Raw genomic sequence first — 115,032 nt, forward strand, 5'->3', positions numbered from 1 at the left:
TTGCACCTTGGATGGAAAGTTGCTGGCTATCACAGACCCGGTGCCCGGGGCCAGGCATGATGCTTACGCCTTCAAACATCATGGCTTGGAAAGATATCTTGATGAGAGCACTGTGGCTGATAAGGGCTATATCGGGTTGGGGTTGGCTACCCCGGCCAGGCGCAAGCCGGGTCAGCGGCTGAGTCGGGAGCAGAGGCGGAATAATCGGGTGCTGAATCGGCTGCGGTCGGTGGTGGAGCGGGTTATCGCTCACATCAAGACTTGGCGGATTCTTCATACGGGGTTTAGGCGGCCGTTGGGGTTGTATGGGCGGGTGTTTGCGGTGGTGCGGGGGTTGGTGTTTTTGGCTGCGGGTGGGACTTTTGAATAAGCCTCAAGTACTGAAGGTGCTTCTATCTCTTGAAAACTTCAGATGTGTCTGCTGGAATAATTACAATTCTTGGCATTCAAAGGAGATTGCACCATGCCACGTCGAGCCCTTCCCCTTGCCCTACTCATTCCGCTACTGGCAGCCTGCTCCAGCGGCGCGTCCACCACAGCTGAGGCACCAAGCTCCACCCCGAGCGTCCGCACCACCACTGTGCCGCCACCTGCTACCACAGCAACCGCCAGCCCCGAAGAGCTGGCAACCCAGGGCCCCACTATTTCTAACGAAGATATTCAGCGGGGCATCGACACCGGCAATATCTACGTGCTCTACTCCGGCGTCATGTGCTTCGGCGGCACACTAGCTGACCCCACCGAGTTTGCTGAGCAAGAACTAGCCAGTGACTACATGAGCGAGGAAGAATACCAGCAGCACTACAGCCAGATCCCGGCAGAAGTCCTTGCCCAGAGCGAGAACAACAAAACCGGTATCTTCACCGCTCCCCAAAAATGCCTAGACGCTGGCTGGTCCCAGGCCGGAGCCATCTAAAGCATCCTGTACCCCCGCCCGTATCTGTTACCTCTGTTACGACCGGCCCCTACCCGCGGTAACCCCAGGACTTACTCTGTAACCGGGGCGACGGCGTCCGCCCCAAACTCGGTAGACTAGAGCAGAACCAAAGTCCCAACCCGCCGTGCCCACCTACGCCCGGCGCCGAAAGGAAAACCCGTGTCAACCGAAGCCCCCCGCGCCCTGCGCGTCGCCGTCATCGGTGCAGGCCCCGCAGGTATCTACGCCGCAGACATCCTCACCAAAAGCGAAGAAGTCCGCACCGGAGCCGTGCCCGTAGCCATCGATATCTTCGACCGCTACCCCGCCCCCTTCGGCCTGATCCGCTACGGCGTAGCCCCCGACCACCCCCGCATCAAGGGCATCATCAACGCCCTGCACAAGGTACTCGACCGCGGCGACATCCGCTTCTTCGGCAACGTCAACTACGGCACCGACGTCACCCTGGCTGACCTGCGCAAGCACTACGACGCTATCATCTTCGCAACCGGCGCCATCAAGGACGCCGACCTCGACATCCCCGGCGTTGAGCTCACCGGCTCCTACGGCGCGTCCGACTTCGTCTCCTGGTACGACGGCCACCCCGACGTGCCCCGCACCTGGCCGCTGGAAGCCAAAGAAATCGCCGTGCTCGGCAACGGCAACGTAGCCCTCGACGTCGCCCGCGTGCTCTCCAAGCACGCCGACGACCTGCTCGTCACCGAAATCCCCGACAACGTCTACGAAGGTCTCAAGGCCTCACCCGTCACCGACGTGCACGTCTTCGGTCGCCGCGGCCCCGCCCAGATCAAGTTCACTCCCCTCGAACTGCGCGAACTGGCCCACTCCCGCGACGTAGACATCGTGCTCTATGAAGAAGACTTCCAGTTCGACGAGGCCTCCCGCGAAGCCATGGAAACCAACGCCCAGACCAAGGTCATGATGAAGACCCTCAACGGCTGGCTCGAAGAGCAGAAGGAAAACCCCGGCACCGCCTCCCGCCGCCTGCACCTGCACTTCCTCCAGTCACCGGCTGAAATCCTCGGTGAACACGGCAAGGTCACCGGCATCAAGATGGAACGCACCGAGCTCAACGGCAACGGCGGCGTCACCGGCACCGGCGAATTCATCGACTACCCCGTGCAGGCCGTCTACCGCGCCATCGGCTACTTCGGCTCCGAACTGCCCGAGGTCGGCTACGACAGCGAACGCGGCGTCATCACCAACGTCGAGGGTCGCGTGATTGACGATAGTGACGTGCCCGTCCCCGGCCTCTACGCCACCGGCTGGATCAAGCGCGGCCCCGTCGGCCTGATTGGTTCCACCAAGTCAGACGCCCTCGAAACCGTCACCCACCTGCTCGAAGACCGCGAAAACCTCTACACTGCCGAGGCCGCCGACCCCGTAGCCATTGAGGCCTTCCTCGATGCGGCAGGCGTGCGCTACACCACCTGGGAAGGCTGGCACCGCCTGGACGACCACGAAAAGGCCCTGGGCGCAGAAGCCAAGGACGCCGCCGGCAAGCCCCGCGCCCGCATCAAGGTGGTTGACCGCGACGAGATGACCGCGATTTCACGCGGCGAGTAGCGTTCAGCTTCTTTCAGAAAAGACCATCTAAATCAGAAAAACCCACCAATTAGGTGGGTTTTTCTGATTTAGATGGTACCTACCCGAGGGGTGTTACCGCATGAGCACCCAGTCCAGGTAGGGGTTGAGGAAGAGGCCCGACGGGTCTAGCTCTTCGCGCAGCTCCACGAAGTCGTTGAAACGGGGGTAGAGCTGGGCGAGGGCGTCCGCGTCCTGGGTGTGGAACTGGCCCCAGTGGGGGCGTCCGCCGTGCTCCTTGAAAACCCCTTCTAGCACCCCGAAGAGCTCGGCGTGGGGCTGACGCCAGTAGGCGCGGGCCGAAACGTAAAAGGTTTCTCGCCCGTAAGCCTGGGAGAGCCAGATATCATCGGCGGCAGCGGTGCGCACGACCAGGGGGTAAGCCATCTGGCTGCGGTAGGACGCCAGGTGGGCGCGCACATCGCGCATGACGTCGGCAAACTGCGACATATCGAAGGCGTACTCCATATTGTTCTGCCGCACGGTGCGGTGGATGGTGAAGACGCGGGCCGAATAATCGGCGTAGCGCCGGTTGCCCTTGCCCCAGTTCGACACCTTATTCAGTACCGGCTGCGCCGCGGGCACCTTAGCCCCGGCGTAGCTAAGAGCCGAGAACACCCCGTTGTTGAGCAGGTGGTCGCCGCCGTAGCGCCGGGCCTGGCTCAGGGCAGCACTGGCGGGCATGTAGCCGTCGGTCAGCAGGGCCAGGCGGGTGAGTCTGCGGGTGCGCACCTCACCGGAGCCAGGGAACCAGCTAAATTCGTAGTGGTCAGCCCCGCGGGAGCGGTCCTCAAAAGAATGCACGATGCTCTGGTAGGTGTGCCCGCGCTCAGCCGCGTGCAGGCGGAACTGGGGCACTACGTTAAAGGTCAGCTCCACGATGATGCCCAGGGCGCCCAGGCCGCAGAGGGCCGCTGAGAAAATTTCCGGGTTCTGCTGGGGCGAGCAGGTGAGCAGGGTGCCGGTGGCGTCCACCAGTTTGAGCTCGGCGACCTGGGTAGCGAAGATGCCGTAGCTTAGGCCGGTGCCGTGGAAGCCGGTAGAAATTGCCCCGGCCAGGGTCTGCTCGTCGAGCCGCCCCAGGTTGGTGAAGGCCAGGTTGTAGTGGCCCAGCAGGCGGTTGGCCTCGCGCACGGTCGTGCCCGCCAGGAAGGTGGCGGTAAGGTTATCGGGGTCCACCCGCACCAGGCCGGTGAGGTGCTCTAGGGTCAGCATGGTGCCGACCGGCTGCCCAATAGCGGACGCGCTGCGCCCCCGCCCCACTACCTTGACCCGGGTATCTGCCGCGGCGGCGTCCTGAATCTGCCGTTGCAGCTCGGGCACTGACCGGGGCGCAAGGACGCCGGTGGGCTGCACGGTGTGTTGGCGCGCCCAGGTGCTCCACGAGGGGCTTGTCTGCGGGGTGTCGGCCATGATCTACCTCGATTCTTGCTCGTTCATGCATATTTTCGCACGAAGAGGTGGGTGCTGGCTGTGAGTCTGGGCGGTCAGTCACAGCTTGGTAACAGTTGACTCACAATTCGATCAACCTGCCTGTTTTCGCTTGCTCGGGCCAGGGCGGCTGTGATGGGGTGGAAGTACTGGAGAAAGGAAGGTACAACACCATGAACAACTCTTCACTCCGTATTTTTGCCCGTTGCGGTTCGGCTGCGCTCGCCCTCGGGGCGCTGACGCTCACGGGGCTTGCTCCCGCCCAGGCCAGCGAGGCCGGTACCGCGGAGCAGCCGTCGCTGGTCACCAGCTCAAGCACCGGCACCCTGCCCTGGGCTCCTGAAGATTACGCCTGGCTGGGCGCTCCCACCGATGAGGGTTTTATTGCTCCCGGTACTCCTGGTGCCCCCGGTTTTATGGGACAGAACTTTACCCGCGGGGCTGTGTTCTATAACGAGGTAACGGGCACCCATGCTGTGCACGGTGCTATCTATGACCTGTGGCGTTTTGGCGCGGTGACGGTGGGTGACGGCTCTGCCCTGTACAACCTGATTCCTGTGACCGACGAGCAGCCGGTGGGCAGCGGCGTGCGCCAGAGCTTTGCCCAGCCGGGTCTGGCTAGCGGTAACGTCTTCTGGTCTGAGGCTACCGGCGCCCATTTTATTGAGTCCGGAACCCCGGCAGGGGACTACTTCAATGCCCACGGCGCTGTAGATGCCTTTGGCTTCCCGGTGTCTGAGGTGCAGCAGGTAGGGGACGCCTCGGTGCTGTACACCGAACAGGGCGTGCTTGCGGTGACCGCCTCCGGCGCTGTGTTTAGCCCCCTGGGTTAGGTGTTTCTTAGCGAGCGTGCGCCGTATCGCTGAGCGTGCGCATGGCTACTGCACGCTCGGCGATATAACGCACGCTCGTTGGTGCAAGGACGCCGCCACCCGCTTCCCTGCCCAGCGGCAGGGGAGTGGGGGTGGGGCGTCCTTACCTTATCTAGTTCAAAAATGAATAAGTGCGGTAATGATGCGAAATAAGTCACGTCGCTCACGAGGGGAGGACTAAACTGGAAGTAGGCCCCGGCAGCAGCGCCGGCAACCCGGCTGGCAGAGCGGGGTCATCATGAATCTAAGGAGATGACCATGACCGAACGCGCTCTCACCTTCGGTGAAAAAGCAGTAGCTGCCCGCAACGATATCGCAGAAGTAGCCAACGCATCCGGCGAAATCGTTGTCGGCATTGACGGCTCCGAGCAGAGCTACGGTGCCCTGCGCTGGGCCGTGCACGAGGCTGAAATTCGCAAGGTGCCCGTCCGTATGGTCACCGCCTACTCTCTGCCCGTCTTCACCGGCACCGGTTTCGACGCCGGCTACTCTATGGTCGACGAACAGGCCCTCACCGACGGCGTAGCCCAGATTCTTGACGAGGCCTACTCCCGCGTTGGCGAAACCAGCGTTGAACTTCGCGCAACTGTAGAAACCGGCGACGCCACCGCTGTGCTCCTAGAACTCTCCAAGAAGGCTGAGCTGATGGTGGTTGGCTCCCGTTCCCACGGCGGTTTCCTGGGTCGACTGCTGGGTACCGTTTCCACCTCTCTGCCTGCCCACTCACACTGCCCCACCGTTGCAGTTCCCCACTCCTACGCTGAGAAGATTGAAGCTGACCCCGGTATCCTGGGCAGCGGCCAGTCGGTGGTTGTTGGTTCGGACGGCTCCGACGAAGCCCGCCTTGCCATGATGCAGGCAGCGGACGAAGCAAGCCGCCGCGGCGTCAAACTCACCCTGGTCAACGCGCTCGCCCCCTACACCGGTGCCCTGAACTGGGTACCCGCCGCTGTTGACTTCGAGGCCCTCTACCGTGAAATCGCGGACCTGCAGCGTAAGGCTGCCGAATGGATTCGCGGCTACTTCCCTCAGCTGGAAATCGAATTCAAGCTCATCGACGGCTCCCCTGTGCAGGTTCTGCTAGAAGCGGGTAAGGCTGCCGACCTGACTGTGGTCGGTACCCGCGGTCGTGGCGGTATTGCCGGCATGATTCTGGGCTCCACCTCCCAGGGCATCCTGCACAACACCCAGGTGCCCGTGATGATTGTTCCCCAGATTGAAGACCCCCGCATTGAGCAGGCTCCCGACGCCGGCATTACCTGGGGCTAGCCAAAACGTAAAAGCACTCTAGTCAGCTTCTCTCGCAAGGAGTAGGCTGGTGGTAAGACAAGGCAGGATAGCTCCCGCCGAAGCTCCTTTTCAGGCTGAAAAGGGCTCCGACGGCGCTATCCTGCCGTCTTTTTTAAAAAAGTTCAAAAAATTTTTGGTGCGGACGCCGGTGGTGGCAATGTAGCCTTTGACTAGGTTATTTATGTGTATTGCCGGTTACTTTTGGGTGAATTTTGTGGTGCAGGGCACCCAATTTTTGACCCAAAATGGCCCGAATGGTCGGTTTTCGATTTGCGCGCCTGTTTGAACTCGCGTAATGTATTACTTGTTCGAGCGACGGGTTGAGGAAACAAAGCCGGTCACGACACAGCGAACTAGCCCCTATCGTCTAGCGGCCTAGGACGCCGCCCTTTCACGGCGGTAACACGGGTTCAAATCCCGTTGGGGGTACTGTGAAACCTTTGGTTTCACGGCCATGTAAGAACTTCGGTTCTTGCGTATGGCCCCGTAGCGCAGTTGGTTAGCGCGCCGGCCTGTCACGCCGGAGGTCGCGGGTTCAAGTCCCGTCGGGGTCGCTCCGACCGCGTAAGTTCTCACTTGTGGGAAGACGCGGTTGTGGCATATCTAAGGGTATGCCTGGCTCTGTAGCTCAGTTGGTAGAGCGTGCGACTGAAAATCGTAAGGTCACCGGATCGACGCCGGTCGGAGCCACGAAATCCACTCTCTAGGCTTCTACATGAGAGTGGGTTTTTTGTTTTAAACCAAAAAACAGCCCCAGCCTGTGGGTTCACAGGCTGGGGCTGTTTTTAGCTAATCTCAACAATCACCGGGGCGTGGTCTGAGGCTCCCTTGCCTTTGCGCTCTTTGCGGTCAATTTCGGCGCCCACAACCCGCTGGGCTAGCGCGGGGGAGTAGAGCTGAAAATCAATACGCATCCCCTCGTTCTTGGGGAAGCGTAGCTTGGTGTAGTCCCAGTAGGTGTAGGGCACGGTGGTATGTTCACGAGCCACATCAACCAGCCCCAGGGGCTCTTCAAGAAAGGCCCTAAAGGCCGCCCGCTCAGGCTCGGTCACGTGAGTCATCTGGTTTTCCCTAAAGAAGTCGATATCCCATACATCCTCGTCGCGGGGAGCGATATTGAAGTCTCCCACCAGGGCGAACTGCGCCGCAGGGTCCTGCTCTAGCCAGGTGGTGGCGTTCTTGCGCAGCTCTTCTAGCCATGCCAGCTTGTAGGGCATATGCGGGTCGTCAATACCGCGGCCGTTAGGCACGTAGAGGCTCCAGACCCGAACCCCGCCGCAGGTAGCCCCGATCGCGCGGGCCTCAACGACGGCGTCCTCACCCGGCTTGCCAAAGGCCGGCTGGTTGGTGAAAGTGCGCTGAATATCCTCAAGCCCCACGCGGGAGGCCAGTGCCACCCCGTTCCACTGTGACAGCCCAAAATGGGCCACCTCGTAGCCGGAGTACTCAAAAATTTCGTAGGGGAAGGTCTCGTCGGTGGCTTTGGTTTCTTGGATGGCCAGTACGTCCACGTCGCTGCGTTCTAGCCAGTCTTCCACGCGGTCGGCGCGGGCACGGATAGAGTTCACGTTCCAGGTAGCAATTTTCATGTCACCAGCCTAGCAACCGACCTGCCCCCTTAAAAGTGCAACTGCCTGTCACTTTTGGCAGGGCATCTGCATTTATGACAGGGTACTTGCTGTTTTAGAAGTCACTGGAATAGGCTGGAGTCCGTGGGCGTTAGGTTGCTGGAACAAATCCCGCCCCACCTCAAACGAAAGAGCAAGTATGGCAGCGGCCCCCGCTATTGAATTCCGCTCGGTTACCAAGAAATACGGTGATACGGCGGTGGTAGATAACCTCACCCTCAGCATACCTCAGGGAAAAATCACGGTCTTTGTGGGCCCCTCGGGCTGCGGCAAAACCACGTCCCTGCGCATGATTAACCGCATGGTCGAGCACACCGGTGGGGAAATTTTGGTGCGGGGAGAATCCAACACCTCCCTCCCAGCCCACGAGCTGCGCCGCTCTATGGGTTATGTGCTGCAACAGGCGGGGCTCATGCCCCACCAGAGCGTGCTCGATAACATCACCACTGTGCCCCGTCTCAAAGGGGTGGCCAAGAAGCAGGCTCGTGTTGAGGCCCTAGAACTTCTCGATACCGTGGGCCTAGACCGCGCATCTGCCAGCAAGTACCCGGCCCAGCTATCGGGTGGCCAGGCCCAGCGCGTGGGTGTGGCCCGTGCCCTGGCAGGGCAGTCAGATATTCTGCTCATGGACGAGCCCTTTAGCGCCATCGACCCCGTGGTGCGGGCTGACCTGCAACAGAGCCTTCTAGACCTGCAGCAGAAGCTCCACCGCACCATCGTCTTCGTTACCCACGATATCGATGAGGCTGTACTCCTGGGGGACTACATCGCCGTCTTTGCCCCCGGCGGCACCATCGCCCAGTTCGGCACCCCCGAAGAGATTTTGCGGGCTCCAGCCTGCGATTATGTTGCTTCTTTCGTGGGCCGCGACCGCGGAATGCGCCGCCTGACCTTTGCCGGGGCGGGGAACGTGGCCGTCCGCCCCCTGCAGGCCGCTGAGGTCGAGGGCTGGCAGCTGAGACTAGCGGACGGACGCCCCGACGGCTGGGTCACCGGCGGTAGGCATCTGCCCGGTGGCTCCCTCTTCGTGCAGGGTGGCACTTTGCGTGATGCCCTGGACTCGGTGCTGTCGTCCCCCTCCGGCTGGGGTGTGGCGGTTGACGAGCAGGGGCTGGCCCTGGGTCTGCTGGAGGCCGATAACGTGCTTGAAGCAACCCGGCAGGAGCGCTACCTGCGCTACGGCCTGGAAGCCCCCTGGGCCCGTGCTGATGGGGCCGATAGGGGCCGAGAACCCACCGACGAGACCCCCGGTAGCGGGGTGTCCGCATGAGCTGGTTTCTCGCGAACCTGCCCTATATCGGAGATCTGACCGCCCTGCACCTGGCGCAGTCTGTAATCCCGGTAGTGGTGGGTTTTGCCCTCGCCCTACCCCTGGCTCGGCTGGCTCTGGGGCGACGGGCGGACGGACGCTCCACCGAGGCTTACACCACCGCCGGCCGGGTACGTAAAGGGGCAGTCGTCAACGGTGCTGCCCTGCTCTACACCGTGCCCTCACTAGCGCTGTTTGTGCTTATGCCTCTGGTGCTGGGCACCTCCATTACTTCCCCGCTCAACGTCTATGTGGCGCTGACTATCTACGTGGTAGCCATGATGGTGCGCAGCGCCGTGGACGCCTTCGAATCGGTCTCACCCATCACCCTCGAAGCCGCCACAGCCGTGGGCTACACCCCGCTGCGCCGCTTCTGGCAGGTTGAGCTACCCCTGTCGTTACCCGTTATGATTGCCGGTTTACGCGTTGCCCTGGTCTCGAATATTTCTATGGTCTCGGTGGGAGCTGTCATTGGCATCCAGTCCCTCGGCACCCTCTTCACAGACGGCCTGCGCCGGGACCTACCTGCTGAAATCATCACCGGAATCCTGCTCACCCTCGTCCTTGCCCTCGTGCTCGACCGCCTGCTGGCCCTGGTCGGCGCCGCGCTCACCCGTTGGAGGAACCCATGATTTTTCAGGACGTCTGGGCCTGGTTCACCGCCCCCGGCGCCTGGACGGGCACCGGCGGCATCTGGCAGCGTCTTGGCGAGCACCTGGCCTACTCCGGCCTGGTGCTGCTGGTCGCTGCGGCTATTGCCCTGCCGCTCGGGGCCTGGGTGGGGCATACCGGCAAGGGGCAGAACCTGGTTGTAGCCCTCACCGGTGCCCTGCGAGCCCTGCCCACCCTGGGTCTGCTCACCTTCTTCGCTCTCTGGCTGGGACTGGGCCTCACCGCCCCCGTCCTGGCCCTCGTGATCCTGGCTATCGCCCCGCTCCTGGCGGGCACCTACGCAGGTATTGCGGCTGTGGATCCCGTTATTAAGGACGCCGCCCGCGCCCAGGGCATGACCGGCTGGCAGGTGCTCACCCGGGTAGAAATTCCCGTGGCCCTGCCCCTCATTTTCGGTGGCATTCGTAACGCGGTGCTGCAAATCATCGCAACCGTCACCGTGGTTGCCTACATCAACCTTGGCGGCCTGGGGCGCTACCTCATCGACGGGCTGGCGGTGCGTGACTACACCCGCATGGTCGCGGCCGTCCTTCTGGTTGCAGCCCTCGCCCTAATCGTCGATGCTCTACTTGCCCTTGTGCAAAGAGCCCTCACCTACCCCGGACTAAGGTAAACACCCATGACATCACCCCGCCTCACCCGACGCTCCCTCTTTACCGGGGCAGGACTCGCCGCCGGGGCTCTAGGCCTTTCCGCCTGCGGCCTGGATGGCTCCACCGCCTTTGGCAGCGGGAGCACCACCGGCACCATTACCGTGGGCTCAGCCGACTTCACCGAATCACAAATTATTGCTGAAATCTATGCCGCCGCCCTGCGCGCCCGCGGCCTAGACGCCACCATCAGCCCCGCCATTGGCGCCCGCGAAGCCTACCTGGGAGCCCTCCGTGAGGGAACCGTCTCAGTAGTGCCCGACTACTCCGGTAACCTCCTGCTCTACTTTGACGCAGAGACCACAGCCGTCACCGCCGAAGAAATCATGCAGGCCCTCCCCGCCGCCCTGCCCGAGGAGCTGGGCGTTCTGGCAGCCTCCCAGGCAGAAAACAAGGACTCCCTGGTCGTCACCGCCGCTACCGCCGAAGAGCACGGTCTGACCAGCCTGGACGACCTCACCGCCCTCAGCGGCCAACTGAGTTTGGGCGCACCCCCGGAATTTGCTGAGCGAGCCTACGGGCTACCCGGCCTAGAGCGCCTCTACAGCTTCACCCCGGCGTCCTTCGAACCCATCAACGACGGCGGCGGGCCCCTGACCGTCGCAGCCCTGGCCGACGGCACCGTCGATATCGTGGATCTCTTCTCCACCGACCCTGCCATCACCGCCAACAACTTCGTGGTGCTTGAGGACCCCAAAAACATGATCCTGGCCCAGCAGGTACTGCCCGTCATCAACACCCGCCAGGTCTCGGTAGCAGCCGCCCGCGTCCTCGATGAGGTATCGACCCTGCTCACGACAGAGACCCTGATTGAACTGAACACGCGTGTCTCCGGCGCCGAAAAAGCAGCCCCCGCCACCGCCGCAGGGGACTGGGTGAGCGAGAACTTCGCGTAACCCGGAATCCTTGGCGGACGGGCTTACGTTTGCTGCCTCCTCAGAGGGTCGCTGGCGGCAACTTCCACCCCAACCCCTAAAAAGCAGGTGCCCCCGGCATAACTAGCCGAGGGCACCAGAACGTGCGGGCGGGCATCCGCGCTCTTAGACTGCTGCGGGGAAGCTCTGCAACTTACCGCCGATCATGGTCTCAAGCACGCGAATGACCTGGCAGGAGTAGCCAAACTCGTTGTCGTACCAGACGTAAAGAATGGCGTTATCGTCACCGGAGGTGATGGTGGCCAGGCCGTCTACTACACCGGCGGCGCGGGAGCCCACGAAGTCGGTTGACACGACCTCGTGGGAGTCGGTGTAGTCAATCTGGCGGCGCAGGTTGGAGCGCAGGGAGCGCTCGCGCAGCAGATTGTTGAGCTCTTCCTTAGAGCCGACGGGCTTCTCAAGCTGCAGGCTCAGAATAGCCATGGAGACATCGGGGGTAGGCACGCGGATAGCGTTGCCGGTCAGCTTGCCTTCGAGCTGGGGCAGGGCCTTGGACACAGCCTTGGCTGCGCCGGTCTCGGTAATCACCATGTTCAGGGCAGCGGAGCGGCCGCGGCGGTCACCCTTGTGGAAATTGTCGATTAGGTTCTGGTCGTTGGTGAAGGAGTGCACGGTCTCAACGTGGCCGCGCTTGACGCCGAAGACCTCGTCCATAACGGCTAGCACGGGGGTGATGGCGTTGGTGGTGCAGGACGCTGCCGACAGTACGGTGTCACTATCTTCGATGATGTCGTCGTTGACGCCGCAGACAATGTTTTTCACGCCCTTGCCGGGGGCGGTGAGCAGGACGCGCGCAGCCCCCTTGGCTTGCAGATGGCGGGAGAGGCCGTCCTTATCGCGCCAGCGGCCGGTGTTATCGACCACGATAGCGTTCTCAATGCCGTGGGCGGTGTAGTCGACCTCGGCCGGGTCAGAGGCGTAAATGAACTTGATGGGGGTGCCGTTGGCGATGATGGTGGAGTTCTCTTCGTCAACGCGGATGGTGCCCTTGAAGGCACCGTGGACGGAGTCGCGGCGCAGTAGGGAGGCACGCTTGTAGAGGTCGTTATCGGTGTTCTTACGAACCACAACGGCGCGGAGTTTGGGGCCGGATCCGGTGGAACGCTCCAGCAGAATGCGGGCCAGCAAGCGGCCGATGCGGCCGAAACCGTAGAGCACGACATCCTGCGAGGCAGCTTCAATCTGGCCCTTCTTGCCAACGACGGGAGCCAGCTCTTCCTTCAGCCAGGCCTCAAGATCACCGGCACCAGAAGCCTCAAACTTGCGCTGCAGGCTGGCCAGACCCAGCGAGCAGGCACCCAGGTCGAGAGTGCTCACAATTTCAAGGATCTTCAGGGAGTCAGCCGGGTTCAGCTCAACATCATCAATCTGACGGGCAAAACGGTGGGCCTTCAAAATCTGAATAACAGACTTGTTGATTAGGCTGTGGCCGTGAATAGAGACAACCACGTTGTTCTCTCGATTCAGCTTGCCAATCAGGGGAATCATAGCCTCGGCTTCAGCCTCAGAGGCAAGCCACTGCTCGTGAGCGTTGTCGGCAGAAATAGTCATGGTGTGACCTCTTCCTCGATGAGTAGCGTCATTGAACTCATCGGTTAGCAGCGCGGCGGTGCGCTGGTAGCTGGTGACTGGCGGCCCACACCCCGATTCATGCACGGGCACGACGAGCTGGTGGGCACTACAGACCTAAGTTTATAGTTTGTTCTCTCACATGTGGAGTTTGTGACGCGAAACTTCTCTGAGGCCGGGGCCACAGCCGGTAAAATAAGGGCATGCTTACTGTCATTGGCGAAGCCCTCGTAGATGTTGTCCAGCGCCCCGGTGCCGAATCCCACGCCCACCCCGGTGGTTCCCCCATGAACGTTGCCGTCGGCGTCTCCCGCCTGGGCCACGAGGCCCAGTTCATTGGCCGCTACGGCAAGGACGCCTACGGTGAACTTATCGATGCGCACCTGCGCGCCTCGGGCGTCCTGCTCCCTGTCGGCGCTGACGCCAAAAAGACCTCCGTTGCCCAGGCAACTATTGGCGAAACCGGCGCCGCTGAGTACGAGTTCGATATCGACTGGTCACTCGACACTGCCCAGGCGGCGCTTGACGAGGTGGGGAAGAACGCTACCGCAGTGCATGTGGGTTCTATTGGCGCCATGTTGGAGCCCGGTGCGTCCGCTGTGCTTAACACAGTCAAGCAGGCAGCCCCCCACGCCCTGATTTCTTACGACCCCAACTGCCGTCCCTCCATCGTGCCCGACGCGGCAGAGGCGCGCGCCTGGGCTGAGAGCATTGTGCGCCACTCAGACGTGGTGAAGGCTTCTGACGAGGACCTTCTGTGGCTCTACCCCAACCGAACCCTGGAAGAATCAGCTCGGGCCTGGCTTGACCTGGGTGCTTCTCTGGTGGTTGTGACCCGCGGCGAGATGGGCCCCTGGGCTATCACCCGCAAGACCTCGCCCGACGGCATCGCCCTGCCCGCCTACCGGGTAGAGGTCGCCGATACCGTGGGTGCAGGCGACTCCCTCATGGCAGCCCTCATCGCGGCCCTGCTTGATCGCGACATCAAGGGCAAGGGCGCCCGCGCCATCATTGAGCTGCTGAGCAAGGACAACCTCAAGGAAATTCTGGCTTTCGCAGCGGTTGCCGCCGGCATCACCGTTTCCCGCGAAGGCGCTAACCCGCCCAGCCGCGACGAACTGAACGCTGTGCTCTACCCGCAGGGCTAGTTCCTCCGCCTCCCTCCCCGAGGGGACCGCAAAACTAAAGAAGGACCGCATATTTTACGGTCCTTCTTTAGTTTTCAGGTCCCTTTTCGTGAGGGGGAATAGTCAGTAGACTGGTTAGTGCATAGCCAAAGCCCATCAACGACGAGGAGGCCCCTCATGCTCAACCGCGAACCCTACGCAGACCTGCCTGACCTACCCACCTTCACGCTCGCGTCCGCCGATATCACCGAGGGGGAGACCCTGCCCCGCGCCCAGGTCTCCGGGATTATGGGTGCAGGTGGCGAGGACGTCTCGCCCCAGCTGTCCTGGAGCGGCTTCCCCGCAGAAACCAAGTCCTTTGTGGTGACCTGCTTTGATCCAGACGCCCCCACCCCCTCAGGTTTCTGGCACTGGGCTGCCTCGAATATCCCAGCCTCAGTTACTGAACTCGCTTCCGGCGCCGCCGAAAACCTGCCCGAAGGGGCCCTGGGGCATCTCAACGACGGTGGCACCCGCGGTTTCATCGGCGCAGCCCCGCCCGCCGGTCATGGCCCCCACCGCTACATCTTCTGCGTCACCGCCGTTGACGTGGAAAAACTCGACATCGACGAAAACGCCAGCCCCGCCGTAGTCAACTTCAACCTCTTCTTCCATGGCATCGCCCGGGCTTTCTTGACGGCGACCTACGAAGAAGAGAACTAGAATGTAAAGCATGATTAAACTGATTGCCAGCGACCTGGACGGCACCCTCATTGGGAGTGATTTCAGGTTCCGCCCCCGCACCCTGCAGGCCTTGCATGCGGCGGCGGATGCTGGCGTCCGTATCGTCTTTGTGACCGGCCGCCCCCTGCGTTGGATGGCTCCCGTGCTGGAGCAGCTCGGCGAGGAATGGAACGGCGAGAACTCTTTTGCTTTCTGCTCCAACGGTGCGGTGACGTTCGATATTGCCTGTTCGCAGGTGGTTGCCACCCGCACTATCAGCGGGGCTGAAACTTTGGCCCTGCACGCCGAGCTGGAGCAGGCTTTCCCGGGGGCTCTCTATATTGCGGAGACCCTGGAGCATGTCTACGTACAGGGAACCTATGACCCGCATGCCCAGGAAGACACCAGTAAGGTGGTTGAGGGGCGGTTGGAAGAGATTCTGGTGCCCGACGCTGAGGTTGTGAAATACCTGCTGTTCCGGGATGGTGCGGTACCTGCCGACCTGCTGGCTCGCGTTCAAGAGATTGTGGGGGAACGGGCATCTGCAACCCGCTCTGCCCCCTACCAGCCCCTGGTGGAAATTGCCCAGCGGGGGATGAACAAGGGGCGGGTGCTGGCAGATTTTGCGGAGTCGCTGGGTATTGCCCCTGACGAAGTAGCTGCTTTTGGTGATATGCCCAATGACTACGAAATGCTGGACTGGGCAGGCCATGGCTACGTGATGGCCTCGGGCCTACCGGAGCTCAAAGACCGGGTGGGGCGTATCTGCCCGGGGTTCGAAGAGGACGGCGTTGCCCAGATTATCGAGCGCATGCTGGCTGAACGCGAGGGGCGCCAGGCCTAAGTTACTAGCCGGTAATATACTGGTTCTTATGCCTTCACACGCATTTTCATCGTCTTCGCCTGAGCACACCCAGATTTATGCCCACAGGGGGCTCGCTATAGGGCAAGCTGAAAACACCGAGGGAGCTTTCCGCCGCGCCCTCGATGCCGGGGCCCACTGGCTCGAAACCGACGTGAATACCACCGCTGACGGCCAGGTTCTGGTCTTTCACGACCCCACCCTCAATCGCTTAGTGGGCCGCCCCGGCCGGGTGGCTGAGATGACCTGGGACCAGCTCCGTGAGCTAAACCTGGTGGATGGTGGTCAAATTTCCCGCCTGCATGACATGCTCGAGGCCTTCCCCGATACCCGCTTTAATATTGACCTTAAGGACGCCGGTTCGGCGGCTGAGGTTGCGCGGGTGCTGGTGGCTGCCGGTTCGGTAGAGCGGGTGCGACTGGCATCCTTTTCGGAGCGCCGCCTGCGGCAGGCGCACCGGGTGGCCCAGGAGCTGGGTGTGCACATTCCACTAAGTGCCTCGCAGCCCACCTTCACTTTTTTCTATGCCCTATCGCGCATACACCCTAGCCTATGGAGTTTTTTGAAGCCGATAACTCGCAGGTTTATGCTGCCCTTTGACGCGGTGCAGGTTCCTGCCTATCACCGGGTAGCTGGCCGCCGCCTGCGCATTGTTGATCGTAAGCTGGTGGCTGCTGCCCGCCGGGCCGGGGTAGAGGTGCACGTGTGGACGATCGACGATGAACGCACCATGCGGGAACTCATCGCCCTGGGGGTCAACGGAATCGTCACTAACCGCACCGACCTGCTCGCGGACGTCCTTGCCTCCTAACAGCAACAAGGGGACCGCAAAATCAAAAAGGGACCGCATAGTATGCGGTCCCTTTTTGGACATCTGGTCCCCTGGCAAGCATTCCGGGGCAGGGGAGAGTCTAGTGGACGTCCCCCTTAGCCTCGGTCGGGGTCAGCGGCTCGGGGTGGGCCTTCGACGCCTTATTGAGCGCCGCCATCAGGTGGTAGACCACCAGGGTCGCGGCGGTACCCAGGGCAATACCGGCGAACTGTAGGTCGCCAATATCCCAGGTGTAGTCGGCAATACCCACGATTAGGGCCACGGACGCGGCGGTCAGGTTGACCTGGTTCGAGAAGTCCACGCGGTTCTCAACCCAGATACGCACACCCAGCATGCCAATCATGCCGTAGAGCACGGTGGCAGCGCCACCCAGCACACCGGCAGGCACAGACGCCACGGCCGCACCAAAGACCGGGAAAATCGAGAGCAGGACGGCGAAAATCGCAGCAACCCAGTAGGCTGCGGTGGAGTAGACCTTGGTTGCCGCCATAACACCGATGTTTTCAGCGTAGGTGGTGGTACCTGAACCGCCACCGGCACCGGCTAGGGTGGTGGCAAGGCCGTCCGCCATGAGGGCGCGGCCGGAGTACTTGTCGAGATTATCCCCGGTCATGAGAGCAACGGACTTCACGTGACCGATGTTCTCAGCAACCAGCACCAGAATGACGGGAATGAAGAGGCCAGCCAGGTTCCAATGGAGCTCGGGGTGCTGGAAGTGGGGCAGGCCAATGAGGCCCTGCTCGGTCCAGGTCTTTTCGATGGTGGTGAAGTCAACCTCGCCACGCAGCACAGCGGTGATGTAGCCAATGATGACGCCCAGCAGAATCGACAGGCGGCCAATCATGCCCTTGAAGAGCACCGAAATCAGGATGATGGAGCTCAGCGTCACCAGGGCGGTCGCGGGCGCTTCCATGAAATTGTTCTTGGCGGACGGTGCCAGGTTGAAGCCGATCAGGGCCACGATGGAGCCGGTGACTACCGGGGGCATGAGCTTGGTCAGCCAGCCGGTTCCGGCGACCTGAACAACCAGGCCAACAATGAACAGGGAGACACCTGCCATGACGATACCGCCTAGGGCACCGCCGGGGCCGTACTGGTTAGTGGCAGCTGCCAGGGGCGCGATGAAGGCGAAGGACGAACCCAGGTAGGAGGGCACCCGCCCTGCGGTGATGAGCAGGAAGAGCATGGTGCCGATACCCGAGAAGAAGAGGGTGGTGGCAGGCGGGAAGCCGGTCAGCAGGGGCACCAGGAAGGTCGCGCCGAACATGGCAACGACGTGCTGGGCGCCGATACCGATGGTGCGGCCCCAGGTGAGGCGTTCGAGGGGGCGGACGACCCCGCCCGGGGTGATGTTCTTGCCGTCGCCGTGCAGGGTCCAGGCGAGGCCAAGCTGGGAGCCCTTTTGGGGCTGGGAACCGTTAGACATGAGATGCTTTCGCAGTGTGTGGGTAAATCGTCCTTATTGTACGCCCCCGCTGTGGCGGGCGGGCGGGCGCGGCGGGGGGCAGCGAATGTGATATTGGCTTTGGTCCTGGGGTCGGTGCAGCACTGGTCAGAATATGTATCAGGGTTTGTACCGTGCGAACCTCACAGAAATAAATGAAATATTGCAGGCTCTATGAGACCGGGGTCATCGACAGCTAAACTAAGTATGCCTACTCTTTAAAGGAGAGAGAATCTTGCCGTCCTTGCCCCGCGGGTGACGGCTCCTACCGCCGCCGACCCAAGGGCCGATACGTGACCATAGTTCTTGCGCTTTTCCTGCTTGTGTCCATAGTGACCCCCTGGCTTTACCGCCGCATGGGCACCTCTACCTTCTACCTGCTGGCAGCGATTCCCGCTGCTGTGCTGGCCCTGGTGTTAACCAAGACCGGTCAGATTCCCGGCGGTACCCCCTGGAGCGAAAGCTATCGGTGGATTCCCGAGCTGGACATGGCGCTGACCTTCCGCATGGACACCCTCTCGTGGGTTATGAGCCTGCTGGTGCTCGGCGTGGGCTCCCTGGTGCTCTTCTACTGCGCCAGCTACTTCAAGCACTCCACCGGCGATAATGGCCAGTTCGCGGCCTACCTCTTCGGTTTTGCCGGTGCCATGTTCGGTCTGATTACCGCGGATGACTTCATCCTCATGTTCATCTTCTGGGAAGTCACCACCATTCTCTCCTATCTACTGATTGGTTACTCCCGCCACCGCCTCTCAGCCCGCCGTTCCGCCCTGCAGGCCCTCACGGTCACCACTGCAGGTGGTCTAGCTATGCTGGTGGGCATTATCATTCTGGGCTACAGCCTGGGCACCTACTCCCTGGCCGAACTTGTGGAGCGGGGCCCGAGCGTCCTTGCCGCTGCCCAGGGCGGCCACGGCCCCCTCAGCATGGGGCTGCTCTCTGCCGCCCTGGTTCTGATTCTCTGTGGTGCTCTCTCTAAGTCAGCGATCTTCCCCCTGCACTTCTGGTTACCCGGCGCTATGGCTGCCCCCACCCCGGTCTCCGCTTACCTGCACGCGGCGGCTATGGTCAAGGCAGGTATCTACATTCTGCTGCGTCTGGCCCCTGGCTACGGCGAGGTTGAGATCTGGCAGAATGTGCTGGTCATCTTCGGCGCCTTCACCATGGTTTTCGGCGGCTGGGCTGCTCTCAAGCAGACCGACCTCAAGCTGATTCTTGCCTACGGCACCGTCTCGCAGCTGGGCTTCCTGGCTCTGGTGATTTCGGGGGGAACTCCGGACGCTATCTACGCGGCTATGGCGCTCATGGTGGCACACTCCCTGTTCAAGGCGACCCTCTTCCTCTCGGTCGGTATTATCGACCACCAGTCCGGTACTCGAGATATCCATAAGCTCTCCGGTATCCGCCGCCGTGCCTCCAAGCTTGCCACTGTTGCTACTATTTCAGCTGCCTCAATGGCGGGTATTCCGCCCCTGGCCGGTTTCGTGGCGAAGGAGGCAGTGCTAGAGACCTACCTCTCCCACACCACCGGCTGGCAGGGAGCAACCACCCTCATCGCTATCGTCCTGGGCTCCATTCTCACATTCGCCTACTCAGCCCGCTTTGTTTGGGGTGCCTTCGCCGTCAAGCCCTACGCCTACATGCACAAGGAAGGCGTCAAGTACTGCCGTGTAGAAAAGGGAACCGCCGACTTTGAAGAGGTCGACAACGGTGATGTTGATATCAACACCCGGGTGCTTGAGCGTAACCGCCGCGGCCAGAAGCTCAGCCCCGATACCGCCTTCCACCCGGTCTCCTTCACTTTCCTCTTTGCTCCGGCGGTGCTGACCGTCCTGACTCTCGTCTACGGCCTCTACCCCGAGCCGGTGCACCTCTTCATCAAGCCCTTCCTCAAGGCCTTCCCCGAGACCGCCGCCGAACTCGAACTGCACCTGGCCCTGTGGCACGGCGTTACCCCGGCCCTGTTGACCTCCCTGGTCATCATGGCAATCGGTGCCCTGCTCTTCATCTTCCGCAAGCAGATTGAAGAGCTGCAGAACGCCCTGCCCGGTAGCCCTGCAGCTTCTGTGGTCTACCGCGATGTGATCGATGGGCTTGACCGCCTGGCTGTGTGGGTCACCGGTATGACTCAGCGCGGCTCCCTGGGCTTCTACCTGGGCGTTATTCTGATTACCGCTGTGGTGGTGCCCTTTGCTGCCCTCTTCGTCAACGAGACCCCGCCGCTGGCGAACGTGCGTGTCTCTGAGTCGCCAGCTCAGTGGGTTATTGCCGTGGTGATGATTGTGGCAGCCCTGGTCGTGGTCTTCGTGCGTAAGCGTTTCCTAGCCATCATGATGGTGTCGGTGACCGGCTATGGCATGGCTATTCTCTTCGCCCTGCGCAGTGCCCCCGACCTGGCGACCACCCAGCTGCTGGTCGAAACCATCGTGCTGGTAGCCTTCGTGCTGGCCATGCGTGTGCTGCCCCGTCAGATTCCCCGCATCCGCTCCAAGGACGGTAAGGACGGCGCCCACAAGACCCTTCGCGTCATCATCGCCCTGGGCTTCTCGGCCCTCATGATGGCCCTGGCCATGTTCACCTTCTCCTCCCGCTCCCTTGACCCCATCTCGCTTGAGATGCCCCGCCTGGCCTACGAAATTGGCCACGGCTACAACGTGGTCAACGTGACCCTGGTTGATATGCGTGTGTGGGATACCTTCGGCGAAATCTCGGTGCTGGCACTGGCTGCCACCGGCGTTGCCTCCCTGCTCTTTATCGAAGGACGCGCCGACTCGGCGTCCGCGCGCAGGCTCGACACCCAGGCCATGAAGAAAATTGAGAGCTCTTTTGCCAAGCGTACCCAGATTACTGTGGCTCAGCGTGTGGCAGGCCAGTTCTCTTCGGTTGAGCGTGACCCCTTCATTGTGGCGGGCCGTACCCTGCCGCCGGAGTCCCGCTCGATTCTGCTGGAGGTTATGACCCGCCTGCTCTTCCACACTCTCATTATCGTCTCCTTCTACATGCTGATTGCCGGTCATAACCTGCCCGGTGGCGGCTTTGCAGGTGGTCTGATGGTGGGTCTGGCCTTTGCCGTACGCTACCTGGCAGGCGGCGGCGCGGAGCTGCGGGCGGCGTCCCCCTTCTCCGCTGGCACCTTCCTGGGAGCTGGCCTGGGTATCGCAACCCTTTACGCCCTGGCCCCGGCCCTGTGGGGTGACCCTATCTTCACGAGCTACGTGTTGGACTTCTGGCTGCCGGTCTTTGGCGACATCCACTTCGTCACCGCCACCATCTTCGATATCGGTGTATATCTGCTGGTCATTGGCCTGGTGCTCGATATCCTGCGCAGCCTGGGTGAGCGTATCGACCTCAAGCTGGTAGCCGAGCGCCGCAAGAAAGAAAAGCAAGCCCGCGACAAGGCACGAAAGGCATAAACCATGATTATCGACCTCAGTCTAATCCTGGTCATGGGCGTGCTCTACGCCGTGGGGGTCTACCTGATTCTTGACCGCTCCATGACCCGCGTGCTCCTGGGTCTCATGCTCATGACCAACGCGACCAACATCCTGATTCTGCACGCAGGTGGCCCGGCCGGCCTAGCGCCCTTCTACAGCAAGGACATTGCTGCAGAGGACTACTCCGACCCGCTGCCGCAGGCCCTGATTCTGACCGCTATCGTGATTTCCTGCGCGGTGACTGCCCTGATTCTGGGTATTATCTACCGCTCCTGGCTGCTGTCTAAGGCCGATGAAATTACCGACGATGCTGAAGATATTCGCGTGGCGGAGCAGGACGCCTTCGATAAGGAAGAAGACGCCGCTGCCGAGTTCGATTCTTCTGAATTCGACGCCGATGAAGCGACCCGCGAAAAAGAGTTCAACGAAGCAGAAGAGAAGAAAAAAATTAGTCAGACAGCCGCTCAGCCGACCGTGCCAAAGAAGGGGGACTAGCCCGTGGATATCGCTATCGCCCAGCTCGCCCCTCTCTGCATCATCATTCTCTTCCTGGCTGCCGCTATCACTTTCGTCTCGAAGAAAGACAGTGTGCAGCGCGTCATCGCCTTCGCCGCGGTAGCTATCACCCTGGTGTTTGAGGCTTTACTGCTGGCCGCAGTGTGGGACACAACGCCCCAGACCGTGCACCTGGCAGGTTGGGAGGCCCCCTTCGGTATCACCATGGTGGTTGACCAGCTCTCGGCTCTCATGCTGGTGGTTTCGTCCACCATCTCGCTGGCGGTGCTGGTCTTTGCTACCGGCCAGAACCTGCAGGACGAGGACGACGAGGTACCTATCTCGGTCTTCTACCCCACCTACCTGCTGCTGCTGGCTGGCGTGTCGAACGCCTTCTTGGCGGGCGACCTCTTCAACCTCTACGTGGGCTTCGAGATCCTGCTCATGGCTTCCTACGTGCTGATTACCATGAACGCTAACACCCCGCGTATTCGTGCGGGCGTGACCTACGTGGTGGTTTCGGTTGTCTCGTCCATGCTCTTCCTCACCGCCATCGGCTTTGTTTACGCCTCGGTGGGCACCATCAACATGGCCGACCTGTCGCTCAAGCTGGGCACCCTGCCCGAAGGCACCCAGATGCAGCTGCACCTCATGCTTCTGATTGCCTTTGGTATCAAGGCTGCGGTCTTCCCGCTCTCCCTCTGGCTACCTGACTCCTACCCCACGGCCCCGGCGCCCGTGACCGCCGTGTTCGCGGGCCTGCTTACCAAGGTGGGTGTGTACGCGATTATTCGTACCGAAACCCTGCTTTTCCCCGAAGGACGCCTGGATACGCTTTTGGGGGTCGTGGCAGGTTTGACCCTGCTCGTGGGTATCTTAGGTGCCCTGGCCCAGGGCGATATCAAGCGTCTGCTCTCCTTTATTCTGATTAGCCATATCGGCTACATGATCTGGGGTATCTCGTTGGGCAACGAGCTGGGCCTGACCACCGTGGTCTTCTACATCGCCCACCACATCGTGATTCAGACCGGCCTCTTCATGGTGGTTGGCCTCGTAGAACGCCGGGCTGGCTCAACTAACGTACGCCGTTTGGGCGGCCTGATGAAGACCGCCCCCGTCCTGGCCCTGCTCTACTTCATTCCCGCCATCAACCTCGGCGGTATCCCGCCCTTCTCCGGCTTTATCGGTAAGGTCGGCTTTATCGAGGCATCAGTAGAAAATGGTAGTGCCCTGGCCTACATCAACGCGGGCATTGGCGTTCTGGTTTCCCTTCTGACCCTGCTGGCACTGGCCCGCGTGTGGAACAAGGCCTTCTGGCGCCCCGCCAAGGAAGCCGAAGAGCCTACCCCCGACCTGGTCATGGCCGAGCACTCCGGCGACCCCGCCCATTACGAGACCAAGCCGATTCCGGCGTCCATGATGGCGTCCACAGTCTCCCTGGTCGTGGTGGGTGTGCTGATTACCCTCTTCTCAGGCCCCCTCTTCCAGCTGGCAGATAACGCCTCAGACAACCTCTTCAACCCCGACGTCTACATCAGCTCGGTCTTTGGCCCCGACGCCCCCAGCCGAGCCGAGTACCTAGAACAGCAAATCGTCGATAACAACTCCCAGGAGGTGAACCAGTGAAAAAGCCCGACTTCTCGCGCGAGAGCCTGATTCACGCTATCCCGCCCTTCCTCTGGCTGGTCTTTGTCTGGTGCGCCCTCTGGCAGGACTTCTCCCTGCGTTTTATCGCCTTCGGTGCGGTGCTGGCGGTCCTGACCATGTCGGTATTCCGCCTGCCGACCCTCTACCTCTCCAACCGCTTCAACATCTTCTATGCGGCGCGTTTTGTGGTGGAACTCTTCTGGAATATTGCCAAGGCCTCAATCGAGGTTATGTGGCTAGCCACGACCTTCCGCCCGCCCCTGCGCAACTCGGTGGTTGCCGTGCAGCTGCGCACCCACTCCGACCTGCTGTTGACCGCCGTTTCGCACACCATGTCGCTGATTCCCGGCTCCGTGGTGGTTGAAGTGGACCGCTCCCTGTCGGTGCTCTACTTCCACGTGCTCAACACCTCCACTCCCGAGGAAATCGAGCGCTTCACCCGCCAGGTGGCTTACTTTGAAGACCTCATCATCAAGGCCGCCGGTAGCCGCGAAGAGTACGAAGCCCTCAAACAGGACGAAGAAGCCGACCGCGCGGCCAGCCGAAAGGAGCACGCATGACCTGGGCTATCTGGGCCACCGGCCTGATTCTCACCCTAGCTACCTGGGGCACCGTCTACCGCATCTGGAAGGGCCCCGCCCTGCTGGACCGCGTGCTTGCCAGCGACGTACTGCTCTCAATTCTCACGGCTGCACTCTGCGTGCTCATGATTTATACCGACAGCCAGTTCTTCCTGATTCTGCTGGTGGCCCTAGCCATGATCGGCTTCGTGGGTTCGGTGACCGTGGCCCGCTTCGCCGATAACTCCAAGGCGGACGAGAGCACCCCGGTTTCCCGTCTGCACGAAGGACGTCCCCGCCGCCGCTCCCGCAAAAAGGGCAGTAAATACGCCCCCGGGGAACTGGCAGAAGACACCGATAAGCAGGGGCACGATGCCGCCCACCCCGTGCGGGCAAGCAAGGACCTGGGGGAGTAAACCGTGAATCTTGATACCGTTTTCGATGCCCTGACCATCATCTGCATGATTCTGGGTGCCTTCATGTCGCTGGGTGCTGCTATTGGCCTGGTGCGCTTCCCCGACCTGCTCACCCGCCTGCATTCGGGCACCAAGCCCCAGGTCTTCGGCATGATTCTCATGCTGCTGGCGGTGGGCTTCCACTTCCGCTCCCTGGTGCTCCTGCCCATCCTGCTGGTTATCCTGCTCCTGCAGATGCTCACCATCCCCATCTCGGGGCACATGATGGGCCGCTCCGGCTACCGCAACAAGCACTTCCGCAAGGACGACCTGCGCCACGACGACCTGCGCGCCCTGGTCGACGAGGTGGAGGGGAACTAGGGAACTAGCCCAGGGGCATCCGTCTGCCCCTACCCCGCAAGGGACCGCAGCACCAAAAAGGACCGCGAAATATGCGGTCCTTTTTTGGTGCTGCGGTCCCCTTGTGAGGAGATGAGAAGAGACTAGCGGATACCCGCCATCTTCTTCACAATCCAGCCATTGAGTGCCCAGAGGGCCACACCGATACCGATGGTTACAACACCCAGCGTGGTGAAGTAGGCGACCTCGGTCTCGAGTGAGTAGAACTGACCCAGCCAGCCGGCCAGTACAGTACCCAGGGAGATGGAGGTGAAATAGAGCGCTACCATTGCTACACGATGCTTCTCGGGAGCCAGCTTAGTTGCTAGAGAAGACCCTACCGGTGAGATAGAGAGCTCACCCATGGTGCAGATAAAGAGAATCAGCACAATCCACATGAAATTCACATTGGTGTTGCCCGCCTGGGTCAGGAAGATGAGGAAGGCGATACCGATAAGAATAAGAGCGATAGCGAATTTGACCGGGGTCGTGGGCTGACGATCGCCAAGCTTAGTCCACATGGCCGTGAAAACAGCACCGAAGATGATGATGAACACCGGGTTGATGGAGTTCATGAACTCGGGAGTGAGCTGTAGACCCAAGATATTCCAGTTGATACGTGACTCTGAGTAGACAGCCAATACGGTGAACTGCTGCTGGAAGAGAGCCCAGAAGGCCACGTTACCGATAAACATGGGAATGAAGGAGACTACACGAGAGTGCTCTTCGGAGGTCGTGAGCTTAGAGGTCAGCAAAGTGTAGAACAGCAGGGCGGCGCAGACCGCTACGGTGCACATAACCCAGGTTGCGAGGTTGGCGGGGTTGATGAGACCGGTAAAGACCAGAACCAGAATAATCGCAATGATAGCTACAGCCGCAAGGGAGTAGTTACGCTTCTCGTTGGTTGACAGCGGCTGTGACAGCTGGTGGACGGACTCAGGCAGATTCTTGCGGGTTAGTGAGTACTGGATGAGACCAGCGGCCATACCCAAAGCAGCCAGACCAAAACCAACGTGGAAGCCGTAGTTTTCGCGCAGAATACCGGTGAGCATGGGGCCGAGAAGAGCGCCAATATTCACACCGATGTAGAAAATAGTGAAGCCACCGTCACGGCGGGCGTCGGTCTTGCTGTAGAGCGAGCCGACGAGCACAGATGCGTTGGTTTTAAGGCCGCCAGAGCCAATGGCAACCAGCACCAGACCCGCGATAACACCGGCAGCACCGGGCAGAATCGCCAGAGCGATATGACCTGCCATGATGGCCCAGGCCGAGTAGTAGAGGGTGCGCTCGGGACCGAGCACTCGGTCACCCAGGAAGCCACCTACCACTGCCATGAGGTAGACCATGCCACCGTAGGCGCCCATAACACCAGCGGCTGATGCCTCGCTGAGTAGGCCTAGACCTCCGCGGTCAGCCTCCCAGTAGAGGTAGTAGAGCATGATGACCTGCATGCCGTAGAAAGAGAAACGCTCCCAGAGCTCTACGGAGAAAAGGTTAGCCAGCATGCGGGGGTGGCCAAAGAAACCCCGGTCATTGGTTGAAGTATCTGCTGGTTTCGGCGGTGTCGCCGCGGGCAGAGTAGACATATCGACTCACTTATATAGATAGGAAAACCGCGTGTGCACGGTATCTGTTCGGTAGGTAACGATACTCTTCTCAGCTGGCTTAGTTAAACCCATCAGTCACTTTTCTTTAGGTTTAGGCTGCGGGCTATTAGAGTTAGTGGCGACAGCACTTAGATATTTTTATCGTGAAGGAGACTCTTATGAATGACGATTTACGCCAGGTAACCGTTGATGAAATTCCCGCAGGCGCCAAAATCCTTGATGTGCGTGAAGACTACGAGTGGGTAGAAGGCCACATCGAAGGTGCCCAGCACATTCCCCTGGGGGAGGTGCCCGAACGCTACGGCGAAGTTCCCCTCGACGAGGACGTCTACGTCATCTGCCGCGCCGGTGGCCGCTCCCTGCGCGCTGCCGCCTACCTCACCCAGTATGGCTTCGACGCTATTAACGTCATCGGCGGTATGGGTGCCTGGCAGGATGCCGAAAAGCCCATGGTCTCAGAAAACGGCGAAACCCCGCAGGTTCGCTAACTTAAGAGGGTGAGGCTGCAGTTTTACCTGCGCAAGCCACCCTGAACGCCAGCCCCGAGCCAGGCTTGCGCAGGTAAAACCTTGGCCTGTCTCGTTACAATAAGTCGGTGACCTCTCTAACCTGTCGTGCCCTGAACTTTCCAGTAGAACCCGCCGCCGCCTTTCCCGTGCTGGCTGGCGGTTCTTCGTATGCTTTTTGGCTGGATTCAGCCCGTGACGAGTCGTCCATGTCCCGCTACTCCTACCTGGGTGCTCCCTTGGGTGGGGGAGTGCTGCGCTACGCGCAGCCGGGGCAGGTTGATGTGCTCGATGTGAGCGGACGCCCGCACCAGGTTTATCGCGACAGTATCTGGCAGGTGCTCCCTGGCTTCCTGGAATCTGCGCCCCGCCCCGAACTCAGCGAGGGTCAGGACGCCCCGCCCGCCGACGTCCTGCTGGGCGGCTATGTGGGGTTTATGGGCTACGAGGCCCACGCCGACCTAGAGGTCACCGCTTTCCACAGCGAACACCCCCAGCGGGTGGCCCGCACCCCCGACGCCCTCTGGATACCCGCAACCCACTACCTCATCTACGAGCACGATAGCGGGAGAGCCTGGCTGGTTGGGCCCGCTGACTGGGTTGAAGAGACCGCGCAAAAAATGCTTAAAACCAGCTCTTCACCTGAATCTATAGCCGAATCAGAATATGTTTCGCGGGTAGTTTTACCCGACTTCCCCCTGCCTGACCGCGACCGTTACCTGGCCGCTATTGCTACCGCCCAGGCTGAGATCACTGAGGGTAACAGCTACGAGGTCTGCCTGACCGCTGAAACCTCCGTGCAGATGCCTACCCCGCTGGGCGCCGATGAACTTCTGAGCCTCTATCTGGCCCAGCGCCAGGCCAATGCTGCCCCCTACGCGGCTTTCCTACGATGCGATGACTTTACGGTGCTCTCGTCCTCGCCCGAAAAATTTCTGACCGTCACCGCTGAGGGCCGCGCCGAAGCCAAGCCCATCAAGGGCACTGCGCCGCGGGGCGCGTCCGCTCATGAAGACGCCCAGGCAGCCGCCTGGCTTGCCAACGACCTCAAAACCCGCGCCGAAAACCTCATGATTGTGGATTTGCTCCGTAACGATCTCTCCCTGGTCTCCCACCCCGAGAGCGTGCGGGTGCCGGTGCTGATGGGGGTGGAGTCCTACTCGACTGTGCACCAGCTGGTCTCGACCATCGTCTCCCAGCTGCGTCCGGGCATCACTGCCCTGGATGCGGTCGCTGCCTGCTTCCCCGGCGGCTCCATGACAGGGGCGCCCAAGGCCGCCACCATGGCCATTATCGACCGGCTTGAGGGCCGGGCCCGCGGGGTTTACTCCGGTGCCCTGGGTTACCTGGGAGCGGACGGCTCAGCCGCCCTCTCCATTGTCATCAGGACGCTGGTGGCCCACTCGGACGGCCTGATCACCCTGGCAGCCGGCGGGGCAATCGTCGCTGACTCCGACCCGGCCGCCGAATATGACGAGATGGTCACCAAGCTTCGGGCGGCTGTGCCCAGGTAATGCCTGGTAGGGGCTGCGATAAGGTAAATAGCCCTGTGAGCTGTGGGGGTAGGCGGAAGCCTGCCCCTCTTTTTTTAAAAAAACTCTTGCGCTTCCTCGGTATGCAACTTAGGTTAATTACATGAGTAACTAACCAACTAACCTGCCCGTTGGGCAGGTTAGGTAACCACACAGAAGGAGGTGCTCATGCTGACCGGTGACAAACCGATCTTCCAACAAATTGCAGACCATATCAGCGGCGAAATTCTGGCAGGAACATATGCCGAAGAAAGCCAGGTTCCCTCCACCAACGAATTCGCCCTTTTCTACCGAATCAACCCTGCAACTGCCGGTAAAGGCGTCAACCTCCTGGTCGACCAGGGCGTTCTCTACAAGAAACGAGGTATAGGTATGTTTGTGGCAACGGGGGCACAAGACATTCTGCGCACTAACCGGCGGCGCGACTTCATTGCCGGTTACATCACCCCGCTCATTGATGAGGCCCGTACCCTGGGCATGAGTCAGGACGAGGTTCTCTCGGCCCTCCGTGCTGGGTTTAAGGCCGATGGGGTCGGGGGAGTAAAGGCCCAACTGGATTCGGGTGGAAGCGGTGAGCAGGCATGACGGTAGTAGCGCGCGCTCAGGGCCTCACCAAAAAATACGGCTCCGCCCAGGCCCTCACAAACATCAACCTCACCCTTGAAGAAGGGCTTATCTACGGTCTGGCCGGGCGAAATGGCTCCGGTAAGACCACCTTGCTCGCTGCTCTCGTTAGGCAGGTCATTCCAACACGCGGCTCTATTGAACTCTTTGGCGCTAAGCCGAGTGGGCGCGTCCTTGCCCGCACCCACTTTCAACGCACCCATCTGGCCTACCCTGACGGACTGAAAGTGCGGGACGTCCTGAGACTGGCAAGCCTGGCGTATCCGGCCTGGGATGAAACCCTGGCTGATACCCTCATCAAGGACTTCGCCCTCAACCCTGCGGCCAAGGCTCGCAAGCTGTCCGATGGGCAGGCGTCCGCTCTGGGAATCACCGTTGCTCTCGCCAGTCGGGCAGAACTTACTCTCATGGACGAACCTTACTCCGGCCTGGACCCTGTTGCCCGCGCCATTTTCTATGACCGGCTCCTAGCTGACTTTGCCCTCAACCCACGCACCATCGTCCTCTCCACCCACCTGCTCAATGAAATTGCGCCCTTGCTAGACCGAGTGCTGATGCTACGTGACGGTGCCCTCGTACTCGACGGGTCCCACGATGAGGCTGCCACCAGCGCCCATGAAATTGCCGGTAGCCAAGACGCTATCAACGTCTACCTAGCCCGTACTGGACTGGCGGACGCCGTTGCCCGGCAGCGCGCAATCGGCTCGCTAGTCACAGCCCTGCTCGCTGCCCCGCTCACTGAAACGAACGAACAACTTGCGGACGCGCTCGGGGTTCACATTCAACCCGTCAGCCTGCAGGACTCCCTGGCCGTACACAGCGACGCCACCTACTCACCCTTACTTGAGCCCCAAGGAGGTCGCCATGACTAGCACACTTCACGCTGAGCCCCTCTACCCAGCTCTACCGGGAACACAGCCCATCCGTACCGGGGGAGGTGCTCGTACCGTCTTCCGTATGCTCCTGAGCGAACGGACTACCAGCACTCTGCTTCCCCTGCTCCTGCCGCCCGGTGTTGCGGTACTTATGCTGGGACTCGCTTGGGTCCATGCGGTTCTGACCGGCCACTCGCTGGCGGACTACAGCGGCTTCATTAACCACAATTCTATGCAGGTCATTATCCTGCCCCTGGTTCTGGGTGCGACTATGCTCCTCAGCTACCGGTCACATGCCCGGCTCATACTGGGGATGGGGCTAGGGCGCTGGGACTACTTCCGTGGTTACCTCTCCTTAGCCCTCTATCGGGCAGCTCTTGCCACATTGGTCTACGCTGTGACCCTTACCCTCGAATTGCTGAACAAGGGCTATGGGCGCGGGTGGCAGGTATTCAACCAGGACTTCGATACCTGGCTCTTTGCCTTTGATAAGACCTACAGCACCCTGGGGCGGGCGTATGCGGTAACAGATTACCTAGCTACCTGGTTTATCGTCCTGCTGGCTGTGCAGGTAGCAGCCCTCTTTATTGCCATAGTCTCCCTGCGCTGGGGTTCTCTGGCGATGAGCCTGATGCTGTGTGTAGTGGTCCTGCTCATCTTCAACATTTCCCGTCAACTCTTCGGTGCCACTGCCTGGGATATGGGAATTGGCACCCTCTGGGGTCAGTTCCATTCCCATGACGTTACCTACAACGTCTGGGAGTTAGCTGCAGCTCAGGGGGGAGTTGCTGACCAGGATATCTCTGTATCTGATTATCCTCCCCTTGATCTGATCGTGTGGAAGTACGGTTTGCTCGTATTCCCCCTCTGTGCCGCCTACCTACTCTCAGCTATGAGCTGGGCCCGAGCGTCCCTACGCTAACCTGCTCTGCCTGCTACCCCCTAAAAAGTGCAAGTGCCTGTCACTTTTCGCGGGGCACTTGCACTTTTCGCGGGGTAAATATCTGCCGGTCTACTAGACTAAAAGGTATGACTAACCTCTCCACCACCCTCCCCATCGAAGAAGCCCGCGAACGTCTGCGCGAGCTCATCAGCGAACTGGCCGTCGTGCGCGGCAAGGTCACCCTGGCCTCCGGTAAGGAAGCCGACTACTACGTCGACCTGCGCCGCGTCACCCTGCACCACGAGGCCTCCCGTCTGGTCGGCCAGGTCATGCTCGACCTGCTCGACTCAGCCGGAATCGAATTTGATGCCGCCGGCGGCCTGACCATGGGCGCCGACCCCGTCGGTCACGCCATCATGCGCACCGCAGGCGACCAGGGCCGTGCCATCGACACCTTCGTGGTACGTAAGGCTCAGAAGTCCTACGGCATGGGCCGTCAGGTTGAGGGCCCCTCAGTGGAAGGACGCCGCGTGGTAGCTGTCGAGGACACCTCCACCACCGGCGGCTCCGCTCTCACCGCCGTCGAAGCCCTGCGTAAGGCTGGCGCTGAGGTTGTAGCTGTTGCCGTTATCGTTGACCGCGCAACCGGCGCCAAGGAGCATATCGAAGAGGTCGCGGGCGTGCCCTGCCTCTACGCCTACTCCAAGACCGACCTGGGCCTGGACTAAGTGGCAGACCTAGAAGCAACTGAGCCCGAAACCGAGAGCCCGGAGCGGGAAATCGGCGTTGGCCCCTGGGAAGGCGAATGGCCAGAAGGTGACCACTGGGACCCTGAGCTGCTGCGCGAGGGCGACCGCCGCAACGTCCTTGACCATTACCGCTACTGGACCATGGACGCTATCATCGCCGATCTCGACACCCGCCGCCACTCCTTCCACGTAGCCATCGAAAACTGGCAGCACGATCTCAATATCGGCACCGTGGTGCGCACTGCTAACGCCTTTCTGGCGAAAGAAGTGCACATTATCGGTAAGCGCCGCTGGAACCGCCGCGGGGCCATGGTGACCGACCGCTATCAGCACGTACGCCACCACCCTACCGTCGAAGACTTCGTGACCTGGGCAAAGGGGGAGGGGCTTGCCATCATCGGCATCGACATCTTCCCCGACTCCAAGCAGCTCGAAACCTATGACCTGCCCAAGGACTGCGTGCTGGTCTTTGGTCAGGAGGGGCCCGGCCTGTCAGAGGAGATTCATGCGGCAGCCGAGGCAACCCTGTCTATCGAGCAGTACGGCTCCACTCGCTCCATGAACGCCGCAACCGCCGCTGGTATTGCCATGCACGCCTGGATTCGCCGTCACGAGTTCGGCCAGCGCGTCAGCTAGACCTGGGAGCGGACGCCTGCCCACCGGCGTCCGCTGGTGGTGAGCGTCTATAAGAATCGCGGAGTGCCCACATATTTCGTGAGCACTTGCATTTCTGCAAAAAATTCCCCCTGAAGTATTTTATTCATGTACTAACGGGTCTAGAATGGCTCTGTACGCTAAAGACGAGAGCAAAGAGGCGCAGCATGACCACAACACCAGACCCCACCAAGAACCCCCAGGGTGCACCCGCTGCCCAGCTACCCGCCACCAGCAGCCCGCGCAAGCTGATGACGGCCCTACTCACCCCGCTGTTCATGGCTCTTATGGCTATCTCGGTGGTCAACGTAGCGCTCACCCCCATCGGTAACTCCCTGAGCGCAGGCTCCAGCCAGACCCAGTGGGTGGTCTCAGGCTACGCCCTGGCTTTTGGCGTGCCCCTGGTTGCCGCCGGACGTATCGGCGACGCCACCGGCCGCCGCCGCATGTTCATGATCGGCGTTTCCTTCTTCACCCTGGGCTCCCTGCTCAGCGCCGTTGCACCCACCATCGAAATTCTCATCGCCGCCCGCGTGCTCCAGGGGCTCGGTGCCGGTTTCTTCAACCCCCAAACCACGGGCATCATCCAGGCCAACTTCACCGGCCAGGCCCGCGCCCGCGCCTACGGCATGTTCGGTACCGTGGTGGCACTGGCCGTCATTGTGGGCCCGGTGCTCGGCGGCTTCCTTATGCAAATCTTTGGCGATGCTCTTGGCTGGCGCATGATGTTCTTGGTCAACGTGCCCATCGGTCTTGCCGGGCTGCTGCTGGCCCGTCTCTGGGTGCCCAACGACCGGGCGTCCGCTCCCTCGGCCCAGCGCACCCATCTCGACCTAGACCCTGTCGGTATGACGACCCTGGCCCTGGCAATCTTCGCGATTCTCTTCCCCTTCGTTGAGCGCAGCGGCAACCTGCTGGTCTGGGCAACCCTGCCGGTTGGCCTGGCCCTACTTACCCTCTTCATCGCCTGGGAAAAACGCTATAAGAAGGCAGGACGCCCGCCCATGCTCGACATTGACCTGGTGACCAAGCCCGCCTTCCGCAACGGCATCATGATCGTGACCCTCTACTTCTTGGGCAATACCAGCGTCTGGTTGGTGATCCCCATTTACGTGCAGAACCACCTGGGTCAAAGCGCGCTGACCGCCGCCCTCATTACCATTCCCTCCTCCCTGCTCTCTGCTTTTGCAGCTCCCTGGGCAGGACGCCGCGTGCTCGGCATGGGGCGCCGTATGGTGATGCTGGGGTTCGGGTTGTCGCTCACATCAATTGTTGCCACTATGCTCACCGTGACCCCGGTCGAGCAGGGGCTGTTACCGGTCTGGGCCCTGGCGGTGCCCCTGATTCTGATCGGTGCCGGTGGTGGTCTGGTGATTTCTCCCAACCAGACCCTGACGCTGGCGTCCGTGCCTCCCGCCATCAGCGGTGTAGCTGGCGGTGTGCTCTCCCTCGGCCAGCGCATGGGTACCGCGATCGGTACCGCCATTATTCCCTCAATCCTCTACGGGCTGGTAGAGTCGGGCGCCCACTGGAACGTGGGGCTCATAGCCTCCTTCGGGGCTATCGTGCTCACCCTCTTGCTAGGTCTTGCCTTCACCATCGCCGACCGCCGCCGCGAATTGCGCGAGGGGTAACACTCGCCCGCGCCCGCTTCATAAAAGTGCTTATCAGGTACAGTAAAAGCATTCCTTGTAAACACATTCCGCTTAGGTGAACTGTTTCTTTTTTCGAAACGGCTACCTGCGGCATCAGCACACAATGAAGTGAGGTTGAGATGGACAAGCCCCACATTACGGGTGACCACCTGCAAAAATACAGTGCAGCCCCCACCCAGGCCATCGACCAGATCCACCGCTCGCGCGGCTCCCAGGCGCCCGAAGTCGAAGCCGGCGAACGCAAAAAGCGCCTCATCGGCCTCTTCGGCGGCCTGCTTGCAGCCGCCCTGGTCTACGTCATCATGCCCGGCGACGTACCCGACGCCGCGCGCCTGACCGCAGCCACCGCCGTCCTGATGGGTGCCTGGTGGATGACCGAGGCCCTGCCCATTCCTGCCACCGCCCTGCTGCCGCTGGTGATTTTTCCCGTCTTCAACAGCGAAGTAAAAATCAACGACATCGGGGCTAGCTACGGCAACAACATCATCTTCCTCTTCATGGGCGGCTTCCTGCTGGCCCTGGCCATGCAGCGCTGGAACCTACACCGCCGCATCGCCCTGCTCACCCTCAAGGTCATGGGTACGAAGCCCTCCATGATGGTCGCAGGCTTCATGGTAGCTACGGGTTTTCTCTCCATGTGGGTCTCAAACACCGCCACCGCCGTCATGATGATTCCCATCGGCGTCTCCGTGCTCATGCTGATTGCCCAGGCCAGCGGCACCACCGACATTCAAATTGAGGACGGCGCATCCCCCGACGACCAGGCCGTCAAGGACGCTGTGATTAAGTCCGACTTCGGCACCGCCCTGATGCTGGGTATCGCCTACGCCGCCTCCATCGGCTCCCTCGGCACCCTGATTGGCACCCCGCCCAATACCCTGCTTGCCGGTTACATGGCAGACACCCACGACGTGCACATCGGCTTTGGCCAGTGGATGCTGGTGGGCGTACCCCTATCTGTGGTGGTTCTCTTTGTTTGCTGGTTCCTACTCACCAAGGTGCTCTACAAGCCAGAAATTAAAGAGATTCCCGGCGGTAAAAAGCTCATCGCCAACGAATACGCCAAGCTCGGTGCCATGAGTTCGGGCGAACTGCGCGTGCTCATCATCTTCATCGCAGCCGCCCTAGCCTGGATCTTCGTCCCCATCATCTGGTCAGAATCACCTCCCATCACCGACGCCGGCATCGCCGTTGCTGTGGGTCTGTTGCTCTTTGCCCTTCCCGCAGGCGGCATCGCCAAGAAGGGCGTGCGCCTCATCGACTGGGAAACCGCAACCAAGCTGCCCTGGGGCGTCCTGCTGCTCTTCGGCGGCGGTCTAGCCCTCTCAGGCCAGTTCACCAGCTCCGGCCTCACCCAGTGGATTGGCGACTCCGTCGGCGCTCTCGGCGCCCTGCCCATCCTCGTCATCGTGCTGCTGGTGAGCGCCGGCGTCATCTTCCTGACCGAACTCACCAGTAACACCGCCACCGCAGCCACCTTCCTACCCGTCGCCGGCGGCATCGCCATGGGCATGGGCTACGACCCCATGCTGCTCGCCATCCCCGTAGCCCTCGCCGCCACCTGCGCCTTCATGCTCCCCGTAGCGACCCCGCCCAACGCCATCGCCTACGGTTCGGGCTACGTCACCATCGGGCAGATGGTCAAGGGCGGCCTCTGGCTCAACCTCTTCTCCATTGTGGCGATCACCGCAGTGACCATGACCCTGGCCATGTGGATCTTCGCGCTCTAGGCCGGACTCCTCACTAAACCCATAAAAACCCAACACCCTAACACCGGCACGCACCAAAAGCCGGTGTTAGGGTGCTTAAGACCCCCAGAAACCCATGGTTTTCTGTGGGTTTATGTCCGAAATTAATGTGGGAAACCTACCCTTTCCCGCCACGCCCTTGGTAAACTGAAAAGCAGGCAGGCGCTCGCCCCACCGCGTCCTTACACGCACCGGGTGCAGCACCAACTCACACCAGGCCACCAACCGGGTGGCCCCACCGACAACCAAGGAGTCAGCATGCCTATTGCAACCCCTGAAGTCTACGCAGAAATGCTCGAAAACGCCCGCGCCAAGGGCTTTGCGTACCCCGCAGTAAACGTCACCTCTTCACAGACCCTGAACGCTGCTATTCGTGGCTTCGCAGAAGCAGGCTCAGACGGCATCATCCAGGCTTCCACCGGTGGCGCCGCCTACTGGTCAGGCCCCAACAAGAAGAACATGGTTGTTGGCTCCCTCGCCTTCGCTGCCTACGCACGCGAAGTTGCTAAGCAGTATGACGTCAACATCGCCCTGCACACCGACCACTGCCCCCAGGATAAGCTCGATGACTTCGTGCTGCCCCTGCTTGCAGAATCAGAGAAGGCTGTAGCCCGCGGCGAAGACCCCATCTTCAACTCCCACATGTGGGACGGCTCCGCTATCTCCCTCGAAGAGAACCTCAAGATCGCTCAGGAACTGATCGAGCGCACCTCCAAGAACCACCAGGTTCTCGAGGTCGAAATCGGCGCTGTTGGCGGCGAAGAAGACGGCGTTGAAGGCGCTATCGACGACTCCCTCTACACCACCGTTGAGGACGCCATCAAGACCGTTGAGGCCATCGGCCTGGGCGAAAAGGGCACCTACATGGCAGCCCTGACCTTCGGTAACGTTCACGGCGTCTACAAGCCCGGTAACGTTCACCTGCGCCCCGAACTGCTCAAGGAAATCCAGACCGAGGTTGGCGCCAAGTACGGCAAGGGCGAAAAGCCCTTCTTCCTGGTCTTCCACGGCGGCTCAGGCTCCACCGAGCAGGAAATCGCAGACGCAGTTTCCTACGGTGTTATCAAGATGAACATCGACACCGACACCCAGTACGCCTACACCCGCCCCGTTGTGGACCACATGTTCCGCAACTACGACGGCGTGCTCAAGGTTGACGGCGAGGTCGGCAACAAGAAGACCTACGATCCCCGCGTATGGGGTGCAGCTGCTGAAGCTGGTATGGCTGCTCGCGTTGTTGAAGCTGCCCAGCAGCTCGGCTCCGCTGGTACCTCCGGCAAGTAAGCCCTGTAGCTAGGCTCATTAGCCTAGACCAAAGGCGCCGGACGCTCCCGCTTGTGCGGGGTGCGTCCGGCGCCTTTGTCGTGGTGAGGGGCCTTTAGATGATAGACATGAAGGTCATGATGTTCACCAGGTTGGTGAAGTCGATGAACATGCCGCCGACGATAGGCAGGATGAAGAAGGCAAGCTTGGATGCCTTGTACTTGGTGACCAGGGATGCCATGTTGGCGATGCCGTTGGGGGTTGCGCCCATGCCGAAGCCGCAGTGGCCGGCGGTGAGGATAGCTGCGTCGTAGTCTGCACCCATGGCGCGGAAGGTGACGAAATTAGCCCAAACCCATATGAGCACAATCTGAGCCAGCAGGAGCACAATGAGCGGGATGGCCAGCTCGGCCAGCTGCCAGAGCTGCACATTCATGAGGGCCATAGCTAGGAAGACGTTGAGGCCGATGTTGCCCAGAACTTCGACTTCCTGCTCGGGCACGAGCTCGTGGTATTCCTTGGAGTTGCGGCGGTCGCTGATGTAGCGCAGGGCGATAGCGATAATCATGGGGCCCATGTAGCTGGGGAAGGCGGCGCGGTCGGTGAGCTGGCCAACCAGGTAGTTGAGAGCTTCGGTGAGGTAGCTACCGACGAACATGGCGACCAGGATCATGATGAAGCCGTGCAGGATGCTATCTGCGTTGAGTTTGCGGGGGCGCACGGTCAGCAGGGCGGTGTTGATGTTGACCTGGTGGGAGGGTTCTTTCTCGAGCAGGTTGTGCTTGATGATCAGACGGTTGGCGACGGGGCCGCCCATGAGCGAACCTGCAATCAGGCCGAAGGTTGCGGCGGTGTAGGCGACGGTTTCTGCGCCGGTGACGCCGGAGGCTTCAACGAGCGGGGCGATACCGCCGGAGACGCCGTGGCCGCCGGTCATGGGGGTGGAGCCGGTCATGAGCGCCAGGGCGGGGTCGACGTTGACCACGGGGGCGATAAGGACGGCCACGATGTTCTGCGCGATACAGAGACCCGTTGCTACCAGCAGGAAGAGGCCTACCTTAGAACCGGCTGACTTGAGCACCTTGAGTGAGGCGCCGTAGCCCACCGAGGTGAAGAAGATGACCATGAAGAAGCTCTGCAGGGTGGTGTCGAACTTGATGGTGAGCACCCCGGTTTGGTTGAGTACCAGGTTGACCAGGGAGAAAAGGAATCCGCCGATCACGGGTGAGGGAATAGCGAAGCGCTGGAAGAAGTAGAAGCGGTTCTTAATCCACATGCCGAGCAAAAGCAGCATGACTGCCCAGCCGGCGGACTGAACCATGGTGAGTTCAAGCGTCATAGGAGTCTCTCTGTATCTGTGTGATGGTGTGTGTTTTCCACTTCGTCGGGAAAGTTGACTTCTCACACTATACGGGACACCTCGGTGTGGCGCGGCTGGGTTTTCGTCACAGCGGGGTGCGCGGACGCCTCCCGCAGGCAGGCACGGGAGTAGCTTGCGGGCGGAGCTAGGCTTAAATACAAAAAGGGGCATTTTTGGGAGATAGGGGCTTGGAGCGAGGGTTCTATCTCCCAAAAAAGGGGGTTTTTGGGAGATAGCCCGGCTTTACCTGGAGCTTTCTGAGGGCAGAATCGAGGCTCCCCGGACTCTACAGGAAATAAGGGACATCTACGATGCTCTTTTTGGTGCAGAAATCTCTAGCCAGGACGCTCTGGACGGGGAGCTTTTTAGGGCTGGCCCGGTCTATATCCGGGATGGCGCTGGTGCAACCGTTCATGCCGGTACACAGGGCGAACCTGCAATCTGGGAACAACTACAGGCTATGCTGGCGCATCTTGAGGAGGATACTCCCTTTCTTCTCTCCCGGGTTGTTTCTCATTTTATGTTTGAGGCTGTGCACCCTTTCTATGACGGTAATGGGCGGTTTGGGCGGTTTGTGCTTAGTGCCCAGCTCTATGGGGTGCTCTCTGCCTACACCGTGCTAACCTTATCGGCAGTTATCTATCAGAAAAAGGCCGCCTACTATAAGGCTTTTAGCGAGGTAGAAGAGCCTTTGAACATGGGCGATGCAACCCATTTCGCCCAGGCGATGATGGGCTTTGTGCGGGATGCTCAAATGGAACTTATCAATGACTTCTATGCTAAGAAGAAGCTGATGAGCAGCCTCTCAGAGCGTGTTGATGCTCTACCTCAGGAGAGGAGGGAGCTATCGGGCGGTGCTGTGGGTTCCTTGTTTGTGTTGGGGCAGGTCTATCTTTTTGGCGGGGATATGGGTCTTGACTGGGATACTCTCACCAGGTTTTCGGGGAAGTCCCGCAATACGGTGAGATCCTATATTGAGGAGCTTGAGAGGCACGAACTTATTGACCGGGTTTCCTCCCGGCCCCTGCGCTTCAGCCTGAGCCAGGCCGGCGTAGCCCTACTGGGCTTGGATACCGCGTAGACTTTTTGTAGTTACAAGAATTTGAGTTGAATGGAGTACCCATGTCACTTGCCGGTAAGAACCTGCTAGACGGCCCCGCCCCCACCTTCCTGCCTGAAGAGCCTGAGCTGACGGCCCGCGTCCGCGCCGGTGAGGCTCCTGCCGACCTTGCGCAGGCCTTCCCCAAGTCGTCGCTGGCCTGGGCCCTGCTGGCAGAAGAAACCCTGAAGGCTGGTAAGACCCTTGAAGCCTATGCCTATGCGCGTGTGGGTTACCACCGCGGTCTGGACGCCCTGCGCGGCAACGGCTGGCGCGGGCACGGCCCGATTCCGGTGAGCCACGAGCCGAACCGGGGCTTCCTGAAGGCCCTGCTGATTCTGGGCCAGACTGCCGCAGCAATCGGCGAGGCGGACGAGGCGGAGCGTATTGAGAAGTTCCTGAACGACTCCGACCCGGCTGCCGCCGCCGAGCTGGCCTAGCCCCTGACCGCCCCGGATTTTCTTGGACATATGAAGAAAATTTGGGGCGGTTTGTCTTTGTTCAACAAAAGGGCGTAGGCTGATTAACGCAACAGTTTTCAACGACGAAAATGAATGGGAGACCCCCTCATGCGCATTGGCGTACCCCGCGAAATCAAGCCTCAGGAACAGCGCGTTGGCCTCACCCCCGACGGCGTGCTGGCCCTTGTTCAGGCTGGCCACGACGTGCTGATTGAGAAGGACGCCGGGCTCGGCGCAGGTTTTTCCAACGAGGAATACGAGAAGGCCGGGGCTACCCTGGTCAGCCAGGACGACGCGTGGAATAAGGCGGAGCTGCTCGTCAAGGTCAAAGAGCCGATTGAACCCGAGTACAAGTATCTGCGCGAGGATCTGACCCTTTTCACCTACCTGCACCTGGCAGCGGATAAGCCCCTGACTGAGGCCCTGCTGGCTGCTAAGACCCGCGGTATTGCCTATGAGACTGTGCGTAACGGCCGTGCCCTGCCCCTGCTGCTCCCCATGAGCGAGGTTGCGGGCCGTCTGGCGGCTCAGGCTGCGACCCAGTACACCATGGCTACCGAGGGCGGTCAGGGTATTCTGCTGGGTGGTGTGCCCGGTGTTGCCCCTGGCCGCGTGGTGGTCCTGGGTGGTGGCAATGTGGGTACTCACGCCGCTAAGCTCGCTGTTGGTGCTGGCGCTGAGGTTACTATTCTTGAGGGTTACGGCCCCCGCGTTCGTGAACTGTCTGACCTGTTTGGCTCCAGCGCACGCGTGCTGAACTCCACTCCCGCGAATATTGAGCGTGAAATCGCTGAGGCCGATGTGATTATCGGTTCTATTCTGGTCCCTGGCGCTAAGGCTCCTAAGGTCGTGCGCCGTGAGCACCTGAAGACCATGAAGCCTGGCACCCTGCTGATTGACGTCGCGATTGACCAGGGCGGTTGCTTCGAGACCTCCCGCCCCACCACCTATGCTGACCCGATTTTTGAGGTGGACGGCATCCGTCACTACTGCGTTGCTAACATGCCCGGTGCTGTACCTCGCACCTCGACTATCGCCCTGACCGACGCGACCCTGCCCTACGTGCTGAAGCTGGCTGCTGGCGTGGACGAGGCCCTGGCCAACAACCCCGACCTGGCCCTGGGTCTGAACACCGACGCTGGCAAGATTACCTTCCCCGGCGTTGCTGAGGCCTTCCCCGAGCTGCCTGCCGCCTAGGTTTTAGAGGTAGCTTAAGGGCGCGGACGCCCGCCCCACCTTCCTGCCCTGCGGCAGGGGAGTGGGGCGGGCGTCCTCTGTATATTTCTGGTATTGGTTTAGCGGTTGGAGGCGTGCTTACCCTCGTAGCTGGGAAGCACCGGCACAGCCCAGCGGAAGAGCGCGAAAGCGACCAGCCCGGTGATGGCCTGGTTGGCAACTGCGCCGGGGACGCTCTGCGCGAAGGACTCAGGGAAGAGAACCTCGCGCACCAGAATGGTGGCGCCGACTAGTAGGCCAATGATGAGGAGCGATGCTCCGAGAGAAATGAGTGCGGGTTTAACCGGTGTGAAGGTCCTCGGTAGTGGCATGAGGGTAAGCCCAATATAGACAAGGAGGACGTTAGCCATTCTGAGCCAGATACTGTCGATGTGATCTGCCCAGGCTATAAGGCTAAACCCGAAAGCTGCTAGCAAAGACGGCCAAACCGGTGCCCCGAAGACTAGGTTTCTTTGTTGGCTCCGTTGACAGGGTTTGTCTGTGGTCAGGGGTTCTGGCATGCGAGCTCCTTGTCGTTTTTCCTTTAGGAGCTCGGCGGGCTGACCTCAACCGGGAGCAGCCGTGTGAAGAAAACGAAGATTACGACGAAAGCTGCTACCTGGGCGAGGACAGCGCGGGTAATGAGGCCGACGAGCTCACCGGGTGTGAGATTAAAGATGAGATAGGCGGCTAAGGAGCCCGCTATCGCTGCTACGACAAGGAGCCCACGACCATACCAAGACACTTTCCCTGATGTTGGCAGGTTCATTGCCTTGATTCCAATGAGCGCGATTCCGAGGGAAACTAGGGGTAGTAAGAAATGCGGGGTTATATTTACCCAGGCGAGGACGCTGAGGCCTAAAGCAGCTAGAAAAGCTGGGCGTACATCTGCCCCGAAGATTAGGTTCTTGGTGGTGGAATCAGTCATGAGCGGTTCTCTTCAAGGGGGTGGTAGCCGGGGGTGACGTAGCGGTGAAATAGCAGGGTGGTGAGCGCAATCAGAGGCAGACGCCAGGAGGCGCTGGTCAGGTCGTCCAGACCGGGGTAGAGAAGGGCCAGGACGGCCACTGCGAAAACCGTCTGGGAGGCCAAACCATAGCTGATGGGCAGGGTTCTTTTTGCTGATGCTCGACGACGGCTAATGTAAAAACCGAACGCTACACAGCAGAAGACAAGAACCATATTGAGCAGGTAGGCCTGGAATATGAGACCGGCTGCGAGAGCTGGGAAGAGGGCTGTGATGGTGAGGGCTTGTGGCCAGCTGCCGCCGATACGTTCCTCGTAGGTGTAGGGCGCGGACGCCTGCTGCATGGCTGGCTGGGACTGGATGGTCTGTTCGGTCATGGAAATCTCCTCCTTGAGATTTCTACCATTGTAGAACTGGTTGCTCTGGTCAGGCTAGGGTTGCCTATTATTTGTTGTGGGGTATGACGGGTTTGCTCTTATGAATCCAGGGCATCGCGAACCGGGCTGCCATGGTGAGGGCGCCAAAGCTGCTGATGAGGATTGCAATGTTTGACCAGGTATCTGTTTCTGGCTCGGTGAGAATATGCCATATAACGGTAAAGAACCAGATAACGAGGGTTATGAAGAAGATAACGGTGTAGCTGGTGCGGGTGTATGTTTCGATACGGTCATATTTGAGTTTGGACTGATCTTGCGTGTACCAGATAGGGATAAACATGAGTGAGCAGAGTCCAGCCAAGTAGCCGTGTCCAGCTAGGATAGTCGCAAGCATACCTGTTAAGGCGGTAGCGATTAGAAGGGACGGCCCCCAGGGTGCCCCATTGGCCTGGTGACCAACTTTTTCGGCGGGCTGTAAGGGTGTTGTCATGGCGGTAACCTCCTTGTTGTCTACCTACTCCACCCAATTATATTATTGCTTACTATTTTGGAGGGCAGAGAAAAGGTCGCAACCTTCTGGTTGCGACCTTTTCTCATACACACACATTTCTTTCGCACCTATCCCCTAGGGAGGAGCTTCAGAGGTTACACACATTTCTCTGAAAGGGGTGACTCATCGCCACGGTGAGATTCTCAGTCTCTTGAGGTTGCGAGGTTTTCTCTCCTCGTCCTCACGTCTTTAACTATGGCACCCTAACCTTTGAACTCAATTCGGGGAACCTGTGCGAAACCTAAGAAAATACTTTTCTGGTGAAGTTTTTGCGTTGGCTGGTGGCCGAACTAGCCGGTGGTGCAGCCCCAGGCGTCCGCACCCGCGGTGCAGTCGTCGGCAACTAACCCAACCTTGGTGCGCCAGACCCGTACGAGCTGCGGGTCGCTGGTGCGGCTGACGGTTCCATCGATGACCTGCCAAGGCCCGCCCTCTACCGAGTATTCGCCGCGGTAGGTGGTGGTCAGGGCGAAATAGTAGTCGCCGGGGTCGGTGTAGCGGTGGGAGGTGTCGGTGGGCTGGTCCCAGACGTCCGTGCCGAGCTGGTAGCCGGGGTAGGTGACGGGGCCGAGCGTGGAGCCGTCCCCGTAGTCGAAGGTGTAGGAGACTGGGGTTGCACGAAGTACGACGTTTTGGCCGTTTATGGTGCGTGTGAATTCTTGGGGGTTGGGGTCGGCCCAGAAGTTGGTGTTGTAGTTCTTGAGGGTGTGGGGCGCGCGTTCTTGGCGGGGTGTGGCGGCTTCGATGGGGAAGGTGTCGAAGTCGTGGGTGGTGAGCGTGACGCGGACGGTGCGCAGCACGGTTTGCCCGTTTTCTTCGGCGATTTCTAGGCCGGCGGCTTCGAGCTCGGCTGGGGTGAGGGGTACGCAACCAATGGCGCCCTGTGGTGTGTTGAAGGGGAGGTCTGAGCCGTCACCCCAGTCGTCTGGCACAAGGGAGAGAACGCCCACGTCCCCGTTGGTTGCCAGGCAGTAGGTCCCCGGGGAGGGAGAGCTCCCCATCTTCAGGGCAGCGCGGTTGGGGCCTCGGGGCTTATCGAAGTAGATAAGTTTAACTGTCGCCAAGGTATCTGTTAGGTTGCCTTCTACCTTGTGGTCCTCGACTATCGTTTCATCCTGTTCGAAGCCAGTTGAGGTTTCCCAATCATATTCAATACTTACCTTGAACTCATCGCCGTCGGTCTCACCGGAGTCATTAGCTATAGCTGAGTTTAGTGGCGCGAGCAGTCCAAGCGATATCAGGGAGAATGCCATACAGTATTTTTTCACTTTATTTGACTGCCTTCCCATTAGATACCTTCCACTCCCCATCCTTGAAAGTCGCGATAATCTCATAACCATTGAGATTTGCTTCAGAGTTATCGATGCTCTTGACGCTATGTACTTCATTGATAACTCCGTTTTCGACAGTAATATTTGCCCCCAAACTGTATGAGTTATCTCCAAGACTGGTGATTAGCCCTCGATTTGGGTGTAACTCACGCTTGAGACCTATAATCCATCCGCCATTTTTATAAAGTTTGTCAATAGAGTCGATAAACCGTAGATCAGCTTCGTAGGTGTCTTCATACATATGTATGAGGTCGTGAGTATCTCCAGTTTGGATTGCGTAGTTTCGCATGTCATTCCAGTAGTTGATGAACAGAAGCATGGCTTCGGTGCTTTCAACGTTCATGCCTTCTGGGGCAACCGGTTTGGGTACGTTCTGGGCGGGGCCGTGCTCATCAGCAGCGCGGTATTCACCTTCAGATGCTTTTGAACCACCTGAATAATTGGTTTCTTCTGCGCTGGCAGTTGCCTCAACAGCGCTCGTAGAGCTGGACGCTACTGCAGAAGTCGTACTGCTTGAATCTGGTTCGGGAACCGAGCCTGTGGCCTGCGCACCGCAACCTGTAAGAGCTAGTAGCGCGATAGCTGTTAGGGCAAGATTGCGGGTGGGAGTGTGTTTCATAAGGGTCTCCTGGTGACATCTTTGTGACTAGGTCTTATGTGTGTTTATAGTGCTGGGTTTGTGCCATGGCAAGAGTTTCGGCCCGCTTGCCTGGTTTTTGACAGCAGATTACGCCGAAGGCGGCCAGTTATCCACAGGTCTTGCGTCTGACGTGGGCTAATGGGCCTACAGGGGGGAGCTGTGGAAAGTATTAAAGCCAACCTTGTTGTTTGTCCTCTTGCTCTATCTAGTAGCCCTTCAAAATATCACGTGCAAAGCGCCCCTCATATGGTGGTCTGAGGGGCGCTTGTAGTAATTTAGAGTGTTGGCTAGAAAAGGGTATCGGAAGAACTGTCTGCTGTATTGGTGAGAGGCAGGTTCTCGCGCTCTAGCCCGTAGTGGCGGCGATTGATAGCTTTGCCGAGTGCGTTGGGAATGCCCACTACCAGTGCATTACCCATGCAGAAAGCACGATGCCCGTCAGTTAAGCCCGCATCGGTCCAGCCCTTCGGAAAACCCTGAATCTGGTCTAATTCATCGGGAATAAGACGGCGTAGACGGCCTGATTCTGTCTTTACAACATGTTTAAATCGTGAGGCACCAGCTCCGCCCTCGCCGGTTAAAATGGTGCGTGCCGGGCGGTCGAGGGGGTCGGGGAAGGACATACTACCTTCTGAGTAGGTGTACTTGAATCCACTGGCTTTATTGATGCGTTCTTCTTTTTTGCCGCCCTTAAGGTATTCCCAGGCCTGGATTTTGCTAGGTTCAATAAAGAACTGGTCTGGCACTTCGGTCTCGTCGACAACGATATCGCCGAGAGTAAGACATTTGCCTGTGTACAGAGCTTCTGGCTTCGCGGTATAGATTTTACCGTGCTGCATTACGCCGGCATCTTGGAACCGTGAGGTTTTTGCACCTAGACCAAAGTTTTGAGTCACTTCAAAGGGGTCAATACTAATGCTGAAGTTATCTTCGCGAGTCAGGTTCTGGGTAATAGGGAAGGCCTCAGCAAAAACCCCTTCGGTACGTAGGGTTGTTTCTAGGTTCCACGTTGTGTCGGTAAGTTCTGCATAGATATATACACGTTTACGCTTCTGGGGGTGGCCATAGTCAGCTGCGTTAATAACGCGCCACTCAACGGAATACCCCAGCGAGTAGAAGCATGAAAGAATAATTGCGAAGTCACGACCACGCTGCTTTGAAGGCGATTTGAGCAGACGATCTACATTTTCAAGGACGACGTAGCGTGGCTTTTTCATATCTAGTGCACGGTAGATGTCCCACCAGAGCACTCCCTTTTTGCCTTCAATACCGTGTGATTGAGATAAGGGCTTGGAGACAGAGTAGTCCTGACAGGGGAAACCGCCAACGAGCATGTCTGCTTCTGGAATGGTGATTTCACCATTTTCAGCCATGGTAAGGGCCTTGTTGATATCTTCGTTGAGGAAGTTTTCTTCCCCAAAGCGCTCAACATAACAGCGGGCAGCGAACTGTTTGGTAGGTGTTCCGGGGGGTTCCCATTGGTTGGCCCAAACTGTTTCAAAGTTACCAGCTGAAGGCAGGTTAAAGCCGTCTTTGTTATAGCCTTCGAAGCCTAGGCGGAAGCCGCCGACGCCCGCGAAGAGTTCGATAATGCGAATCGGCTGGTCGGCCACTCTGGAGCCTCCTGTTAGGGGATGGTTGGTCTCAATGATTATAGATCAGAACGGGTGTTCTGATCAAGGCTTTCGGAGGAGTTTTGGGGCACAGTGTTGTCTGACTGTCTTGAGTCGTAAATAACCTCGTATTCTACGCTATTTGCAACTTTTTTCTTAACTATCGTTGATACCTTCCTGGTTTTTGTGTTTGTTACCTTTTCAACCAGATAATTTTCAAGACCTTCCAATCCGATAATTACTGTTGGTGTAATTAAGAAATTCATATGAGGTTTGAGCTGTTTTATATATTTTTCGTAGGTTCCAATTGCGCCGTCAAACCCGCCGTTCGCCTGAAGTGCACTTTTGGCGGTAATTAATATTCCAAATTTTGTTCGCTTGTCTCCATCGAGAGCTTTTTGTACATGGTTTATTTCAGATGCTAGGACTGGTTTCATCAGGTTTACCAATGCTGCACTGCTGTGGTTGAAGGCAACTTCAAGTGAGAACAACCCAGGATACGCAAAATCAAGGCGCCATGCTTTATTCTTTGACCTATTTTCTGCATCCGAATAATTTTTGTCTTTGAATATGTAAACTTCTTTTTCCCACCCGTTTTCCAGAAGTTTATTTCTTAGTGTTTCGTTTAAGATTATAGAAATACTTTTGTCGTTTTTCTTATCGTCTCTTCTTCGTTTAAGGAAGTTTTTTAAAATTTCCTCCTCGCTGATGTTTTGAATTATTTCTTCAAGTTTTTCAAAAACTTCCTTGGCTTCCTTATCGCCTCTAATTATTTCCAATCCATATCTGTGTGAATATAGTTCGTACTTCATGCATTATCTCTTTTCTATATCTCTTCTGCTATCTTTTGCTTGATAAGATTTGTATTAATCCAGAATGCCTGGTTTGTTAGTCGTTGGCCGTCAGGTAGCTGGTTGGAATCACGCTCTACATTACCTACATCAGGCCTTCCATCTGTGAAGCGGTACGCTGCCTTCTTCGCACTAGGGCGGATATGGCACACAGAGTTTTCCGATGCTTTCATGAAGTTGTTTTTGTAGGTTCCACCATCAAGATATACCTTGACGCCGTCTCGAAGTTTTTGCTTGGTATCAAGCCAGTATTCATACGCAGTGCCGGTGTTATCTTTGAACTCCTCACCGCCAATTAGGTGAACTGGCACAGACCAGAAGAAAGCACCCCGAAGGTAGTACCCATTATCATCCTCCTGAAAAACTACAAACAGATAACGTTGGTCTGCGAGCAGCGAGTACCATTCGGAGTCTTCCCACGAGGTCTCAGCATGAAGATCAGCAAACTTGAAGTTTTTAAGTTTTAGCTTCTCCTTAATCGCCCCATTCTTCTGGACTCGAACGGTGCGGACCGATATCCCCGCTTTCTCAAATTCCTCAATACGTTCCCTCTTTGAGCCAAAGAGACGCCATGTGAGTGCATTGTGAAAGTTTTTGGCAGCGGAGTCGAGATCTGGGGCTATTTCTGTCGCTAGCTCATGGGAATATCGGTTCTCAAAAGGTGCCAGCATCTGCAGGACGACATCATCGAAGGTGTTATCTTCAAGAAGCTGAGAATCGTTGATGAGCCGATCAGCCTCTTCCTGCTCTTTCTCGAATCGTTGAGCTAGGGCGGTCATATACGACTGCTTGAAAGAAAAAGCGCGACTCTTCGCTGGTATGTATTCAAGAGACCCATCTTCATGAACTAGAGGATAGAACTGGGCTCGTAAACTTTTCTCAGCCGTAGCCCCTTTCGTGCAAGCCCCAAGGTAGTTAGTCATACCCTCACTCAACTCGTGAGCTCGGCCAGCTTGAATCATGCTCACGATTTTTCTGTAGTCTTCTTTGATGATTTCAAGGTCTTCACCCGAAATCTGAAGTCTATTGATGAGGTTGATGCGTTGCTCGGTACTTTTGACGGAGCGGTCTCGAAGATAGCTGATAAGCAGAATATCGGAGGACTTTTTCTTTAGCGAAGAATCTTCGTAGTCGAGCGGAATTTCAGAGTTATTTGGAATCATCGAGAGCACCAGGCGTTCACCGGCTTTGATAACTCTCTGCTTTTTTCTGTTATTGCCGTACTCTACCGGGGTAACTTTAAGCTCCATGCCTGCTTCTGCGAAGTCAGGAGCTGACTCTGAGTTAGCTGTATAACCGAAGTAGTGCTCTTCAAGTAGGTTGCCTAGTGCACCTTTACGATTTTTGTCCGTGTAGTTCGGAGCTGGAAGGTGCTCTGAGAGCTTGAGCGAAAGGACATCCTCGAAGGTCAGACCTCTGAGGAGCCTCGCATAATCCACAATTTGTTCAGCGTCCTTGAAACCATCTTCCTTAAGTGCGCTGAGCGAGTTTGAGATTTTCTGGTTCAAATTAAAATCAACCGACATGGCATCACCCTGATATCTAGAAGTATCTATACGAGATGGGCTGGCGCCCCCGCCCGATTACATAGCTGTTATAACTACTTTATGGATCGTCTTGCGGACGCAACTTTGTCTATTGCTAGATATACAAGTGCTGTAACGAGGAAAGACGTCATGGTGGCGCCTATCGGAGACAAGAGGCGATATGCAAAAACCCAGGCTGTCAGTGAACCCAGCACCCAAGCTCCTACTGCAGGGTACCCAACTGCAAATCGATATGTGGTGAGTGGCAAATATTCACCACGTTTAACCAAGTAGTAGTCGCATATCATGACAGCAAATACGGGCACGAAAAAAGCCCCAATGAGTAGTAAGAAGTTTGTAAAGTGGTCAAGCAAAGCTATCTGACTCGCACCCAGGATAGAAATCAAACCAATAACGGAAGCGACTATCTTATAGTTTTGTGCTTTACTCGGCAGTACGGTCATGGCTGAGTTCACCATCCCATAGACCACCATAGAATTTGTTGCCATTACAGATAGAAATACGGCAACAGCAAGAGCAGGCCCAAAGGCCTCTACAAGCGGAACAGGGTCAAAAGGCGCTTCAACACCGCGTGCAATGACTAAATAGAGGGCCAAAGTCGCGCCTAAAGACATTGCAAGAATTGTTGATGTGCAGTAACCGATGAAGCTACCCGCAGATGTCTTAGCCGTATGAGAACCGAATCTGTTGAAATCTGCTGAAAGTACCGTCCAGGAAATAGCTGTTGCAAAGACTGCATCGAATGCTAGGCGAGAAGTATAAGGATTTTCAGTTGCTGAGGTTGAAAGAAATGAGCTTAGAGGGACCTCTTTGAAGCATAGCCACAGAACATAGCCCATGCACGCGAGAATCAGCACGGCAAAAACAGGTTCTACTTTGGCAATAGCGCTATGGCCAAACAGTGCCAGCGCAACGACTACTACTTCGCAGATTACAGACCAAAGCACCGGATTAGAGTATCCAGTCGCTCCTGCGACTAGCGCGTTTACTGTTACACCAGCAAGGATGGCTTGAACCCAGCTCCAGCCCATTAGGACCACAATATTGCCTACTGCGGGAATAAGGCTACCTTTTATACCGAATGAGAACTTCGTGAGTTCCATGGTGGCATACCCAGTTCTTGTTCCTATGCTGCCTACGGTAACTAAAACTAGGGCGCCTAGAAGGGTTCCTAGCGTAATCACAAGAAGTGCTGCCCCATAGGTTAGAGAAGGCACAAATAAGGTGCCTGTAAGCATCGTTGTGACCACGAGATTTGCTGCTAGCCAAACACCCATGATGCGAGGCGCTGATGAAGTTTTTGCCCCAGACTGTAGAAGGTTCTTATCGAGTATGGGCTGAGGCTTGGTGAACTGGGCTGACATAACATCAATACTAGGTGTTCTGGGTAACAGAATGAAGTCGATTGGTCTTTTTATGTGTTCTAACGCTGTGCTGAGAGAACCTAGCTATACAGATTGCGTTATGGAGTGGCTTTATAACGTGTAGGGGACGTTGAGGTGAAACAGGCTTACAGCGAAGCTGCTGGCTCGGGGCTGGCGTGAATCACCTCGTGAGCGAAGCGAACCGGGTGAGAGGGTCGGCAGCGAGCGTAAGCCTGTTTCACCTCTTTCAGTCCTCTGTTCCCGCTATATGGGCACCACCCGGTACAAACCTCCACTAACCCTTTGGCAGGGAGTCGGGGTGCCGCGTCCACCCGCTAAACTAGACCCCATGCGTTACACCTATCTTGGCCCGTCGGGCACCTTCACCGAAGCAGCTCTTCTCACCGTGCCTGGCGCGCCTGACGCTGAACGTATCCCCGCGACGTCCGTACCTGCGGCCCTGGACGCCCTGCGTGACGGTAGCGCCGATGCTGCCATGGTTCCTATCGAAAACTCTGTTGAAGGTGGTGTGACTGCAACCCTCGACGCCATCGCGGCCCTCGACGGGTCCCTGCGTATCGTCCGCGAAGTGCTGGTGCCCATCACCTTTGTGCTGGTTGCCCGCCCCGGCACCACACTAGAGAGCGTCAAAACTATCTCAACCCATACGCATGCCTGGGCGCAGGTGCGCTCCTGGGTGGCAGAGAACAAGCCGGACGCCGACTACCTGCCCGGCTCGTCCACCGCGGGCGCTGCCCTGGGGCTGCTGAATGAAAACCCCGGCTACGAGGCCGCTATCTGTTCGCCCGCTGTGGCGCAGACCCACCCCGAGCTGCAGGTGCTGGCTCACAATATTGGTGATAACAAGAACGCCGTCACCCGCTTCGTGCTCGTCGCCCGCGATGCTGAAACTCCCGCACCGACCGGGGCAGACAAAACCACCCTGGTCATCCCGCTGCCCCAGGACCGCCCCGGCGCCCTGCTTGACCTGCTAGAGCAGTTCTCAACCCGGGGAATCAACCTTTCCCGCATTGAGTCCCGCCCCACCGGCGAATTCCTGGGAGCCTACTTCTTCTCTATCGACATTGACGGGCACCTCTACGACGCCCGCGTGCGCGATGCCCTACGCGGCATCCACCGGGTATCACCCGGGGTGCTCTACCTGGGCTCCTATCCCCGCGCTGACAAGCGCCTAGCCGCGGTAGACCCCATGCACGACGAGGCTTCTTTCAACGCCGCCCGCGACTGGGTTGAAACCCTCTTCCCGGGCGGACGGCCCGAGGCTCTCAAGCATAATATCTAAGGTTTTTAAGGCCAATGAAATATATAGAAATCCAGCCCGCACTTCATAAGAGTAAAGGCGGGCTGAACGATTGTCTTACATTCTATAAACCTTTTGCTTTACCACCAGGAGCTTTCTGGCTTAGGGGATGAAGCAGGCTCACAGCGAGCGTGAGCCTGCTTCATCCCCAAACTGTCCCGTGTATCTTCCGTCAGATGAGGGTCAGCAGCGAGCGTGAGCCTGCTTTATGCCCCTATGAGCTGAGTTTCCAGACTCTGCCGAGAGCCCTTAGAGCCTTAAGAACCTCTGCCACCAGCGGCGCTGCTGCGCCACTAGTTCTTCTCTGGCGTTAACGAAGTCGCTGAGAGAGCGAATCTGCATGTCATCGGGGTACACCTGCACATTGACGGCGGCGGGGAGCACCTGGGCGTGGAAGTCGCTGACCTCACCGAGTACGTCCCCGTCCACCTCAACGGGTAGGCGGGTGTTGGGGAAGTAGACGCGGACGTCCGTGCCCACAAAGTGCTCGACCACCGGGTAGCGCACGCGGGTGGGGCGCAGGATGAACTGCGCTGCCATACGCACCCAGCTGCCCAGGTTGCGCGGGGTCAGCACAATCACTTCAAGCTGCCCATCAGAGAGCTGGGCCGTCTGCGCCAGGCTCACCCCGCCCTGAATCTTGCCGGTGTTAGCGACCAGTACAGACCGAATCTTGCGGCGAATCGGCGCACTGTTATTTACGGTGATGACTGCTGGGCGGCGGCGGGTAAACATGTGCCGGGTGCTGGCCTCAACGTAGGCTAGCCAGCCGACGCGGGCCTTGAGGTCTTCGCGGGTGTCGGTCATGATGTGGGCGTCAAAGCCTGCCCCGCCCATGACCACAAAATTGACCGGTGGAAGTTCCTTCTCGCCCTGCATCTCCATACGAATCATGTCGATGGTGCGGCTCTGCCCGTGCAGGGCGATGTTGATGCAGGCGTGCAGGTCATTTACGTCCATGTTGAGGTTGCGGGCCAGCAGGTTGCCCGTGCCCAGGGGGACGACGCCCAGGGTGGCTGCGGTGCCCGCCAGACCGTCTGCTACAGCGCGCACCGTGCCGTCACCGCCGACAGCCAGCACAATCTCAGCCCCGTCCGTCACAGCCTGCTGGGCCATACCAAAGCCGGGGTCGCCCGCCCCAGTCTCGTAGAACCTTGCCTTGGGCCAGTTAGCCAGGCCCAGCTCGGCGGTAATCATGCGAATCACCGAATCAGCCCTGTCTTTGGTGGGGTTATAGACCACCGCCACTTGTCGCGGCTCACCCGGCTCCAACATGCGGTGCAGGGGCCGGTAGACCGGGAAAAGGTCAGGACGCTCCCGCCTGCCCTTGCGCACAGACAATGCCACCCCACCCAGGGCAAGAGCAGAAGCAACAGCAAGGGATACGCCGAGAGTCGTACGCGAAACCATATCACCAGCATACTGAATAATACCCTTCCCCGCCGACCCCGGCTCCCCACTCCCTACCCCTCACCACCCCAGCGGACGCACCCCGCCGCTCCCAGCGTCCGCGCGCCTATCATCGCAGCGACAACTACGGTAAATTTAGAGGCATGATTGACATTAACCTCCTGCGTGAAAACCCCGACGCCTTCCGTGCCTCACAGCGCGCTCGCGGCGCTGACGAAACCGTCATTGACCAGATTCTCGAAGCGGACGCCACCCGCCGCACCTCCATCAACGAGTTCGAGAAGCTGCGCGCCGAACAGAACGTCTTCTCTAAGAAAATCGGCAAGGCCGCCAAGGAAGAAAAGCAGGCCCTGCTGGCTGAGGTTAAGGAACTCTCTCAGAAGGTCTCAGAGGCCAAGGCTGCCGCTGACGCAGCTGCCGCCCGCCAGGAAGAACTGGTCGCCGGTGTAGGCAACCTGATTATTGACGGTATTCCTGCCGGTGGCGAGGACGACTACGTGGTCGTCAAGCAGGTAGGCGAACCCCGCAACTTCGAGGCAGACGGCTTTGAACCCCGCGACCACCTTGAAATCGGTGAGCTGGTTGACGGCATCGACATGGTGCGTGGCGCTAAGGTCTCAGGCTCCCGCTTCTACTTCCTCAAGGGCCACGTCGCCCGCCTGGAGCAGGCACTCATGTGGATGGCCCTCGACCAGGCAACCGCCAACGGCTTCACCATGCTCACCACCCCCACCCTGGTGCGCCCCGAAACCATGAACGGTACCGGCTTCAACGTCGAACACGACGACGAAATCTACCGCCTCGAGCGCGACGACCTCTACCTGGTCGGTACCTCCGAGGTCGCTATCGCTGGCTACCATGCCGATGAAATCATTGACTTTAAGAATGGTCCCCTCAAGTACCTGGGCTGGTCCTCCTGCTACCGCCGCGAAGCCGGTTCTGCCGGTAAGGACACCCGCGGTATTATTCGCGTGCACCAGTTCAACAAGGCCGAAATGTTTGTCTACTGTCCCGTCGAGCAGGCAGAAGAGATGCACTCCAAGATGCTGGCCTGGGAAGAAGAAATGCTGGCCAAGTGCGAGCTCTCCTACCGCGTGATCGACACCGCCGCGGGTGACCTGGGCTCGTCCGCCGCCCGCAAGTTCGACTGCGAAGCCTGGGTGCCCACCCAGGGCGCCTTCCGCGAACTGACCTCAACCTCCAACTGCACTACCTACCAGGCCCGCCGCCTGAACGTGCGTGAGCGTATGCCCGATACCGTTACCGCCGATGGCAAGACCAAGAAGGGCGGTACTCGCACTGTTGCCACCCTCAATGGCACCCTAGCTACCACCCGCTGGCTGGTTGCAATCCTGGAAACCCACCAGCAGGCAGACGGCTCCGTGCGTATCCCCGAGGCCCTGCGCCCCTACATGGGCGGGCTGGAAGTAATTCCGGTAGTGGCTAAGTAGCTTCTTTTTAGTTCCCCACGGGGTGCTGTTTGTTCTTGTCAGACGGTATTTCGTGGGGAATTTTTGTGTTAAAAAGTGGGTGGCTCCGCCCCTACCTCCTTGAAAAGTTCGCCTAGACGAACTTATGATGGTTGCACACACCAGACCATGAACAGGGCTTCACCGGCTACAACGGCGTAAGTTAGAAGATCGCGCACCCCAACGAAGGAACAACGCACCCATGAACACAGCAACCCGCACCCCCCAAGCTCATGCCACCCAGACCCGTCGCGCCCTCACCCGTCGCCTGTTTGCTGCGGGCGGGGTGCTCGCCCTGGGCATCCTCACTGCCTGCGGCTCTACTTCCGGTACCGAGGCGCAGGATGATACCCCCACCGTCATCGCAACCTTCACCGTACTGGCAGATATGGCGCAGAACGTGGGCGGTGAGCACATCACCGTAGAATCCCTCACCAAGCCCGGTGCAGAAATCCACGAGTACGACCCCACCCCGTCCGACGTCAAAAAGGGTGCGGATGCAGACCTGATCCTCGCTAACGGGCTGGGCTTGGAGGCCTGGTTTGAGCAGTTTTTGCAGGACACTGACGCGCAGAGCGTGACCGTCTCTGATGGCGTGCAGACCATCAACATCGCTGAGGCGGAGTCCGCCGGTAAACCCAACCCGCACGCCTGGATGAGCCCGCTGGCGGCACAGACCTACATTGATAACATCGCGGACGCCTTCGCTGAGCTAGACCCCGAGAACGCGGACGCCTTCCGCACCAACGCTGAGGCATACAAGAAGGAGCTGCAGGCGGTACACGATGAGCTGGTAGCCGACCTTTCCGCTGTGCCCCAGGGCAAGCGCGCGCTGGTGACCTGCGAGGGTGCCTTCTCCTACCTGGCAGCGGATGCCGGACTGACGGAAAAGTACCTGTGGGCGGTGAATTCGGACGGTGAGCCGAGCGCCTCCCGTGTGGCTGAGGTAGCTGATTTTGTAGAGGGCAACAAGGTGCCCGCCGTGTTCTGTGAGTCTACGGTGCCGTCCAAGACCATGGAGCAGGTAGCGAAGGAGTCCGGCTCAACTTACGCCGGTGCGCTCTACGTTGATTCTCTCTCTGAGAAGGACGGGGACGTGCCCACTTACCTAGACCTAATCCGCTATGACGCAGAAACCATTGCCGAGGCGCTGAGCAAGTAGCCCCGGCGCCTAAAACCTGGCAGGCTCCCTGCCATAGATGTGCGGTTGCCGGTGAGGCAGGTGGTCCCGTGTGCGGGGTGTCCACCGCCTGCCCCCGGTGCCCCGTCCTTTGCTTTAAAAGAAACCGGGCGGCGTTAGAGTACAAGAATGAGCCTTTTAGATATCCGCGATGTGACGGTCACCTACGGCGATGTGCAGGCCCTGCGTGGGGCGCACCTGGCGGTGGACGCCGGGAGTGTGTGCGGCCTGGTGGGTATGAACGGGTCGGGTAAGTCCACGCTTTTTAAGGCGGTAATGGGCGTTGCCCCCGCCAGCGGGTCGGTGATGATTGATGGTATGACGCCCAAGGCGGCGCGTAAGGCTGGCGTGGTGAGCTATGTACCACAACGGGAGGAGATTGATTTTTCGTTTCCCGTATCGGTGCGTGATGTGGTGGCGCAGGGGCGCTACGGGCGGCTAGGTTTTACCCGGCGGCTGCGGGCTGAGGACCGTGCCGCCGTGGACGAGGCTTTAGAGCGGGTGGAGCTGACCGACCTGGCACACCGGCAGATTGGTAACCTCTCGGGTGGCCAGCGTAAGCGGGCTTTCGTGGCGCGCGGGCTGGCGCAGGGGGCTAAGCTCCTGCTACTGGATGAGCCCTTCGCGGGAGTGGATAAGCGGAGTGAGACGATGCTGGTGACCCTGCTACGGGAGCTGCGCGATGCCGGGGCTGGGATTCTGATTTCAACCCACGACCTTGCCAACCTGGCAGACCTGGCGGACACCGCCGTCCTGCTCCGCAACGAGGTACTGATGTCAGGGGACCCCTCCACCGTACTCGCCCCGGATAACCTGGTGCGTGCCTTCGGTATGAATCCGCTGACCCCCGCCCAGGAGGGCAACCGTGCTTGACCTACTCCTAGAACCGCTGACCTACGGCTTTATGCAGCGCGGGTTCCTGGTGACGGTGATTGCCGCCCTGGTCTGCGCCCTGCTGTCCTGCTGGCTGGTGCTCATGGGCTGGTCGCTCATGGGTGACGCTATCTCGCACGCCGTGCTGCCCGGGGTGGTGCTCGCCTACATGGTGGGCGCACCCTTCGCGGTGGGCGCGGTGATCGCCGGCTTACTGGCAGTTGCCCTCATCGGGGCGGTACGGGGCAGCGGGCGCATTAGGGAGGACGCCGCCATCGGCATTGTCTTTACGGTGATGTTCGCCCTCGGGCTGGTGCTGATTTCGGTAACACCCTCTCAGACTGACCTGCACAGCATTCTCTTTGGCAACGTGCTGGGCGTGTCCTGGGCTGAAGTTGCCCAGATTGCGGTGCTGGCGGTGCTGGTGGTTACCGTGCTCATGCTCAAACGCCGCGACCTGGTGCTCTACGCCTTCGACCCCGGCTACACTCACGCCATTGGGCTGAGCCCGCGCCTGCTGGCAGGGGTCCTGCTGGTGGCGCTCGCCCTGACTTCTGTGCTTGCCCTGCAGATTGTGGGGGTGGTGCTGGTGGTTGCCATGCTGGTGATTCCCGGCTCCACCGCGCGCCTGCTCACCGACAGGTTCAGTACCATGCTGGCGGTTTCTGCCGGAGTCTCCCTGGCGGGTGCCCTGGTGGGGCTCTACGCCAGCTACCACCTAGACGTGTCTGCCGGTGGTGCGGTGGTACTCGCCCTGGGTGCCTTCTTTGGTGCTGCCTACCTCTTTGCCCCGCGCCACGGTCTGCTGACCCGACGCCGGGCAGCGGCGCAGGCGTCCCAGGGCTAGGTAAGGGGCTAGGGGAGAGCTACCCGGCGCCTTGTTACAAAGTGCGGAACAAAACCTCCACAAAGTGCGGAATAGATTAATCGCAAAGTGCGGAATAGAATGTCTCTAAACTGCCCAATAGAATCATTGCAAAGTGCGGAATAGAGAGCTCATAGTATGTCTGACCAGTACATTCAAAGGTTTGCCGATGAATCCCTGCAACGAGCCCTGGGGCGGGCTGGCGCTGTACTGATTGAGGGCCCCAAGGGCTGTGGCAAAACAGAGACCGCCCTGCAAGTTGCCCAGAGCCAGGTGCGTTTGGACGTAGACCCGCAGGTAGCCCAGACCGTTGAGATTGACCCCTCTCTGCTTCTGCTGGGGGAACAGCCGAGGCTCCTGGACGAATGGCAGCTTTACCCCGTCATGTGGGACGTCGTAAGGCGTGACGTTGACGACCGTAGACTCACCGGCGGGTACATCCTCACCGGGTCTACCGCGCCGGGCGAGAACGCTGCCCGGCACACCGGGGCAGGGCGTTTTGCCCGTTTGCAGATGAGCACGATGTCCCTCGCCGAATCGGGCGAATCATCGCGCCAGGTTTCTTTAGAGCAGCTGTTGGAGGGTGACGCCCCGCGAGCTGCCGCACCGTCCGTCAGCATTAGCGACCTGGTAGACCGCATGTGCCGAGGTGGCTGGCCCGCCTTCATCGGGCTACCCCTAGAAGCAGCTTTAGGTAATCTCCGGGACTATGTATCAACCGTTGCTGACGTCGATATCCGCACACCGGACGGAGTACGACGCGACCCCGCCCAGGTGCGTCGTCTACTGAGGTCCCTGGGCAGGGGTGTTGGCACCGAACTCAAGATTGCTACACTCGCGCAGGACGCCGGTATCAACAGGGACACCGCCACCGACTATATCGCCGCGCTTTCCCGCATTTTTATCCAGGTCGAGCAACCCGCGTGGTCTGCCCATCTGAGGTCTAAAGCGACCCTGCGGAGCTCTCCCAAACGCCATATGGCCGACCCAGCCCTTGCCGTGGCAGCACTCGGGGCTACACCCCAGAAAGTATTGCAGGACCTGGACTTTGCGGGCCAGCTCTTTGAGTCCCAGGTTGTGCACGACCTCTCTGTTTTGATAGGAGGTCAGGGCACTGTAGCTCACGCACGAGACTCTGCCGGTAAAGAAGTGGACGCTGTGCTAGAACGGCACGATGGCAGGTGGGCACTGGTTGAAATTAAGCTGGGTTCCCGCGAAGAAACGGTGGAAAAAGCAGCCACCTCCCTCAAGGCCTTCAGGGATCAGTTAGAGCTAGAGAAATACGAGTACGCCCCGGAGCTTATCGTGCTGACGGGCGGCGGCCTGTCCTACCGGCGCCCAGACGGGGTTAACGTGGTGGCGTTTACGGCGCTGACCCGATAAGCCCTCCGGCAGAGCTAGAGGTAGGATACGTACACGGCGGCAGCTGCGCTCACGTCCAGGGGGAGTATGGCACCGCTGGGTAGAACCAGGTTCACGGTGGCGGTCTGCTCCGTCTCCTCGCCGTTAGCGGCGGTAACTGCCAGGTGTTTTCCCGGGGCAATGCTGTGCTCTGCAAAGAACCGCAGCAGCTGTGGGTCATCGTCCGAAACACGCTCCACCAGCACCCTGTCCCCCGGTGAACAATCCACCAGGGTATGCGGGGCAATAGACTCCACCTCGCCTGTAGGGGAGGGGATAGGGTCGCCGTGTGGGTCGCGGGTAGGGTGCCCCAGCAGGGCATCAATCCGCTCAACCATCAAATCCGAGACGGCGTGCTCCAGCACCTCCGCCTCATCGTGCACCTGGTCCCAGGTGTAGCCCAGCGTCTCCACCAGGAAAGTCTCAATTAGGCGGTGACGGCGCACCATCGACACCGCATACTCCCGCCCCTGCTCCGTCAGCTCAATCGCCCCGTACCGCTGGTGCTCCACCAGTCCAGCAGCAGCAAGACGTTTCACCGCGTCCGACACCGACGACTGCCGTAGCCCCGCCCGCGCCGCAATGACGGAGGTAGACGCCGGCTCGGTACCGTGTTCGGTAATGCCCCAAATGATTTTGAGGTAGTTCTGGGTGCTGTCAGACAGCTTGGTAAGAGACATAAACACAAGTTTATCCGTTGTCGCTCCCGGCCTCCGCACCACGCCCGTCGGGTACCTGCCCCTTTTACATGCTGTTCACCGGGGCTTTGCCCGCCGTGCAGGTGTAGGCTGAACAGAGTTATAAGACTGAAAGGCATGATGACATTCATGAAGGATCTGAAAGTACACCCTCCTCGCCGTTCAAACTGGGAACGGGAAGAGGGCGTGAGCTACCTGGTAGCTATCGATATTGACGGCACCCTGGTCAACCACGATGGCGCGATGAGCGAGGCTGTCAAAAAGGCCGCCCAGGATGTCGTGGACGCGGGCCACCACGTGGTCATTTCTACCGGACGCTCTCTGGGAGCCACCCTGCCCATCGTTGAGATGATTGGGCTGACGCGCGGCTACGCAGTGAGCTCCAACGGCGCGGTTACCCTGAGCATCGACCCCTCCCTTGAAGCTGGTTACCGCATCATCGACAAGGTCAGCTTCGACCCCTCCAACGCCATTACCCTGCTCAAGGCCAAGCTGCCACACGCGTCCTTGGCCTTGGAAGCACCCGATGGAACGGTCTATGCCACCGATAACTTTGAGGACTGGTCTTTTGGTGTCAACACCGTCAAGACCACCCGCACCGAGATGGCCGCGATGAAGTCGGCCGTGCGCGTGGTGGTCTGCTCACCCACAGACACCCCCGACGATTTCAAACGCGCTATCTACGATTCAGGCCTGCACGGGGTCAACTACGCAGTGGGCTGGAGTGCCTGGCTCGATGTGGCCGCCCACGGGGTTTCGAAGGCAACCGCCCTGGAACAGATCCGCCGCAAGCTGCGCGTGGACCCCCGCCACACCATCGCCATCGGCGACGGCCTCAACGACAAGGAAATGATTCACTGGGCAGCCCGAGGCGTTGCCATGGGCCAGGCCCTGCCCGAGGTGGCGGAGCTGGCTACGGACGTCACCGGCTCGGTCTACGAGGATGGCACGGTGCCGATTCTGCGCGACCTGCTCTAAAACCATGAGGCTTATTCATAAGGGGTTCCGCAGGCTCACGCTCGCTGCCGCCCCCCCCTCGCCTGGTTCGCTAGCTGGCTCGCAAGCTCGCCAGATTCGCGCCGAGATTTATTTTCCTCGCGGGCTCGGAATCTCGGTGCTCATCCGCTCACTCCATCGAGCCAGCAGCTTCGCTGTGAGCCTGCTCCACCTACCCTAATGAACAAGCCCCCATATATCCCCTCTATACCTATTGGGTGTAGGGGGGATATTCTTTATCTATGATTCAGCCCATGATATACAGAGTAAAAAACCGATTTTAACCCTGTGGCATGGCCTTGGGCAGATGGGTAGGAACTCATGATCGAGGAAGATAGCGTCATCATTGCTAACCAGCATCAGGGCTCTCAAGGGGGGGGCGAACTGTTCCGCCCTTAGGGACTATTATGCAGGGACGGTTGCTCTCTGCCTTTTAGCTCTGGCTACCGCCTGGGTGCGCTGCTCACTCCTGGACTCAACCCTCATTTTTAATCCGGCTGACTACGGAGTCTATCGTGGAACCGGGGTAGCTGTGCTTGCCGGGGCTGACTTTTATAGTCAGAACATTACCGGGGTGTACGTACCCCAGGGTCTCCCCTTCGTGTACACGCCCTTTACCGCTCTGTTGCTGATTCCTTTAGCCTGGCTGCCGGAACCGCTAGGGATCGGAGTCTGGACCTTCCTCAACTGCCTGGCACGGGGCATCCTGCTCTTGCTCAGTCTCATCTACATACGCCCGTCCCTTACCGGTGTCCGCCTGGCCGCGGCACTCTCCGCCACCTACCTGCTTGCCCTACCCCTGAACGTCGTAGCTCAGCATCTTATCTTTGGGCAGATTAATCTGCTTCTTGTTTCTCTCTGCCTCATCGACATGGTTCGCCCACAGACCCGCTATCTGCCTCGCGGAGTGCTGATTGGGCTGGCAGCAGGGATCAAACTGACTCCGGCTCTTTTTATTCTTTTCTTCTGGGTAAGCGGACGCCTGCGCCCGGCTTTTGCGGCAACTGCGACAGCCTTAGCTCCCGTAGCCCTGGGGTTCCTGCTCCTGCCTGAACCCAGTTCAACCTATTTTGGGTCTAAACTCTCTGGCCTGGAAAATGCTGTCGACTTAGGAACCAACTTCGCTACTTCGGGTAACAGCTCTCTGCAGGGTGTAGCTGAGCGCTGGGTAGGTACCCATTCTCTGCTCCTGTTAGCACCCTTACTGCTAGCTGTTGTAGCGGTAGCGTTTTCCCAGGCCCACCGAGAGTTAGTGTGTGGTGATGGTTTTGCTGCCGCCGCAGTACTCGGTTGTTCTACTTGCCTGCTTTCCCCGGTGTCCTGGTTGCACCATTGGGTCTGGGTTATACCCACTCTGGCAGTGTTGGTTACTCGTGGGCGAGTTGCACGTGCTCTGGCCGCTATCTGGGCTTTAGCCTGCCTGGCTCAGCTCACAGACCTGGGTGACCTAGCAGCTCATGCCGGCTGGCCCGTCATACCCGTTGAAATAATGCGATCATCTCTGGTGCTGCTCGCCCTGCTTGCTATGGTGGTCTTATACCTGCCCCCGCAGAGAAAGGCCAACCGTGAGCGACACCCTGCCCGCCACCGGCGTCCTACTCTATGACCCCGACTGCGGCATCTGCCAAAAAGCCGCCCGAGTGCTCACCCACCTGGGCCTAGACGCCCGGGTACAAGCCGGGCACTACGACCGCCTACAAGAGCACTGCGTCGACCTCGAACGCTTCATGCGCCAAATCCCCTTCATCACCCCCACCGGGCAGGTAGCCTACGGGGCGCTCGCCATCGCCTTAGCACTTTCCACCAGCCGGTACGCGCCCGTGCGGGTGGCGGCGTCCGCCCTGAAGAACCCCCTGCTGCGCCCGCTGGCAGAGCGAGCCTACCTGCAAATCTCCGCCAACCGCTCCACCGCCTGCCAGCTCAAGCACTAAGGGCTCGACGGTAGAAAGAAGCCCAGCATGCTCGCAGTCCTCGAAGGCTTTACCATCATCGCGGTAGTGGTGGGCGTAGGCTACCTGGTCGCCCGCCTCGACATTCTGCCGCCCAACTCCGGGCTCTCCCTCAATCGTTTTGCCTTCTTCGTAGCCCTGCCCCCGCTCATGTTCGTGACCATGGCCGGGGCTGACCTGCACGTGATTTTCTCCGGCCGCCTTCCCGTGGCTATCTTGAGCTTCGCTACGGTCGCCCTGCTTTTTGCCGTCATCGCCAGGTTCCTGCTCAAAAAGGACGCCGGCACCGTCACAGTGGGCGCGGCCGCCAGCGGCTATATCAATGCCAACAATATGGGCCTGCCCGTAGCAACCTACATCGTGGGCGACGCTGCCCAGGTAGCCCCTATCCTGCTCTTCCAGCTCCTGATCGCCGCCCCCATCGTGCTTTCTATTCTGGACGCCATATCCCACGGGGCGGTCTCCATGAAAACCGTTGCCACCCAGCCCATCAAAAACCCGCTGATTATCGGTTCAGCCCTGGGTCTGCTGGTCAACGTGTTCAATCTGCAGGTTCCCGATGTGGTGATGGAACCTTTCCGTATCTTGGGCGGCGCGGGCGTACCGCTAATCCTAGCGGCCTTCGGCATGTCGTTGCGGGGTTCCAAGGTGCTCGATACTCCCGGCCAACGCTTCGAAACCGTGCTTGCCGCTAGCTTTAAGAGCCTTCTGATGCCGCTGGTTGCCTACCTGCTGGCCCGCTACGTTTTCCATCTCAGCGAGAGCGATATCTTCGCGGCCACCGTTCTTGCAGCTCTGCCCAGCGCCCAGAACATGTATAACTACGCGGTGCGGTACAACGTAGCAACCACGCTCTCCCGCGATATCGTGCTGCTCAGTACCCTGGGCGCTATGCCCGTGATTCTGGTGATTTCACTCCTCTTGCACTGACAGTTTGCCGGTGCCCGGCCTACTGATCCTGCCCCTCCAAGCCCTCAAGCAGCTCAGCAATGAGCTCGCGAGAAGCCAGCTCTTCATGCCAGTAGGACCGCACCAGGGTTTTACTCACCGCCTGGGAGGTAATTCCCAGCGCCTGGGCTACCGCCTTTTGCTGCCCGCGCACACCGGGCACTAGCAGGTCAAGCACCCGCCACTCGGCTTCGGTACGGGCGGACGCCACCCGGTAGAGCAGGCGCAAGAGGCCGGTTACCTGGTCGGCCCGGACACCCTGCCCTTCAGCGTGCACACAGATACCGCGCGGTGGGGCACCGGTCTGGGCCTGCTCCACCGCTGACCGGGACAGGCTCAAGGCAGAGCCCGAACACTCCGGGGTAGAAACCGCCCCCAGGGCCGCCGCGAAGCGCGGCCGCACCAGCTCACCGGCCCCGATACCCACCCAAAACCGGGCAAACCGGGCCCCGAGCAGGGCGGCGGCCAGGGCGTCCTGGGCATTATCGAACGCCCCCTGCACCTCATCGGGGTAGGTGCGGGTAAAGGCAACAGCAGGGGCCAGCTGCTCGAGACGGTTCTCCAAGTCGGTGAGGTGCTCCTGCACCGAACCCTGGGTCGAGCGGGCAATGAAGGTCAGTACAAACATGTCTTTCAGTATGCCCTAGAGTCACCGGGCAGAAAACTAGCCTTCACCCCAGAGCAGGGTTTCGGCATCCACCCCGGCAAGGAAGAGCTGCTCCTGCAACGGCTGGGCGCACTCAATCGGCAGCCGGACGCTACTGCAGGTCAGGTCATAGCCCAGATAGGCGGTGGCAGAGTCAAAGCCGGATAAATCGCGCCCCAACTCCCGGCAGAGGTGCACCACCTGTTTGAGGTCGGGTGCCGACCCAAAGACCCAGAAATAATCGGGGCTCGTGAGCTGGAACAGCCCCAGGGGCGCACCCGCACCCGACTGATCCCGCACCCGCACCCAGCCACCTGCCGGGTCTAGGTCGCCGGGGCCGTCCTGCGGGGCTAGAGGGTCAAGCGTCCAGGCCCGGGTGCGCTCTAGCCAGTCGGGTAGCTGGGGCATATAGAGGGTGTCTCCCTCCCCGCCCCAGGGCGTAGCGTCAAAACTGCGGGCATACATGGCAGACCAGAACTCGCTACTGCTACACGAAACCCCCACGCTGTTGAGCTGGGCCGGGTCGCTCGGCGCCGCAAACTGGTCGTGCTCGGCATCCTCGGGGCTTGATGCTGCCAAATCAGCTAGGTAGGCCTGGTCCCAGTAGGTGGGCCTGGTCGCGTACCCCTGCTCGCGCAAGCGCTCGTCGATACGCTGCAGGTAGCGGGGCTCGCCCAGAGCCACGGTCTGCCCATCAAAGTGAAAGAGATAGGGGGAGCGCTTACGGTGGGTGGGGGAGAGGGGCATGCTAACTCCTAACGGTGGGGGGATCGGGGCGGACGCCAGCCTCCCCCTCATCGGGGAAGGGCAGGGCTGCCCGCTCAAGGCGGATAAAGGCACCCAGCAGGGCTAGCGCCTCGGGGCTGGTGGGCAGAAAGTCGGTAAACCGGGTTGAGCACACCACCACCGCCGCCCACATGCCGCGGGACAGGGCAACATTCAACCGGTTGGGCGAGAGCAGAAAATCGGTTCCGCGGGGGCTATCACCGGCACTCGAAGCAGCCATCGACACCAGCACCACCGGGGCCTCCTGCCCCTGGAACTTATCAACCGTACCGACGCGCACACCCCCGCCGTCGGCGTCCGCTAGCCCCGCCTCCAGCAGGGCTGCCCGAATCGTATCAACCTGGGCGTTATAGGCTGCCACCACAATAATGTCTGAGGGTGCTAGGGGCGCTGCCTGCTCGGGGGCAGCCAGGTGGGGAGTCCACAGGTGCCCCAGAAAGCCGCGGGCCAAAGCCACAATCTCATCGGCTTCTTCGACTGAAGCTGTTGAGTTACCCCGGTGCTCTATCGTGCGCAGGTAGACCCCGGGCTCCCACCCCTCCAGGTGCCTCTCGGTGCCCGAGGGGGCGGACGCCAGCCGCCCCTCATACGATAGGGCCGAGACCGGGGCGCACAGGGCCGGGTGCATACGCCAGGTGACATCGAGAAAATAGCCAAACTCTTCAGGCAGCACCGTACGGCCCGCTGAAAGCCAGCCCAGGGCAGACTCGTCCACCGGGTAGGGGTGGGTGCCCTGCGTGACCTGGGGTAGCTGGGCCGGGTCGCCCAGGAGCAGCAGGTTCTTAGCTGAACGGGCCACTGCCAGCGTATTAGCCAGCGAATACTGCCCCGCCTCGTCAATCACTAGCAGGTCAAGGCCCTCAAACCGGAACTTGCGATCAGAGGCAAAATCCCAGGCTGTGCCGCCAAAAATACGGCCACCGGGTTCATCCATAAATCTGGAAACGTCGGGGTTGCGAACCTCGCGCCAGGGAAAATTCGGGGTCTGGCTCTTGCCCGCCCCCTTAGCGATCTGGTCAGGGTCTACGCGGCCATTACTGATACACCCCAGCAGCATGTTCTCAACCACCGCATGGGACTGGGCCACAATACCCACCTTCCAGCCCGCAGCCACAAGACGGCCGATTACATGAGAACCCACGAAGGTCTTACCCGACCCCGGGGGGCCCTGTACCGCCACATACGACCGATCGAGCTGGCTCACCGCCTGATAAATAGCCTGCACCGTCGCAAGAGAACCGTGCGTCTCTACAAAATCCTGCGGACGTGGCAACACACCGCCCCCGACCAGCCGCGGCGGAACACGACGAACCACATCGGTACCCGCCGATGCCGGTAATTCAGGCAGTACCCGGGCGGTACGCGCTGCCAATTCAAGTAGAGCCTGTTCCTGGGCCTGCGTCGGAATAGGCTGCCCGGGAGTTAGCGCCATTGGCAGGTGCGGGTAAGGCTCAGCCGGCTCACCGTCTGAGGTTTTCAAACTCTCCCGCACCGTAATCCGCACTAGGTTGGGCTGCCCCGCCTCATGCTCCGGAATCTCCTCCAACTCTACAATCTCAGTACTAAAGGCACCGGCCCGCTCGGCCTCCACCGGTAGTACCCCTTCATGCAGAGCCGCATAGGTTAAAGCCTGCTGCCGGGCTTCCCGCTCCAAAAAGGGCGGAAAAGGGCGCGTATACATGGCAAAGAGGTTGCTATCGCCCACCTTCACCGACGAACCTGGAGCAACCCTTGCCACCCCGCTCAGCAAGCGCACAGTGGACCGAGCCCGCTCAGGGCGGTGCCAATCGGCGACCACCTGCATCCGGCCCAGCAACACCACATCGCGGGCGTCCTCCCAATCCTCACGGGGGGCCGTAAGACGATTGAAATGGTCCCACCAGAACTGACGGCGCTCGCGACGATGGTAGCCCGTAGCCGTAGCTACCATGGCAACAGCCTGCTTCTGCGGCTCCAACTCGCCACCGGCGTCTAGGGCCTCAACGAACCGGCGCAGGGCCCGCTCAGCCTCGGTCTCATCTTCAGCCCTGCCCGCCTGCACCAGCAGCTCGTTGAGGTCAGCCAGGGGCGCGGGCTGTACAAGCTCGTCGTCGACCGACCGGCCCACCAACCCTAGTAGCCAGGTGCGTAACTGAGACAGGGAAAGACCGGTGCGGTAGAGACTGCGGGCAAGGGCAGTGCGCATAGCTTCGGCCTGCTCCGCGCGCCCTTCCTTCTCGGCCTCGGTTACATCGGCAAAGGCCGTCACAGGAATATCAGGGTCAGGCCCAAGCTCCTGACCGTAGAGAGGCTCAATATCTGCCAGCACCCGGGTGCCGGTACTGATGCGCATGGAGCGCCGGAGCACCTCAGAGAGGTCAATGAGCACACCGTCACGTTGGATATCGGTGAGATAGGCTTCGCCCATACCGTGCATCGCCGCTAGCTGTTGCAAGGTGGTGAGCGTGGCCGCCCCAAAGTAATAGACCCGTAGACCCGGGTGAAGTTGGCGCTGCTGGTGCAGCAGGCCAAGAAAGTCTGTAAGAAGACGCCCTTCAGCGCTGCGGCTTGCTGCCCAAAACTGGCTAAACAGGGGCTCTGCTCCCGGCTCATCGGGCAGAGCTACAGCACCCAGAGTGTAGGTCAGCCCCCAGGCTAGCTCGGGGTGAGCCGCTTGCCTGTCGTGCCATAGGGGGTCAGCGCGCAGGCTGATGAAAAGATCACCTGCACTGGCCCGCGGGAGCATACGAAGAGAATGACGAGGGAAGAGCTTGTAGGAGACGGAATGTTCCTGACCTTCCCGCTGTACCGTGGCGGTACCGTCCGGCTCTGAATTGCCGGTCTGTAGGGCTGCCTGCTCTGCGTAGCGCCGCACCAGCCCCGGGAGCTGAGACTGGCCTGCCAGGGCCGCCAACTCGTCAATACTCTGAACACCACAGCGCTCATAGATAACCTGCCGTGAGCGTGCCGTCATCCCGGCGGTCAGTAGCATATCGCGGTGCTCCCGCACCATCACCTGGCAGGTATCGCAGCGCCCGCAGCGTGTTACCTCTGGGCTTCCGGGCTCCACAAACCAGCTCACCGGGGCTGTGCCCGGTGCCCGGTGGGCGGTAAGGAGCTCGAGAAGGCGCTCGCGCTTCTGCTCGAACACCGGTGTAAGGGTAGCAAGCTCATGTAGAGACTCGACGTTATTGCCCAGAATGAGCGAGACATAGGGGGCACAGGGGATCCCCTCTCTATGTAGCTGGTCGGCATAGGCAGCGACCTGGAGGAGAGCCGGGACCCGAGCCGTGCGAGCTAGCTTGGTGTCGACCACCCGGTAGCTACCATCGGGCTGCTTTACAAGGAAGTCAGCACGCCCGTGGAAGGAACCGTCAAAGAAGCTGGCCTGGAAGACAACATCTGCGCCTGCCCTCAGCACTTCGAGAGTTTCTTCCCGTTTTTCTTCGAGAGCCTGCCGAGTGTAGGTACGCGGGGGATCAACCTGATACACCCCCCGGCCCGAGGCTGGATCCCAGCTGCCGTAGGTTTGGAGAAAGTCATCGAGGATGCGCTGTTCGTGGGCTTCGCCCAGGGCGGCGGCTCTGCGAAGCTGGGGATCTTCAATACGTTCGAGGCGGGGCACCCTGCCCAGAGCCTGGTCAAGGGCGTAGAGGGTGGCGAACTGGCACTGGGCCGAGGTGACAAGGTCAGTAGCTGAGTAGATTAGAGACCGACCGAGAGGTTCGAGGGCCGTAGCCGTTAACGAGGGGGCAGAATCTGCATCGATGAAGAACATGGGGCTCCTTGGGGTTCGCTGTCTTCAAGGCTAGCAAGGATGGCTGACATTTTAGGGGCTGAGTAGGTGATGCAGCGATAACCATAAGTGGTTCGGACCAATAAAAGAATCTAGAACATATATTCTAAAAATTACTCACTGATATAGAACAAAAACTTTGAAAATGTAATCTGTGTCATATGTGAAAATTTCCTTTTTATCGCGCGGTTATGGCGGGTGGGGTTTGGCCCTGTGGGGTGAAGGTGGGCTGTGTGTAAGTATGGTGGTGCCTAATAGGGGTTGGTTTGTGGGGTATCCCAAAAGGGGCTGTCTAAAATTTTTAGCCTTGTCACCCTCTGTTTTGCTGAGCTGCCTGCATGGCCACCAACACTCCTAAGCTGGGTGAATTTTTGTTGAAATGAACTTTGGTGAGATGGCTGTGATGGTGGTGAAAAGCGGGGGTTGAGGTGCTAGAACACTGGAAGTAAGTAATCTTCATAATTCTCAGCCTGTGTTCAGGCCTGAATTAAATCCCAAAAAAGTGTCACAAAATGGTCAAAAATAGGTCACGATTCTATAAAGTTGTGTATCAGCAAAAACACTCCTACCTTGCTCAATTACCACACCACAGAGGAGCCCCCGTGAAGAATCTGCGTCAAACCGCACGAGCTGTTCAGCCGACTCGCCGCCAGGCGGCCGTCCTTGCCCTCACCGGCCTGGCAGCTACCAGCGCAATCACCGCTGCAACTGCCGCAGCGTCAGACATTCGCACCGTCACTGCCGCCCAGCGCGCTGCCGACCAGCAGACCCTGCTCAACCTCATCAACGCCTACCGCGCCCAGAACGGCCTGGGTGCCGTCAAGCACTCAGCCACCGTAGCCTCTGTGATGGAGGGCGAAGCTATCCGCCAGTTCAAGGCCGGGGCATACTCCCACGGCACCGAATTCCTCTACAACTCCAAGGTGCAGGGCTACAGCTTCGTACGCGAAGTCATTGCTCTTTCCTACAACGACGACCTCAACCAGCTCCTCAACTTCTGGAAGAGCTCAGCCCCCCACCGTGCTGCCATCCTGGCCCCCCAGGCCAACGTCATCGGCATCGGCTTCTGCTACGGTCACGGCACCTCCCTGCCCTGGCGTGTCCTGGGTAACGTTGGTATCTACCGCTACGAAGCAGGCAAGGGCCCCAACGATTACGTCTCTACCATCACCAGCATCAACACCCTCTCCAACGGCTCTTCTGAAGTAAGCGCCTATGCACTGAGCGACAAGTTGGCCGACCACTACAACGCTAGGGGCGGCGTAGATTTCTTTGGCCTGCCTACCGGTAACCCTTTCCCATCTGTTGACGGGGGTATTATCCAGAATTTTGCTAAGGGCCGGACGATTTACTGGACAGCCTCTACGGGGGCGCATGATGTGTTCTGGGGAGGTGCTATCGGTGGCCGTTACGCAGGCAGCGACTTTGAGCGTAACTGGGGCTACCCCATGAACTCTGAATACGAATTTTTGGGTAGCATGCGCCAAGATTTCATCAAGAACGGCTCTATCACTTCGGTCTACTGGACCCCCTCTACCGGTGCCCGCGCCATTATTGAAACCGGAGCTATCTCTGGCCACTGGTACGCCCTGGGCGGCCCCGCAGCTATCGGCTTCCCCGTCACCGATGAGATGCGCTGGCTCGATGGCGTGGTCCGAGTGACCTTCTCCAGCGGCACCACCATCAACTGGACTGAAGCCCGCGGCGTCTGGGTGAGCTAGTCCCCGCTTTTAGACCTACATACGAAGGGTGGCCCCATATCTGTGGGGCCACCCTTCTTGTATCCGCCTAAAGCTACTGGTTACTGAGGGTTGCTGCGAACCGATCAACGGTGTTTTTGGCGGCATCGGTGTCTTCAAGGTCGTTCATGATAACCGAGAAAACCAATACTCGACCTGATTCTGTGACGGTGTAGCCGGTGAGTGAGAGCACGGAGTTGAGGGTGCCGGTTTTAGCGCGGACGACCCCGCGACCACCGAACTCGTCCGCGTCGTTGAAGCGGTTAGCGAGCCCCAGGGTGCCGCTGTAGCCGGCTACCGGCAGGCCCTGCAGGGTGAGGCGTTCGCTAGTGCTTCCGTTGACTGCGCGCAGGGCAATGCTGGTGAGCAGTTCGTTGCTGATCTTGTTGTTCATGGAAAGTCCGCTGAGGTCAACCTGGGTGTAGTTGGTGGGTAGGCCGGCGGTGGAGAGAGCCTCGCGTACGGCGGTAATTGCCCCTTGGCTAGAGCCGTCGCTGCCGGTGAGAGCAGAAAGGTTTCGGCCTAGGGTTTCAGCCAGGGAGTTGTCTGATTCCTGCATCATGAGAGCCGACTGCTCTGCGGCGGTGGCTGACTGTACGGCCGCAATCTCGCGTCCGCTGCTGGGGGCTGTGAGCTGCTCGCCTGCGGTGAAGGTGAGCCCGGCGTCCGCCCCTAATCTGTTGAGAGCCTCTACCAGTACCTGCTGCACTTCTGCCGGGGCATTGGTAGGACGGCTGCTGCTTGAGGCGGTTCCGTCGCTGGTGGGGGAGTAGTGGGAGTAGAAGGCGAGGGGGGTTACCGCGCTGATGAAGCCGGAGTCGATATCTTCCTGGGCCCATTCTGGGTTGAGGGAGCTACCGGAAAAGATGGTGGTGTCCAGGTTGAGGGTGAGGGCTTTGCCGCTGATGCCATGATCTTTAAGGCCCTCGATGGTGCGTTCAGCCAGTGTCTCAATGCCGGCATGACCCATCACTGCGGTGGGGTCGGAATGCCCGGGAACCAGCAGGGTGTCGCCGCCAGCTACCAGGGTGAGGGTTGAGTCGTCGTTGAGGTCAACGGACGTGGTGAAGCGGGCTTGGGGCGCAGTGGTCAGCAGGGCGTAGTCCACGAGTAGCTTCATGTTGGACGCCGGGGTTCGGCTCGCCTGGGCCTCACGGGAGTAGAGGCTCTGGCCGGTTTCTGCATCAAGAACCTGGGCTGAGAAAACCCCCTGGCTTAGACCGTCAAGGACGCTATCGAGCTCTGTGCTCAGGGCAGCTGAATCGAGAGCGTCGCCCGCGCCTGCTTTTGTCACCGCAACCGGCGAGGTAGTGATATCAGGGGCTACCGAGGCTTCACGAAGGTCCTGGGCTTCCTGCCAGGCCGGTACAGCCCAGGCTCCTGCTGCTGCGCACCCAGCTGCGAGCAGGGCAGTAACCACCCAGGCGGTCAGGGGGCGTCGGTGAGAAGTGGCCATGAAACCTCCACAGGTTAGCTCTTGGGCGAAGGGGTCCTTCTATATAGGGTATATGTCTAACCTTGGAAGCAGAGGCATGTAATACGGGTGACACTGGCGCGCCTGCCCTGTAAAAAGGCTTCACCTTGCCGGTTCTCGGTTAGACTAATATGCCGAACCACTCGCGCGCAGCGCGGGTCAAACACACCACTCAACCAGGAGGTTCCCCTTGGAACTCGACGTCACGATTGAAATTAACCGCGGCTCACGCGTCAAGTACGAAATTGACCACGAAACCGGCCGCCTACGTCTGGACCGCGTACTGTTCACCTCCATGCAGTACCCCACCGCCTACGGCTACTTTGAAGATACCCTGGGCGAAGACGGCGATCCCCTCGACGCCATGGTTATTCTCGATGTTGACGTTGTTCCCGGCGTGCTGGTTGAAGCCCGCCCCATCGGTGTTTTCCGTATGACTGACGAAGCTGGCGGCGACGACAAGGTTCTGTGTGTTCCCGCAGATAAGCGCTACAACCACATCCAGGAAATCGGCGATGTCGCTGACCAGCTCAAGGAAGAAATCAAGCACTTCTTCGAGCGCTACAAGGATCTGGAACCCGGCAAGTGGGTTAAGGGCGAGGGCTGGGAAGACCGCGTTTTCGCTGAGAAGCTGGTAGCTGAGGCCCAGGTTCGTTTTGAGAAGTCGCACTACAAGTCCGCTGCTGAAGCTGAAGCAGACGATAACTAAAGACTTGGTGGGGTAGCGAAAGCTAACTAGTGCCCCCACTGGGATAGGAGGCTGGGCCCTGCACGGGGCCCAGCCTCCGCCCCCTTAAAGGTGCGGACGCCGGTGGGCGGCTTGGGTAGGCCGGGACGGTGCGGAGCCGGTAGAGTGGGGTGGCATGAGCTCATCTTCTTTGCCTCTGAATTTCTCTTTAGCCCATAAGATTGCCGGTGTGCTGGCTCCGGCTGGCCCGCGCGCTGAGGCCGCGGCTAAGCGGCGGGCTGTTGAAGAGATGCGCTATGCGGCAACCGCTGCTGTTGACCATGTGCACGCTATTACGCAGCTGGCTGCGGCTGAGAATCTGCACGACTCTGAGCTGCTGATCGTTGATAGGGCTACCTGGGTGAAGGCTAACACCCAGTCGTTTGAGGTCATGCTGGGCCCCATCGCCCAAGAGGTGCTGGGCCAGCGCTTAGCTAAACTCTCTGATGCCGAGTATGCTGTGACCGAGATTGGCGGGGCGGCAGAAATCGGGGGTGTGCTGGCTTTCCTGTCTACCCGCGTCCTGGGCCAGTACGACCCCTATGCGGCCCTGGCTGGCCACGGTGCCGCCGGGGGCCGCCTGATGATTGTGGCCCCTAATCTGATGAAGCTGGAAGAAGAGCTGAACCTTGACCCGGCTGATTTCCGCCTGTGGGTTGCCCTGCACGAGCAGACCCACCGGGTGCAGTTTGCCGCTGCCCCCTGGCTGCGCGATTACTTGCTGGATCTCATGCATCGCCTGGGCCGCGAACTTGGGGAGACCACTGATAACCTGCCTGAGCGTATTGCCGCTGCCGCTACCGGGGCGGTGCGGGGTATGAAGAAGCAGGAGGCTCCGGGGGAGAGCATAGAGGCTACCCGCCCCGCTGGTGCTGCCCTGCTGCTCAGCGATGAGGGCAAGGACCTGCTGGACCGTATCACCGGCGTCATGAGCCTGCTCGAGGGCCACGCCAACGTGGTCATGGATGCCGTTGATTCCTCGATCGTCCCTTCCGTTAAAACCATCCGCCGCCGGTTTGAACGCCGCAGCCAGACCCAAGGCTTCTTCCCCCGCTTTATGAGCAAGCTGCTGGGCATGGACGCCAAGATGGCCCAGTACAAGAACGGCCAAAAGTTTGTGCAGGCTGTGATCGACGAGGTGGGCATGGAGCTGTTCAACCGTGTCTGGCAGGCCCCCGAGAACCTACCCACGGTGGCCGAAATTCATGCTCCCAGCCTCTGGATTGAGCGGGTACTGGGCGCAGACCTAGAGGAAGAGAAGAATTAGTGCAGCAACGTAAAACCCGTCTGAATCCCCTAGTGGGGGCTGCCCGCCGCGAGGTTGCCGGTGTACTGGAGCAGGTATTTGGGGCAGGTACAGTTGCTCCTACCGGATCGTCAGGACGCCCGGGCACAGGATCTGAGGCCCAGCAGGTTCCCCTGGTGCTGGCTGCCGTATCGGGTGGCCCCGACTCCTTGGCCTTAGCGGTTCTGTTGGCCCACTTTAACCGGCGTCAGGACGTGCGCGTGGGAGCGGTTGTGGTTGACCACCAGCTTCAGGACGGCTCCGCCCAGGTTGCCGAGCGCACCGCCCAGATTCTGCGGGAGCTGGGCCTTAGCCCGGTGCTGGTAGAAACCGTGACCGTTGAAGAGGGCAAGGAGGGGCCCGAAATGGCGGCCCGCACCGCCCGATACGGTGCTTTCGCCCAGGCGCTGGCCGCTACCGGGGCTGACGCCGTTGCCCTGGGCCATACCCTCGACGACCAGGCCGAAACCGTACTGCTGGGCCTGGCACGCGGCTCCGGTACCCGCTCCCTGGCGGGTATGCCCGTGGACCGCACCGAAGACCACCCCGCCGGCCCGGTACGGGTCATCCGCCCCCTGCTCGCCTTGCGCCGGGCAGATATCGAAGAGATCTGCGCTGACGCGAGCCTCACCCCCTGGCAGGACCCCACCAACACCGACCAGTCGCTCATGCGCGCCCGCGTGCGCCACAGCGTCCTGCCCTACCTCGAAGAACACCTGGGCGGCGGCGTCGCCATCTCCCTGGCCCGCACCGCAACCATCGCCGGGGCGGACGCCGACTACCTGGCGTCCGCTGCCCAGCAGGCCCTGGGCGAAGTGCTAGTGGACGCGGACGCCCTCGCCCCCGCAGGCGCCGATATTGAAGGTCTGCTCGGGGTGGAGCCCAGCAGGGACATGGTTGTGCTTAACCGCGCCGTACTTGCCGCCCTGCACCCGGCCCTGCGCACCCGCGTCCTCGCCCTAGCTCTTGAACAAGCCGGTGGCATCGCCCCGGGCTTTGAGCGTCTTGCAGCTCTCGACGCCTTTGTGGGCGACCACTCGATTGCCGGCCCCCTCCAGCTACCCGGCCATATTTCTGCCTACCGCCGTCGCCCCGGTGCAACTATCACCCGGGCAGGTCAGAGCTATAACCTCAAGAAAACAGGCCTCATCGTTTTACTCAAGACCGCCCTATAAACCATACTTAAAGGTGAACACGCGCTTTGCCCTACCCAACAGGGCAGGGCGCACACCCTTTGAACCAGCAGAAAGCGATCAACCGTGGACGCACTCGACGTACAGAACGACATCAAGCACGTTCTCTTCACCAAAGAAGAAATCGACGCCAAGATTAAAGAACTTGCCGCCCAAATCGACAAGGACTACGAAGGCCGCGACGTACTGCTGGTCGGCGTACTCAAGGGCGCCATCATGGTCGTAGCCGACCTCTCCCGTGCCCTCAAGGCCCACTACACCATGGACTGGATGGCCGTCTCATCCTACGGTTCAGGCACCAAGTCATCTGGCGTCGTCCGCATCCTCAAGGACCTTGACACCGACCTGACCGGCCGCGACGTGCTCATCGTCGAAGACATCATCGACTCCGGCCTGACCCTCAAGTGGCTCCAGCAGAACCTGGTTTCCCGCGGCGCTAACTCGGTCGAAATCTGCACCCTGCTGCGCAAGCCCAAGAGCGTTAAGACCGACGTTGAGGTCAAGTACGTTGGCTGGGACATCGAACCCGAATTCGTGGTTGGCTACGGCCTGGACTTCGCCGAGCGCTACCGCAACCTGGACTGCATCGTCACCCTGGCCCCGCACGTCTACTCCTAAACAGCGAGCACCTGTCAGAGAGCCCTGGCAGACTCCCCTCCTCCGACTAACCTTCTTGCTCCTCGCCTGGAGGCTCGTCGCAATTCATGCCAGACCCAGCCAGTCGGCTACGGGGAATCCACCAGGGCTTGCTTTGCTGGCCCTTTAGCCCTGAGGTGAAAACCTTGAGGTATCAAGCAAGCACTCAGCAACTTTAGGTACATTAGATAGGTCTAGGCCCACCTGCACCCACTGCCGGGTGCTGGGGCTACCTTTGTGCGGGGCGCACACGGCGCCCCGCCCCGTTATTTTTGTGGAAGGCGCGGCTGTGCAGAATACGGATAATACCCCCGACCCCAAGAAAAAGGGGTTCTTCAGCAAGCTCATCTCAGGGCCCTGGTTCTGGGTACTGCTGGCAGTTCTCATTGCCGTGCCCATGATCTTCGCAAACTCCCTAGCAGCCTCAACCCGCGTTGACACCAACGTCGGTATCGGCCTGCTCAACGACGAGAAGGTCGTCAGCGCTAAAATCTTCGACGGAGACCAGCGCGTCGACCTGGAGCTCAAGGAAGACTACGTCAACCCCGCCGGTGAAAACCAGGGCAAGAACGTGAGCTTCTACTACGTTCAGCCCCGCGCTACCGACGTCGTTGCAGCCATGGACAACGCCAACCTTGAGTCCTACACCGATCAGCCGGTGCAGACCAACTGGTTCACCTCCCTGCTGGGTCTTATTCTGCCCTTCGTCATTATTGTTCTGCTCTTCTGGTTCCTGATGTCCCGCATGGGTGGCGGCAGTTCCCAGATCATGAACTTTTCCAAGTCCAAGGCTAAGAAGTTCAACAAAGACAACCCCACCGTGCGCTTTGCCGATGTTGCCGGTGTGGACGAGGCGCTGGCTGAGCTGGAAGAAGTCCGCGAGTTCCTTGCCGAGCCCGAAAAGTTCACCCGCCTGGGCGCCAAGATCCCCAAGGGCGTCCTGCTCTACGGCCCTCCCGGTACCGGTAAGACCCTGCTCGCTAAGGCTGTAGCCGGTGAAGCCGGTGTCCCCTTCTACTCCATCTCCGGCTCCGACTTTGTGGAGATGTTCGTGGGCGTGGGTGCCTCCCGCGTGCGCGACCTCTTCAAGGAGGCAAAGTCCAATAAGGCAGCCATCATCTTCGTTGATGAAATCGACGCCGTGGGCCGCCAGCGTGGCGTCGGCATGGGCGGCGGGAACGACGAACGCGAGCAGACCCTCAACCAGCTGCTGGTTGAGATGGACGGCTTCGACGGCACCTCCAACATCATCGTCATCGCGGCAACTAACCGCCCCGACGTGCTCGACCCCGCCCTGCTGCGTCCGGGCCGCTTCGACCGCCAGGTGGGTGTGGACGCCCCCGACCTCAAGGGCCGCCAGCGCATCCTCGAAGTCCACGCAACCGGCAAGCCCATCGACCGCCGTGTCGACCTAGCCTCCGTTGCCAAACGCACCCCCGGCTTTACCGGTGCTGACCTCGCCAACGTCATGAACGAGGCAGCCCTGCTGACCGCCCGCGACGGCGGCAATGTGATTGACGAACGCGCTATCGACGAAGCTATTGACCGCGTCATGGCAGGCCCCCAGCGCTCTTCCCGCATCATGAGCGAGCACGAACGCACCGTCACCGCCTACCACGAAGGCGGCCACGCCCTGGTCGCGGCTGCCCTGCGTAACTCAGCGCCCGTCACCAAGATTACGATTCTGCCGCGCGGACGCGCCTTGGGCTACACCATGGTCATGCCCCAGGACGACAAGTACTCCACCACCCGCCACGAACTGCTCGACCAGATGGCCTACGCTATGGGTGGCCGCGCCGCCGAAGAGCTGATCTTCCACGACCCCTCCACCGGTGCGTCCAACGATATTCAGAAGGCGACCGAAACCGCCCGCAAGATGGTCACCGAGTACGGCATGAGCGCCAAGGTCGGTTCAGTGCGCCTGGCTGCCAAGGAATCTGACCCCTTCCTGGGCGGTGGCGCTGGCGGCGGCAACAACTTCTCCGACGAGATGGCATACCTGGTTGACCAGGAAGTCGCAGCCCTGCTAGAGCAGGCCCACGATGAGGCCTACGAGATCCTGCGCGATAACCGCGACGTACTTGACGCCCTTTCCCTGGCCCTGCTTGAGAAGGAAACCCTGCTCGAGAATGACCTGGCAGAAATCTTTGCGGGCGTGCGCAAGCGCCCCGAACGCGACCACTGGTACTCCAAGTCCAACCGCGAACCCTCAGCACTGCCCCCGGTCAAGGTAGCTAAGGCAGCGGCCGACGAGACCCCGGTTGCCGAGGAACCCATCGTCCAGCAGCCCACCGTTGACCCCATGGACCCCGGTAACCCCCACCCCGGTGCCGCAGGCCCTGCAGGTAACCCCGACCTTGATCCCCTGGGAGGGCCCCGTTAATGGCAGTTGACCAGCCCCGTATCGAGGCAGCCATCCGTGAGATTCTGCTGGCTATCGGTGAAGATCCCACCCGTGACGGTCTGCTCGATACCCCGGCCCGTGTAGCCCGCGCCTATGACGAAATGTTTGCCGGTCTGCACCAGAGCGCCGGTGACATTCTGGGCACCACCTTCGACATTGACCACTCCGAGCTAGTGCTGGTGAAGGACATTCCCTTCTACTCCACCTGCGAGCACCACCTGGTGCCCTTCTTCGGGCACGCCCACATTGGCTACATTCCTGGTGGCGACGGCAAGGTTACCGGCCTATCGAAGCTAGCCCGCCTGGTCGATGTCTACGCTAAGCGCCCCCAGGTGCAGGAGCGTCTGACCACCCAGGTGATTGAGGCTCTTGAAGAGCACCTGCAGCCTACCGGTGCAATTGTGGTGATTCAGGCTGAGCATATGTGCATGTCCATGCGCGGTGTGCGTAAGCCCGGGGCGAAGACGGTGACGAGTGCCGTCCGCGGGGCCCTGCGCGACCCCGCCACCCGTGCCGAGGCCATGAGCCTGATCAACGCCTCTTGACGTCCCTCAAAGGGACCTGATTTTCAAAAAAGGACCGCATATTATGCGGTCCTTTTTAGGTTTTGCGGTCCCCATAATCTGAGAGCAGATTAGAAGCGTATTGGATTCGCTGGGAGATGTAAGGAGCGAGAGAGCCTAGATTCAAGCTAAGGGGTCTTAGATGATGAGCGATGAAGTGGTTCTGAAATTGTGTCTAAAAGCATGTACTAGCATAGTGTCCTATGCATACACCTCAAGAATTTCCTCATCAGTCAGTAGGCCAATCTGTCGAAGGTACGGATTTCCAAAATAATACTGTCACAAGATCCATGGTTCATCGAAAGCCTAAGCGTAAATGGATTGTTCCTGTCTCGGTAGGATTTCTATCATTTTTACTAGGGTTATTTATCGGTGCGGCGCTTATCATTAGCAGCGATGAGTACAAAGCTGGGGAAATCGCGTTGGCCGAAGCGCAACAAGCTACCCAACAGCCCTCTACCATGACTGCGAGTGAAGCTGCACTTACGTGTGGTATTGCAGACAAGAAGGGGCTGTATATGCCGGGCACTAGCGATAATTCTGTGGCTGAAATTTTTTATGCAACAGAGGAAAATCCGGATTACGATATTCTTGCTGAAGACGTTGCCTGCTTCTTAATCAATCTTGGGGCAACCCAAGCAGATCTTGAGACTCTAGATGAAGCTTCGGTGACAGGTTCACCGCGTTCTGTGGTTATACCGGGGTATCAGATTCGAAATCGTGGTGATGGTATAGTTATGGTCTTTGACGCTGAATAAGTTTTTCGTAGGGGAGTAAAAGGACCGCATAATATGCGGTCCTTTTTAGGTTTTGCGGTCCCCTTGGCTCAGGCGGGTAGGAATCCGGGTGTTAGCCTGGGTGCATGACTCTTCCCCACGCGCACGGCTCCTACGACAACCTGCCCACCGACCGCACCCTGATTATGGGTATTCTCAACGTCACCCCCGACTCCTTCTCCGACGGTGGTCTGCACGCGGACGCCGCCACGGCAGTTGCGCACGCCAAGGCCCTGGTTGCCCAGGGGGCAGACATTATCGATGTGGGAGGGGAATCCACCCGCCCCGGCGCCACCCGGGTGCCGCTGGCTGAGGAGCAGCGCCGCGTCCTGCCCGTTATCGAAGCTTTAGCCGCCGAGAATATCGTCATGTCGGTTGATACCCTCAACCCCGAAACCGCCCGCGCCGCCGTCGCCGCTGGGGCCCACATCATCAACGATGTTGCCGGGATGAGCCTGCGCGAAGACATGATTGAGACCGTTGCTGAGCTGAGCGTACCCTATATCCTCATGCACTCGCGCGGCACCTCCCTCACCATGGACTCCCAAGCTGTCTACACCGATGTCGCCGCTGAAGTCTTCAAGGAGCTTTTCACCCTGCGCGAGCAGCTCATCACCGGGGGAGTGGCTCCTGAGCAGATTATTCTGGACCCCGGCCCCGGCTTCGCTAAACAGGGGGAGCAGAACTGGCAGATTCTGGCGGGCCTGCAGGCCCTGGCCACCGAGGGGCACCGGGTGCTGGTGGCCGGTTCCCGTAAGCGCTTTATTGCCAGGCTTCTGCAGGAGCAGGACGCCGCAGCCTCCGGCCTGCCCGCAGAGCAGGTTGCTGAGCGAGTGGCAACCGAACGGGACGTCGCCAGCGCGGCTCTTTCAGTCATGGCTGCTGAGGCAGGGGCCTGGGCTGTGCGCGTGCATAATGTGCAGGCAACCGCTGACGCCCTGGCCGTGCGCGCAGCCTGGCGGCAGGCGTCCGCCCGCTAGGGGTAGCTGGGCGGTAGTCGGGTGCGACACAGAAGCGTCATAAATGAAAATGTCTTTGTGACTTTAAGCGCTTTAGAGGTCGTACTTTAGGCCCGCTTAACTACCGCTTTTTCCAACAAATGCCCGGGTGAAGCTGTCTTTAGGTATGTCTAAGGGCACACACAGCGGTCACCGGGCAGTGCCCCCGGGGCGTGGATAATGGCTACAAAGCACCGGCGCTTCAATCCTGAACTACCACCGGTGAACCAGACTCGGTGAAAGGTGACCATGCACGATCACAGCTCATCGTCGGACCAACGAGATTACTCCCGTACCGACCGCATTACGCTCACTGGCGTGGGTAGCGTGGGCTACCACGGCGTACTCGACTCTGAGAAGCAGACCGGGCAGCCCTTCTTCGTCGATATCACCATGTTCACGGACTTCACCCAGGCTACCGCCACCGACAACGTCGCGCACACCGTCAACTACGCCGAAGTAGCAGAGGTCATCCGCGAAATCGTGACCGGTGAATCCCTCGACCTTATCGAAACCCTGGCCGAGCGTATCGCGTCCGCTGTGCTTGAGAAGTTCCCCCTGCTCGCGGTTGAACTAACCGTGCACAAGCCCAAGGCCCCTATCGAGGTGACCTTCGCTGATGTGTCGGTGACGATTTTTAGGGAGAAGCATGCCGGTTAAAGCGATCCTTGCCCTGGGCTCTAACCTGGGTGATAGCGAAGACACCCTCATCAAGGCGATTGGTGATATCTGCTCCCACGAGAAAATCGCGGTAACCAAGATTTCCCCTATCGCTATCACGGCACCAGTGGGCGGCCCGGCTGGCCAGCCAGACTACGCCAACATGGTGGTCGAGATTGAGACCAGCCTGCGCCCCTTCCTGCTGTTGGAATACACCCAGCAGATTGAGCAGAAGCACCACCGCACCCGCGACGTCCGCTGGGGTCCGCGCACCCTCGATATCGACATCATCGATATTGCCTCACTTGAGATGGACGACCCAGACCTCACCCTGCCCCACCCGCGCGCCGCTGAACGCGCCTTTGTGCTGGAGCCCTGGGCCCGCATGGACCCCTCAGCCCTGCTCCTCGGCTCATCGGTACGCCAGCTGGCAGACAAGGCAGCGGACGCCGGGGGCATCCGCGAGTTCCACCCCGCACCGGTGGTCTGCGCGTGAAACTGCGAAGTCGGGCCCTTGCCCTCTTAGCGGGTGTAGGCGTTGCAAGCGGGGCGGTCCTCAACCTCCTGAGCGTTCAGTCAGGCGGCCCCGAACTGTCTCTGCCCGCCCTCACCCTGGTTGCTGCCCTCATCCTGGCAGGTCTGGCCCTCTATTTTGCCCGGCAGGTTCACCGCTATAGCCGGGTCGAGACCCGTAAGAACGCCGGTTCCATGAACCCTCTCATGGCCGCCCGGGTTGCTGTCTTCGCCCAGGCCCTAGCCCTCACCGGCGTCCTGGTCGGCGGCTGGCAGGTCGCGATTGTGGTTTACCAGGTGGGGCTGGCGTCCGCCCGTGCCACCGCCCAACCCCTCATCGAGAGCCTGCTTGCCCTCGCTGGCGGCCTGGTGATGCTGGTTACCGGTATCGTCGCCGAGAACTGGTGCAAGGTGCCTCCGGGAGATAATGATGCCGGTGGTGGGGTTGGTGAGGTCAGCCCACAGACCGGCCCCCTGGCCCGTAATAAGCTGGATGCTTCGCCCTAAGGTAACGTTCGGTGTAGCTTTCTCACCTCCGTGACATAATGGTGTAGACCACATTTGAAGCGTATAGAGGGTTTTTATAAGGTATGCCAGGCTCACGCTCGCTGCCGACCCTCCCGCTGGCTCTATCGAGCCAGCAGCTTCGCTGTGAGCCTGCCTACCTTTATGAATAAGCCTTATACGTAACGAGAGAGCACCATGAACGAGCCGCAATTTACACCTACCCTGCCCCCGCTCGACCTGGATGGCCTGGGCAGGCAGACTATAGATTTGCCCGAGGTCAGCTGGAAGCGGGTTTCGCCCAAGTACGTTCGGGTTAAGCTCATTACCTCTCTCATCTGGTCTCTCATTCTGCTGGGCCTGGCGTCCTTGCCGCTTATCATGACGCTTGTGGTGGAGAGCTGGAACTGGGCGCCCTGGGCCTACTGGGGCCTACCTGCCCTGGTGCTCATCTGGCGGCTGTGGGCACTGATACTGGTCAAGCGCCGGGTGCAGGCTATCGGCTACAGTGAACGCGCTGACCACCTGCTTAAGCGCTCCGGCCTGCTCTTCCGTTCAGTCACCGCCGTACCCTACGGGCGTATCCAGTACGTCGATGTGTCTTCTGGTCCGCTCGAAAATGCGCTCTCACTGGCCAGCGTCGAGGTAAAAACCGCGGCCAACAGCATCACCATTCCGGGCCTGGCCAAGAGCGAGGCTGATCAGCTGCGCGAGGTTCTCACCGACCTGTCGGACGCCAGAATGGCAGGCCTCTAAATGAGCGAACAGGTACCCACCTCAGAATCTCTGTCGGTTTCCACCGACATCACCGCCCGTGAAGAAGCTACCCTCACCTGGCGGCGTGCCCACCCGCTCTCACCCCTGGTGCGGGCCTGGCTGATTATCGTCGTGTTCGTCTACACCATCGCTAACAACCTGGTCGACGACCTCTTCACCGGCGAAGAGCCCCTTGACCTGCGCAAACTTGGGCAGAGCGGCCCACCAGATACCGTCTTTCTCTCCTGGACGAGCATCTTCGGGGGTTTCTGGTTCCTGGGCGTGTTGGGGGTCTTCTTCCTGCTTCTGTTGCTGCCTTTTCTCTCAACCTGGTTCTTTTACCGCTTTGCTGTGGATGCCCGCAACGTCTATATCAAGAGCGGCATGCTCTTCAAAACTGAGCGCAAGGCTCGGCTGGATCGCGTGCAGTCCATCGATGTGAACCGTCCGCTTATGGCCCGGCTGCTGGGTTTGGCAGAGCTCAAGTTCGACGTAGCAGACGGTGATTCTTCTGCCCTGCGGGTGCAGTTCCTCAAGTACGCCGACGCCCGCTCCCTGCGCGAGCAGCTACTCGCTCAGGTGCGCACCCTCAAAGCCGATGCGGCAGAGTCCCCGGCGCCGGCGTCCGCTCCTGCCGACCAGCCCGCCCACCACGACATGGCAGACCGCCTGGGCGCCCACCTCACCGAGAACTTTCTGGGGGTTAAGGACGCCGGTGAGCAGCTTATCGTCAAAGTGCCGGTTGCGCGGTTGCTGGGGTCGATGGTGCTGAGCCTGGGCTGGGTCGTGGGCCTGCTGTTCCTCTTGGGCATGGGTGGGCTGATGTTTTGGGCAGGGATGTCCCTGGGGGCTATTTTCGCTTCGAACGTGGCGGTTATCCTGGCTATCGTTTCGAGCACCTGGAAGCGCTTTAACACCGGTTTCAATTTTTCGCTGTCCACCAGCCCGGACAGCCTGAAAACCCGTTTCGGTTTTACCGACACCACCACCCAGACCCTGCCCGAGGGGCGTATCCAGCGCATTTCGGTGGAGCAACCCCTGCTGTGGCGCATGGTTGGCTGGTACCGAATCAAGGTCACCCTGCTGGGTAAGGGCAGCGACCAGGGTGAATTCGCCGGTGAGCTGTTGCCGGTGGGTACGCTCGACGACGTGATGCGGGTGCTGCCCCTGGTGCTCCCTGCCCAGCAGGACGGCGGCGTGTCACCTGACCAGCTTTTAGCCGGCCTGGCAGGAAGCGGCACCGATCAGGGCTTTACGGTCTCCTCGGCGTCCGCCCGCTGGTTTGACCCGTTCACTTACCGCCGCAACGGTTTTGCGGTGACCCCTCTGCTTCTCTTGGTCCGCTCGGGTCGCTGGGTGCGCCGTCTAACCTTTGTGCCGCACCGTAAGGTGCAGAGTTTTGAGCTGGCCCAGGGGCCCCTGCAGAAGAAGGCAGGGCTGGCCCATCTGTCCTTGCGGGTTGCAGGGGGAACCCTGGCTACCTCCGTGCATAATGCGGACGCTGAGGTCGCCCGTGCCCTGACCGTCCGCCTGGCTCAGATGGGGATAGCATCTGCTTTACCCTATTCTTTTTCTCTTCACCCTGAGACAAACTCTAGGGTAAAGAGAGAAGGGGTAGGGTCTTAGGGAGTGAGCAGCACGGTGCCCCGGTAAACTAAGCAGGCAGGACGCAGACAGAAAGGGCCCCATGCAGAGCACTAACCACCTTAAGCCCGCCCGCCTGGGTATCGGCGTGATTTCAGCAGGGAAGGTAGGGGCCGTGCTCGGCGCAGCCCTCCGTGCCGCCGGGCACCTAATCACCGGCGTCCATGCCGTCTCAGAAGCCTCCCGCACCCGAGCTGAAGCCCTGCTCCCCGGCGTCCCCGTCTCCACCATTCCCGAGATTATTACCACCAGCGAAGTAGTGCTCCTTGCCGTACCAGACGACGCCCTACCCGACCTGGTCAAAGGCATCGCCGAAACCGACGGCTGGCGACCCGGGCAAATCCTCATCCATACCTCAGGACGCCACGGCGTCGGCGTTCTAGCCCCGGCTACCGCCCAGGGCGCCATCGGCCTAGCCATTCACCCGGCCATGACCTTCACCGGCCTCTCCCTCGACCTGCCCCGCCTCGCCAACACCAGCTTCGGCATCACCGGCCCAGCCCCCTTCACCCCCATCGCCCAGGCCCTGGTCGTCGAAATGGGCGGGGAACCCGTCCTCATCGCCGAAGGCGACCGCCCCCTCTACCACGCAGCCCTCGCCCACGGTTCCAACCACCTGGTCACCATCACCGGCCAGGCCCTCCAAATTCTGGCCTCCATCGGAATCGAGAACCCGGCTCGCTACATCGAACCCCTGCTGAGAGCCTCCCTCGACAACGCCCTCGCCAACGGCGATAGCGCCCTCACCGGCCCCGTCGCCCGTGGGGACGCCCACACGGTAGCCGCCCACGCCCAAACCCTGGCCAGCTACGCCCTCGAAGAAAACGCAGACGACATCAAGGCCGCCTACCTGGCCCTCGCTCGCGCCACCGCCGAACGCGCCCACAGCCGCGGAGCCCTCACCGATGAGAGCTACCATGCTGTGCTTCAAGCGCTCGCCGGGTAAACTGGGAGGGCGCAAAACACGAAAGGACCCCTCACCACCGTGACGAGTCAAGCCTCTATCGCACACACCATCACCGATCTTGGCAACGAAATGCTCCTGGCCCTCACCACCGCCAGCCGCCGCCGAGACACCGGTGAAACCCCCGCCGCAGAGAAACCCCTCACCGTAGGCTATGTAGCCACCATGGGCGCCCTGCACGACGGGCACGCTACCCTGATTCGCCGTGCCCGCGAACAGAACGATGTTGTGGTGCTCTCTATCTTCGTGAACCCCCTCCAATTCGGGCCCAACGAAGACTACGACCGCTACCCCCGCACTCTTGAAGCGGACGCCGCCCTGGCGACCGAAGCGGGCGTCGACGTCATCTTCGCCCCCACCGTTGAAGAAATGTACCCCGGTGGCGACCCCAAAATCACCGTTGTTTCAGGCAAGCTGGGCACCCTCTTTGAGGGCAAGACCCGCCCCGGCCACTTCGACGGCGTGCTGACCGTGGTCAATAAGTTCTTCAATATTCTGAAGCCCTTGGTAGGGGAGGGAACCCTCAACGCTTACTTCGGGCAGAAGGACGCCCAGCAGCTGGCCCTCATTCAGCGCATGGTCAAGGACTTCAACCACGAGGTAACCATCAAGCCTGTGCCCGTGGTACGTGCGGACGACGGCCTTGCCCTCTCATCGCGCAACCAGTACCTGAGCGCTGAAGAACGCGAAGCGGCCCTGGTGCTTTCCCGCACCCTGGCAACCCTGCGCGAAAAGTACATCACCAGTAGCTTCACCGCTGAGGATATCGCCCAGGCCCGCGCCACGATCGATAGCACCGACGGCGTGCGCCTGGACTACCTAGAAGTGGTCGATACCGACACCTTTGAGGCCCCCCAGAATGAACAAGCACGTGTGCTAGCGCTCGTGGCAGCCTACGTTGGCTCCACTCGCCTCATCGATAACATGGAAATTAACTAAGACCTCTACACCCAACCTAAGAACAGGTACATCATTGACTGAACAGGGCAACACCCCCGCAGAAACCACCGGCTTCGACCACGGCGTCTCAGAGCAGATGCAGATCCGCCTCGAAAAGCGCGCCAAGCTGCTTGAATCCGGGCGCGAAGCCTACCCCGTGGGCGTCCCCGTCACCCACACCATCACCGAAATTCGCGAAAAGTACGACGGTACGCTCGAAGCTGACCAGACCACCGGTGATATCGTGGGTGTCGCCGGACGCGTGGTTTTCGTCCGCAACACCGGCAAGCTCTGCTTCGCCTCCCTGCAGCAGGGCAACGGCACCCGCATCCAGGCCATGATTTCCCTGGCCAGCGTAGGCGAAGAATCCCTGGCAGACTGGAAGGCACTAGTTGACCTGGGCGACCACATCTTCGTCAAGGGCGAGGTTATTTCTTCCCGCCGCGGCGAGCTCTCCATCATGGCCGAAGAATGGCAGATGGCATCCAAGGCCCTGCGCCCCATGCCCAACCTGCACTCTGACCTTAACGAAGAGACCCGCGTGCGTCAGCGCTACCTCGATTTGATGGTGCGCGATGAAGCCCGCGACCTGGTGATCAAGCGCGCCAAGATTACCCAGACCGTGCGTAACGTCTTGAACGACCACGGCTATATTGAGCTGGAGACCCCCATCCTGCAGCTCATCCACGGTGGCGCAGCAGCCCGCCCCTTCGAAACCCACCTGAACGCTTTCGACCAGCCCATGACCCTGCGCATCGCTACCGAGCTCTTCCTCAAGCGTGCCGAGGTAGGCGGTCTGGAGCGCGTCTACGAAATCGGCCGCGTCTTCCGCAACGAGGGCGTGGACTCCACCCACAGCCCCGAATTCACTACCCTAGAATGCTACGAAGCCTATGCTGACCAGTTCGTTATGGCCAAGCGTATGCAGGAAATTATCATGGCCTGCGCTGACGCCGTAGGCGTACACCAGATTGAAACCGAAGCAGGTACCATCGACCTCACCGGCGAGTGGAAGTGGCTGGGTGTCTACCCCGGTCTCTCTGAAGCTGTAGGCGTTGAGGTCACCCCCGCCACCACCGCAGAAGAGCTGCGCGCTATCGCTGAGAAGCACGAGGTTCCCGTTGACCCCAAGTGGGACGCCGAGAAGCTAGTCGTTGAGCTCTTTGGCGAAATCGTGGAGCCCACCCTGATTAACCCCACCTTCGTCTACGACTACCCGCCCTCAGCCCAGCCGCTGGCCCGACAGCACCGCTCCGAGGCCAACCTCATCGAGGCCTGGGACCTCATCATCGGCGGTATGGAGCGAGGTACTGCCTTCTCTGAGCTCATTGACCCCGTGATTCAGCGTGAGCGCCTCACTGAGCAGTCCAAGCTGGCTGCCGGTGGCGATGATGAAGCCATGCAGCTCGACGACGACTTCCTGCGAGCCCTTGAATACGGTGCGCCTCCCATGGGCGGCCTGGGCCTGGGTATTGACCGCCTGATTATGCTCTTCACCGGCGTAGGTATCCGCGAAACCATCCTCTTCCCGCTCATGAAGCCCGAAGCCGAGTAAAGCGTCCTTACGCCCCTCTAGCCCGCCCGGCAGTCTGCCGGGCGGGCTTTTGTTTGCCAGCCTCTCTACACCGCCGCCTAGGGTAGATTGGAGGGAGCATAAACCCGAGGAAGGTAGAGAAGAGATGGAATTCCTGATTGGCCTGGTTCCCTCAATTGGCGCGGGCCTGGTGCTTTATTTTATTTTGCGCTGGATGAACCGCGCTGACCGCACTGAGCGTGCCGCCCGCCGGGATATCGAAAAGGACGCTGAAGCCTGGTACCGCTCTGTAAAAAACGCGGACGGAACACGGGATCCTTTTGGAACATCAGAAACTAAATAAAAGTCTTTTTGTTCTCTGAAGCGTGACTTTATTTCCTTTTTGAGAAAAGAATATGTACTATTTATTTTAGTCATCAAGGGTGACTAACTCGATTGCGTGCCCCACAGAAAAGGGTAGAGGTGGAATACCCTCTTGTATGTGTTTCCCTACCCAAAACGCGATTGAGTTCATATTCCCTCAACAGATTCATCCAAGGAGAAAATAATGGCTCAGAAGGTCAAGATTATTCTTGAAGACGACCTCGACGGCGGCCCCGCAGAAGAGACCGTACGCTTCGGTCTCGACGGTGGCCAGTTCGAAATTGATCTTTCGAGCGCCAACGCTGCCCGTCTGCGCGACGCTATCCGTCCTTTTGCTGCTAAGGCCCGCCGCGTGCAGGGCGCCCAGCGCACCCCCGGCCGCCCCGCAGGTTCACGCACCACTACTAAGCGCAACCCTGAAATCGCCGAAATTCGTAAGTGGGCTCAGGAAAATGGCTACGAGGTTTCAAGCCGCGGTCGTATCCACCAGAACATTCAGGACGCCTACTACAAGGCTATGGGCAAAGAAAGCAAGTAAATAATCTTCTTCTTGTCTCTCTGAGGCGGAACCCGGTCAGCGGGTTCCGCCTCATTATTTATAAGCGGCCTATAAAGCACAGACATGGAAAATACTGGATAAACTCCAGGCGCATCTGACCGAGTAAATATAGAGGGGCATCTACACAAAAAGGTGGACAACCTTGAAGTTGCGCAGCTGACTCAATGCCAGCCCTCTTGGCGGCATGAGACGCGGGACCTTTCCCTCCCTGCGAACACCATTCATTCCGTGGCGAACAGGGCCCCGCGGGCGCAGAAACGCGCGTAATCTTTTGGGTAATAGTAAGTTTCCAAGGAGTGTTCAATGTTTGAACGGTTTACCGACCGCGCCCGCCGCGTCATCGTGCTTGCCCAAGAAGAAGCACGCATGCTGAACCACAACTACATCGGCACCGAACACATTCTGCTCGGTCTGATTCACGAGGGTGAAGGTATTGCGGCTCGTGCTCTTGAGTCGCTCGGTATAAATCTCACTGCTGTGCGCGACCAGGTGCAGGACATCATCGGTTCCGGCCCCCAGGCTTCCAGTGGCCATATTCCTTTTACCCCGCGCGCCAAGAAGGTGCTTGAGCTCTCCATGCGCGAGGCCATTCAGCTGAACCACGGCTACATCGGTACCGAGCACATTCTGCTGGGTATGGTGCGCGCTAACGAGGGTGTGGGCAACCAGATTCTGACCAAGCTGGGCGCTGAGCCCGCTAAGGTCCGCCAGTCCGTGATGGATCTGATTTCTGGCTACCCCGGTAACAACAATGGTGAGGGCGGCAAGGAGACCGCCGGTGTGGGTGCGGGTAACTCTCGCGAGGGCACCCCGGCTGGGTCTGCCATTCTTGACCAGTTCGGACGCAACCTCACGGCTGCGGCGCGCGAGGGCAAGCTTGACCCCGTGATTGGTCGCCATAAGGAGATGGAGCGCGTCATGCAGGTGCTCTCTCGCCGTACCAAGAACAACCCCGTGCTGATCGGTGAACCCGGTGTTGGTAAGACCGCTGTAGCTGAGGGCCTGGCCCAGGCTATTGTTCACGGTGATGTGCCTGAAACTTTGAAGGACAAGCACCTTTACACCCTGGATCTGGGTTCCATGGTGGCCGGTTCCCGCTACCGTGGTGACTTCGAAGAGCGTATGAAGAAGGTGCTGAAGGAAATCCGCAACCGCGGCGATATCATCCTCTTCATCGATGAGATTCATACCCTGGTCGGTGCAGGTGCCGCTGAGGGCGCTATCGATGCTGCCTCAATCCTGAAGCCCATGTTGGCCCGTGGCGAGCTGCAGACCATCGGTGCAACTACCCTCGATGAGTACCGCAAGCACATCGAGAAGGATCCCGCCCTAGAGCGCCGTTTCCAGCCTATCCAGGTCGATGAGCCCAGCCCCGAGCTGGCTGTTGAGATTCTCAAGGGCCTGCGTGATAAGTACGAAGCCCACCACCGCGTGACCATCTCAGATGAGGCTCTGGAAACCGCCGTTAACCTGGCCCACCGCTACATCTCTGACCGCTTCCTGCCCGATAAGGCTGTTGACCTGATTGACGAGGCCGGTGCCCGCCTGCGTATCAAGCGCATGACCGCTCCGCCTGAAATCAAGGTGCTCGAAGAGCGCATCGCCAAGCTCAAGGGCGAGAAGGAAGAGGCCATTGCTGCTAACGAGTTCGAGAAGGCAGCTGACCTGCGCGATAAGGAGCAGAAGCTGGCTGCTGAGAAGGAAGAGGCTGAGCAGCAGTGGCGCAACGCCGGCGACGCCTTCGGTGAGGTAACCCCCGAGGTTATCGCCGACGTCCTTGCCTTCTCCACCGGTGTTCCGGTCTACAAGATTACCGAGGAAGAGTCCGGCCGTCTGCTCAAGATGGAAGAGGAGCTACACAAGCGCGTCATTGGCCAGGAGAACGCTATCAAGGCTCTTTCCCGTTCAATTCGCCGCACCCGTGCGGGCCTCAAGGACCCCAAGCGCCCCGGTGGCTCCTTCATCTTCGCCGGCCCCACCGGCGTCGGTAAGACCGAGCTGGCTAAGGCTCTGGCTGAGTTCCTCTTTGGTGATGAGGACGCTCTCATCACCTTGGATATGTCGGAGTATCAGGAGAAGCACACTGTGTCTCGCCTCTTCGGTGCCCCTCCCGGCTACGTCGGCTACGAAGAGGGTGGCCAGCTGACCGAGAAGGTCCGCCGCAAGCCCTTCTCCGTTGTGCTCTTTGACGAAGTTGAGAAGGCCCACGCCGACCTCTTCAACTCCCTGCTACAGATTCTGGAAGACGGCCGTCTGACCGACTCCCAGGGTCGCGTGGTGGACTTTAAGAACACCGTGATCATCATGACCACCAACCTGGGCTCCCGCGAAATGGCCCGACGTGTGCCCGTAGGCTTCCAGCAGGTCGGCGACGACCAGGGCTCCTACGAGCGTATGCAGGGCCGGGTTATGGAGTCCCTCAAGGAGCACTTCCGCCCCGAGTTCCTCAACCGCGTGGACGACATCATCGTCTTCCCCCAGCTCTCCGAGTCTGAGATTCTGCAGATTGTTGACCTCTTCGTGGCCCGCCTGGCTAAGCGCCTGGCCGAGCAGGATATGTCAATTGAGCTGACCGATAAGGCTAAGGCTCTTATGGCAGCTAAGGGCTACGACCCCTCCATGGGTGCCCGCCCGCTGCGCCGCGAGATGCAGCGCAACCTGGAAGACCCGCTCTCTGAGAAGATCCTCTTCGGTGAGATCAAGTCCGGCGAGAAAATCACCGTGGACGTTGAGGGCGAGGGCGACCTGGCCAAGTTCACCTTCTCATCAGCTCCCCTGGGTGAGCTGGACGCCGAGGCCTTCGACAAGGCCTTTGGCGAGAACGAGAAGGAACTCCCCGCAATCCCCGAAGCTGAGGTAGCTAACGAGACTGCCGAGCAGCGTTTCGAGGCTGAAGAGGCCCGCGAGGCCGACGAGCGCTAAGCCGCTTCTGCAAGCGCAAGCCGCCTGTAGCGTCCTGATACCAAGGACGCCGCAGGCGGCTTTGTGCTGCACCGGGTAGTTTTGTGGTGCGCTGGCTGGTTCTGTGATGCTTTTGTGATGGGCGGTCAAAGATGTAACCAAAGCTTGACCAACCTTTCAGCTTGCGCCCAGCTCTTTAAGGCTTGCGCTCAAGGCTGGCTTGCCATACTTGAGTCATACGGTTCGACAGAGCCCCTGAAGACTCAAAGCCCCGGTGTGTGGGGCTGCTTTAGGACAAGAAGACTCTTGTGTGTATGTGTGTGTAATGATGTAAATCAGCTCTCGCGCCGCTTAGCGGACGGGGGCTGATTTATTGTTTAAGGACCTCGTCTCACACAGCTTTGGCCCTCAGCAGGCCGGGCAGTAGCCTTGAGGAATGACAGATGTGACCGTCCGCCCCGCCACCGTGCACGATGTGCCCGCTATCCAAGCCTTGGTGCGCCCCCTGGCCCTTGAAGGAATCCTACTCGATAAAGAAGCCGTGGCCTACTATGAGGCTATCCAGGAGTTCCTTATTGTTGAGGACGCCACCGGGCAGGTCCTCGGCTGCGGGGCCCTGCACGTGATGTGGCAGAATATTGCTGAAATTAGGACGCTGGCGGCAGCTCCTGCGGCGCGCGGTCGGGGAGTGGGGCACGCCCTGGTGGCCGCTCTGGTGGAGCGGGCCCGGCGGCTGGGCGTTGCCAGTGTTTTTTGCCTGACCTTTGAGGTGGATTTCTTCAAGCGGCAGGGGTTTAGAGTGATGGAGAACCAGGATCAGATTGACTCTGAGACCTTTATGGAGCTGCTGCGGTCGCACGATGAGGGTGTGGCTGAGTTTCTTGACCTTGCTCGAGTGAAGCCCAATACCCTGGGAAATACCCGGATGATTCTGGAAATCTAGGGGGAGGAGCTGGAGGTTTTCCTTCTACAGGTCTAGAATCCACCCGGCTTTTAAGGTAATCTAGTTCACAACTTCTGAAAGGTGTGAACCATGAACCGTCAGGATTTACAGGGAACATACCGTCAGAAAAAGCGACCCGGCATCGTTGCCGGCGCCGCACTCGGCTTGAGCCTCTTGCTAGCCGTTGTGGCCTCGTTTTTCCTGGCGGGAACTTCAACTTTAGGGCGCTCATCCAGCAGTGAGCCTATCGAACATATCACTGTTACCCGCAAGGCAGCGGTCCCCGGCTATTCCGATGCCCAGTGCTGGCAGGCCTTCACCCGCGTGGCCGAAACAAATATTTTGGGCAAGGAGCTTCTGGCCCATAAATTCTCCGTTATCTGGTGTGCCAAGGACGGCGGCATCGTCTACCAGCAGGACGCCACCACGGTTGACTACGAGGGCCCTAACATGCGCTCAGACCCGCCTGCTAACCCCGATTATTCACTGGCCTATGAGTTGGATTCCCTCGAGTCATACCGCACGGTTATTAGCCGCATGGTGAATAACAGTAGCGGTCTGCCGAGCTACGGTTTCGAACGGTGCGTGGCCTTTACACTCGACGCTGAGGGTACAGCGGAAGGAGAGCTCTCATGCGTCCCCAACTAGACCTTGAGCAGGTACCCGGTACGGTTCTGGCTGAGGATGGCCGCCTGGTCTTTCTGCAGACAGCACCTGGCCTCTTTGCGACTTGGGTTTATCCGCTGGCCCTGTTCCTGCTTTTGCTCGTGAATCAGCCCCTAGCCCTGTGGGTGGTGCTAGCCGCTGGTGTTTATGCCCACGGAGTTCGCTACCCCAGGGTCTATGAGGTCTTTTACCCGGTCTACTTCTATCTTTCGGTGGTGCTTGTGGCCCTCCTACCCGTGGTGCACCTGGTGCTTACCTTGGCGACCGGGGTGAGCGTAACGGACGGGCGGCCCTAGCCCCAGTGAGAAAGCGAGGAGGGCCGTGAAAAGAAGTGAGGCTGACATGTTAAAGAGAACAGACACCCACTACGACACCACCGGCCGTCAGGTCTACCTTAACTACCGACCGGGTTTCTTCGCCCAGCCTTGGTACCCGGTGCTGGTCTTTGTGCTCCTTGCTCCCTCTGCCCAACTTTTGTCCCTTATTCTGCTCATCGCAGGCACATACGCTAACGGGGTGCGCTACCCCCGCCAGCACGGGGTCTTCAAACGAGGCTACTTCCTCTTCTCCTTCATTGCCGGAGTGGTTATTCCCTTCGCAGCGATTTTCTGGGGCAGTGCAACGGCCGTAAACTTCGGTTAGAGGCTGACCCTACCGCCCTCAACCTGCCGAGCGAGGCCGTCTGCCAGGAGCCCCGAGAAGCAGCGCTCAACCTGCTCTGGCTGGGGAGTGAGCGCCCGCAGCTTCGCAACAGCAGGAACAAGTCCCTCGGGAACAACAATATCTGCCTGCCCCACACTGGTCAGCAGCTGGGTCGGCACCGGCTCCTGGGCAGCGCGCAGCACGCCCATCATGGCACCCCGCAACTGGCGGTCGGTACCCGCCCAAGCCTGGCCCTTAGGCACATAGTCGGCCTCGGGGCGTCCTGCCGCAACCCAGGCACAGGAATCCACCACCGGGCAGCGCTCGCAGCTCGGGGCTTTAGCGGTGCAGATGAGTGCTCCCAGCTCCATGACCGAGACATTCCACAGGCAGGACGCCGCCAGGTCAGTGGGCATGAGCTCGTCGGCTAAGCGGGTTTCGGCAGCTGTAAGCGCCTTAGCAGGCAGTGCTTTTCCCGAGATAAGGCGGGCATGAACCCGACGGATATTGGTATCAATCACCGTGGCCCTTGCACCAAACGCAAACACAGATATAGCTGCCGCGGTATATGAGCCCACGCCGGGTAGGGCCAAAAGCTCCTCGTAGCTACTCGGAACCTGGCCAGCGTGCTGCTGAACAATAGCCTGCGCCGCAGCGTGTAGGCGAAGTGCCCTGCGGGGGTAGCCCAGGCGTCCCCAGGCCCGCACAGCCTCGCCCGAATCTTCAGCCGCCAGATCAGCGGGGGAGGGCCAGCGCTCTAACCAGGTCTCCCAGACCGGCAAGACCCGCTTAACCGGAGTCTGCTGCAGCATAAATTCGCTGACCATTACCTCCCAGGGAGTATTGCTCCCGGTACGCCAGGGCAAATCTCGACGGTGCTCCAAGTACCACCCGTTAATCTCGGTGTGCAGGTTCTCAAGTTCCTGGGGAGTCAGCTGGCTCAGCGGCAAAGTAAAAGACACCCCAACACTCTAAAACACCCGCCTTTACGAGAGCTAATACGGTGCAAAAGTTCCGCAGGTGGCATAGAAAAAGGTACTCTAGATGTATGTCTGAAAACGTTGATTCACAGGTGGAAGAAGTCTCACCCGAGGTCTACCGCCGCCGCCGCATTGTTGCCGTCCTCATCCTGGTACTCGTCCTGCTCCTCATTATCGGCCTCATCAGCTGGTTAGCAGGCCGCGGTAATAGCTCCGATAACGCAACCGCCACCGCAAGCACCTCAACCAGCGCCGAAGCCTTCAGCGACTTTAGCCAGCGCGCCACCGAATCAGCGACCCCCTCAGAAAGCGCTGAAGCCAGTGAATCAGCCTCAGCCGAAGCCAGTGAATCAGCAACCGCTAGCGAGAGCGCAGAGGCCACCGAATCAGCCGAGCCTACCGAGTCTGCTGAAGCTACCGAATCAGCTGAACCCACTGCGTCCGCCTCACCCACTGAAGCCGTTGTGGCAGCCTGCACCGCAGCCGACCTGCAGGTAAGCCTGACCGCCGACCGCACCAGCTACGCAGCGGGCCAGAACCCCGCCCTGGCTGTTACCTACACCAACACCTCGGGTAACCCCTGCATCGTGACTGGTGGTGCCAATAACGTAGACGTTAATATCACCTCCGGCCCCGCCCAGGTCTACAACTACGCCCAGTGCTACGCCAACCCCGTAGCCGACGCCGAAGTGGCCGCCGGTGCCACCAACACCACCGCCCTGACCTGGAACCGCTCCCTCAACGTCCTGGGCTGCAATACCGCAGCAACCATCCAGCCCGGCTACTACTGGGCAACCGCGACCGTCAACGGTGTGGCCTCTCAGCCCGTCCGTATCATCGTCACCGGCTAAGCCCTCCTAGCCCACAGACACCTACCGCCCCGGCCCGCCCTGCGTGTGCCGGGGCGGTGCCGTTAATGGGGCGACGAGTGCACTAAAATTGGTGAAGTGCTAACGGTTTATAGTGAATCCCTGCTGAAAACAATCGCCCAAATCGCCCCCGGTACCGAACTCCGCGAGGGTCTGGAACGAATCTTGCGCGGCCGCACCGGTGCGCTCATTGTGCTGGGCAGCGATAAGACCGTAGCGCAGATGTCATCGGGTGGCTTCGCTATTAATACCGAATTCTCTGCCACCCGTGTGCGAGAGCTTGCCAAGATGGACGGCGCGATTGTTTGCGACAAGGACGCTTCCACCCTGCTTGCAGCCGGGGTGCAGCTGCTGCCCGACCCGTCCATCGACACCAATGAGTCGGGCACCCGCCACCGCACGGCAGAACGTGTGGCAAAGCAAACCGGCTTCCCCGTTATCGCGGTGAGCGCCTCGATGTCTCTGATTTCGGTCTACACTGAGGGGATCCGCTACACGGTTGAAGACACCCAGTCGCTCATGAGCCGCGCCAACCAGGCGATTCGCACCCTCGATAGCTACACCGAACGCCTAGAGCAGGTACTCCATCAGCTGTCCTCCCTCGAAATTGAAGCTAACGTAACCCTGCGCGATGTAGCCAGCACCCTGCAACGTATGGAGATGGTCCGTAGAATCACCGTCGAGGCGGGCCACTACGTAGTGGAGTTGGGCAACGTGGGCCGCCTGGTTGCCCTCCAGCTTGAAGAACTGACCACCCACGACCTGCCCGCTACCTGGGTAGTGTTGCGTGATTACTTGCCCGCAGACACCAGCCCCGAAGACCTCCAGGCCGCTGTGGACGCCCTAGCCCAGCTCGACGATAAGGAAATCGTTGACCCCCTGACCATCGCCCGCACCGCAGGGCTGGGCGAAGAGCTGGACGCCCCCCTGCACCCCCACGGCCACCGCCTGCTGGCCGGTATCAAGTCCATGCCCGGGGCGGTTGCTGACCGCCTGGTCGACCGCTTTGACGGCCTACAGTCGCTCATGGCCGCCAGCCTCGATGATCTGCGGGCCGTTGAGGGCATCGGTGAACAGCGCGCCCGCGTGATTCGAGAATCCCTCTCTCGCATGGCCGAAAGTTCGCTCCTTGAGAGATTTATGTAGTCTTTGACCTACGGTTTAAGGCCCGTGCTTAAAGTGTCAGCCACCGGCCTTATGCTGGTGGTATGGCTACCCGTAAAACAACCCGCTCACGTTCCGCTAATGCCTACCGCTGCACCGAATGCGGCTGGACCACCGCTAAATGGGTGGGGCGCTGCGGGGAATGCCAGTCCTGGGGCACCGTAGAAGAAACCGTCGGGCCGGTTGCCGCTAAAACTACCGTGGCATCGAGTGTGCAAACGCCAGCCCAGCCCATCGGGCGGGTTGATTCCACCGTTGCTCAGTACATGAGCACCTGTAACCCGGAGTTCGACCGGGTCTTGGGCGGTGGCCTGGTGCCGGGGGCAGTGATTCTTATGGCCGGTGAACCGGGCGTCGGTAAGTCCACCCTGCTACTCGATGTAGCCGCTACCTTTGCCCGCGGTGAGTCAACGGGCAAGCCCCACAACGTCCTGTATGTGACCGGCGAAGAATCAGCGGCCCAGGTTAAGCTCCGCGCCGACCGCATTGGTGCCCTGGCTGATACCCTCTACCTGACCAGCGAAACCGATCTCGGTACCGCCCTGGCCCATATCGAACAGGTCAACCCCGACCTGTTGATTGTGGACTCGGTACAGACCCTGGCCTCATCTGAGGTCGAAGGAAGCGCCGGTGGCGTCACCCAGGTGCGAGAAGTGGCGGCCTCCATCATCGCTGCCGCTAAGCGCCGCAATATGTGCACCCTGCTGGTGGGCCACGTGACCAAGGAGGGCACTATCGCTGGCCCCCGCCTGCTGGAGCACCTGGTCGATGTGGTCTGCCAGTTCGAAGGCGATAAGCACACCCCTATTCGTATGCTGCGGGCTATCAAGAACCGCTTTGGCCCCACCGACGAGGTGGGCTGTTTCGATATGCACGAGGACGGCATCGCCCCCGTCACCGACCCCTCGGGCCTCTTTGTCTCCCGCACCCCGCACCCGGTCTCGGGCACCTGCGTAACCGTCACCATGGAGGGCCGCCGCCCCCTCCTCGCCGAGGTTCAGGCCCTGCTCGACACCAGCGCCACCCCGCAGCCCCGAAGAACCACCAGCGGCCTCGACAGCTCCCGTATCTCTATGCTTTTAGCTGTGCTCCAGAAGCGGGCCGGGTTTAATGTGGGCAAGCTGGACTGTTATATCTCAACCGTGGGCGGGGCTAAAATTTCTGAGCCGTCCGCCGACCTGGCCTGCGTCATCGCACTGGCCTCCGCCGCCCAAGATAAGCCCCTGCCCCGCAAGCTGGCGGTCTTTGGCGAAGTCGGGCTAGCAGGTGAGGTGCGCGCCGTTCCCGGTATCCGCCAGCGGATCGCAGAGGTGGGGCGACTGGGCTTTACCCACGTGATTGTGCCTGCTTCACCTGCCGGTGTGGGTGATGTACCCGCCGGGGTGTCGGTACGCGAGGTCGCCTCACTGGGGGAGGCCCTGGCCCTGCTCTTCCCCGGTCAGGGCTAGTTGCCCTTCTCCTTCTTGAGGTTCTGCTCAATCACGGTTAGCTGGGCTGTATTCAGGGCCTGCTGTTTCTCAACTCTAGCGGCGCTGTCGAGCATCTGGGCGGACGCGTCCGCCCCGTTTCCCGCCGGAGGTATGGCAGGCATACTGCGGGGGTCCCTCACCGATGCTTCGCGGATCTTCCGAATGGGGGCGCGGTCTTTCGCGCGAAGTACCGTGGTGAGCTGGCGGGTATCGTCCCGGTGCTTCTGCTCCACCCGCTGCCGGCGGGAACCCTGCTGACCACCGGCGTCCGCATCTGCCTGCACCGGCAGCATGGTTGTGGCGGGGGCGTGCTCCGTCATGGAATCCCCCAGAGGAACCAGCATGTCTACCGCCTGCTGGTGGGTTAGCCCCGACGCCTCTAAAAGGTCGACCACCAGGGGGCGGAGCATCAGCACCAGGGCCTCAGCCTCCATGGTGCGCACACCCATCATGTGCGGCTCCAGGCGTCCAGCCAGCTGCGAGAGATCATGGCGGGCCTTCATCTTCCGCTCGGTACGGACGTCCGCCTCGGGGGCAGACATGCCCTCACCTAGTACCTCCACCGCGTCACCAATGCTCTTGAGCGCCTCAGCGATAGAAGTGATAGCCTCCTGCGAAATCTGTACGTTATTGATGGTTGACGCTAGTCGGCGGTTGAGCACCCGGGTGTTGCGGATAGCGTAGTCAATCTTGCCCAGGGTCTGTGAGTAACGGTCGAGTTCCTTCATATGTGACCGGCCCGTCCAGGCCAGCTGGGCCATGCCCTTTGAAGTAATAATGTCCTTCTCACAGGTGTTATAGAGCGGCTGTAGGCGGCGGGCAGATGCTAGGGCATGCCAGGCCTCCTTGCCGTCGTAGTGCTCCATGGCCTCACCGGCATCGCGGAAGACCGCAGCAAAAGAGCCCATCATGGTTTTAGCGTTCTCACGCGGGGTGCGACGCGGGTCTTTGGGGAAGAGGAACATGAGCAAGAAGGCACACAGGCCACCAACAATACCGTCTAGGCTTCGGGCAAAGGGCCCATCAATATTCGGCGGGAGCAAGACCACCAGGCAGGACTGCAGACCCATCTGAATCGTAAAAAGAATACCGTTATCCAAAAAACGGGCCAGCATAATCGACAGAAACATCACAAGCCCTGCCTGCCAGATGCCCCGACCCAGGGCCAACATCATCATGTCGCCCATCAAAATACCCAGGGTCACACCAAAGGACACCTCAAGGATACGGCGGGCGTGGGTAGCGCCGGTGATATAGCCCAGAGAAACAATGGCAGCGGTCGCCGCAAAAATCGGTTCGGTATGCCCCAGCACCTTTTCAGCAAAAAGATAGGCCCCGATACCCGAGACCACAATCTGAAGAGACTGAAAAAAGCCATCCTTCATACGGCGCCAGCCCAAACGGCTATGCTCCTGCGCCCGCTTCTTTAAACTCTCAACCTGCTGACCAAAACCCATACCCACCATTCTAACCCCGGGGCCTCAACCCGACCTCTGGCGTCCTTAACCCTAACTGTGCGCCCACCGTTCACCCACTGCTAGCCCACCTGCTACCTAACGCCCCTAAAGTCAGATCCGTTAGATACCGTTCCCACCTGTTCACCGCCTAACCACAGTTCACTAATCGAGGTAGAACAGGGCACACAAACTCTAGGGAAGGCCCCGTATTCGGCGGTATCTACCACGCCATCATCGGTACCCTCGAAATCACCCTGCTCGCCACCCTCATCTCCGTCCCCATTGGTCTGCTCACCGCCGAAGAAATGCTGCGTATCGTACCCAACGAACTGCGCGAGGCCTCCTACGCTCTGGGCGTCCGTAAGTGGCGTACCATCATGAAGATGGTTATCCCCACCGCTATCTCAGGTATCGCCTCGGGCGTGACTCTGGCTATCGCCCGCGTCTCAGACAAGACCGCCTTCTTCAACATTGCGGGTACCGGCAAGCCCGGCAAGCTCATCGAGTACGCCCCCACCCAGGAAATCTTCAACAACCCCAGCCAGAAAGCCACCGAAGACTACGTCTCAGGCCGCTTCGGCTAAGCCTAGCGCCCCGCGAACGCCCGCTCTAAGCGGGCATACAAAACTTCCCTCACCCCGTAGCTGTGCGGGGGGGGGGGGAACACCATGGGAATGTGTGTGCCGCCCGGCCCCGTAACTCCTTTCGCTGCTGGAAAGGGCGGGGTCGGGCGGCTTTTTAGCGTGGCATCTCGGCTTACACCGGGGTGCATCTTGTCTGCTGGTGCCTGGCTATTCGCCGCGCATTTTGCGGCGCATCCAGCCGCGCAGGGTGGCGTTTTCTTCGGCTTCAATCAGCGAGTCAGCCAACTCGGCGTTGCGGCGCTCTAGCTCATCTGCTCGGGCCTGGGCCTGGTCGCGCTGGAGTAGACGCTGGTAGTCCCAGGAGAGGGCCCGGTCGGTTTCTGCGCTGGCACGGGCAGCAGCCAGTGAAATCTCGGCAATATCGTCGCGTACCAGCAGGTTGGTTATGTTCCACTCGCCGGTAAAGATGGTGGGGGTGTTGCCCAGCTCGCGGACGGCCGGGGCAGCCTGCCCTGCCCCGTGCAGGAGGACGTGGGAGGCAGCATCCCACCAGCTGGCGGAGAAACCGCGCAGCTGCTCGGCTCGCGCCAGCAGGGTTTCAGAGAGCTCATTGCGCAGCTGAATGACCTCGTGCAGGGCTTCAGCCGGGGCATCAGAATTGAGCAGAGCCAGAGGAATAGCGTAGTTTTCAGCCCCGTACTGTTCCATCATGCCGCGCACCCGCATGTCGGTGAAGGCGTCTGGCAGCAGGGCCACGAAGGGAACACCCGCTGAGAGGGAGAATACGCCGGGGTGGTAGCGGGTAGAGACCGCGATGAAAGCGCCGCGGTGAACCTGCACGGCGTCGTCCGCGTGCACCATGGGTAGTTGCACGGGACTGGAGAACATGTGCGAGGCAATCTCGGCGTGCACTGCCACATCGCCCTGATCGGTTAGGGGCTCACCCATGTGGGGTAGGAAGACGGTGCGCAGCCCGTATTCCCGGTGCATATCGTCAAGCAGCTGCCCAATAACCCGGGCCTGCCCCGGAGCAAGGCCCGAGAAAGTGGCGCAGATGTAATGTTCGGGCAGGTCAACGACCGGGCGGCCGGGCAGGGAACGCTTCTGGTGCTGGTAGAAGGTAGCATCGTCCACAATCAGGTGGGAATCGATAGCTGCGTTACGCGCCCAGGCCTGGGAGAAGCGCTCCCGCATACCCACGAGCTGGGCTGAGGAGAGCATATCGCGTAGGGTCTCGGCGTCCGCGTCGGTGAGCACGGGGCCTACCGACTGGCCAGAGATAACCAGGGGAATCTCGTGGGCTTGGGCTACCAGGGCGTAGGCGGCACGTTCGTAGAGCAGGTGCCCGGTAGCTGAGTTCATGTTACCGCCACCGGCGATAACAATGCCGTCCATATCGGCTACCTGGCGCACGAAGGTGGTGATGTCTTCGCTGGCAGGGTACCCTGCGAGGTGCTGTCTGACTTGACCCAAGAAAATCTCGCGTTCGGCAGGGGGAGCAGGGAAGTCAAGGGTCTTGATATAGCCGGTGGCAGAGCCGATGTAGGCCTGGGACCGGTCGATGTTTTGGGTTGCGATAAAGATTTCGTAGCCGCGGCGGGTAAGCTCGGCGGCAGTTGCGATGCCCATGGCTTCGTCGCCAACGTGGTACACAGACTGCCCTAGGTCTGCGAGCACTAAGATGCGAGGCATAGTAGCGGTTTCCTTTCACAAAGCCTAGGTGCGCTACGGGGAGCGCCCTGAGTGCCCATGCCTGGTGGGCAGCTTTGAGGTGGTGCGAGTGGTTTCTTATATACAGTCTAGTCTCGCATTGTTTACGGTGGGAGCGCTACAGCAGGGGCGAGAGCGCCAGGAAGAGGGTTGCCGAGAGAACGAAGCAGGCTGGCATGGTGATAAGCCAGGTCAGGATAATGCGGAGCACAATTTTGTAGCGCACAGCGGCAAAACGCTGGTTGACCCCTGAGCCGAGGACGGCGGAGGCCGCTAGGTGGGAGGACGAGACCGGGGTGTTGAGGAAGAACTGCAGGAGCACCATGGCTAGCGCGGTTGAGCTTTGGGCAATGGCTCCACGGAAGGGGTCGACTTTGACCATCTGGTGGGCGAAAGTGTAACCGATGCGGGAGCTGCCCCGGGCGGTGCCGAAGCCCAGCACCATGGCGAGGAAGAGGGCGGAGATGATGTAGGTGGTGGGGTGTACGTCGAGTCCGGCTGAGAGCAGGAGGACGGCGTAGATGACGACGGCGCGTTGGCCGGTTTGGATTCCGTGAATCAGGGAGATCAGTGAGTTGGCGAGGGAGAGGACGCTGCGGGAGAAGCGGTTGACGGTGGAGGGGTAGGAGCGTTGGAGCAGGCCGTAGAAGGGGAAAACTGCTGCCCAGGCGAGGATGAAGAGGACGATGGGGGCCAGGATAAGGGGCACGAAAAGGAAGGTGGCGAGGGGCTCAGAGAAAGGGGTGGAGGTGCCTAGGTCGGTGGTGCGGGCGGCCCAGGCGGCACCGGAAAGACCCCCGATGAGGGCGTGGGTGGAGGAGGAAGGAATGCGGAACCACCAGGTAATAATGCCCCAGATAATAGCTGAGATGAGGGCTGTAAGGATGAGCCCCAGGCCGGTGTTGTTGTGGGGCACGGTCAGCCAGTGGGTGGTGACGGAGCCCAGCATGATACCAGTGATGGCCATGCCGATAGCGTTGAAGAGGGCACTGGTGCGCAGGGCTATTTTAGGGGTGAGGGCCCTGGTTTTGACGGGTATGGCGGTGGCGTTGGGGGCGTCGTGAAAGCCCGTGACGAAGGTGAAGGCAATCAGGGCCAGGCAACTGAGGGCAAAGAGGGTGAGGGTCACTAGGATTCCTGCACGATGATGCGGCCGATTTCGGTGGCGACGGTGCGCATGGCTTCGGACGCCTCAATAAGCTTATGCACGAAGCGGGTGGTCTGCAGGTAGCGGGTCTGCTTGTAGCGGTCCTGGATATCTGCATCGTATTCTTCGGCAATGCGGACGGCCTGCTTGGTGATGCGGAGCATGGTAATCCAGTAGTCGTCCAGATCGCGCAGGGTGCTGAGTTTGGGGATGATTTCGGTGGTGAGCACTGCCTGGCGCTGGATGAGGTCGAGCAGGGTCGCTGCCTTGGGTGAGAAACGTACGATGTGGTAGAGGTGCAGAATGTTGGCTGCTGAGGTGAGCTTTTCAACGACGTTGTTGAGTGAAACAGCCAGGGTATAGATGTCTTCGCGGGGAATAGGGGTTGAGAAAGAGCTGCGCACCGCGGTCATGGTGGTGTGTAGCATGTCGAGGGTTGCGGCCTCGTGAGTGAGGGTGCGTTCCAGAAGTTCTGGGTAGCGGTCTTCGGGGGAGCCCACCATTTCTGAGAGCAGGGCAGCTGCTCCGGTGACCTGTTCTGAGAGCGCGGCAAGGGCACTCAGCGAGGTGTTTTCTTGGGGGAACATGCGTTGGAGCATGGGCCAGCTCTCCTGGGTGTGGGCGGGTGGTCAGGTGCTGAGCTTATGGTACCGTGCCAAGGTTAACAGGGTGACGCTCACCTGGATTGCGGGCGGACGCAAAAGCCGGGCTACCTGCCTCGTGGAAAAGGAAGCGGAGCCCGGCAACTGCGGTATGAAGTTTAGCGATGTCAGGCTGGGAGCGCCTCTCGGCGGAAGGCCGCTCGAAGCGGCTAAAGATTTGGAGCCCGGGGCTACCTATTAGCAGCCTGACATCTTGGTATCCATCATTCTCTTCACAGCGCTCGCTGTCAACCCGGCGGAGGACTGGGCAAATAATTTTGTGTGCAAAATATGAGAAACCTCTTGTTCTTTTTTGTGAGCTGGGTCATTGTTGATGTATCACACTCGCATTTTTGTTGTTGAACACACTGGATCAATGAAGTTCTAAGGAAGTCCTTCACATGACTACACGACACACCACACGGCGTTTCGTCAGAGCCGGCGCAGCCTCTGTGCTCGGTCTGAGCATGGCGCTTACTCTCGGTCTGCCACCGGTCAATGCAGCCGAAGACGCAGACCTCTTCAAGAGCGTTATCGAGCAAACTCAGAGCGATGAGGTTTTGAGCCCCTCGATGAAGCAGGCACAGGGCGAAGTAAGCGTTTTTGTACAGTTCCGAGGCGCTGGTGCCTATGAGAGCACCCAGCCGGCAGCCGTCCTGCAGGGTAAGCAGCCACCCGTTAACGCCCAGCGCCAGGTGCAGGCTATTGCAGCTGCGGTGCAAAGCCAGGGTCGCTCTGTAGCAAGCGAGTCAGGGGCGACCGTCCTCTACACCGCCCATAACTCCATCCGTGGTGCAGCAATCCGTGGTGATGCTGAAAAGATTCGTGAACTGGCTTCGCGCAGTGATGTTGTTAAGATTTCCCCCATCGTTTCAAAGACCCGTGCTAATACTGGCTCTGCCCTCCTGACCCAGGCAGCTGCCACCTGGCAGCAGACCGGCTACACCGGTGAAGGCGTCAAAATCGCCATTATCGACTCCGGTGTTGACTACACCCACAGCCAGTTCGGTGGCCCTGGTACCCAGGAAGCCTACGAGCAGGCCTCCCACTCTGCTCAGATGCCCTCCGCAAATTCAGGTCTTTACGATCCTGAGAAGTACCTGGGCGGCTATGACCTAGCAGGCGATGACTACAACGCCGCTAACGCCGAAACGGCAACCCCTTCCCCCGACACCAACCCCCTTGACTGCCGTGCCAACGGCCACGGCACCCACGTAGCAGGCACCGCAGCTGGCTACGCCGTACAGCAAGACGGTAGTGCCTTCAAGGGTGACTACACCAAGCTCACCGAAGAGCAGATGCAGGGCATGAAGATTGGTTCAGGCTCAGCCCCCAACGCCCAAATCGTTGACTTCCGAATCTTTGGCTGCGACGGCTCAACCGACCTCACCGGCCAGGCACTTGACCGCTCACTAGACCCCAACAACGATGGCATCTATGACGACCGCGTCGATATCATCAACATGTCACTGGGCTCAGACTTCGGCGCCCAGGACGACCCCGAAAATGCTATCGTTGACGCCCTAACCCGCCAGGGGATTCTCTCCGTTGTTGCAGCCGGTAACTCCACCGCAGCAGATGGTAACGGCGACACTTACTCCGTCTCAGGTAACCCCGCCAACGCTCGCTCAGCACTCGCTGTTGCTAACACCGTAGGCGCAACCACCTACGCCGACACCGCAGAAATCACTGCCCCCAGCTCCCTCGCAGGTACCGTCACCGGTGACTACTCGGTAGAGTTCAACTACCACCGGGCTACCGAAGAGCAGCTGACCGGCCAGGTCGTCATGGCTCCTGAAAACAATAAGTTCGGCTGTGACGCCTTCCCTGAGGGCACCGACTTTGAAGGTAAGTGGGTCTTCATTGACTGGACCGACAACTTTGAAACCTTCCCCTGCGGTTCAGCCGTGCGCTTCAACAACCTTGAGGCAGCAGGTGCTAAGGGCGTTGTCCTGGCATCAAACCTCGACGTTGAGACCGTCGGTATTGCCGGAAACCGCACCATCCCCGGCATCCGCCTCAACCTCCAGCACGCAGAACGAGTACGTGCAGCTATCCAGCAGGGTGAAGAAGTCACCATTAAGCTCTCACCCGAAGGCATTGCAGCTGCCACCATCGACAGTGGCATGCAGGACCAGGTCAATGAGTCAACTGCCCGAGGCGTGCACGGCTCACGCGGCTACACCAAGCCCGACGTTGCCGCCCCCGGCACTAATATCGGCTCAGCTGGTGTGGGCGCAGGCACTGACATGGCCGTGATGAGCGGTACCTCAATGGCCAGCCCCCACGTAGCTGGCGTAGCTGCCTTGGTGCGAGAAGCCAACCAGAGCTACTCAGCCCAGCAGGTCAAGGCAGCAATCATGAACTCAGCTGTTCATGACGTCAAGACCGCCACCGGCGAGGTTCACTCCATCGAACGCGTCGGCTCAGGCCGCATCGACGCCCTGCAGGCTGTCAACCAGAAGGTGCTGGTCTACAGCGCAGACAACCCCGATCAGGTCTCAGAAAGCCTGGGCGTTGTTGAAGTCCTTCCCGATGCAGGCGTTCAGACCTACACCCGTGAGCTCACCATCGATAACTCCGACTCTAAGGCTCACACCTACCAGGTTTCCTTCGAAGCCTCATCAGATTTGCCCGGCGTCACGATCTCAGCGCCCCAGAGCGTAAGCGTCAACCCCGGCGGTACTAACCGCTTCACCGTAACCGTCACCGTTGACCCCGCCCAGCTTGAAAAGAAGCTTGAGAGCGCTAGCGCAGCCACTCAGCTTGACAGGGCCCGCCAGTACCTCAGCGCAGAGTCAGGCCGCCTGATTCTCACCGAAGGTGACACCCAGACCCGCCTACCCCTGCACATCGCCCCCAAGCCTGTCTCAGACATGAAGTCAGCAACCAGCGCTGTGAACTTCGGCAACGGAAGAACCTCAGCCAACATTGACCTTGAAGGCACCCCCCTACACCAGGGCGGCTACGTTTCACTGGTTGGCGCCTACGAACTGGGAGCTACTTCTAACCGGATGAAGACTTCATCCCTTGCAGTTGCCACCAGCCAGCGTGTTGACCTGCAGTACGTCGGTGCTGCCTCTAACGTCCCGGCTCTGCGCGCAGCAGGTCAGCCTGTCGACGAAAAGGGCATGATGAGCATCGGCGTCTCTACCTGGGATAACTGGGAGAACCTCACCAACCCCACCAGCATCGAAGTAGCCTTCGATGTTGACGGTAACTTCCGTCCCGATTACTACCTCTACACCAGCCGTGAGCGTGGCCTCGACTACCCCCAGGCTGTACTGATTGGCTGGGTCAACGGCAAGTTGGAAGTCCTCGATCGCCAGCCCATTAACGGCGCCTACGGTGACGTTGATACCAACACCTTCGACAGCAACGTCCTCAACCTGCCCGTTTCCCTCTCCAAGATGGGTATTGATGCAAGCAATGCAGCTAATCTGCGTTACTCAGTAGATACCTACTCCTGGTACCAGACAGGCGGTGTTGATGGCACCAACTGGATCTCTTACAACCCCTACAACCCCAAGGTCTGGTTTGACGGTGACCAGTCAGAATCAGCGACCCTCTTTGTCGATCACCCCGATGCTGACATCACCGTTCACCGTGCATCCACCGATGTAACTGACGCAAAGGCCCTGCTGCTGCACATGCACAATGGCACCGGCGACTTGAGCGGCGTCAAGCCAGGTGAAGACGGCGGTAAGGCTGAGATTGTTAGCCTCAACGAGGCTAAGCCCGCCACAAACCTGAACCCCCGCTTCACCGACGTTGGCACTGACTACGTCTTCTATGATGAAATTGCCTGGTTGGCTGAGCGCGGTATCACCACCGGCTGGCCTGATGGTACCTTCCGGCCCGGATCTTACACTGAGCGTGGCCAGATGGCAGCCTTCTTCTACCGTCTAGCTGGTTCACCTCAGTACACCGCTCCGAGCGTCTCCCCCTTCAAGGACGTACCCACCACCCACGTCTTCTACAAGGAAATCGCCTGGATGCACTCCATGGGCATCACCAAGGGCTGGTCTGACGGTACCTTCCGCCCGCACGCCTACACTGAGCGCGGCCAGATGGCAGCCTTCTTCTACCGCATGGCTGGCTCACCTACCTACACCGCTCCTTCAACCTCAGCCTTCAAGGATCTGCCCACCGACTACGTTTTCTTTAAGGAAATCTCGTGGATGCAGTCCCAGGGCATCACCAAGGGATGGTCTGACGGTACCTTCCGTCCTTCGGCCTACACTGAGCGCGGCCAGATGGCAGCTTTCATCTACCGCTTTGATCAAAATGTAGATTACCGTTAAGAACCGGCCGGACTCTCAGTCTTGTTGCTGAGATACCGTGAGCGTGAGGTTTAGGGGCCCTGCCCGCTCCCTTCTGGGGAGCGAGGCAGGGCCCCTTGCTCTTATCTGCGGGCTGTGTTCTTGGGGCTACTAGTCAAGGGTACCTGCCCGCCAGCGCAGAGCGGCCTCATCGAGGTCTCGGGCGGTGCCGGTGAGCCGGGTGGTGGCTTCGCGCAGCCGCTGGGCCCTGGCTGCTGCCTCCCCTCGCACTTCAGCAGAGGGAAGATGATGATACTCAGGTGAGAAATCTTCAGGGGGCAGCTGGCGCCGCACGGGCTGGCCGTGCCTCAGCTCTAGGGCGACGTCGTCCTGCCCTAGCGCCAGCACCCTGCAAAAGGCGGCAAAGCGGTTGAGGGCTATGTCGAAGTCGCCGGTATAGGCTCCGGTCAGAATCTCATCAACGGTGGTGAGAATTTCGGTGGCTGTGGGTGGGCTGGGCACTCCGGCTAGGGCCTGAGCCAGATAGGAGGAGTGCATGCCCCGTTCGTAGTAGTGGCTTATGAGCCGTGGGTTGGAGCGGATGACACTGCGCAGGGCGTACATACGCCACAGGGCTCCGGCTATGGTGACGGGGGCTGCACGCGCCCAGAGCTGGGCAACGGCTTCTAAGCCGAACTCGTCGGTGTAGCGCACCAGCCGTTTGGTGACTGAGGGGTCTTCGTTGGCGCGGCCGCGGGCGAGCAAGGCGCGGGCGGAGGCTTGGGCAGCAGCGGTCAGCTGCTCAGGACTTGAGCCGCCGGTGAAGCGCTCAAATTTTTCGGTTGAAAATCGGACGGGGCGGTGAAAGCGGGCGTCGGAGGGCATGCCTACAGTGTAGGGCTTGTAGCCCCCAGGACGCTGGTGTGTGCGCTAGCAGGGGAAAGCGCCGGTAGGTAGCGGTTTTGAAGCTCTCATATATGCCGTGTATAATGGGTTGAGCTGAATTCAACTCAGTGGAGCGCCTTTAGCTCAGTTGGTAGAGCATCGGACTTTTAATCCGTGGGTCGTGGGTTCGAGCCCCACAGGGCGCACATCTTCACCCCGTTCCGGCGACGCCGGAGCGGGGTTTTCTGCGTCTGGATTTAGGAGCGGTACACGAGCGACCCCACCGAGTAAGTCAGCTAGTGTGATTCCCAAGGTTGCAGCAATGGTGCCCAGGTCATTGATTGAAAAGGCGTTGACACCACGAAGCTTCTTAGAGGCATTCGGCTGGCTGATTCCGAGTATTTGGGCTAGATCTTTGCCTGTTAGACCTCTTCTCCCCATCCACGCTTTAATCTCATCACGGATGGCTAGTTCGAATTCTGAAACTGGTGAAGTTGTTGACTTGGGCATCGATTCTCCTTGTATAGCCTTCTAGGAAGATTATATACCTTCAAAGAAAGAAAAGTGAAGAAACTTGCCAAAACAGTCTTGCTAGTATTCCTTTAAGGAATTATCTTTAATCCTATGAGTATTCGAGAGAAAAATACACGCGACGCTATCACCCGCAACGTCCGCCGAGCCATGTTCGAAGCAGACCTAACCCAAGCAGCCCTCGCAGAACAAATGACCATCACCCGCGAGACTCTGCGCCACCGACTCAGTGGTAAAAAGCCTTTCACTACTGACGAGCTGGCTCAGATAGCAGTCGCTACCGGGGTTCCCTTCTCTGAGCTTGTCAAAGTCACTGAAAAGGCAATAGCAGCATGACCCACCAACCAGCCAGCGACCTAGGCATCAAGCCAGCAAGACTCAGCGCAGGCAAGCAGGATGGCAAACAGAATCATCCGCTTCACAAGGAGTTGCAAGCCCTGCTAGAAGATACTCACCGGCAACAGAAAATAGCTACCTTCGAGCAAACCCATAGGCTCCCCGTCCTTAAACCTTCACCTACGGCTCCACATGCCCGAGAAATCCGCTACCTACTCACCTCAGAGAGCGGCTCCATCCTTATTGAGGCCGCCCGCAAAATCACCTACCCACCCCTCTGGTACGCCCTAGCAGGAATCAGATAGAAACCATGTCCCTAGAAATGATCACCTGGGCAATGAAACAGGACGTCAAAAACTCCCAGTTTCAAGTGCTCATAGCTATCGCTAATGAGGCAGATTCAGACGGCCTGTGCTTTACAGGCCAAGCCAAACTTGCCTACAAGGCTAACGTCACTGAAAGAACCCTGCGTACCTGCATCACTCAGTTCCGCGATATGGGGCTATTGCACACAGAGCGTCGCGTCATGACCTTTGGACGTGGCCGCAAGACCGATGCCATCATCTTGCACCCTGAAGTCACAGCCTACGAAAAAGCCCCCTACCCTCATACAGAAGTAGACCGCAAAAAAGCTGCCTACAATCGCAAGAAGTACGAGGTGGTAGACACTTTCGAACCTGTGGATAACTCCCGTAGTGACCAACCGGAAAATTTTTCCGGTAGAAAAGAAACCCCTAGTCAAACACAAGCGGAAAATTTTTCCGGTAGAACGATCAACCGGAAAAATCACGTCCACCAACCGGAAAACTCAGGTGTTTCAACCGGAAAAATTCAACCTTATCCACAAGGTGCCCTTAAAAGGAACGCGCGCGCGTTTAACCCGTTTAAAGACCCATCAGTCCCTCATTCGGTCAGTAGCACCGCACCTGTGGATAAACCACAGGTGGACGGACTGACCGACCGAAAGAATCCCAAAGAAAAATCTTCACCGGCTAAGCTCCAGCCAGCCGCAACCAAGCACCCAGCCCCGCCCCTAGCTGCACCAACGTCGCAGTCCCCCGAGGCTCCAGCCCGGATTACTCGAGGGGTCAACCACACCAAGCTCCGCCAAGAGCTACACCAGGCCCAGCTGAACATCAGCAGCATCAACGATGACATTCTCAGCCAAATGATTATCATCGTCCTCTCCCGTGCCACCCAGCCCGTCCGCAGCCCCCAGCGGTTCGCCTACTCTTGCATCGCTAAAGAGTTCTACGAGCTGGTCTCCCTCGCTCAATCAACCCTCAAACCCCAAGAGACTGCCTGCCTCGCTTTCTGCGAAGTGCATACCCGTGAGCACAGCGGCACCTGCCCGCTTTGCGTGAAAGAAACCACCGGCCATTTAGTCACCGTTGAAACCGAACCTCCGGCTGACCCTGAAGCCGGTAAAGCCCTGCTGGCTAAACTGCGTGCTCGCCGCCTAGCCCAAAACCCCGCCACCTAACCACGAGGGAAGAACACACCAATGAACGCCAACAAACCCGCCCAGTCACCAAGCATCATCCGCGTCATCCTCACCAACATCACCGGCTACCTACTACTGTGCTTCTGCGCCCTGGTATGCATGGTAATCGGTGGTCCAATTGCCCTAAAAAACCACAACCCCGCACTAGAAGCGCCCGGCGATGAAGAAATCATCTATGCCACCGGTGGCCTCTACCTCTTCTACGCAGTGATGGGCCTCTACTTCATCGGAAAAACCATCCGTGAGCTGTACCGCCGCAAGAAACTAGCCGCCTAAACCACCCCTTGGCAACTAGCTAAGCCACCATGACCGCACCCACAGGAGAAAAACCCATGGACACCACCCTCAGCCCCGAAGAAGCCTTCCGCCTAGGAAGCTTCATGCGCTGCGACTGGATAGCCATAGCCCTAGGCTACAAACTGCGCATCTGGGAGCCACTGGACTACGAAACCTGGGAAGAGTACCTAGCCTGCGAACACTGGGAGTTGAACTATCAACCTGGCCGATTCCAAAACCCCGACCTAGCTTTCTGGGCTTCTTATGGCATGAGCGTAGAGGCCATCAGCCGCATCACCACCCTAGAGCCTGAAACCATCCGCGCTGAACTAGCAACAGCTAACGCTGCCTAGCCGGCAGGCGAAAACAGCAGAAGAGACAACCACTATGCAGACAACCACCAGCGCCTTCTGGACACCAGAACGCCTAGAGACCTGGCAGGGCACCAGCAAAGTCATTTACACAGTGCTGGCTAAATTCCCCCATATCCACGACCTGCCAGCAGCGGTAGAAGATACTCACCAAGAAACCTTCCTAGCAGCCCATCAGGGACTGCATACCTTTGACGAAACCAAAGGGGACTTTGGACCTTGGATTCGTAGCATCGCCGTCAGATGCGCCTACGCCCACCTGCGAAACCTCAAAAGCGATGACCGCACCCAAGCAGAAATCACAACCGAAGCAGCCCTCACAGGCTTGACCGCAGACTCAGCACTAGAAACCCTGCTGGCCCTAAGCCACATGGAAGAAAAACTTCAGGACCTAGCAGCGGTGCTAGGTATCGCAGTCAAAGCCCTCGGAGACGTCGAGCTCATCACCCGAGTGCTGAACCTGATTCTGGCTGAGGAGCCACTGAGCTACCGAGCCACAGCCGAGGTGCTCGGTATCGCCGAGAAAACTCTTTATAAGTCCAGCACCAAAGTACTCATGTACACCGAGGTCATTTACCGGGCCCTGCTGATTCACCGCTACCGAAAGGAAGAAGGGCTAGAGACAGCGCCGGTACTCATGCAGGAGGTCATCTCCTGCCTACCGCAGAGCAGCCTGACCACCGCGCCGCACTTCACCCACCGCATCGTCCAAGTCACCCTAGAGGCCGGGCATGTAGAGAACATCGACCTTGAAGCCCTGCAAGAGAGCACTGGCTGGTCTGAACCCTACGCCCGGCGGTGTATCTGCACAACATCGAAGCTTTTCAATCTTGCCCTAGCCGTCATTCAGCAAGGAGACATCTAAACCAAAACAACACCCCATAGAACAAAACGCAACGCAATAGAACCATATGAAACACAAGTGTTCAGTTCTGCTATAGACCGGTAACTGAGCGCAATCCCAGAAAGAAATCAAAAGAAATCCATGAAAAACATCCCTCATACCACCAGCACCGCCGCTGCCCTGGCTGCAACCGGCCTGCTCGTCCTGAGCCCTGTAGCTTTTGCTGATGAAGCTCAGCTTCCCTCTTCAGCTGGTGCCAGTCAGCTAGCTACCCTAGCCCAGGCCTCAGAGACCACCAGCACCCCGATGTCCGGGGAAGAACCCACCGAAGACACCCATGAGGCTACCCAGCCATCAGATAGCGACGAAACCCCTGAGCCTATCGAGGTTGTTCCGGTGCCAACCCCTAGCCCTTCTGACGATGCGGAGCCTACCCCGGCTCCCAGTGCCCCGGAAGAACCCTCACCAGAGCCCACAGACCTACCGGAGACCCCAGAGCCTATCGAGGTTGTGCCGGTACCTAGCCCTGAGCCCTCAGAACAGCCCAGTGAACCAGCAGAACCCACCCCCGAACCGGTTGAGAGTGAAACTGCAACCGCAGAGCCCACCGCTGAACCAACTGCCGATGCAACTGTCGAACCTTCAGCTGATCCCAGCGAGTCTGACAATGCCCCGGTGCCGGTAGAAACCATCGCACCGACGTCAAGTGCCCTTGCCGAAGAGGCAGCACCTGAAGCCAGTGCTGAAGCTGTTCCGGTTCAGGTGGACGCCGAGCAGAACATTTTGCTCACTGGCACCGTTACGCAGGAGCAGACCACAGAAACCGGCGAAACTATCGTGGTAACTGAAGAAGTCACCGCAGCAGGAGAGCAAGTCACCACTGAATTTGTGGTTAACCCAGCAGAAGGACAGACTACCGTCACCCAGACTGTGACTAACCCTGCTACCGGCGAGAAGAAAACTACCGAGCGTAAGGTACCTGCAACCACCTTCAAGGCAGGCGGCGCAGCATCTATCGAAGCTGCCTCCGCCCCAAGTCGAAAGAGCGCAGCAGCGCCTCTTCTAGGTATCGCAGGTGTTCTAGGAGTCACTCTGGTCGCAGCAGGAATCATCCTCCACCGTCGTCAGGCGACTATCACTACTTCCTAGGAAGCTAGAAAAAGCGGGGGTGTTTTCGTCCGCGAGAGCACCCCCGCTACTTCTCCTCAATACACCGAAGACATAAAGGCTAGAGTCCATGAAAAAACATCAGGCGCTTCTACTTACTGGCACTGCCCTGACGCTAGGAGCAGCAGGCGGAGGCCTCATGCTCACACAGGTACAGCAGGAATCGGCTCCAAATGTCACGCAAGAGGTTGCCCACGCGCCATCACCTGATCGTGAGTTCATGGACTACCAATGCCCACCCCCAGAGCAACTACCGCAGGATGTAGACATAGCCCCGGGCAGCTGGTACGCGCCAGCACTAGAGGCTGGAGCCAGCTTTAGCCCGAGTAATTATCTGCCCGCTGAGTCCATCAGTGATGATGGAATCATTTACGCTGCTTCAGAAGCTGTCGAATCCCCCGAAGGGGCGTCCTTGTTGGTCGGGCATGTTGATTTACAGCCGGGAGTCAAAAGCCCTCAAGGTGGTGAGCTTACTGCCTGGGGCAACCTGCATAAGCTCCAAGCCTGCGATCTGATTTATACCAAGGCAGAGGATGGGACCTTAGTTATCTCGCAGGTCACTAGCGTGATTGTGGCTCCGCAATTTGACCCAGAGTTAGAAGCTAAATCAGTGGCAAACCCAAGTGACACAGCCCTAGCTGAACAGTTACGGGAGCAGCGAGATATTGAGGCCCGGATATTCCGTGCGACGGGGAAGAAGGCTATCGACCTAATGACTTGCTCAGGCCCCTCTGTTGAGGACGTTGGGGGAGAGTTTCAGTTCCGCTACGCCGACAACCTCATTATTGAAACTACCCCAGTTAGCCTGTAAACCACTACTGTTCACCATTGAACAGAACACAACAAAACAAAATTGTTTTGTTCTATTGTGTTGTGTTCTATTAGCTGTT

106 protein-coding genes, 4 tRNA genes and 3 pseudogenes are annotated in these 115,032 nt (G+C 59.6%); 84 read left to right on the forward strand and 29 right to left on the reverse strand.

Annotated features, from left to right (window positions below; translation table 11 throughout):
- The 3 genes from VSX42_RS09320 to VSX42_RS09330 form a co-directional block, all read left to right on the forward strand.
- Positions 1-370, forward strand: a 370-nt coding sequence (locus tag VSX42_RS09320) for a transposase family protein (protein WP_326504018.1), incomplete at its 5' end; no start/stop codon positions are given.
- Positions 371-463: 93 nt separating this feature from the next.
- Positions 464-916 carry a hypothetical protein gene (locus VSX42_RS09325; protein WP_326504019.1) on the forward strand — a complete coding sequence of 151 codons (453 nt, stop codon included), beginning with the start codon at positions 464-466 and terminating at the stop codon, positions 914-916.
- 180 nt (positions 917-1,096) lie between these two features.
- Positions 1,097-2,503 carry an FAD-dependent oxidoreductase gene (locus VSX42_RS09330; protein WP_326504020.1) on the forward strand — a complete coding sequence of 469 codons (1,407 nt, stop codon included), beginning with the start codon at positions 1,097-1,099 and terminating at the stop codon, positions 2,501-2,503.
- A 93-nt stretch (positions 2,504-2,596) separates the two neighbouring features.
- Here the strand turns inward: VSX42_RS09330 and VSX42_RS09335 are convergent, their stop codons facing one another.
- Positions 2,597-3,934, reverse strand: coding sequence for a D-arabinono-1,4-lactone oxidase (locus VSX42_RS09335; protein WP_326504021.1), 1,338 nt, complete (start codon positions 3,932-3,934; stop codon positions 2,597-2,599).
- Positions 3,935-4,125: 191 nt separating this feature from the next.
- On the opposite strand from VSX42_RS09335, the gene VSX42_RS09340 reads away from it, so the two are divergent.
- The 5 genes from VSX42_RS09340 (at position 4,126) to VSX42_RS09360 (ending at position 6,804) form a co-directional block, all read left to right on the forward strand.
- Positions 4,126-4,785 carry a hypothetical protein gene (locus tag VSX42_RS09340; protein WP_326504022.1) on the forward strand — a complete coding sequence of 220 codons (660 nt, stop codon included), beginning with the start codon at positions 4,126-4,128 and terminating at the stop codon, positions 4,783-4,785.
- Between the two features lie 297 nt (positions 4,786-5,082).
- Positions 5,083-6,093, forward strand: coding sequence for a universal stress protein (locus VSX42_RS09345; protein ID WP_326504023.1), 1,011 nt, complete (start codon positions 5,083-5,085; stop codon positions 6,091-6,093).
- A 377-nt stretch (positions 6,094-6,470) separates the two neighbouring features.
- Positions 6,471-6,543 (forward strand) — tRNA-Glu (locus tag VSX42_RS09350).
- Between the two features lie 51 nt (positions 6,544-6,594).
- Positions 6,595-6,668: transfer RNA gene (locus VSX42_RS09355), tRNA-Asp, on the forward strand.
- 63 nt (positions 6,669-6,731) lie between these two features.
- Positions 6,732-6,804 (forward strand) — tRNA-Phe (locus tag VSX42_RS09360).
- A 95-nt stretch (positions 6,805-6,899) separates the two neighbouring features.
- Here the strand turns inward: VSX42_RS09360 and VSX42_RS09365 are convergent.
- The gene (locus tag VSX42_RS09365; RefSeq protein WP_326504024.1) at positions 6,900-7,703 is read right to left on the reverse strand and encodes an exodeoxyribonuclease III; all 804 of its coding nucleotides are present in this window, start codon (positions 7,701-7,703) and stop codon (positions 6,900-6,902) included.
- A gap of 178 nt (positions 7,704-7,881) precedes the next feature.
- On the opposite strand from VSX42_RS09365, the gene VSX42_RS09370 reads away from it, so the two are divergent.
- Genes VSX42_RS09370 through VSX42_RS09385 form a run of 4 tightly spaced genes read left to right on the forward strand, consistent with a single transcriptional unit; the run spans position 7,882 to position 11,269 of the window.
- Entirely contained in the window at positions 7,882-9,012 is a 1,131-nt protein-coding gene (locus VSX42_RS09370; protein WP_326504025.1) for an ABC transporter ATP-binding protein, read from the forward strand.
- Positions 9,009-9,683, forward strand: coding sequence for an ABC transporter permease (locus VSX42_RS09375; RefSeq protein WP_326504026.1), 675 nt, complete (start codon positions 9,009-9,011; stop codon positions 9,681-9,683). The genes VSX42_RS09370 and VSX42_RS09375 overlap by 4 nt, the downstream gene beginning before the upstream one ends.
- Entirely contained in the window at positions 9,680-10,336 is a 657-nt protein-coding gene (locus VSX42_RS09380) for an ABC transporter permease (RefSeq protein ID WP_326504027.1), read from the forward strand. The genes VSX42_RS09375 and VSX42_RS09380 overlap by 4 nt, the downstream gene beginning before the upstream one ends.
- 6 nt (positions 10,337-10,342) lie before the next feature.
- Positions 10,343-11,269 (forward strand): ABC transporter substrate-binding protein, encoded by a 927-nt coding sequence (locus VSX42_RS09385; RefSeq protein WP_326504028.1) that lies wholly within the window; start codon positions 10,343-10,345, stop codon positions 11,267-11,269.
- Positions 11,270-11,413: 144 nt separating this feature from the next.
- Here the strand turns inward: VSX42_RS09385 and VSX42_RS09390 are convergent, their stop codons facing one another.
- Complete coding sequence (locus tag VSX42_RS09390) at positions 11,414-12,859, reverse strand: glyceraldehyde-3-phosphate dehydrogenase (protein WP_326504029.1); 1,446 nt, start codon at positions 12,857-12,859, stop codon at positions 11,414-11,416.
- Between the two features lie 221 nt (positions 12,860-13,080).
- On the opposite strand from VSX42_RS09390, the gene VSX42_RS09395 reads away from it, so the two are divergent.
- From VSX42_RS09395 to VSX42_RS09410, 4 genes are all read left to right on the forward strand, one after another.
- Complete coding sequence (locus VSX42_RS09395) at positions 13,081-14,025, forward strand: carbohydrate kinase (protein WP_326504030.1); 945 nt, start codon at positions 13,081-13,083, stop codon at positions 14,023-14,025.
- A gap of 156 nt (positions 14,026-14,181) precedes the next feature.
- Complete coding sequence (locus tag VSX42_RS09400; protein ID WP_326504031.1) at positions 14,182-14,706, forward strand: YbhB/YbcL family Raf kinase inhibitor-like protein; 525 nt, start codon at positions 14,182-14,184, stop codon at positions 14,704-14,706.
- A 10-nt stretch (positions 14,707-14,716) separates the two neighbouring features.
- A complete protein-coding gene (locus VSX42_RS09405; protein WP_326504032.1) occupies positions 14,717-15,550 on the forward strand; it encodes a Cof-type HAD-IIB family hydrolase in 834 nt (277 codons plus the stop codon).
- A 28-nt stretch (positions 15,551-15,578) separates the two neighbouring features.
- On the forward strand, positions 15,579-16,379 hold the full coding sequence (locus VSX42_RS09410) for a glycerophosphodiester phosphodiesterase family protein (protein WP_326504033.1): 801 nt from the start codon (positions 15,579-15,581) through the stop codon (positions 16,377-16,379).
- A 100-nt stretch (positions 16,380-16,479) separates the two neighbouring features.
- On the opposite strand, the gene VSX42_RS09415 is transcribed toward VSX42_RS09410, so the two are convergent.
- Entirely contained in the window at positions 16,480-17,826 is a 1,347-nt protein-coding gene (locus tag VSX42_RS09415; RefSeq protein ID WP_326504034.1) for a uracil-xanthine permease family protein, read from the reverse strand.
- Positions 17,827-18,137: 311 nt separating this feature from the next.
- Between VSX42_RS09415 and VSX42_RS09420 the strand changes: the two genes are divergently transcribed.
- The 6 genes from VSX42_RS09420 to mnhG are packed head-to-tail and all read left to right on the forward strand — an operon-like array spanning position 18,138 to position 24,756.
- On the forward strand, positions 18,138-21,257 hold the full coding sequence (locus VSX42_RS09420; RefSeq protein ID WP_326504035.1) for a Na+/H+ antiporter subunit A: 3,120 nt from the start codon (positions 18,138-18,140) through the stop codon (positions 21,255-21,257).
- Between the two features lie 3 nt (positions 21,258-21,260).
- A complete protein-coding gene (locus VSX42_RS09425) occupies positions 21,261-21,773 on the forward strand; it encodes a Na(+)/H(+) antiporter subunit C (protein WP_326504036.1) in 513 nt (170 codons plus the stop codon).
- A 9-nt stretch (positions 21,774-21,782) separates the two neighbouring features.
- Complete coding sequence (locus VSX42_RS09430) at positions 21,783-23,399, forward strand: Na+/H+ antiporter subunit D (RefSeq protein WP_326504184.1); 1,617 nt, start codon at positions 21,783-21,785, stop codon at positions 23,397-23,399.
- Positions 23,396-23,980: a Na+/H+ antiporter subunit E gene (locus tag VSX42_RS09435; protein ID WP_326504037.1), complete on the forward strand. Its 585-nt coding sequence runs from the start codon at positions 23,396-23,398 to the stop codon at positions 23,978-23,980. The genes VSX42_RS09430 and VSX42_RS09435 overlap by 4 nt, the downstream gene beginning before the upstream one ends.
- Positions 23,977-24,396: a monovalent cation/H+ antiporter complex subunit F gene (locus tag VSX42_RS09440; RefSeq protein WP_326504038.1), complete on the forward strand. Its 420-nt coding sequence runs from the start codon at positions 23,977-23,979 to the stop codon at positions 24,394-24,396. The genes VSX42_RS09435 and VSX42_RS09440 overlap by 4 nt, the downstream gene beginning before the upstream one ends.
- A gap of 3 nt (positions 24,397-24,399) precedes the next feature.
- Positions 24,400-24,756, forward strand: coding sequence for a monovalent cation/H(+) antiporter subunit G (gene mnhG / locus VSX42_RS09445; protein ID WP_326504039.1), 357 nt, complete (start codon positions 24,400-24,402; stop codon positions 24,754-24,756).
- Between the two features lie 122 nt (positions 24,757-24,878).
- Here mnhG and VSX42_RS09450 read toward each other — a convergent pair whose 3' ends face one another.
- Positions 24,879-26,360, reverse strand: coding sequence for an oligopeptide:H+ symporter (locus VSX42_RS09450; RefSeq protein WP_326504040.1), 1,482 nt, complete (start codon positions 26,358-26,360; stop codon positions 24,879-24,881).
- A gap of 179 nt (positions 26,361-26,539) precedes the next feature.
- Here VSX42_RS09450 and VSX42_RS09455 point away from each other — a divergent pair, with 179 nt between their 5' ends.
- The 10 genes from VSX42_RS09455 (at position 26,540) to fbaA (ending at position 36,891) form a co-directional block, all read left to right on the forward strand.
- A complete protein-coding gene (locus VSX42_RS09455) occupies positions 26,540-26,869 on the forward strand; it encodes a rhodanese-like domain-containing protein (RefSeq protein ID WP_326504041.1) in 330 nt (109 codons plus the stop codon).
- Between the two features lie 107 nt (positions 26,870-26,976).
- Positions 26,977-28,401 (forward strand): anthranilate synthase component I family protein, encoded by a 1,425-nt coding sequence (locus VSX42_RS09460; RefSeq protein WP_326504042.1) that lies wholly within the window; start codon positions 26,977-26,979, stop codon positions 28,399-28,401.
- 186 nt (positions 28,402-28,587) lie between these two features.
- Positions 28,588-29,004, forward strand: a complete 417-nt coding sequence (locus VSX42_RS09465; RefSeq protein WP_326504043.1) for a GntR family transcriptional regulator — start codon at positions 28,588-28,590, stop codon at positions 29,002-29,004.
- Positions 29,001-29,915 (forward strand): ABC transporter ATP-binding protein, encoded by a 915-nt coding sequence (locus VSX42_RS09470; RefSeq protein ID WP_326504044.1) that lies wholly within the window; start codon positions 29,001-29,003, stop codon positions 29,913-29,915. The genes VSX42_RS09465 and VSX42_RS09470 overlap by 4 nt, the downstream gene beginning before the upstream one ends.
- Positions 29,908-30,840, forward strand: coding sequence for a hypothetical protein (locus VSX42_RS09475; protein ID WP_326504045.1), 933 nt, complete (start codon positions 29,908-29,910; stop codon positions 30,838-30,840). The genes VSX42_RS09470 and VSX42_RS09475 overlap by 8 nt, the downstream gene beginning before the upstream one ends.
- 107 nt (positions 30,841-30,947) lie before the next feature.
- A complete protein-coding gene (gene pyrE, locus VSX42_RS09480) occupies positions 30,948-31,529 on the forward strand; it encodes an orotate phosphoribosyltransferase (RefSeq protein ID WP_326504046.1) in 582 nt (193 codons plus the stop codon).
- Complete coding sequence (locus tag VSX42_RS09485; protein WP_326504047.1) at positions 31,530-32,186, forward strand: RNA methyltransferase; 657 nt, start codon at positions 31,530-31,532, stop codon at positions 32,184-32,186.
- A 185-nt stretch (positions 32,187-32,371) separates the two neighbouring features.
- On the forward strand, positions 32,372-33,838 hold the full coding sequence (locus tag VSX42_RS09490; protein ID WP_326504048.1) for an MFS transporter: 1,467 nt from the start codon (positions 32,372-32,374) through the stop codon (positions 33,836-33,838).
- Between the two features lie 140 nt (positions 33,839-33,978).
- Positions 33,979-35,589, forward strand: coding sequence for a DASS family sodium-coupled anion symporter (locus VSX42_RS09495; RefSeq protein WP_326504049.1), 1,611 nt, complete (start codon positions 33,979-33,981; stop codon positions 35,587-35,589).
- A 276-nt stretch (positions 35,590-35,865) separates the two neighbouring features.
- On the forward strand, positions 35,866-36,891 hold the full coding sequence (gene fbaA / locus VSX42_RS09500) for a class II fructose-bisphosphate aldolase (RefSeq protein WP_135012224.1): 1,026 nt from the start codon (positions 35,866-35,868) through the stop codon (positions 36,889-36,891).
- Positions 36,892-36,985: 94 nt separating this feature from the next.
- Here fbaA and VSX42_RS09505 read toward each other — a convergent pair whose 3' ends face one another.
- A complete protein-coding gene (locus tag VSX42_RS09505; protein WP_326504050.1) occupies positions 36,986-38,209 on the reverse strand; it encodes a sodium/glutamate symporter in 1,224 nt (407 codons plus the stop codon).
- Positions 38,210-38,525: 316 nt separating this feature from the next.
- Here VSX42_RS09505 and VSX42_RS10985 point away from each other — a divergent pair.
- The 4 genes and pseudogenes from VSX42_RS10985 to ald form a co-directional block, all read left to right on the forward strand.
- Positions 38,526-38,807 (forward strand): annotated as a pseudogene (locus tag VSX42_RS10985) (Fic family protein); the annotation flags it as partial.
- A 120-nt stretch (positions 38,808-38,927) separates the two neighbouring features.
- Entirely contained in the window at positions 38,928-39,311 is a 384-nt protein-coding gene (locus tag VSX42_RS09510) for a hypothetical protein (RefSeq protein WP_326504051.1), read from the forward strand.
- A 41-nt stretch (positions 39,312-39,352) separates the two neighbouring features.
- Positions 39,353-39,769, forward strand: coding sequence for a DUF3151 domain-containing protein (locus tag VSX42_RS09515; protein ID WP_326504052.1), 417 nt, complete (start codon positions 39,353-39,355; stop codon positions 39,767-39,769).
- A 129-nt stretch (positions 39,770-39,898) separates the two neighbouring features.
- The gene (gene ald, locus VSX42_RS09520; RefSeq protein ID WP_326504053.1) at positions 39,899-40,987 is read left to right on the forward strand and encodes an alanine dehydrogenase; all 1,089 of its coding nucleotides are present in this window, start codon (positions 39,899-39,901) and stop codon (positions 40,985-40,987) included.
- Between the two features lie 98 nt (positions 40,988-41,085).
- On the opposite strand, the gene VSX42_RS09525 is transcribed toward ald, so the two are convergent.
- The 10 genes from VSX42_RS09525 to VSX42_RS09570 form a co-directional block, all read right to left on the reverse strand.
- Complete coding sequence (locus tag VSX42_RS09525) at positions 41,086-41,376, reverse strand: hypothetical protein (RefSeq protein ID WP_326504054.1); 291 nt, start codon at positions 41,374-41,376, stop codon at positions 41,086-41,088.
- 173 nt (positions 41,377-41,549) lie between these two features.
- Positions 41,550-41,933 carry a hypothetical protein gene (locus tag VSX42_RS09530; protein ID WP_326504055.1) on the reverse strand — a complete coding sequence of 128 codons (384 nt, stop codon included), beginning with the start codon at positions 41,931-41,933 and terminating at the stop codon, positions 41,550-41,552.
- Positions 41,930-42,349 carry a hypothetical protein gene (locus VSX42_RS09535; RefSeq protein WP_326504056.1) on the reverse strand — a complete coding sequence of 140 codons (420 nt, stop codon included), beginning with the start codon at positions 42,347-42,349 and terminating at the stop codon, positions 41,930-41,932. The genes VSX42_RS09530 and VSX42_RS09535 overlap by 4 nt, the downstream gene beginning before the upstream one ends.
- Positions 42,350-42,416: 67 nt before the next feature.
- Positions 42,417-42,839, reverse strand: a complete 423-nt coding sequence (locus tag VSX42_RS09540) for a hypothetical protein (RefSeq protein WP_326504057.1) — start codon at positions 42,837-42,839, stop codon at positions 42,417-42,419.
- Between the two features lie 350 nt (positions 42,840-43,189).
- Positions 43,190-44,152: a hypothetical protein gene (locus tag VSX42_RS09545; RefSeq protein WP_326504058.1), complete on the reverse strand. Its 963-nt coding sequence runs from the start codon at positions 44,150-44,152 to the stop codon at positions 43,190-43,192.
- Between the two features lie 16 nt (positions 44,153-44,168).
- Positions 44,169-44,849, reverse strand: coding sequence for a DUF6318 family protein (locus VSX42_RS09550; protein WP_326504059.1), 681 nt, complete (start codon positions 44,847-44,849; stop codon positions 44,169-44,171).
- 308 nt (positions 44,850-45,157) lie between these two features.
- Positions 45,158-46,483 (reverse strand): DNA (cytosine-5-)-methyltransferase, encoded by a 1,326-nt coding sequence (dcm, locus tag VSX42_RS09555; RefSeq protein WP_326504060.1) that lies wholly within the window; start codon positions 46,481-46,483, stop codon positions 45,158-45,160.
- 38 nt (positions 46,484-46,521) lie between these two features.
- Positions 46,522-47,295, reverse strand: a complete 774-nt coding sequence (locus VSX42_RS09560) for a hypothetical protein (protein ID WP_326504061.1) — start codon at positions 47,293-47,295, stop codon at positions 46,522-46,524.
- A 14-nt stretch (positions 47,296-47,309) separates the two neighbouring features.
- Positions 47,310-48,860 (reverse strand): Sau3AI family type II restriction endonuclease, encoded by a 1,551-nt coding sequence (locus VSX42_RS09565; protein WP_326504062.1) that lies wholly within the window; start codon positions 48,858-48,860, stop codon positions 47,310-47,312.
- 74 nt (positions 48,861-48,934) lie between these two features.
- Positions 48,935-50,245: a purine-cytosine permease family protein gene (locus VSX42_RS09570; RefSeq protein ID WP_326504063.1), complete on the reverse strand. Its 1,311-nt coding sequence runs from the start codon at positions 50,243-50,245 to the stop codon at positions 48,935-48,937.
- 349 nt (positions 50,246-50,594) lie between these two features.
- On the opposite strand from VSX42_RS09570, the gene pheA reads away from it, so the two are divergent.
- Positions 50,595-51,548: a prephenate dehydratase gene (pheA, locus tag VSX42_RS09575; RefSeq protein WP_326504185.1), complete on the forward strand. Its 954-nt coding sequence runs from the start codon at positions 50,595-50,597 to the stop codon at positions 51,546-51,548.
- Between the two features lie 267 nt (positions 51,549-51,815).
- Here pheA and VSX42_RS09580 read toward each other — a convergent pair whose 3' ends face one another.
- The gene (locus VSX42_RS09580) at positions 51,816-52,976 is read right to left on the reverse strand and encodes a diacylglycerol/lipid kinase family protein (protein ID WP_326504064.1); all 1,161 of its coding nucleotides are present in this window, start codon (positions 52,974-52,976) and stop codon (positions 51,816-51,818) included.
- Positions 52,977-53,119: 143 nt separating this feature from the next.
- On the opposite strand from VSX42_RS09580, the gene serS reads away from it, so the two are divergent.
- From serS to VSX42_RS09605, 5 genes are all read left to right on the forward strand, one after another.
- Positions 53,120-54,427, forward strand: coding sequence for a serine--tRNA ligase (gene serS / locus VSX42_RS09585; protein WP_326504065.1), 1,308 nt, complete (start codon positions 53,120-53,122; stop codon positions 54,425-54,427).
- 220 nt (positions 54,428-54,647) lie between these two features.
- Positions 54,648-55,607, forward strand: coding sequence for a metal ABC transporter substrate-binding protein (locus VSX42_RS09590; protein WP_326504066.1), 960 nt, complete (start codon positions 54,648-54,650; stop codon positions 55,605-55,607).
- A gap of 147 nt (positions 55,608-55,754) precedes the next feature.
- Complete coding sequence (locus VSX42_RS09595; protein WP_326504067.1) at positions 55,755-56,498, forward strand: metal ABC transporter ATP-binding protein; 744 nt, start codon at positions 55,755-55,757, stop codon at positions 56,496-56,498.
- A 31-nt stretch (positions 56,499-56,529) separates the two neighbouring features.
- Positions 56,530-57,345 (forward strand): metal ABC transporter permease, encoded by an 816-nt coding sequence (locus VSX42_RS09600; RefSeq protein WP_326504186.1) that lies wholly within the window; start codon positions 56,530-56,532, stop codon positions 57,343-57,345.
- Positions 57,346-57,501: 156 nt separating this feature from the next.
- Positions 57,502-58,746, forward strand: coding sequence for an ATP-binding protein (locus tag VSX42_RS09605; protein WP_326504068.1), 1,245 nt, complete (start codon positions 57,502-57,504; stop codon positions 58,744-58,746).
- Between the two features lie 14 nt (positions 58,747-58,760).
- On the opposite strand, the gene VSX42_RS09610 is transcribed toward VSX42_RS09605, so the two are convergent.
- Complete coding sequence (locus tag VSX42_RS09610) at positions 58,761-59,444, reverse strand: metal-dependent transcriptional regulator (protein WP_326504069.1); 684 nt, start codon at positions 59,442-59,444, stop codon at positions 58,761-58,763.
- A gap of 135 nt (positions 59,445-59,579) precedes the next feature.
- Here VSX42_RS09610 and VSX42_RS09615 point away from each other — a divergent pair, with 135 nt between their 5' ends.
- The 4 genes from VSX42_RS09615 (at position 59,580) to VSX42_RS09630 (ending at position 63,337) form a co-directional block, all read left to right on the forward strand.
- Positions 59,580-60,440 carry an HAD family hydrolase gene (locus tag VSX42_RS09615; protein WP_326504070.1) on the forward strand — a complete coding sequence of 287 codons (861 nt, stop codon included), beginning with the start codon at positions 59,580-59,582 and terminating at the stop codon, positions 60,438-60,440.
- A 472-nt stretch (positions 60,441-60,912) separates the two neighbouring features.
- The gene (locus VSX42_RS09620; RefSeq protein WP_326504071.1) at positions 60,913-62,064 is read left to right on the forward strand and encodes a glycosyltransferase 87 family protein; all 1,152 of its coding nucleotides are present in this window, start codon (positions 60,913-60,915) and stop codon (positions 62,062-62,064) included.
- Complete coding sequence (locus tag VSX42_RS09625; protein WP_326504072.1) at positions 62,024-62,389, forward strand: thiol-disulfide oxidoreductase DCC family protein; 366 nt, start codon at positions 62,024-62,026, stop codon at positions 62,387-62,389. The genes VSX42_RS09620 and VSX42_RS09625 overlap by 41 nt, the downstream gene beginning before the upstream one ends.
- A 27-nt stretch (positions 62,390-62,416) precedes the next feature.
- Positions 62,417-63,337: an AEC family transporter gene (locus VSX42_RS09630; protein WP_326504073.1), complete on the forward strand. Its 921-nt coding sequence runs from the start codon at positions 62,417-62,419 to the stop codon at positions 63,335-63,337.
- 19 nt (positions 63,338-63,356) lie between these two features.
- On the opposite strand, the gene VSX42_RS09635 is transcribed toward VSX42_RS09630, so the two are convergent.
- The 3 genes from VSX42_RS09635 to VSX42_RS09645 are packed head-to-tail and all read right to left on the reverse strand — an operon-like array spanning position 63,357 to position 68,544.
- Positions 63,357-63,983, reverse strand: a complete 627-nt coding sequence (locus tag VSX42_RS09635) for a recombinase RecJ (protein WP_326504074.1) — start codon at positions 63,981-63,983, stop codon at positions 63,357-63,359.
- Between the two features lie 36 nt (positions 63,984-64,019).
- Entirely contained in the window at positions 64,020-64,748 is a 729-nt protein-coding gene (locus VSX42_RS09640) for a hypothetical protein (protein WP_326504075.1), read from the reverse strand.
- 1 nt (position 64,749) lies between these two features.
- Entirely contained in the window at positions 64,750-68,544 is a 3,795-nt protein-coding gene (locus VSX42_RS09645) for an AAA domain-containing protein (protein WP_326504076.1), read from the reverse strand.
- A 620-nt stretch (positions 68,545-69,164) separates the two neighbouring features.
- On the opposite strand from VSX42_RS09645, the gene VSX42_RS09650 reads away from it, so the two are divergent.
- Positions 69,165-70,283, forward strand: a complete 1,119-nt coding sequence (locus VSX42_RS09650; RefSeq protein WP_326504077.1) for a CAP domain-containing protein — start codon at positions 69,165-69,167, stop codon at positions 70,281-70,283.
- A 73-nt stretch (positions 70,284-70,356) separates the two neighbouring features.
- Here the strand turns inward: VSX42_RS09650 and dacB are convergent, their stop codons facing one another.
- Complete coding sequence (gene dacB, locus VSX42_RS09655; protein WP_326504078.1) at positions 70,357-71,757, reverse strand: D-alanyl-D-alanine carboxypeptidase/D-alanyl-D-alanine-endopeptidase; 1,401 nt, start codon at positions 71,755-71,757, stop codon at positions 70,357-70,359.
- 208 nt (positions 71,758-71,965) lie between these two features.
- Between dacB and VSX42_RS09660 the strand changes: the two genes are divergently transcribed.
- The 23 genes from VSX42_RS09660 to VSX42_RS09770 all read left to right on the forward strand — a co-directional run bounded on the left by VSX42_RS09660 (position 71,966) and on the right by VSX42_RS09770 (position 93,945).
- The gene (locus VSX42_RS09660) at positions 71,966-72,484 is read left to right on the forward strand and encodes an inorganic diphosphatase (RefSeq protein ID WP_326504079.1); all 519 of its coding nucleotides are present in this window, start codon (positions 71,966-71,968) and stop codon (positions 72,482-72,484) included.
- 154 nt (positions 72,485-72,638) lie between these two features.
- A complete protein-coding gene (locus VSX42_RS09665; RefSeq protein WP_326504080.1) occupies positions 72,639-73,769 on the forward strand; it encodes a zinc-dependent metalloprotease in 1,131 nt (376 codons plus the stop codon).
- Positions 73,769-74,962: a tRNA lysidine(34) synthetase TilS gene (gene tilS, locus VSX42_RS09670; protein WP_326504081.1), complete on the forward strand. Its 1,194-nt coding sequence runs from the start codon at positions 73,769-73,771 to the stop codon at positions 74,960-74,962. The genes VSX42_RS09665 and tilS overlap by 1 nt, the downstream gene beginning before the upstream one ends.
- A gap of 84 nt (positions 74,963-75,046) precedes the next feature.
- On the forward strand, positions 75,047-75,598 hold the full coding sequence (gene hpt, locus VSX42_RS09675; RefSeq protein ID WP_237187774.1) for a hypoxanthine phosphoribosyltransferase: 552 nt from the start codon (positions 75,047-75,049) through the stop codon (positions 75,596-75,598).
- 307 nt (positions 75,599-75,905) lie between these two features.
- Positions 75,906-77,999: an ATP-dependent zinc metalloprotease FtsH gene (gene ftsH / locus VSX42_RS09680; protein WP_326504082.1), complete on the forward strand. Its 2,094-nt coding sequence runs from the start codon at positions 75,906-75,908 to the stop codon at positions 77,997-77,999.
- On the forward strand, positions 77,999-78,565 hold the full coding sequence (folE, locus tag VSX42_RS09685) for a GTP cyclohydrolase I FolE (RefSeq protein WP_326504083.1): 567 nt from the start codon (positions 77,999-78,001) through the stop codon (positions 78,563-78,565). Before ftsH ends, folE begins: the two co-directional genes overlap by 1 nt.
- 221 nt (positions 78,566-78,786) lie before the next feature.
- Complete coding sequence (locus tag VSX42_RS09690) at positions 78,787-79,341, forward strand: hypothetical protein (RefSeq protein ID WP_326504084.1); 555 nt, start codon at positions 78,787-78,789, stop codon at positions 79,339-79,341.
- 104 nt (positions 79,342-79,445) lie between these two features.
- The gene (gene folP, locus VSX42_RS09695) at positions 79,446-80,339 is read left to right on the forward strand and encodes a dihydropteroate synthase (RefSeq protein ID WP_326504085.1); all 894 of its coding nucleotides are present in this window, start codon (positions 79,446-79,448) and stop codon (positions 80,337-80,339) included.
- Positions 80,340-80,606: 267 nt separating this feature from the next.
- The gene (gene folB, locus VSX42_RS09700) at positions 80,607-81,017 is read left to right on the forward strand and encodes a dihydroneopterin aldolase (protein ID WP_326504086.1); all 411 of its coding nucleotides are present in this window, start codon (positions 80,607-80,609) and stop codon (positions 81,015-81,017) included.
- Positions 81,007-81,513, forward strand: coding sequence for a 2-amino-4-hydroxy-6-hydroxymethyldihydropteridine diphosphokinase (gene folK, locus VSX42_RS09705; RefSeq protein WP_326504087.1), 507 nt, complete (start codon positions 81,007-81,009; stop codon positions 81,511-81,513). The genes folB and folK overlap by 11 nt, the downstream gene beginning before the upstream one ends.
- On the forward strand, positions 81,510-82,037 hold the full coding sequence (locus tag VSX42_RS09710) for a DUF3180 domain-containing protein (protein WP_326504088.1): 528 nt from the start codon (positions 81,510-81,512) through the stop codon (positions 82,035-82,037). Before folK ends, VSX42_RS09710 begins: the two co-directional genes overlap by 4 nt.
- 195 nt (positions 82,038-82,232) lie before the next feature.
- Positions 82,233-82,790: a PH domain-containing protein gene (locus VSX42_RS09715; RefSeq protein ID WP_326504089.1), complete on the forward strand. Its 558-nt coding sequence runs from the start codon at positions 82,233-82,235 to the stop codon at positions 82,788-82,790.
- The gene (locus VSX42_RS09720; protein WP_326504090.1) at positions 82,791-84,416 is read left to right on the forward strand and encodes a PH domain-containing protein; all 1,626 of its coding nucleotides are present in this window, start codon (positions 82,791-82,793) and stop codon (positions 84,414-84,416) included.
- A gap of 61 nt (positions 84,417-84,477) precedes the next feature.
- Positions 84,478-85,380 (forward strand): Rossmann-like and DUF2520 domain-containing protein, encoded by a 903-nt coding sequence (locus VSX42_RS09725; RefSeq protein WP_326504091.1) that lies wholly within the window; start codon positions 84,478-84,480, stop codon positions 85,378-85,380.
- A 90-nt stretch (positions 85,381-85,470) separates the two neighbouring features.
- Positions 85,471-86,337, forward strand: a complete 867-nt coding sequence (gene panC / locus VSX42_RS09730; RefSeq protein ID WP_418950796.1) for a pantoate--beta-alanine ligase — start codon at positions 85,471-85,473, stop codon at positions 86,335-86,337.
- A gap of 97 nt (positions 86,338-86,434) precedes the next feature.
- Entirely contained in the window at positions 86,435-87,892 is a 1,458-nt protein-coding gene (gene lysS, locus VSX42_RS09735; protein ID WP_326504187.1) for a lysine--tRNA ligase, read from the forward strand.
- A 124-nt stretch (positions 87,893-88,016) separates the two neighbouring features.
- Positions 88,017-88,214 (forward strand): hypothetical protein, encoded by a 198-nt coding sequence (locus VSX42_RS09740; RefSeq protein WP_326504093.1) that lies wholly within the window; start codon positions 88,017-88,019, stop codon positions 88,212-88,214.
- Positions 88,215-88,418: 204 nt separating this feature from the next.
- On the forward strand, positions 88,419-88,772 hold the full coding sequence (locus tag VSX42_RS09745; protein WP_237199726.1) for a histone-like nucleoid-structuring protein Lsr2: 354 nt from the start codon (positions 88,419-88,421) through the stop codon (positions 88,770-88,772).
- 324 nt (positions 88,773-89,096) lie between these two features.
- Positions 89,097-91,715, forward strand: coding sequence for an ATP-dependent Clp protease ATP-binding subunit (locus VSX42_RS09750; RefSeq protein ID WP_326504094.1), 2,619 nt, complete (start codon positions 89,097-89,099; stop codon positions 91,713-91,715).
- A gap of 415 nt (positions 91,716-92,130) precedes the next feature.
- A complete protein-coding gene (locus VSX42_RS09755; RefSeq protein ID WP_326504095.1) occupies positions 92,131-92,637 on the forward strand; it encodes an amino-acid N-acetyltransferase in 507 nt (168 codons plus the stop codon).
- Positions 92,638-92,727: 90 nt separating this feature from the next.
- Entirely contained in the window at positions 92,728-93,285 is a 558-nt protein-coding gene (locus tag VSX42_RS09760) for a hypothetical protein (protein WP_326504096.1), read from the forward strand.
- Positions 93,270-93,599: a hypothetical protein gene (locus VSX42_RS09765; protein WP_326504097.1), complete on the forward strand. Its 330-nt coding sequence runs from the start codon at positions 93,270-93,272 to the stop codon at positions 93,597-93,599. The genes VSX42_RS09760 and VSX42_RS09765 overlap by 16 nt, the downstream gene beginning before the upstream one ends.
- Before the next feature lie 46 nt (positions 93,600-93,645).
- Positions 93,646-93,945 carry a hypothetical protein gene (locus VSX42_RS09770; protein ID WP_326504098.1) on the forward strand — a complete coding sequence of 100 codons (300 nt, stop codon included), beginning with the start codon at positions 93,646-93,648 and terminating at the stop codon, positions 93,943-93,945.
- Here the strand turns inward: VSX42_RS09770 and VSX42_RS09775 are convergent.
- Complete coding sequence (locus VSX42_RS09775) at positions 93,942-94,907, reverse strand: A/G-specific adenine glycosylase (protein WP_326504099.1); 966 nt, start codon at positions 94,905-94,907, stop codon at positions 93,942-93,944. The genes VSX42_RS09770 and VSX42_RS09775 overlap by 4 nt on opposite strands.
- Before the next feature lie 86 nt (positions 94,908-94,993).
- Here VSX42_RS09775 and VSX42_RS09780 point away from each other — a divergent pair, with 86 nt between their 5' ends.
- The 3 genes from VSX42_RS09780 (at position 94,994) to radA (ending at position 98,406) form a co-directional block, all read left to right on the forward strand.
- Positions 94,994-95,776 carry a hypothetical protein gene (locus VSX42_RS09780; RefSeq protein ID WP_326504100.1) on the forward strand — a complete coding sequence of 261 codons (783 nt, stop codon included), beginning with the start codon at positions 94,994-94,996 and terminating at the stop codon, positions 95,774-95,776.
- Positions 95,777-95,872: 96 nt separating this feature from the next.
- On the forward strand, positions 95,873-96,940 hold the full coding sequence (disA, locus tag VSX42_RS09785) for a DNA integrity scanning diadenylate cyclase DisA (protein ID WP_326504101.1): 1,068 nt from the start codon (positions 95,873-95,875) through the stop codon (positions 96,938-96,940).
- Positions 96,941-97,002: 62 nt separating this feature from the next.
- Positions 97,003-98,406: a DNA repair protein RadA gene (radA, locus tag VSX42_RS09790; protein WP_326504102.1), complete on the forward strand. Its 1,404-nt coding sequence runs from the start codon at positions 97,003-97,005 to the stop codon at positions 98,404-98,406.
- On the opposite strand, the gene VSX42_RS09795 is transcribed toward radA, so the two are convergent.
- The gene (locus tag VSX42_RS09795; RefSeq protein WP_326504103.1) at positions 98,403-99,884 is read right to left on the reverse strand and encodes an FUSC family protein; all 1,482 of its coding nucleotides are present in this window, start codon (positions 99,882-99,884) and stop codon (positions 98,403-98,405) included. The two genes, radA and VSX42_RS09795, sit on opposite strands and share 4 nt — an antisense overlap.
- A 200-nt stretch (positions 99,885-100,084) precedes the next feature.
- Between VSX42_RS09795 and VSX42_RS09800 the strand changes: the two are divergent.
- Positions 100,085-100,468: pseudogene (locus tag VSX42_RS09800) on the forward strand (ABC transporter permease subunit); the annotation flags it as partial.
- Between the two features lie 207 nt (positions 100,469-100,675).
- Here the strand turns inward: VSX42_RS09800 and VSX42_RS09805 are convergent.
- The 3 genes from VSX42_RS09805 to VSX42_RS09815 all read right to left on the reverse strand — a co-directional run bounded on the left by VSX42_RS09805 (position 100,676) and on the right by VSX42_RS09815 (position 103,924).
- Positions 100,676-102,160: a polysaccharide pyruvyl transferase family protein gene (locus VSX42_RS09805; protein ID WP_326504104.1), complete on the reverse strand. Its 1,485-nt coding sequence runs from the start codon at positions 102,158-102,160 to the stop codon at positions 100,676-100,678.
- Positions 102,161-102,296: 136 nt separating this feature from the next.
- Entirely contained in the window at positions 102,297-103,307 is a 1,011-nt protein-coding gene (locus VSX42_RS09810; RefSeq protein WP_326504105.1) for an inorganic phosphate transporter, read from the reverse strand.
- Entirely contained in the window at positions 103,307-103,924 is a 618-nt protein-coding gene (locus VSX42_RS09815) for a phosphate transport regulator (RefSeq protein ID WP_326504106.1), read from the reverse strand. The genes VSX42_RS09810 and VSX42_RS09815 overlap by 1 nt, the downstream gene beginning before the upstream one ends.
- Positions 103,925-104,367: 443 nt before the next feature.
- On the opposite strand from VSX42_RS09815, the gene VSX42_RS09820 reads away from it, so the two are divergent.
- Entirely contained in the window at positions 104,368-108,270 is a 3,903-nt protein-coding gene (locus tag VSX42_RS09820; protein ID WP_326504107.1) for a S8 family serine peptidase, read from the forward strand.
- A 129-nt stretch (positions 108,271-108,399) separates the two neighbouring features.
- Here VSX42_RS09820 and VSX42_RS09825 read toward each other — a convergent pair whose 3' ends face one another.
- Entirely contained in the window at positions 108,400-109,113 is a 714-nt protein-coding gene (locus VSX42_RS09825; RefSeq protein ID WP_326504108.1) for a histone acetyltransferase, read from the reverse strand.
- 133 nt (positions 109,114-109,246) lie between these two features.
- On the opposite strand from VSX42_RS09825, the gene VSX42_RS09830 reads away from it, so the two are divergent.
- A tRNA-Lys gene (locus VSX42_RS09830) sits at positions 109,247-109,319 on the forward strand.
- Between the two features lie 82 nt (positions 109,320-109,401).
- Here VSX42_RS09830 and VSX42_RS10990 read toward each other — a convergent pair.
- Positions 109,402-109,623, reverse strand: a pseudogene (locus VSX42_RS10990) (helix-turn-helix domain-containing protein); the annotation flags it as partial.
- Positions 109,624-109,737: 114 nt separating this feature from the next.
- Here VSX42_RS10990 and VSX42_RS09835 point away from each other — a divergent pair.
- From VSX42_RS09835 to VSX42_RS09870, 8 genes are all read left to right on the forward strand, one after another.
- On the forward strand, positions 109,738-109,980 hold the full coding sequence (locus VSX42_RS09835) for a helix-turn-helix transcriptional regulator (RefSeq protein ID WP_326504109.1): 243 nt from the start codon (positions 109,738-109,740) through the stop codon (positions 109,978-109,980).
- The gene (locus tag VSX42_RS09840) at positions 109,977-110,285 is read left to right on the forward strand and encodes a hypothetical protein (protein ID WP_326504110.1); all 309 of its coding nucleotides are present in this window, start codon (positions 109,977-109,979) and stop codon (positions 110,283-110,285) included. Before VSX42_RS09835 ends, VSX42_RS09840 begins: the two co-directional genes overlap by 4 nt.
- A gap of 5 nt (positions 110,286-110,290) precedes the next feature.
- A complete protein-coding gene (locus VSX42_RS09845) occupies positions 110,291-111,463 on the forward strand; it encodes a hypothetical protein (protein ID WP_326504111.1) in 1,173 nt (390 codons plus the stop codon).
- Positions 111,464-111,484: 21 nt separating this feature from the next.
- The gene (locus VSX42_RS09850) at positions 111,485-111,760 is read left to right on the forward strand and encodes a hypothetical protein (RefSeq protein ID WP_326504112.1); all 276 of its coding nucleotides are present in this window, start codon (positions 111,485-111,487) and stop codon (positions 111,758-111,760) included.
- 56 nt (positions 111,761-111,816) lie between these two features.
- Entirely contained in the window at positions 111,817-112,113 is a 297-nt protein-coding gene (locus VSX42_RS09855; protein ID WP_326504113.1) for a hypothetical protein, read from the forward strand.
- A 34-nt stretch (positions 112,114-112,147) separates the two neighbouring features.
- Positions 112,148-112,996 carry a sigma-70 family RNA polymerase sigma factor gene (locus VSX42_RS09860; protein ID WP_326504114.1) on the forward strand — a complete coding sequence of 283 codons (849 nt, stop codon included), beginning with the start codon at positions 112,148-112,150 and terminating at the stop codon, positions 112,994-112,996.
- Positions 112,997-113,116: 120 nt separating this feature from the next.
- Positions 113,117-114,124, forward strand: coding sequence for a hypothetical protein (locus tag VSX42_RS09865; RefSeq protein WP_326504115.1), 1,008 nt, complete (start codon positions 113,117-113,119; stop codon positions 114,122-114,124).
- Between the two features lie 88 nt (positions 114,125-114,212).
- Complete coding sequence (locus VSX42_RS09870) at positions 114,213-114,953, forward strand: hypothetical protein (protein WP_326504116.1); 741 nt, start codon at positions 114,213-114,215, stop codon at positions 114,951-114,953.
- Positions 114,954-115,032: the final 79 nt, after the last annotated feature.

It is taken from the genome of Rothia nasimurium (assembly GCF_035916755.1).
Taxonomy (GTDB): domain Bacteria; phylum Actinomycetota; class Actinomycetes; order Actinomycetales; family Micrococcaceae; genus Rothia.

Bases quoted from the DNA above. Each gene is read 5' to 3' on its own strand.
- VSX42_RS09605 (WP_326504068.1), top strand. From the start codon at position 57,502: ATGTCTGACCAGTACATTCAAAGGTTTGCCGATGAATCCCTGCAACGA.
- VSX42_RS09525 (WP_326504054.1), bottom strand. From the start codon at position 41,376: ATGGCTAACGTCCTCCTTGTCTATATTGGGCTTACCCTCATGCCACTA.
- VSX42_RS09515 (WP_326504052.1), top strand. From the start codon at position 39,353: ATGTCACTTGCCGGTAAGAACCTGCTAGACGGCCCCGCCCCCACCTTC.
- dacB (WP_326504078.1), bottom strand. From the start codon at position 71,757: ATGGCCACTTCTCACCGACGCCCCCTGACCGCCTGGGTGGTTACTGCC.
- VSX42_RS09465 (WP_326504043.1), top strand. From the start codon at position 28,588: ATGCTGACCGGTGACAAACCGATCTTCCAACAAATTGCAGACCATATC.
- VSX42_RS09615 (WP_326504070.1), top strand. From the start codon at position 59,580: ATGATGACATTCATGAAGGATCTGAAAGTACACCCTCCTCGCCGTTCA.
- VSX42_RS09370 (WP_326504025.1), top strand. From the start codon at position 7,882: ATGGCAGCGGCCCCCGCTATTGAATTCCGCTCGGTTACCAAGAAATAC.
- VSX42_RS09780 (WP_326504100.1), top strand. From the start codon at position 94,994: ATGTCTGAAAACGTTGATTCACAGGTGGAAGAAGTCTCACCCGAGGTC.
- VSX42_RS09740 (WP_326504093.1), top strand. From the start codon at position 88,017: ATGGAATTCCTGATTGGCCTGGTTCCCTCAATTGGCGCGGGCCTGGTG.
- pyrE (WP_326504046.1), top strand. From the start codon at position 30,948: ATGACTAACCTCTCCACCACCCTCCCCATCGAAGAAGCCCGCGAACGT.
- VSX42_RS09395 (WP_326504030.1), top strand. From the start codon at position 13,081: ATGCTTACTGTCATTGGCGAAGCCCTCGTAGATGTTGTCCAGCGCCCC.
- lysS (WP_326504187.1), top strand. From the start codon at position 86,435: ATGCAGATCCGCCTCGAAAAGCGCGCCAAGCTGCTTGAATCCGGGCGC.
- VSX42_RS09610 (WP_326504069.1), bottom strand. From the start codon at position 59,444: ATGTCTCTTACCAAGCTGTCTGACAGCACCCAGAACTACCTCAAAATC.
- radA (WP_326504102.1), top strand. From the start codon at position 97,003: ATGGCTACCCGTAAAACAACCCGCTCACGTTCCGCTAATGCCTACCGC.
- VSX42_RS09375 (WP_326504026.1), top strand. From the start codon at position 9,009: ATGAGCTGGTTTCTCGCGAACCTGCCCTATATCGGAGATCTGACCGCC.
- VSX42_RS09765 (WP_326504097.1), top strand. From the start codon at position 93,270: ATGCGTCCCCAACTAGACCTTGAGCAGGTACCCGGTACGGTTCTGGCT.
- VSX42_RS09805 (WP_326504104.1), bottom strand. From the start codon at position 102,160: ATGCCTCGCATCTTAGTGCTCGCAGACCTAGGGCAGTCTGTGTACCAC.
- VSX42_RS09850 (WP_326504112.1), top strand. From the start codon at position 111,485: ATGAACGCCAACAAACCCGCCCAGTCACCAAGCATCATCCGCGTCATC.
- VSX42_RS09385 (WP_326504028.1), top strand. From the start codon at position 10,343: ATGACATCACCCCGCCTCACCCGACGCTCCCTCTTTACCGGGGCAGGA.
- VSX42_RS09820 (WP_326504107.1), top strand. From the start codon at position 104,368: ATGACTACACGACACACCACACGGCGTTTCGTCAGAGCCGGCGCAGCC.
- folB (WP_326504086.1), top strand. From the start codon at position 80,607: ATGCACGATCACAGCTCATCGTCGGACCAACGAGATTACTCCCGTACC.
- VSX42_RS09665 (WP_326504080.1), top strand. From the start codon at position 72,639: ATGAGCTCATCTTCTTTGCCTCTGAATTTCTCTTTAGCCCATAAGATT.
- VSX42_RS09405 (WP_326504032.1), top strand. From the start codon at position 14,717: ATGATTAAACTGATTGCCAGCGACCTGGACGGCACCCTCATTGGGAGT.
- pheA (WP_326504185.1), top strand. From the start codon at position 50,595: ATGCGTTACACCTATCTTGGCCCGTCGGGCACCTTCACCGAAGCAGCT.
- VSX42_RS09720 (WP_326504090.1), top strand. From the start codon at position 82,791: ATGAGCGAACAGGTACCCACCTCAGAATCTCTGTCGGTTTCCACCGAC.
- VSX42_RS09365 (WP_326504024.1), bottom strand. From the start codon at position 7,703: ATGAAAATTGCTACCTGGAACGTGAACTCTATCCGTGCCCGCGCCGAC.
- VSX42_RS09630 (WP_326504073.1), top strand. From the start codon at position 62,417: ATGCTCGCAGTCCTCGAAGGCTTTACCATCATCGCGGTAGTGGTGGGC.
- VSX42_RS09770 (WP_326504098.1), top strand. From the start codon at position 93,646: ATGTTAAAGAGAACAGACACCCACTACGACACCACCGGCCGTCAGGTC.
- VSX42_RS09530 (WP_326504055.1), bottom strand. From the start codon at position 41,933: ATGACTGATTCCACCACCAAGAACCTAATCTTCGGGGCAGATGTACGC.
- VSX42_RS09825 (WP_326504108.1), bottom strand. From the start codon at position 109,113: ATGCCCTCCGACGCCCGCTTTCACCGCCCCGTCCGATTTTCAACCGAA.
- VSX42_RS09570 (WP_326504063.1), bottom strand. From the start codon at position 50,245: ATGTCAGCCCAGTTCACCAAGCCTCAGCCCATACTCGATAAGAACCTT.
- VSX42_RS09425 (WP_326504036.1), top strand. From the start codon at position 21,261: ATGATTATCGACCTCAGTCTAATCCTGGTCATGGGCGTGCTCTACGCC.
- VSX42_RS09380 (WP_326504027.1), top strand. From the start codon at position 9,680: ATGATTTTTCAGGACGTCTGGGCCTGGTTCACCGCCCCCGGCGCCTGG.
- VSX42_RS09750 (WP_326504094.1), top strand. From the start codon at position 89,097: ATGTTTGAACGGTTTACCGACCGCGCCCGCCGCGTCATCGTGCTTGCC.
- serS (WP_326504065.1), top strand. From the start codon at position 53,120: ATGATTGACATTAACCTCCTGCGTGAAAACCCCGACGCCTTCCGTGCC.
- VSX42_RS09450 (WP_326504040.1), bottom strand. From the start codon at position 26,360: ATGTCTACTCTGCCCGCGGCGACACCGCCGAAACCAGCAGATACTTCA.
- ald (WP_326504053.1), top strand. From the start codon at position 39,899: ATGCGCATTGGCGTACCCCGCGAAATCAAGCCTCAGGAACAGCGCGTT.
- VSX42_RS09545 (WP_326504058.1), bottom strand. From the start codon at position 44,152: ATGGCATTCTCCCTGATATCGCTTGGACTGCTCGCGCCACTAAACTCA.
- VSX42_RS09415 (WP_326504034.1), bottom strand. From the start codon at position 17,826: ATGTCTAACGGTTCCCAGCCCCAAAAGGGCTCCCAGCTTGGCCTCGCC.
- VSX42_RS09745 (WP_237199726.1), top strand. From the start codon at position 88,419: ATGGCTCAGAAGGTCAAGATTATTCTTGAAGACGACCTCGACGGCGGC.
- VSX42_RS09600 (WP_326504186.1), top strand. From the start codon at position 56,530: ATGCAGCGCGGGTTCCTGGTGACGGTGATTGCCGCCCTGGTCTGCGCC.
- VSX42_RS09795 (WP_326504103.1), bottom strand. From the start codon at position 99,884: ATGGGTTTTGGTCAGCAGGTTGAGAGTTTAAAGAAGCGGGCGCAGGAG.
- VSX42_RS09860 (WP_326504114.1), top strand. From the start codon at position 112,148: ATGCAGACAACCACCAGCGCCTTCTGGACACCAGAACGCCTAGAGACC.
- VSX42_RS09550 (WP_326504059.1), bottom strand. From the start codon at position 44,849: ATGAAACACACTCCCACCCGCAATCTTGCCCTAACAGCTATCGCGCTA.
- VSX42_RS09635 (WP_326504074.1), bottom strand. From the start codon at position 63,983: ATGTTTGTACTGACCTTCATTGCCCGCTCGACCCAGGGTTCGGTGCAG.
- VSX42_RS09325 (WP_326504019.1), top strand. From the start codon at position 464: ATGCCACGTCGAGCCCTTCCCCTTGCCCTACTCATTCCGCTACTGGCA.
- VSX42_RS09390 (WP_326504029.1), bottom strand. From the start codon at position 12,859: ATGACTATTTCTGCCGACAACGCTCACGAGCAGTGGCTTGCCTCTGAG.
- VSX42_RS09595 (WP_326504067.1), top strand. From the start codon at position 55,755: ATGAGCCTTTTAGATATCCGCGATGTGACGGTCACCTACGGCGATGTG.
- VSX42_RS09640 (WP_326504075.1), bottom strand. From the start codon at position 64,748: ATGCCCCTCTCCCCCACCCACCGTAAGCGCTCCCCCTATCTCTTTCAC.
- VSX42_RS09725 (WP_326504091.1), top strand. From the start codon at position 84,478: ATGCAGAGCACTAACCACCTTAAGCCCGCCCGCCTGGGTATCGGCGTG.
- VSX42_RS09475 (WP_326504045.1), top strand. From the start codon at position 29,908: ATGACTAGCACACTTCACGCTGAGCCCCTCTACCCAGCTCTACCGGGA.
- VSX42_RS09495 (WP_326504049.1), top strand. From the start codon at position 33,979: ATGGACAAGCCCCACATTACGGGTGACCACCTGCAAAAATACAGTGCA.
- VSX42_RS09440 (WP_326504038.1), top strand. From the start codon at position 23,977: ATGACCTGGGCTATCTGGGCCACCGGCCTGATTCTCACCCTAGCTACC.
- VSX42_RS09865 (WP_326504115.1), top strand. From the start codon at position 113,117: ATGAAAAACATCCCTCATACCACCAGCACCGCCGCTGCCCTGGCTGCA.
- VSX42_RS09345 (WP_326504023.1), top strand. From the start codon at position 5,083: ATGACCGAACGCGCTCTCACCTTCGGTGAAAAAGCAGTAGCTGCCCGC.
- VSX42_RS09455 (WP_326504041.1), top strand. From the start codon at position 26,540: ATGAATGACGATTTACGCCAGGTAACCGTTGATGAAATTCCCGCAGGC.
- VSX42_RS09510 (WP_326504051.1), top strand. From the start codon at position 38,928: ATGGGCGATGCAACCCATTTCGCCCAGGCGATGATGGGCTTTGTGCGG.
- VSX42_RS09845 (WP_326504111.1), top strand. From the start codon at position 110,291: ATGTCCCTAGAAATGATCACCTGGGCAATGAAACAGGACGTCAAAAAC.
- VSX42_RS09760 (WP_326504096.1), top strand. From the start codon at position 92,728: ATGAACCGTCAGGATTTACAGGGAACATACCGTCAGAAAAAGCGACCC.
- VSX42_RS09340 (WP_326504022.1), top strand. From the start codon at position 4,126: ATGAACAACTCTTCACTCCGTATTTTTGCCCGTTGCGGTTCGGCTGCG.
- VSX42_RS09505 (WP_326504050.1), bottom strand. From the start codon at position 38,209: ATGACGCTTGAACTCACCATGGTTCAGTCCGCCGGCTGGGCAGTCATG.
- VSX42_RS09755 (WP_326504095.1), top strand. From the start codon at position 92,131: ATGACAGATGTGACCGTCCGCCCCGCCACCGTGCACGATGTGCCCGCT.
- VSX42_RS09815 (WP_326504106.1), bottom strand. From the start codon at position 103,924: ATGCTCCAACGCATGTTCCCCCAAGAAAACACCTCGCTGAGTGCCCTT.
- folK (WP_326504087.1), top strand. From the start codon at position 81,007: ATGCCGGTTAAAGCGATCCTTGCCCTGGGCTCTAACCTGGGTGATAGC.
- VSX42_RS09855 (WP_326504113.1), top strand. From the start codon at position 111,817: ATGGACACCACCCTCAGCCCCGAAGAAGCCTTCCGCCTAGGAAGCTTC.
- VSX42_RS09840 (WP_326504110.1), top strand. From the start codon at position 109,977: ATGACCCACCAACCAGCCAGCGACCTAGGCATCAAGCCAGCAAGACTC.
- VSX42_RS09490 (WP_326504048.1), top strand. From the start codon at position 32,372: ATGACCACAACACCAGACCCCACCAAGAACCCCCAGGGTGCACCCGCT.
- VSX42_RS09870 (WP_326504116.1), top strand. From the start codon at position 114,213: ATGAAAAAACATCAGGCGCTTCTACTTACTGGCACTGCCCTGACGCTA.
- VSX42_RS09835 (WP_326504109.1), top strand. From the start codon at position 109,738: ATGAGTATTCGAGAGAAAAATACACGCGACGCTATCACCCGCAACGTC.
- VSX42_RS09715 (WP_326504089.1), top strand. From the start codon at position 82,233: ATGAACGAGCCGCAATTTACACCTACCCTGCCCCCGCTCGACCTGGAT.
- folP (WP_326504085.1), top strand. From the start codon at position 79,446: ATGACTCTTCCCCACGCGCACGGCTCCTACGACAACCTGCCCACCGAC.
- VSX42_RS09560 (WP_326504061.1), bottom strand. From the start codon at position 47,295: ATGAAGTACGAACTATATTCACACAGATATGGATTGGAAATAATTAGA.
- fbaA (WP_135012224.1), top strand. From the start codon at position 35,866: ATGCCTATTGCAACCCCTGAAGTCTACGCAGAAATGCTCGAAAACGCC.
- VSX42_RS09565 (WP_326504062.1), bottom strand. From the start codon at position 48,860: ATGTCGGTTGATTTTAATTTGAACCAGAAAATCTCAAACTCGCTCAGC.
- VSX42_RS09335 (WP_326504021.1), bottom strand. From the start codon at position 3,934: ATGGCCGACACCCCGCAGACAAGCCCCTCGTGGAGCACCTGGGCGCGC.
- VSX42_RS09590 (WP_326504066.1), top strand. From the start codon at position 54,648: ATGAACACAGCAACCCGCACCCCCCAAGCTCATGCCACCCAGACCCGT.
- VSX42_RS09645 (WP_326504076.1), bottom strand. From the start codon at position 68,544: ATGTTCTTCATCGATGCAGATTCTGCCCCCTCGTTAACGGCTACGGCC.
- VSX42_RS09470 (WP_326504044.1), top strand. From the start codon at position 29,001: ATGACGGTAGTAGCGCGCGCTCAGGGCCTCACCAAAAAATACGGCTCC.
- panC (WP_418950796.1), top strand. From the start codon at position 85,471: ATGCTCCTGGCCCTCACCACCGCCAGCCGCCGCCGAGACACCGGTGAA.
- VSX42_RS09535 (WP_326504056.1), bottom strand. From the start codon at position 42,349: ATGACCGAACAGACCATCCAGTCCCAGCCAGCCATGCAGCAGGCGTCC.
- VSX42_RS09400 (WP_326504031.1), top strand. From the start codon at position 14,182: ATGCTCAACCGCGAACCCTACGCAGACCTGCCTGACCTACCCACCTTC.
- VSX42_RS09580 (WP_326504064.1), bottom strand. From the start codon at position 52,976: ATGGTTTCGCGTACGACTCTCGGCGTATCCCTTGCTGTTGCTTCTGCT.
- VSX42_RS09410 (WP_326504033.1), top strand. From the start codon at position 15,579: ATGCCTTCACACGCATTTTCATCGTCTTCGCCTGAGCACACCCAGATT.
- VSX42_RS09540 (WP_326504057.1), bottom strand. From the start codon at position 42,839: ATGACAACACCCTTACAGCCCGCCGAAAAAGTTGGTCACCAGGCCAAT.
- VSX42_RS09690 (WP_326504084.1), top strand. From the start codon at position 78,787: ATGCATACACCTCAAGAATTTCCTCATCAGTCAGTAGGCCAATCTGTC.
- folE (WP_326504083.1), top strand. From the start codon at position 77,999: ATGGCAGTTGACCAGCCCCGTATCGAGGCAGCCATCCGTGAGATTCTG.